Raw genomic sequence first — 115,343 nt, 5'->3', positions numbered from 1 at the left:
TCGATTTGCTAATGTTCGTACTTCATCTGCAACTACTGCAAAGCCTCTGCCCTGTTCACCCGCCCGCGCAGCCTCAATAGCGGCGTTTAACGCTAGTAAATTAGTTTGCTCTGCTATAGTTTTAATAACGTCCAAAATGCTACCAATACTCCTGGAGTTATCATCTAAACGCGCAATAATCTGAGCAGAAGACTCAGCCTGGTCGGCTTGATTACTAACTTGCTCACTACTTCTTTGAACCAGCATCCCAATGCCAGTACTTTGCTTTGTGATAGTACGTAATGCATCCATCGCTTCATTAATTTGTGTAAGGTTGCTGCGACTTTTGTCTTGAACATTTCTAGTGTTGGTGGAAGTAACCGTAACTTGCTCTCGTTGTTTATCCACTTCAGACAAGCTCTTATTACCAAGCTCAACACTTTCTTTAGTAATTTCAATTAAGCGCTTTTCCTGCTCAAGAATATTCCCTACTAATTCTCGCAGGCTGTCGGTTAAGCTGTTTACCTTTGCTGAAAGTGCAGAAAACTCATCGTTACCCTCTTCGGGTAATTTGGTACTTAAATTCCCTTGACTTAACTGGCTTAGCCCTTTGTTTATGTGCCCAAGCGGCTTTGAAATACTGCGCGTCACAATCACCGCGAGAAATATGGCAGCCGTAAGCCCTAAAACAGCAACTATAGTATTGCGAACTAAATTTTTTTGTACCGATTCAAGTATCGCGTTTTGCCCTTCCAGAGATTTCGCTTGAACGGTATCAAACAGAGTATTTATATCAGCAAGCGCGGTTTCTAGCGCTTGTTTTGCCCGTTTTTGCGCTTGCGCTGCTTTGTCGACTTCAGCGAGTTTTTGACGTTGCAATGCGATTAGACCGGTTGAACCATTCACCGCGCCTATTAGTAACTCATATTGTTCATTGAACGCTTCTATTGTGCCACCGTCGTCCACACTAGTAGCCAAACGGTTTACATAATCCTTATCTACTTGCAAATTACTTAGCTGGTATTCGAGATCTTCAATAATATTTTGGCTTTGCGTAGCATCGTTCGATTCAGCTAATTCAATAAATGAATCGTTCATAGTAAGTAACTTATTATCAATAGCGGTACCAGCGCCAATAAGCGTATCAAGGCTAGGGTCATTGCTATCAAGATAAGAAAGATCTAGCATCAATGCGCTCGCTTCGTCTGCCGTCATAAGTACTTTCTCAAGCTGCGTAGCAAGTGCATTTTCAATATTCATTCTTTCATTAATTGCAATGTACATTTCATTGCTGTCGCTCACATAGCTTGAACTTACTTCAACAGCATTTTTAGCTATTGCGTTGTTCGGCATCAGAGATTTAAGTCGCGACAAATCATCGGAAAAACTAGAAGACAGCGTATCGAAGGTTTGCTTGTTAACCTCTAATTCGTCTCTACTTTCTACGTGATAACCATTGGCCGTTATGACCGATAAAGACAATATTTCAGTTTTTACTTTGACCATACTGGTCTGTACTGGCATTTTTTGTTCTACAACGTCTTGTGCAGAGTCCTTAATACTGCTTAAGCCGAAATAGGAAAGGATACTTGTAAGCAATAGTAGGCAGCCGAATAGGCCGAAACCTAAAGTGATTTTATTTATAATTGTTAACCGCATGGACACTTCCACTTAAATACGCGCAAAAAACTACTAAATGGGCGAAACTCTTTAAGTTTAGTTTAACAGGATGTTAATTCAATACATTAAAAGTTTTATTTATTTTACTTATTCGTTAGAAAAATCGTGCACTTACATGCTGGTCAGGCCACATGCTACAGGGTCTACATATATATACAGATTTTTTAAAAAGTTTATTCATGGGCAAATTTTCGGCGAGAAAACAAAGTTTCCACAGTTTTACTTTTAAATTGTTTCAACTTACCTATAATAACCACCAAATACTTATTCACTCGTTCTTAGTAGGCTGTAATGGATCAAAATAAAGAATTGAAGAAAGCAGGGCTTAAAGTTACTCTGCCTCGCCTTAAAATTTTACAAATTCTGCAAGAGCCAGAAAACCAACATATCAGCGCTGAAGACGTTTATAAGATCCTTATCGAACAAGGTGAAGAAATCGGTCTTGCTACCGTGTATCGGGTATTAAACCAATTTGATGATGCAGGTATTCTTAACCGCCATCACTTTGAAGGTGGGAAGTCAGTATTTGAAATCAGTCATAAAGATCACCACGACCACCTTGTGTGTTTAAAGTGTGGCAAAGTGATTGAGTTTGAGGATGAAATCATTGAAGAACGTCAGGAAATGATTGCTAAGCAGCATAAAATTAAGCTGACGCACCATAGTCTTTACCTATATGGTGAGTGCACAGATGGTAACTGTGACAGCGTTTCTGAATAGGTAGCCCTATTACTGTTAGTAATAAGCCCGCTTTAAAGCGGGCTTTTTATATTTATTAGGCTTGGAATTTATATGCATGATAGGCATTGATTGCCTTTTCCCAAACATCTCCTACTTCTCCTGAGCCTATCTGCTTTCCTTCTATTTCAACTACCGGGGCAACTTCTTTGCTTGAAGACGTTAGCCAAACCTCATCTGCTTCTAGTAATTCGTCTTTACTGAACCAGGTTTCTGTTACCACTAAGCCGGCCTGTTTGAATGCTTCAATTGCTATGGCGCGAGTAATACCGGGAAGAAGCTCATGGTTTAATGGCGGTGTAAAAATACACCCGTCTTTCACCATAAATACGTTACATGAACTCGCCTCGGTTATCATTCCTTCGCTGTTGTACAAAATAGTTTCGTTAACACCTGCGTCAACGCCTGCCTGATAGTGCATTACATTGCCTAACAAGGATGTAGATTTGATATGGCAGCGTTGCCATCTTTTATCCTGCTGAAGCGCTACTTTGAAAGGCTTAGCATCAGTCTTAGCAGTAGGCTGAGGGGGCGCTATTTCAAAAGCGAATCCAAATACGGTAGGTGCTATATTCTTCGGGTATGCATGAAAACGCTTTGTATCGGCGCCACGACTTACATGGAAATAAACACCAATATTTCCGCTTTCTATAAATGCTTTGTTTTTCTCAACCAAGCTGAGCAAAATGGTTTGCCATTCTTCTGTCGTAAACGGGTTAGCAATTTCGATAGCTTTAAGGCCCTGCGACATGCGAGACGTGTGCCCTTTAAACCCTACTGATTTACCTGAATAGGTTGGAATGACTTCATAAATACCGTCTCCAAAAAGGAAGCCTCTATCCATCGGAGAAATCCTAGCCTCAGAAAGAGGCATATACTCACCATTTAAAAACGCAATTGTCACAATATTTCTCCTTGTAATCGACGACGCCTACTTGTCATCAGTAGCCAATCCGCCCTTGCTTCTTCTTCGTTTTGAAATACGAAATTCACTTCTTCACCTGGCACGGCTTGGGCTAAGCGACTTATATCACAGGGGCTTACACAGCCAAGTTTAGGGTAGCCTCCCAGTGTTTGCCTGTCGCGCATCATCACAATTGGCTGCCCATCACCAGGCACCTGAATGGCGCCCAAGTGAATTGCCTCAGAACGCATATTTTCTATATCGGCGGTAACTGATTCACCGGTAAGTCTATACCCCATTCGGTCTATAGATGATGAAACCGTGTAGCTACTGGATTCAAAAGTACGTAACGCAACTTTGTTAAAGCTTGAAAACTGATAACCAGGGATCACGCGTATAGACTCTATGAAGCCATAGTCATCAATGTGCTGATGTGGAAGCCTGCGCATTTTAGCCTTGTCTTGTTTTCTGGTGTTAGCTAAAACCTCGATTAAATCGCCGTCTTTTAAGGCGCTGCCTTGACCATTTAACCCACCCAGCTGCTCACGTACTACTGTACAAGCACTCCCTACGGCTTTTGGTACTTGCCAGTTTCCGCCTATGGCTAAATAAGCTTTGCTACCCAGTAACCCACTTGAAAATGTGATTACAGACCCTGCGGTTGCCTTTTGGCTATGATAAGGCTCTCTAGCACTTCCATCTATATTGAGGGTGGGCTCCCTTCCAGTAACGGCAATTATGCAATCTTCTTCAACCCGCAGTCGCATTTCGCCAATGGCTTCAATGCAGGGCGTGCCATCAAGGTTAAAGGCGAGAAAATTAGCCCAATCATAGGCGTTGCTGTCCATAGGGCCTGATTCACAAAAACCATCCCGTTGTCGCCCTACTCTTCCGCTATCAATAATAAGGCTAAATAACCCTTTACTGAGCACTTCAATTTTCATAGTTCAACCTGCAATCCTGCTTTGTATTCCTGTTCAGTAACCGAAACAAACTTAACGGCGTCACCCGCTTTTAACCGCGACTCACTGTGCTCATCGCTATGAACAAGCATGTCAAATGCCGTAAGCCCCAATAAATTCCATCCCCCCGGTGATTCACTGGGGTAGACAGCGGTTTGCCTATCAGCTATTGCGACCGCACCTTTGGGAACGCGTTTACGCGGTGTGCCAAGCCGCGCACAGCTCAGCGCTTCTGGAATATCCCCCATATAGGCGAAGCCTGGAGAGAAACCCACTGCGTATACTTTATAAGTTATGCTAGTGTGCAATTCGATAACTTCTTCAATAGACAGCGACGTTTTCTTACTCACTACACTTAAATCACTGGCATTTGGCGCGCCATACCACACAGGGATTTCAATCACTGCGCTACTTTCGTTTCTGTTAAATTGTATTGATTCCGTTTGCTGATTTATGCCTTCAGCGCCTAAATTGCTTAAGGCACGGTATACACCGTGGCTATCAATTAGTGCCATATCAAAAACAATTAACAAACTGTCGTAGGAAGGCACGCATTCGCGTAACCAGCACCATGAATTTCTACTCTTGTTACTATCAATAGCTGCCAACATGTTGTGGCAGGCATTATTCGCGTCATCCAAATTTGCGCCATCAAAATACAAGATGATGGCGTCTGCACTTGCTGTAACTATTCGTTTAATACAACCGAAAGCTTGCATCTACTGTCCTTGTTGTCTCACTGGCCATTACGAGTTGTGTTGCGCTTTAGGTATTCGACGCTTGGTACAACAAAGGTTAATAGCCCTGTGTATTGTTCTTTTAAATTGTGTTTTTTATATGGCAGGTTTATAGAAATGTTCTGATTTTACTTGCAATACTTACCGCCCCTTTAGTATCACCATGTACACACAAAGAGTCAGCTTCTACTGCAAGTGTTGCGCCCGACGCTGTCGTTACCGTTCCCGATGAAATAAGCTGTTTAGCTTGAAGCAGAGCGTCACTTTCGTTTAGCACGGCACCTTCTACAGTGCGAGATTGCAGTAAGCCTTCATCAGTATACCGTCTGTCTGAAAACGCTTCGAAATACAAAGGTAGCCCCCAATGTTGCGCCGCTTCTTTAAGCGCCGCATTTTGCGAAGTAGCCTGCACCATTAACGCAAGGGGCGTATGTGAAGACTGTTCGTTTATTTCAGCTATGCTATGCATTACTGTTTTCATGATAGCAGTATCTTTCATCATGTCGTTGTACAATGCACCGTGAGGCTTTACATAGCTGACTTTAGCACCACAAATCTTTGCCATACCCCTTAAGGCACTAACCTGATATTGAATCATAGCCTTAAGTTCGTCAGCGGGAATCGCCATACTTCTGCGGCCAAAGCCTTGTAGATCTGGATAAGCCGGATGGGCGCCAATGGCTACATCATGCTGTTTGGCTAACAAAATAGCCTGCTTCATGACTAATGGGTCGCCAGCGTGAAAGCCGCACGCAATGTTTGCCTGATCAATTTCCGCCATAATGGCCGATTCCACTGGCATAGACCACGCGCCAAAACTTTCACCTAAATCGCAATTTAACTTCATAATGGTTTAGCTCTTACCTTCATTCCAGTATCATGTTACCTGTTCTTTTTAAAAAGTCAGTGCTGATGATAAATATTGGAAAAATTAATACATTACGCGTGGTAGCCCAATACCCTTTTGGCTACGCTTTAGCGCCACTTGTCGAAAACAACGACGAAAACGACAGCGTAATAGAAATAGATGATGCTGAAGAGCTGCAAACGGTTACCCTTGCGATTGACGAAGTAGAGACTTCGCTTACCGAAGGCCAGCAGATAGACGTATTTGTAGCCACGGATCAGCGCGGCGATCTTTATGCCACTGCGAAGAAACCACTAATTCAAGTTGGCGAAACCAAGGTACTTAAAGCGGTGTCTGCTACAAATTTTGGTGCATTCTTCGACTGGGGCTTGGACAACGATCTATTAATGCCTGACGACTACCAAGCACAACCTGTTAATCCAGGTATGTATTACGTGGTTCACACCTTTTTTGATGATAAAACCCAGCGTATTTTAGGGGCCACCAAACTTCACTATTTTCTGAAGGAAACTAGCGCCTACCTCAATGAAGGCGATACGGTGGAGTGCTTAGTTTATGCCAAAACTGATTTAGGTTTTAAGGTGGTTATCAACGAAAAAAGCTTAGGGCTGATTTTCCACAGCGACGCCTTTAAGCCGCTTAAAATTGGGCAAGCCACTGAAGGTATAATCAAAACGATTCGCGAAGATGGTAAAGTCGATGTTGCCCTTCAGCGTGTTGATAAAGGTGGCCGAGATGCGCTTCAGCAAGCCATCTTAGATGATTTAGAAGCCCATGGAGGCATTTCAACGCTAACAGATAAGAGTGCGCCAGAAGCCATCTACTCTCATTTTAACGTGAGTAAAGCGGCGTACAAAAAAGCGTTAGGGGCGTTATATAAGCAAAAGAAAATCTCGTTTAGCCCAGATGCAGTCCGCCTTAACAAATAAACGCACATGTCACAGCTGCATTGAAGCGCTAAATTAGCCTGCATTGCAGCTTCCTTTTTTTATTCTTATGACATTAGGAAAAACAATGAAAGCACGTGTTTCTTGGGATCAAGATTTAACTTTTACAGGTACAACAGACAGCGGCTACAAAACAGTGATGGACGGCAGCGGTAAAGCCGTATCTCCAATGGAGTCAGTACTATTAGCAGTTGGTGCGTGTTCAAGTGTTGACGTGGTAGATATTCTTAAAAAAGGCCGCTTTAACATTGAAGCCTGTAATTGTGAATTGGAAGCTGAGCGTGCTGAAGAGCCACCTCGAGTATTTACTAAAATACACGCACATTACACGGTGTCAGGTGAAGGCATTAGCGAAAAGGCTCTTGCCCGTTCTGTGCAGTTGTCGGCAGAAAAATACTGTTCCGTCATGCTGATGTTAACGGGTAATGTTGAGATCACCACAAGCTATACTTTGGTTTAATAGACTATTGTAGAACTCACCGTTTATTAGCAATTCTCGCTAAGCATTAGCGTAAAAAGCCAACCAATTAGGTTGGCTTTTTTGTTTAAACTGCATTTCTCACTTATAACATATTGAAAATATTGAGATTTAACATATGTTAACGACTTTGGCATATTAGCTGCTGTATATGGTCATTATTATATAACGATAATTACGTTAGGGTTATTGACCATGGAATATACAACACACAGCAACACCTTTCTTTCATCAGTACGATCTTCAATTCCGTTTTCACCAACATCGCTAAAACTGCTCGTTGGAAGCGGGATCATCGCCTTTACTCTTTCGATGACCGCGTGTTCAGATGCCGATGCCGTTAACGACCAAGCCAATACTTCCGAAACTGAAGAAGCGATTTTTGCTATCCCTGTTGAAACTCAAACCATTGTTACCGGTGACATTACATCCACTTACGATACAACCGCTATACTAGAAGCTCGTGAAGAAGCTTTTGTGGTTGCGAGAGCGTCTGGAATTATCGAAGAAATTTTCGTAGAAGAAGGTGATTACGTTGAAAAAGGTCAGGTACTGGCCCAACTTGATAAGCGCCGCTACGAGCTGAACTTGTCAAAAGCATTGGCTGATTTAGCTGGCATTGAAAGCGAACTAGAAAAGGTTAATAAAGTTTATTCTAAAAAGCTTATCAGCGATGACACTTACGACAAACTCACTTCGCAATTTGAATCAGCTAAAGCATCTGTACGCTTAGCTGAACTTGATTTGAAAGAAGCTACGATCACGGCGCCGATTGATGGATACATTGCAGAAAGGAATGCCAAAGTAGGCAATTTAACGGAATCATTTCAGCGGGAGAGAATGTTTCATATCGTTCAACAGCGCAATCTTCAAGGCATAGTTTATCTGCCTGAAAATGAGTTACCCAACGTAGTGATTGGACAAGGTGCACTACTTACTGTGGCGGCTTTAGGCGACAGAACTATCATAGCGAGCGTTCAGCGTATTAGTCCGGTTATCGACGCGACCACCGGCACGTTCAAAGTGACCTTAAAAGTACCTAACGAAGACAATAAGCTCAAAGCCGGCATGTTTACTGATGTGTCGCTTGAATACGCGACCCACGCTAACGCTACCCTATTACCCCGCAGAGCCTTAGTCACCATTGACAATAGCCATAGCGTATTCGTTGTCGATAACGGCAAAGTTAAAAAAGTGAATATTTCTACTGGCTTTGAAAACAACGAAGTAATCGAAGTTACCAACGGTTTAAGCGGCAATGAAGAAGTAGTGACTGCAGGCCACCAGAATTTGAAAGACAGTGCTACCGTTGAAGTCGTAAACAGCTAATTCGGCCTAACAAGGAATTCACACAATGCGTATTGTAGATATTGCTGTAAAGCGCCCTGTTGCCGTTAGTATGTTCACTTTTGCGGTATTGCTATTTGGTATGGTGTCGTTAGGCAGGCTGTCAGTTAACTTACTGCCTGACTTATCCTACCCTACTCTCACTATTCGCGCCGACTACGACGGTGCAGCACCAGGCGAAGTAGAACAACTGGTTTCAAAACCTATTGAAGAAGCCATAGGCGTAGTGAAAGGGGTACGTAAAGTCACATCCACATCGCGAGCAGGTCAGTCTGACGTGGTGCTTTCTTTTTCGTGGGGTACTGACATGGATTTCGCGAGCTTAGAAGTGCGCGAAAAACTCGATGTGTTACAGCTTCCCCTTGATATAGAAAAGCCAAGACTTCTTCGTTTTAACCCAAGTTTAGACCCTGTTATTAAACTGGGCCTCACCGCTCAGAGCGACACATCAACGCTAAGCGTACCGCAAATGAAGCGCTTACGTTTGTACGGTGAACAGCAGGTTAAACGTGCGCTTGAATCGGTAGAAGGAGTGGCTGCCGTGCGCGTTGGCGGAGGTTTAGAAAACGAAATTCATATACTTATTGATCAGCAAAAAGCTAGTCAACTGTCTATTCCTATATCGCGTATTATCGACCGTGTGAAAGCTGAAAATATTAACGCGGCGGGTGGACGAATCGATAACGCAGCCCAAGCGTTCTTGGTGAGAACCTTGAATCAATTTGAAACGCTTAGTGATATCGAAAACCTCTTCATTGGCCGTTTTGAAGGCAGAAACATTCAACTTAAAGATATTGCTACGGTAGAAAATGCGTACAAAGACCGTGATGTGGTAACACGCTTTAATGGTAGTGAAGGCATTGAGATTGCCATCTATAAAGAAGGCGATGCTAACGCAGTTGACGTTGCGCAAAAAGTGGCTGGTCGGTTAAACGAAGTAAATAATAACCTTCCAGAAAATTATATGCTTAACGAAATTTATGATCAAAGCGTGTTCATTAAGCAAGCCATAGATAACGTTAAATCAGCTGCAATAATGGGCGGTATTTTAGCCATGTTAGTGCTGTATCTTTTCCTGAAAGATTTTTGGACCACTGTAATTATATCGGTTTCTATTCCAGTGTCCGTTATTGCTACCTTCAATTTAATGTATGCCAACGACATAAGCCTAAATATGATGAGCTTAGGTGGCATCGCTCTTGCCGTAGGGTTATTGGTAGATAACAGTATTGTTGTTCTTGAGAACATCGATCGCCACAAAAAACTAAAAATAGCAGGTAGTGATAATGCTATAGCTGACGAAAAATCGGCAACAGAAAACAATAAGACAGAGGCGTCTGCCGCCAGCGAAGGTACAAAAGAAGTCTCTGGCGCAATTGTGGCTTCAACACTGACGACTATGGCCGTGTTTGTGCCGCTGATATTTGTAGAAGGCATTGCAGGACAGTTGTTTAAAGACCAAGCGTTGACCGTGTCGTTCGCTTTAGCGGCGTCGCTTGTTGTCGCGCTGACACTTATCCCTGCGATGGCGCACAAGAAGAAAAAGCAACAGCTAGATCACGAAGATGTGTTCACTACCCAAGTACCCACCCCACCTACATCGGTGTTTGGTAAAGCCATGTACTATATTACCTTGCCAATTCGTTGGGCATTCCGGCTTATCTTTGTATTTTTACCTGCTGCCTTAGTGACTTTGGTAGTTGGTACATGGCATATCGTGAGCAAACTACTGGGCGTTGCCTTTAAACCACTTATTTGGGTATTTAATAAAGCATTTGACCTTCTCGCTTCTGCTTATGAAAAACTGCTGCGCGTGAGCCTTAGAGCCAAAGCGCTGGTGTTAGCTACTGCGTTTATTCTTGCTGCTGGCGCGATAATGCTTGTACCAAGATTAGGTATGGAGCTGATACCAACCCTATCTCAAGGAGAATTCTCGGTGGAAGTTACTCTCCCCGCGGGCTCGCCTCTCGCACGCACCGACGCTATTATCAGCGAGCTTGCAGCGGTTGCGGTAAATAACGACGAAGTTGGCGAAACCAGCGTACTTCGCAGCGATACTAAGGTGCTTCGCACGTATGCCATGTCGGGTACGGGCAGCCTTATCAGCGCTGCGCCTAATCAAGGTGGCGATCATTGGGGCCGCTTAAACATTGTGATGCAGCCTACTGCGACGGCTGAAGATATGGACGCCGTAAAACAAGCGCTTCGCGATCATTTAGCCTTTAAACCTCAGGTTCAGGCAAGGTTTTCAGAGCCAGAACTATTTAGCTTTGCATCGCCTATTCAAATTGAAATTGCAGGCTACGATCTTGATCAATTGCAGCAGCATAGCGACGCCATTGCGACTAAATTAGCCAGTTACAGTAATTTTGCAGACGTTACCACCAACATTCGGGACGGAAACCCAGAACTTAAAATAGCTTTCCATCACGCAAAACTTGCTCGATTAGAGCTTGATGCGTCTACCGTTTCCCAGCTTATTGCGGCGAAAGTGGGTGGCCGTGTCGCTACGCAGTATAGCGTGGAAGACAGAAAGGTAGATGTACTGGTAAGAACACAAGAAAACCAGCGTGATGACATTGCGAGCATACGAGCGATTGTTGTTAACCCCGGCTCGGCGCAGCCTATTCCTTTAAGTGCCGTCGCAGACGTATACATGAGCGTAGGCCCCAGCGAAATCACCCGCGTTGGACAGCAGCGTGTAGCATTGGTATCGGCAAACTTAGCCGAAGGTAAGCTTGATGAAGCAGTTGCCGTAACAAATAAAGTTATTGATGAAACCCAGCTTCCTCTATCTTTAAGTGCAACAGTAGCAGGGCAAAGTGAAGACATGCAAAGCAGCTTCCGTTCGCTACAGTTTGCCCTAGCACTTGCTGTGTTCATGGTGTATTTGGTTATGGCTTCGCAGTTTGAGTCGCTGCTGCACCCACTGCTTATTTTATTCGCAGTGCCGCTTGCCGGTGCGGGCTCCGTATATGGCCTGTGGCTTACCAATACACCGCTTAACGTAGTGGTATTTATTGGTTTAATTATGCTGTGCGGAATTGTCGTGAATAACGCTATTGTATTAGTTGACCGTATAAATCAATTGCGCCGCCAAGGGGTAGATAAAGACACGGCTATACTAGATGCTGCTAAGACCCGCTTACGCCCAATTGTAATGACAACTCTAACCACGGTACTGGGATTACTGCCTATGGCATTTGGTTTTGGCGAAGGTGCTGAAATTCGCACGCCAATGGCTATCACCGTTATTTACGGCCTTCTGTTTGCAAGCTTGCTCACCCTCATCTTACTGCCAGTGCTTTACAGCCTGTTCGACGTTAAGAAAGCGCCTGTGAAAGATAACTCTAGTGAAAAAGTAAGCTTTGGTGACGAAGAAGCAATGTCAAAAGGAGGTGTACTATGAGTACATCTTCCCACAACGCTAATAACAGGTCTGAAACCAATACTGAAAAGCGTCAAACAAATGATCCGAATCAACGCCGAACAGATATAGCTTCACAGCCGCGCCTCTCAAAAATTGCAGGTATAGGCGCTGGGCTTGCACGCTTTGCGTTAAATAAGCCTGTTACCATCGGTATGTTGTTTTTGTCTATGCTGCTGTTCGGTATTGTATCTGGCCGTTTACTTCCTTTAGAAAAATTCCCCGGTATTGATATTCCAGAAATGGTAGTGCAAATTCCCTACCCTGATGCGACACCTGTTGAAATTGAGACCATGATCACTCGTCCGGTTGAAGAGGCCGTCGCTACCATGTCGGGGATAAAGCGCTTAAGGGCCCGCTCGTACGACAATATGGCTGAGGTCATTGTGGAATTCGACTGGGATGAAAACCTTAAAGCTAAAAGCATTGAAGCGCGGGAAAAGATTGATGCTATTCGCCACGAGCTTCCTGACGATATAGAGCGGATCATGGTGTATAAATTTAACACCAATGATATGCCTATATTCCAACTGCGCGTATCGAGCGACCGCGACTTATCGAATGCTTATGACTTGCTAGAACGTAACCTTAAGCGCCCACTAGAGCGTGTTCCGGGTGTATCGAAAGTTGAGCTATACGGCACCATGAAGCGCCAAATTACTATTCGCTTAGATCCTAAAAAAATGGCGGCCTACCAAATAGACGGTACCCGTTTAGAGCAGCAGCTTCAAAGCGCAAATTTCTCGCTAACCGCGGGCTACATGTACAACAATGGTGAAAAAATCCTAGTTAACCCAACTGGCGAATTTACCGATGTAAACGACTTTAAAAACATGTGGGTTACCCGCAGCGTGCGCTTGTCTGATATTGCCAGCGTGACCTACGAACTTCCTCAGCGCAACGAAGGACGTCATCTAGATCGCACCTTTGCGGTAGGCTTTAACGTATTTCGCGAGTCTGGCAGCAACCTCGTTGAAGTTTCTGATGCGGTGATGAAAGTTATCGAAAAAGCCAAGGAAGACCCTGAGTTTACAGGTATTAGTTTATTCGTAATGGACGACACTGCGAAAAGCGTAACATCATCGCTTAGCGACTTGCTTAATGCTGGCCTTTTAGGTGCCCTGTTGTCTGTCGCTGTACTGTACCTATTTTTGCGCCAGCTTACTACGACCTTGATTGTGGTGCTGTCGGTGCCGTTTTCTATCTGTATCGCCTTAGGCGTAATGTATTTATTGGGTTACACCCTTAATATTCTGTCCCTTATGGGCCTAATGTTGGCGGTAGGTATGCTGGTAGATAATGCCGTCGTAATCACAGAAAGCGTATTCCAAGAACGCCAACAAGAGAATAATGTTAAACGTGCAACACAAATTGGTGTTAATAAAGTCAGCCTTGCCGTTATTGCCGGAACGGCTACCACGGCCATTGTATTTTTACCCAATATTATTGGGGTAAAAATAGACGTAACTATTTTCTTAGAGCATGTAGCCGTGGCTATTTGTATATCTCTGTTCGCGTCGCTATTCATAGCTAAAACACTTATCCCATTACTGACGACAAAGGTAAAAATTCCAGTAGTAAAAAAGCCTAAAGCGCCAACTTATATCAAAGGCTATGGCCGAGCGCTTAACTGGATGTTGAAGCATCAAAGCTTAACCTGTGTTATTGCTTTATTGCTCCTTGCCTCGACCATTGTGCCCATGCAAATGGTTACTTCAGATGATGAGGGTAATAATAACCAAGAGCGTATTTGGCTTAACTATCACGTAACACAGAATTTTACCCTTGAAGAAGTAGAAAAAACCGTAGATAAAATGGAAGCTTACCTTTATGAAAACCAAGAACGTTTTCATATCAAACAGGTTTATACCTATTTTACTGCCGGCCATGCGGTGAGCGGAATTACGCTTAATGACGACCTCCCCGTCAGTGTAGGAAAAATTAAAGAGGATATACGTGAAGACATGCCCTCTTTTGTGCGAGCCCGTCCATCTTTTCAATGGGATAGCGGCAACGGTGGTGGCGTAAGAGTGACACTATTGGGTGAATCATCAGAAACCCTGCTGACAATTTCAGAACAAATCGTTCCTATCCTTTCAACCATTGAAGGACTTGAAGATGTAAAAGCCGACACCGGCTCTACCCGAGATGAAGTACAGATTCGCATTGACCGAGAGAAGGCAAACCGTTTAGGAATTCAGGTCAACGACGTAGCTAAACTTATCTCTACAGCACTACGGGGCAGTAATTTACGGACATTTCGCTATGGTGACGCTGGTGAAGTAGCAGTACAGCTTAAATTTGGTAGCGATATTCAAGCCTCACTAAGTGAACTTAAGAACATTAACATAGGGTTTACGCAGGGTCAGTCGGTAACGCTGAACATGATTGCAGATTTTTCTGTGGTGCCGCAACTATCTCAAATAAACCGAAACTATCGCCAAACAGCGCTAGCTATAGGTGCAAATTTAGAAGGTGAAACCACCACAGAACAAGCTCGAGAACGTATCGAGAACGCATTAGCTAACATTGACCTGCCTACAGGTTATGAGTGGACACTAGATGGCAGCTTCTCTCGACAAGATGAAGCCAATGCCGTCATGCAAATGAACATGCTATTGGCACTTTGTATGATATACGTAGTGATGGCTGCACTATTTGAATCTCTGATACTTCCAACGTCAGTAATTACATCACTGCTGTTTTCTTTCACCGGTGTATTCTGGGCATTTATGGTAACAGGGACGTCTATGTCTATTATGGGCATGATTGGCATGCTGATACTGATGGGAATAGTGGTAAACAACGGCATTGTATTGGTAGACAGGATAAACCAACTCGTCAATGAGGGGCTATCGCTGTATGACGCAGTAATTGAAGGCTGTATTACACGTATTAGACCTATTTTGATGACAGTAGCCACTACAGTATTAGGACTTATACCACTGGCTATGGGCAGTACCCGCATTGGCGGCGATGGCCCCCCTTATTCACCTATGGCAATAGCTATCATTGGTGGGTTGGTATTCTCGACGCTAACCAGTTTGTTCTTAGTTCCTCTTGCCTACGTGCTGCTGCTAAAGCTTAGGTTTAAAACGCAGCGTTTATTTAAAACCAGTAAAGCCCGTGTAGCCACGTATATAAAAATCGCTAATTAAGACGCATAGTTAAACGAGCAATAAGACAAAAAGCGGGTCTAGTTTTTATCATTTAGGTCATAACGTATGGCCTTAAATAATATCTAGCCCGCTTTTTCTGGACTTCTCGTTACAACAACCAACGCCTTAGCTTCGCGACGTCAAGTATTCGTGTACCGCATCTGCGTGACGCTCTTCAGAAAACTTAATAAGGCTGCTTCCATTACATGTAAGACCTTCTTCAGACGTTACCATGCGCAATACTTCACGTTGGCTAGCGCCAATACGACCTACGTTACGTGAAAGACTCGAACGAAGCACTCTTACGTCATCGTTGACTATCGCTTTACAAAACCCTGCAAACTGGGTTTCGCCTACGAAGCGAATGTCTTTTGACTCAGTGGCTGCATTTGCATTGATACTAAAAGCGACAGTCGCAGTAGCTGCAAAAACTTTAAGTAAGTTAGATAATTTCATTTTAAAATCCTCAATGTGTGGTTAAGGGTGTTGCGCAAGTTTGTGGCAAACTCATAAGTTAAGTTGAGCAAAGCTGAATGAATCAACAATTTGTTCAACGCCCTTTATTTATGCATCAAGAATGAAAAATTTTCTGTTGAATGATTGTGTAACCTGGGTAAACGCTTGGTAAATCAAGTTGTTACGCTGTTGTTACTATGCTAAGCCGTTGAATTTACTATAATAATATAAATTGCATATTACTAATATATCTAGCCAATATATCTATAGGAAGAAAGAAGTATAAGACTTAAGTATAAAAAAGCCCCTTTCGGGGCTTTAAAAGTGTAATTTTAACAAATTTAATAATGTTGCCGCTCACTTATTATACTAATTTACACGATTTTACGTAATTAAATTACACAATGTGACGCAAATTATTCATATTTACGCACGCGCTTAGTCTCAATTGCATCAATGTAAGCGTGCCATGAAGCATAGCCGATAATTGGCATTAGCACGATGAAACCCACAAAACCGGTTACATAGCCAATTGCTACTGTAGAGAAAATAATGGCTCCCCAAATGAGCATGGGTATCTTATTTAACCACACCGCATTCACACTGGTAAGCACTGCAGTAGCAAGGTCTACTTTACGCTCCATCAAAATAGGTTGAGTAAACGCCGTGATGAATAGCATTGCCAGTGTAAACCCCGCACCAACAATTGTGCCTAGCACTAAAAACGGTAATAAGCTTTCTAAATCGTTCTCTATATAAGGCGGATAAAGTGCATGGATGAGCGATGCAACACGCAACCAAAATATCATCATTACCATAAGTAGTATGGCAAAGCCCCACTCGTTAAACGCGTTTCTTCGCATTGCGCGCAGTGAGTGACGAAGTGAAGGCTTATGGCCTTTCTCCATTTCCCAGCTTACATCGTAAAGGCCAGCGGCCAGAAATGGCCCTAACAACATGAAACACACAATGGCGGGTAGAATAACCAAGTGCCAACCCGTCATTTCAACCAAGTACATAATAAACCAAGGAATTACCGCGAAAAGCACGCCATAAAATAAGGTGAGACCAGGTGCGCGCATGGCGTCTCTTAATGCCAGTGACAACCACTTTATTGGGTCGCCGACGTCTAATTCTTTACAGGGAATAACGCGTGCTATACCACTTTGCGTGATCGCATTCTCTGGTGTTTCTTTGAAATGGTGGGACATATTCTTATCACCTCTGCTTGTTAGCCTGTTTGTTACTAACGCGTTTTTTATACACGCCTTACTATTACGATAGGCGCTGAACGAAAAGTTCACAAGCTATTAACATAAATTTTATACTTAAGTGACAATAGAAATATTTATCTCGTTATATGTTCAATAAATAGTCACTTGATAAAAAAAGTGGTACTTAAAGAGGAAATACTGCAAAAAGGCCATCGCATATGGCTTTGTATTGCGATAATCTCAGGGTATGTAAATCAACCAGATAGACCATGAAAACTGTATCTCGCTCACATAAATTAGATAACGTTTGTTACGACATTAGAGGCCCAATCGCTGCGCAAGCACGCAAAATGGAAGACGAAGGTCACCGTATATTAAAGCTGAATATAGGTAACCCTGCCCCATTTGGATTTGAAGCTCCTGACGATATCGTAAAAGACGTTATACATAACCTGCCTACGTCTCAAGGATATTCAGACTCGACAGGAATTTATGCCGCCCGCGTGGCCGTGATGCAGTATTATCAACAGCGCAACATTAAAGACATTCGTGTAGACGATGTTTATATTGGTAATGGTGTATCTGAGCTAATCATGATGGCAATGCAGGCGTTACTTAATCATGGCGATGAAGTACTTATTCCAAGTCCTGACTACCCGCTTTGGACAGCCGCAGTAAGTTTATCATCAGGCTCACCAGTTCACTATCGCTGCGACGAGCAAGCGGGCTGGTTCCCCGATATTGACGATATAAAAAGTAAAATCACCAGTAAAACTCGCGCGATCGTATTGATTAACCCTAACAACCCTACCGGTGCAGTCTACGACAAAGCCCTCCTGCAAGACGTGGTTGAGGTCGCCCGCGAACACGGCTTAGTCGTATTTAGCGACGAGATTTACGACAAGATTCTTTACGACGAAGCAAAGCACACCAGCATTGCTTCACTGGCTGACGATGTATTTTTCGTTACCTTTGGCGGATTGAGCAAAAATTATCGCGTAGCGGGCTTTCGGTCAGGTTGGCTTGTTGTCAGCGGGAATAAACGTCTTGCTACCGATTATATCGATGGGCTTAATATATTATCTTCTATGCGTATGTGCGCAAACGTACCGTGTCAAAGTGCTATTCAAACTGCGCTTGGTGGCTATCAAAGTATTAACGACCTAGTTAATGAAAATGGCCGACTACGCATTCAGCGCGACGTAACCACAGATATGCTTAACGGTATTGATGGTATTTCTTGCGTTAAGCCCAAGGGAGCAATGTACTGTTTTGCCAAGGTGGATGAAAAGAAATTCAACATTCAAAACGATGAACAAATGGTGCTGGATTTATTGAGTTCCGAAAAAATTCTGCTGGTGCACGGTCGCGCCTTTAATCTGACGGAAGGCACGTACTTCCGATTAGTATTTTTACCGCACAGCGATGTATTAGTGCCTGCACTGCATCGTATTGGCAACTTCTTTAGAACGTATAAGCAAGGGGCGTAACGTGTCTGATAGAAGTCACTTTTTTGCTCATTTAGCGCGTTTAAAGCTTATTAATCGCTGGCCGCTAATGCATAATGTGCGCACAGAAAATGTGCAGGAGCATAGTTTGCAGGTGGCCATGGTTGCCCACGCCCTTGCTTTAATTAAAAATAAGTTTTTTGGCGGCACGTTAAACCCTGACCGCATAGCTACCATGGCAATATTTCACGATGTGTCTGAGGTACTGACGGGAGACCTCCCTACCCCAGTGAAATACTTCAATCCAGCGATCAAAGAAGAATATAAAAAAATAGAGAAAATTGCAGAGAATAAGCTTATTGAAATGGCGCCTGAAGCGTTTCGTGAAGACTATGCAGCACTGATTGATCATCACTACCATAGTGAAGAAGAAGCTTTTATTGTGAAAGCTGCCGATGTGCTTTGTGCCTACCTTAAAACGCTCGAAGAACTGGCTGCTGGCAATCAAGAGTTTAAGCTAGCTAAAAAGAGACTAGATAAAACGCTAAAAGAATATCACTCTGAAGAAGTGGACTACTTCTTAACGCGCTACGTACCAAGCTTTTCTCTAAGTCTTGATGAAATTACGCAAGACGATATGTAAGTAAGGCGATTCACCGCCCACGAATTACTATACTGACGAAACATAAATAGCGAAAATAGCATGGCAGCGAGGTTTTTTTGGCAACAAGTGAATGGGAATTAGCATTACACGAGCGTCGTTTACCCCGTAGCGAAACAAGGGACGGCGATCATCGTAATCCATATCAACGTGATAAAGCACGCGTGCTTCACAGCGCGGCGTTTCGCAGGTTGCAGGCGAAGACCCAAGTGCTTGGCGTGGGGCTAAGCGACTTCTATCGCACGCGACTTACACACTCTCTAGAAGCCGCCCAAATTGGCACGGGAATAACGGCTCAGCTTTGGGTGAAATTTCCAGATATTGCCAATACGTTGGCACTTGACCCTACGCTAATCGAAACCCTCTGCTTGGCTCACGATATTGGTCACCCACCTTTTGGTCATGGCGGTGAAATTGCGCTCAATTATATGATGCACCAATACGGCGGGTATGAAGGAAACGGCCAAACTTTTAGGATCATCACTCAACTAGAGCCCTACACCGCCGAACACGGCATGAATTTGTGTAGAAGAAGCGTATTAGGCTTGGTTAAATATCCGAACTTTATTGATGCCCTTCATAGTAAAAGCCCCTCGCCTGAACGTCCGCTTTCGCTTCGACAGGTTAAAGCTCATGACTGGCATCCGCCGAAGGGGCTATTTCGTTGCGACGAACCTTTATTCGACTGGTTACTTGCGCCATTTAGCAATGAAGATAAAGATGCATTCATGCAGTTTACTGCAAAACCGAATTCCCACAGCAAAACTCGATTTAAGTCGTTTGACTGTTCAATTATGGAATTATCTGACGATATCGCCTATGGCATTCACGATTTAGAAGATGCCATAGTTATGGATATGGTCGACAAAGATCAATTTGTAGTTGATGTAACCGAACCACTTGCAGCGCTTGATGTGAAGTGGCTTTCAAAGAACATTGAAACATTAACTAACAAACTGTTCAGTGCAGCACATCACGAAAGAAAGAATGCCATTGGTGCATTGGTAAATAGCTTTATTACAGCTATTGAAATAAAAGGCGTGGAGGGATTCGCTCATCCGCTACTTGCGTTTAACGCAGTAATGCCTGAAAAATTTGCGCACGCCCTAGAGCTTTTCAAACGCTTTGTGTTTAACAAGGTAATACGCCGCCCCGATGTGCAGCTTCTTGAATACAAAGGGCAGCTGGTGGTTATGGAGCTTTTTGAAGCTTTTGCATCAGATCCTGACCGTTTACTTCCCGAAAATACCCAAGTCCGCTGGCGTAAGGCCTGTGAGAACGACAATGGAATGCGCGTTCTCGCCGACTATATATCTGGCATGACCGACGAATTCGCCTCTCGCTTGTACAGCAATATCTTTTCACCAAAACAAGGCGGTATTCAAGATAGTTTGCATATGTAAACTAAGCGACTAATTTGCCAATCATGCAGCAATATTTGTTTCTAGAAATAGCGTTGGGCTTAACTTACAAATGAGTAGTCGTACTTGCTAACCAAGGAAGGTGCTCAATTTCAATATTGCTGTACACTCTGTTTGTTAGCGATGCTGCTGGTATTACACCTTCATTTTCAAGTTGTTTGATCAAGCGCTTCGTAGTCAACTCGAGGGATTGGGCACGCATTTGATTATAGCCAACGGCCAAGTTTCGCAATAGCAGGGCAACATCAATGCGCTCATCTAATACGCTTTCGGGATAGCGTTTGTGAAAGTTAAGAATTGCGCGATGTGTTTTCGCCATGAAAACTGTTTCTCTGGTAACCATCCCGTACATTTGAGCGGCTAAACTTCGCGTTAGGTGGTCTGTTTCTCTAAAGTGCCTCATTTGGACTTGATTAAAATATTCATCATTTGCATCAACCAAAGTGTCCAACGCTTTAAGGGTGTATTTTACTTTTTTATTCCCATAAAGCATGCAGCTTAAAAAGTTTCGACGCTGCAACCTATCGTTCTTTAAATTTGCTTTGGCTTTTTCATACAGGTCGGATATATCTTCCAGCAAAAGTGGAGAAGTACCGTTAGCGATGTTCGCTGATAAAAATTGAAGACCGAGTGAAGCTACTACCATATCGGGCAATTGCACGTTGGGGTCAGTTAATATGTTTTCAATTGCACTAAGCGTAGAAGCTTCGCTTTGATTTGGGGTGCCCGAAATAATGGAGTAATATAGGGCTGCACCTTTATCTGAACTACGCTCGATGAAAGGAAATGCATCGATGTTGGATAATTCGTTAGCCCAACTGATATTTGCCACATGTACGCACAAGACAAACACGATTGCCGAAAATACTCTCATAGGGTGCTTTCCTTCGCTGTGAACATCAACTTTTTTGTCTGATTTAAACCCTACTGCCATTATTACAACATGTCAAAATCGAAGAATTGTAACAACACCGCATTTTCTTGAAATTTAATACCAAGTTTTAAGGTCCAATTTAATACGAACCTAAAACTTAATTACTGTGCGCTCGTATTACCAGATATGTAAAGACATTAAGTAAAGCTTAATGCGCGCCAGAACATTCTCAAGTGTCAAACATACACAGAGAACCCATTTAGAAACGGCGTTTTTAACGGCAGATAAAGGTAAAGTGATGGCAAAACCATTTAAATCCTCAGTAAAATTAACTGACAATGACGTAACCAGTGAAAACGTTTATATGAATCGTCGTTCATTGCTCAAATCTATGGGCTTTGTGGGCGCGTCCACACTGTTAGCAAAGTCAGCAGGTGCTGCAGGTTGGTTTTGGGAAGATGAGGAAGAAAAAGCTGCGTTTAAGGGGAAAGCGCTTGAGTTTAGCCAACCATCTAAATTTCAAATAGCGGAAACCCGAACGCCTGAAGATAAAGTCACCAGCTACAACAATTTTTATGAGTTTGGTACCTCTAAAGATGCGCCAGCCAAGAATGCGACTGGATTTCAAACCAATCCGTGGACGTTAAAAGTTGATGGCATGGTGAAAAACCCTCTTGAACTTGATCACGATGCCTTAACCAAACGCTTTCCCTTAGAAGAGCGCATTTACCGTTTGCGCTGTGTTGAAGCATGGTCGATGGTGGTGCCTTGGATTGGGTTTGAGTTAGGGGCGTTATTAAAACAAGCCGATCCGTTGATGTCAGCCAAATATGTAGCATTTGAAACTTTATATGACCCTGAGCAAATGCCTGGACAACGAAATCGCTTTACCGGTGGCGGTATTGATTACCCATATGTAGAAGGCTTGCGACTTGATGAAGCCATGCACCCGTTAACGCTTATGTCGGTTGGCCTTTACGGGAAAACCTTGCCGCCTCAAAACGGCGCACCTATCAGACTTGTTGTACCGTGGAAATACGGCTTTAAGAGTATTAAGTCTATTGTAAGAATTCGCCTTACCGACAAGAAGCCCCCTACCACCTGGAATAGACTGGCCGCCAATGAATATGGTTTTTACGCCAACGTAAACCCAAACGTATCACACCCTAGATGGAGTCAGTCCAGTGAACGAAGAATAACCACAGGTGGGCTACTCGCTAGAAATCGCATCGACACCCAAATGTTTAACGGCTATACCGAAGTTGCGCCATTGTACAAAGATATGGATTTATCCCGTTATTATTAATGAGTAAAATTCTTTGCTAGTGGGGGACCAGATGTAATTTAACCGCTCCCCACCTTAAAGCAATTGCCCCTATTTTCCGTTCTCTTATTAAGTTGTACGATTAATGACGCTAAGAAAAAAACCGTTTCGATTCTCTATCTGGCAACGTCGTGGCCTAAAAGGTCTTATTCACCTTTTCGCATTAGGCTACATCGCTTGGTTGTTTTTTGCAGGGATAACCGATCAGCTTGGTCCAGACCCTGTAAACACGCTCATCAACGAAACCGGAACCTGGGCAATACACTTTCTTTTACTAACACTTACTCTTAGCCCACTTGCTAAGTGGCTCCCTAGCCCTGAACCGATGCAATTCAGACGTATGATTGGCGTATACACCTTTGTGTACGCCATTGCACACCTGCTCACTTACATTTTGTTTGAGCTTCAGCTTGATATGGCATTAATTGCTAGCGAGATAGTAAGCAGGCCTTATATTATTGTTGGCATGGCGGCACTACTTCTTCTTTTAGCACTTACGGCTACGTCGTTTAAGCGCATCCAGCGCAACATGGGTAGAAAATGGCAAAAGCTTCATAACAGCATTTACTTGATACTGCCCCTTGCACTACTGCATTTCAGTTGGTCGCAAAAAACTTTTTGGCAAGAGCCGGTTTGGTATTGGATGGTTGGACTGATATTAATGAGCCCAAGAATGAAGCAGTGGTATGTATTGTACCGAAAAAAAAGCCAAAAGAAGTCGAGAGACAAAAACGCAGTGGCGTGAGAAAACTAAAGCCGAAAAACATTCAATTAAGTACATAAAGCAGCGCAGCATAACGCGCTGTTTTGCTAATAGTTACCGCGAGGATAAAAAACCAAAGCGGGCTTCTCAGTACACCTGCTACTAGCGTTATAGGGTCTCCAATAATAGGTACCCAGCATAAAAACAAGCTCCACTTCCCCCACTTTGTAAAGGTGTGGCTTGCACGATTAAACGCCGCTTCGCTTACTTTTAACTTATGCGTCGCAATTTCTTTTCCGAACCTGAAGCCCAATGCATAATTCACTACCGAGCCCAGTACATTTCCTAACGAAGCAACAACAAGCAACAACACCCAGCTCAACCCATTACTGTATAAAGCACTAAGCACAATTTCAGAACTAAAAGGCAATATAGTGGCAGCCAAAAATGCCGATAAGAACATCCCCAAGTAGCCTAAATGTATTAATGCGCTCAACGCTCCTCCAGCTTTATACAGTAGTTTTCTATGTAAAATTCGCGCGCATCTTACCTTAATCGGAGTATGAATACTTCCTTCAGAATTCGATAGAACAAAAAAACCATTATCTTTTATATAGTTACTGAGGAAGCGCCAATTTGTGTGAAAAAAGTACAACTAAATACTTGCCAAAACCCTCTTTTATGAATACTGTATACGCATACACACTGTATATGTAAACAGTAATAATTAATAACAGTATTCCCGAGGTTCGAATTATGAACTTTAGGGCAAATGCATAAAGGGTTTTACTATGAACACATCTTCAGTTTCACGATTTAATGCTTTGCGCGCTTCGGTTTCAAATGTTGTTCAACTACCTTTGCCGATTGAAGGGTTTCCTGGCGAAAAACAAGGTAATGGAAAAGGAAGTAACAACAAAGGTTGGAATTATCTGCTTTCAAATACGGTGTCGTTTTCAAAAAACGTTGATCACGCTATTCGTATACAAAAGCCCGTAAAAGAGAAGATACCAGAATGGATCAGTAAGCTTATTACGGGCGGTCAGTGTAAAACGCTTTATGTAGAAAACATCGATTTAGACCTTCAACCAACAGACAGTGAAATGATTAGAAAGCTTTGTGAGCTGTACTCTGTCAGCCTAGTGAATGTGCGTGTTAACAGCATTAATGACGAACAAAACGTTGCATTAGGCCCTTGGTGATACAAAGCCTGTTTATGCTTAAATCTTGCTTTTGCTTGAATAGAGAGCCGTTAGCAAAGTCTAAACATATATTCTCACACCGCTCTTTGGTGTGGACTCTTTAACATGTACCCTTAGGCACGGACCGCCACGGATTCTTTGAATATCGGCAACATTTACGTTTAAAAAAGTTGGGGCTAACGCCACTTCTATTTATACTGTAGCGCTTTGTAATTCTCTTAAATTGCGAGTTGTCTTATGCGCTGTTACTGTTGCTCTTCAAAGCCCTTCAACGAATGCTGCGAACCTTTTATTAAGGGCGTTAAAAACCCTAGTTCTGCAGAGCAACTTATGCGCTCACGATTTTCAGCTTACGCTACAGCGCATTATCAATACATTTTGGAAACCTACACCAAAGAAAAACAGCAAGATCTTTGTGTAGAAGATTTGGTTCAAAGTGCACAAGGTGCGACATGGTTTGCGTTGAAAGTACACCCCACTCTAGCGACTAACTCCAAAGATAGCTTGGTGGGTAACTCGATCGGCAGCACTGAAGCTAGTTCGATAGACAATTCTGTACATGTTCCCGCTAAAGTCGAAGCGCTGACCGACGCCGAGCCTATCTCTGAGCCTAATTTAAAGTCCATCGCCAAGCCCAATACTGCCGTCGTTGAATTCACTGCTTACTACTTTGAAAATAAAAGCATGTATCAGCTTCACGAAACGTCAAATTTTAATATTGAAGACGGTAAGTGGCGTTATCACGACGGTGTACTACACGACGACTGCGGAAAAATTAAGTACGGAAGAAACCTCCTATGCGTTTGCGGTAGCAACAAGAAATTCAAACAATGCTGCAGCCTTAAAAACCATTAATGTTTTAGAATATTGAAAAAGTTACTCTAGAAGGATAATTGCTCTACACTAAAATAAGATGATGAGCTCGTTCAGGAAAATAGCTATAACATGATCAACACATTGTCGCTTCCGCTTTTTGTGACATCTAGCATCTGCTTGCTGATGAGCTTTTTTTTTGCTTTGCTCTATTATCGCTTAACTTTCCACCACCAAGAGCCCGTTAAGTACTATTTCCTATTTGCTCTTTCGGCTTTCATAAGTTCAATTTTCTTCGGGGCTTTTGGTGTACTGGTCAATGCAGGTGAGAATCTTTTTGCTCTTAGTGTTTCAAATAGACTTACCATTATTGGGGCTATGTTCACTCTAGTCACCAGCCTGCATTTTTATCTTGCTTTTTATAAGTACAAAGCTCCGTATTTATTGAAATGGTGTTATGTCGTTTGCGGAATATTTTCTCTTTTAACTGCAATACCTAGCCCCTATTTTTTAGACAACGCCTTTTATGCTACGTCTAGGTACTATACCGGGCTAAAGTACGGGCTACTTTTCGAAATCTGGGGTCTTTGGATTTTAGTATTGGGATCGTACTGCATATATATACTCGTTCGAGTTTTTGTCCGGCAGCGCTCAAGACTTGAAGAAAGCGGCCCTATTCTACTGTTACTTTTAGCTAACACTCTATGGCTTATAACCGGTATTGGCGATACCCTAACCGGTATCGAAATTATCGACCTTCCACCGCTCACATGGCTTGGCTCTTTTGTAGTTACCAGCACCATCGCATGGGTTCTAGTGCTTCACATTGATGGACTTTATAAAGAAAGACGTACGCTCAACAATCGATTGATGTACGATCATTTAACTCAAGCACTCTCGCGTAGTTTTTTAGAAGTAAAGCTAAATGATGCCATTTTTAGGATTAAAAATAGCGACATAAATCGATTAGTGGTATGCATATTTGATGTTGATAATTTTAAAAATATCAACGACAACTACGGTCATTCCAGTGGTGATGTATTGTTGAAGAACATCACTCAGATTGTAAAAAAATATTTGAGTCCGAGTGACTGTATTGCACGTTTGGGCGGCGATGAATTTGTAATCTTGTTTACCAGTGAGCACGCTTCTCTTAATGCTGATAATATTGTAGAGAGAATTCGCCAAGAAATTTCGTCCACAATATTTGTTTCAAAAGAGCACACATTTAGTACAACTTGCTCATTTGGGATAGTAAACATCTTACCTGGTATCGAAGTAACTGAAGACCCAGCGCATGATATTTTATCCATCGCTGACGAAGCGCTATACGCCGCGAAATTTAACGGCAAAAATACCATGAAAACATCGACTATAAGTAGTTTTACTCGCTTTTAAAATGTGAAGGCTTAATCGGCTTTCAATTTTATAGTTCAACAACCAAGTAAAGCTAATAACTTTGACGTTAGTGGGTCCATGCCTGATTTCACTTAGCTATATATGTGATCTTTTACCTCTATTTTTAGGAAGGAACCTATGACTGTAACTAAATGGAGGTACTACATTATGGATTTACAAGGTAAGACAGCGCTTATTACAGGTGCAAATCGTGGGATTGGAGAGGCAACTGTAGACGCTCTTTTCGATAAAGGCGTGAGCAAGGTCTATCTGGCAGTACGCGATACTGAATCAACTACTCATCTTCATGACAAATACGCAGATAAAGTAGAAACTCTGCAAGTCGACGTTACTGACAAAGCGTCAGTAAAAAGCCTCGCTGACAAAGCAACTGATACTCACATTGTTATCAATAACGCGGGGATTATGAAGCATGAATCACCGTTAAGCGAGAATGCTGAAGACGCACTTCGTAGTGAGTTTGAAGTGAACGTGTTTGGTTTAATTCATGTTGCACAAGCATTTGAATCGACATTGGTTGCAAACAAAGGTGCCATTGTTCAACTTAATTCAATCGCATCAGTTAAAACGTTTGGCGACATATCAACGTACTGCGCATCTAAAGCAGCAACCTATTCGTTGACCCAAGGCTTGCGTGAAAAACTATCTGAAAAAGGAGTAGCAGTCATTAGTATCCACCCAGGCCCTATTGGAACTGACATGGGTAAAAATGCGGGCTTTGATGATGCTCCCGGACCAGAAGTTGTTGCAAACGCGATAGCAGAAGCGCTAGAAAGTGAAGATTTTCACACATTCCCTGATGACACAGCCAAACAAATTGGCGATGCATACGAAAGTTTCGCGGAGAACATTATTTTAGGCGATATGTCGTTATAACCTTCAAAATGGACCGCCCCCGTGCACAACAATCAGGGGGCGCTGCTCTCTGCCGTTCATTACACCTTACGCACACCTCTTAGTAAGCAACCTATATTAATCAAAAAGCACTTTTTTCTTAACCAATAAAAAACATGAATACGTATGCAACTTGTTTATCAGTGGTTAATAAATTGTAAATATAAATATCATCTTTTATCCGTTCCCTTCTGAAAGAGATCACACTATGAAGATGAAGAAACATGCAGCAGGTTTATTAATAAGTGTCGTATTGAGTACGCCAAGTTATAACAGCCATGCAGACGTTATCCTACACGCGTTTAACTGGACCTACGACGATGTTGCCGCAAAAGCGCAAGAGATTGCAGACCTAGGTTACAAGAAAGTACTTGTTTCGCCAGCTTATAAATCAACAGGTAATCAGTGGTGGGCGCGATATCAACCACAAGATTATCGAGTTATTGACAACCCTCTCGGTGACACTGCTGACTTTCAAGCGATGGTAAGTGCATTAAATGCCAAAGGTGTAGAGACCTATGCGGATATTGTCTTTAATCATATGGCGAATGAAGCATGGAAACGTTCAGACTTGAACTACCCCGGAAGTGAAGTACTACAACAATACTCTTCAAATCAGGGATACTACAATGGCATTACATTATTCGGTGATGTAAGTAGCGGCCTTTTTGGAGGTGGAGACTTCCACGGTACGTATGATCAAGGTGGCCCTAAGTGCATCAGTAACTACAGCAACGTTGGTGATGTTCAGTACAATAGGTTATGTGGAGCGGCGCCAGATCCTGGTTTGCCCGACCTAGACCCCAATAATTGGGTAGTAGTCCAACAAAAAGCGTATCTTCAGGCATTAAAAGACATGGGTGTTACTGGTTTTCGCGTTGATGCTGCAAAGCATATGACCAACTATCATATAAACGCGGTGTTCGACAGCAATATCAAAAACGACGTACATGTTTTCGGAGAAATAATTACCACAGGCGGTGCAGGCTCTAGTGAGTATGATAACTTCCTTGCACCTTATTTGTCAGCAACAGGTCACTCGGCCTACGACTTCCCGCTTTTCGCGCAAATACGCAGTGCATTTAGCTTCGGTGGCTCGATGAGTGCCTTAGCTGACCCAAGTGCATACGGTCAGGCTTTATCAGGCGAGAAAGCCATCACGTTTAGTATTACCCACGACATACCTCTAAACGACGGCTTCCGCTACCAGTTACTTGATCCTACCGACGAGTATTTGGCAAATGCCTATGTACTAGGGCGTGATGGTGGTGTTCCACTACTGTACTCAGATAACAATGAAAGTGGTGATAATCGCTGGGTAGATTTATACAAGCGAGATGACATCAAGGGTATGGTTAAATTTCATAACAGTGTTCAGGGCAGTGGCATGCAAGTGCTAAGTCATAACGACTGCATTATTTTCTTCAGGCGTGATCATCAGGGTCTTGTGGGTATTAATAAATGCGCAAACGGCCAAGATATTTGGGTAGATACATCAACAGACGATCTATGGTGGCACAGAAACTACCGCGATACGTTAAGTAACGATGTGCAATATATTACCACTCAGTGGCACAAGTTCTATATACCAGGAAGAAGCGCCCGAATGTGGCTTATGGAATAAGTCAGCGTCACAACGTTCTTGAGTGAAATTGTTTACTTTTACATCAATTATATTAATATAAATTTTATAGCGGTTTTGTATTATGTGAAGTGCAAAGCCGCTTTTTTATTTCTAATTGCCACAAAACTGCCGCGAAACCTATTATCGCGGCTAATTATGAAAAATAAAAAACAAGGAAAGTTATGATTTCTATTTTACGTATTGCTACGGTGATTTCTGCTACTACGCTCTTATTAGGCTGCGGTGGTAGCGATTCAAACGATGTACTCGACGACCTGAACGCTAATCGCGCAAAGTGGGAAACCGAGAACATCGACACTTATCAGTTTGAGTATCAAGTATCATGTTTTTGCACCGAAGAAACTACGCTACCTCGCTTAGTCTTGGTAGAAGGCAGCCAGGTCACCTCTCAAACTATTATTGAAGGCAATATTGCCTTACCCTTAGATGATGCAACTACAGAAAGCATTGATAGCTTGTTTCAACTTATTGCATTAGAAGAAAGTCGCGCAGAATCGCTATCGGTAAAATACGACCCTGAACTCGGCTACCCGACCGAAATTAACGTGGATATCAACGAGCAAACAGCTGACGACGAATATACCCTAACAATTAGCAACCTTGTTGCCGAAGGCGATGTGGCTTGTACAGCAACGGTAGAAGATGGCCTCTTGCTTTCGGTAACAGATCAAACAACGCAAATGCCGATTGCATGTGGCGTTACGGCTACTGCAATGGAAGAAGCGTATTCTGAAACTGTTATGGTTGATGATACGGATTGTGCAGATGACGGTTTAATTGCAATGCTTGACGAACGTTCTGGCTTTTACACCCTCACAGTACAAAAGCAGGGTTATCAAGACTATCAGGTAGATAATTTAGGCATTGGTAAAGACTTGTGCCATGTGTTGACCAGAGAGTTCAACGTAGAGCTAGTTCCTGAATAACTATTGCTCAAAGATTCACGAAAAGAGCCTGAACCATAGAAGAGTCAGGCTTTTCACGTTAGTTTACCTTTTAGTCGTGCCTGCAGCGTTAAGGCACAAGTACCATCTTACCTTTTACCTCTCGGTTCATAACCTTCGCCATAGCTTTGGTCGCTTGTTCTAATGGCAGGGCTTCATCAACCACAACTTTAACTTTTCCTTGCACGTACCACGTAAGCAGCTCTTGCATATTCTCAGCGAACCCCTTCGGATCGTGCTGAGTGAATGAGCCCCAAAATACGCCCATGACCGAGTAGCCTTTAACTAGAGCAAGATTTACTGGGAACTTTGGAATTTCACCACCCGCAAAGCCTACAACGAGTAAACGCCCTTCCCAAGCCATACTGCGACTACAAGCGTGGAAGGTATCGCCACCAACGCATTCATAAACTACGTCAGCGCCTTTCCCGCCAGTCACCTCTTTCAGCGTTTCTTTTAGGTCTTTTTCTTTGTAGTTAATTAAAACATCAGCGCCATACTCTTTGGCAAGGGCTAGCTTTTCTTCAGTTGAACAAACGGCAATAACTTTAGCCCCCATTATCTTGCCTATTTGCACAGCTGCTAAGCCAGTACCACCAGCAGCACCGGTTACAACCAACGTTTCGCCGGGCTGCAGCTTTGCCCGTTGTTTCAAAGCGTGATGGGCTGTTGCATGGGCAGTTACAAGGGCAGCCCCTTCGTTTACGTGAATCGGATCGGGTAACGGCATGACATGCGTAGCTGGGATTAGCGCTTTTTCTGCGTAACCACCTAAGTTAGAGAGCGCGATAACTCGCTGCCCTTCTTTTAGGTGGCTTACGCCCTCGCCTACTTCGCTTATAGTACCCGCCACTTCGTTACCAGGGACAAATGGGAAGTCTGGCTGCATTTGGTACAAGCCTTGAACTAATAAACCATCTGGAAAATTAACGCCTGCGGCTTCTACGTTCACCACCACATGGCCTTTCTTAACTACTGGGTCTGCCACATCTTTTAATTGAAGGTCATCAAGTGGCCCGAAAGATTCGCATACAATTGCTTTCATACTGTCTCCAGTTTCTATGTTCGACGTGCCCGCTGTAAATAGCATGGCATGTCATTAAATACGTTAAGTGGCGTTTATTCGCTGTGGTGTATGGTTTGATTTGCAATTTGAGCAAGCGGTCGCACCATTGCCCCCAGCTGCATAGCCTTTTCACTTGACGCATTGCCATCGTGAGCGCGCTTCACTACACCTTGTAAAATAGCGGCCAAACGGAAAAAACTAAATGCCAAATAGAAGGTCCAGTTATTAATGGCCGCAATACCTCTGCGCTCGCAGTATGCATCGATATACTCTCTTTCTGTAGGTATACCTAACTGTTTTCTATCAAGCCCACCTAAACCAGCGGCGTGGGCAATGTCAGAAGGCAAACGCAGCTGCATACACTGGTAAGCCAAATCGGCGTAGGGGTGACCCAAGGTTGAAAGTTCCCAGTCTAATACTGCAACCACCTGCGGATTATCAGTATCAGACATATCAAACATCATGTTGTCTAAGCGAAAATCACCGTGAACTAGCGACACTTGGCCATCGTCCTCAGGCAAATTAGTTTCTAGATACTGAATAAGACGCTCAATCTCTTCAATATGCTCAAGTTCAGATGCTCGATACTGCTTTGTCCACCTACTTAATTGACGCTCGAAGTAGCTACCAGGCTTGCCGTAATCGCTTAAGCCAGCACCTTCAATATCGACACTATGAAGCGCAGCAAGAACTTGATTCATTTCATCGTACATTGCACCGCGTGTCGCAGAAGACTCTACTTCCGGTAACGCGCTGTTCCAATAAATCTCCCCCTCTACAAACGCCATTATGTAAAACATGCTGCCAATAATGCTAGTATCTTCACATAAGTGGTACGCTTTAGGCACTGGCACTTTTGAGCCCTGCAAGGCATTAATAACGCGGAACTCTCTGTCTACCGCGTGCGCAGATTTCAGTAACTTACCCGGCGGTTGGCGACGTAATACATAAACGCCATTATCCGTGGTTAGCTTAAATGTAGGGTTCGATTGTCCGCCTGCAAATTTTTCAGCGCTTTCAACGTGCCCAACACTTGGGCACGCAGAAGATAAGTATTCATTAAGCGCCGTTAAGTCTATCGCGTGTGGCGCATTAGCTTTGTCGTTTGGCACACTTACTCCTTATGCGTTTTTTTCAGCAATTAAATTGCGTCCAAGCTGCATCATGTGAACTTCATCTGGGCCATCTGCTAACTTTATTGTGCGCGCATACGCATACATCGCAGATAGCACGAAGTCTTGACTGGTTCCGGCAGCACCATGCATTTGAATGGCTTGGTCTATAACTTTACATGCCATTGTGGGCGCTACAATTTTGATAGCTGCAATTATGTCTCTAGACACCTTGTTACCGTAGCGATCCATTTTGTCTGCCGCTTTTAATGTCAGCAAACGTGCCTGTTCAATATCGCAGTGCATTTGAGCAATATTTTCTCTTATCGACTGCTGCTTTGATAAAGGCTTACCAAAGGCAACACGCTGTTCAACACGTTCACATGCCATGTCCAAAGCACGCTGTGCACAGCCAATAAGGCGCATGCAGTGGTGAATACGACCGGGCCCTAAACGACCTTGGGCAATTTCAAAACCGCGACCTTCTCCTAGCAATAAGTTCTCGGCCGGTACGCGGACATCTTCAAACAAAACTTCAGCGTGACCTACTGGCTCATCGTAGTAGCCCATCGCTGCCATAGGCCGCACTATAGTTACGCCTTTTGTATCCATTGGCACTAAAATTTGAGACTGCTGTTGGTGACGAGGAGCATCAAAATCAGTTTTGCCCATTACCACCATTATCTTGCAGTTTTCGTTCATTGCGCCGCTGGTATACCATTTACGACCATTTATTACATACTCGTCACCATCGCGTGTAATAGACGTTTCGATGTTTGTCGCGTCACTCGATGCCACTGCAGGCTCAGTCATCGCGAAAGCGGAGCGTATTTCTCCGTTTAAAAGCGGCTCTAACCACTGCTTTTTATGCTCTTCGTTACCGTATTTGGCTAACACTTCCATGTTGCCTGTATCCGGGGCACTACAGTTAAAAATCTCCGCACTAAACAACACACGCCCCATTTCTTCGCAGAGCGGCGCGTACTCAGCATTAGTTAGACCTGCACCATAAGGCTTATACTCTTCAGGTAAGAACAAATTCCAAAGACCCGCTTCTTTGGCACGTTGCTTTAACGTCTGCATCATTTGCGGCGTTTTCCAACGACCTTCACCATTATTGGCTGAGCCATTTTCTACGGCATGAATGTACTCTTTTTCAATTGGATACACTTCTTCTTTCATAAACGCTTTTAGCTTTTCTAAAAGCGCTTGGGTCTTCTCATTATACTCAAAGTTCATAACTGCCCCATTTAGCTGTAGGTAATGGCGTGTAACCTGTCTATCACATCCAGGTGAGGTACGCTGTTGAAGTTATTTAAATGTACACCTCGCGCATTGGCGAAGCATTGTGAAAAGCTGGCATTGCGAATTTGTAAGTTCATATTCACAACCGTTTTAGCATCGTAGCCGAGGATGTGTTTCAGCATCATGGCAATAGCGCCACCCGAGCTAACGACCAGTACTCTTTTAGCGTCTGCCGTTTTAAGATGAGCAAGCATGGAGTGGACACGGCCTTCAAACTGTTCCCAAGTTTCATCTAACAATTCATGAGCTAGCTGGTCTTCAGACCAAGCTATCATTGCCTTTTTAAGCAGTCGGTAGTATTCGGAGGGCGATGCGCCTTCTGGCACCTTCGCTTCGGGAAATCGTGTTAAATACGCTTTGGCCACCGCTTGGAAATTAAATTCGTTGAGCGCGCTGTTGACTGTTGCATCAGGCAATGCGTATTCGTTAGATGCTATACCTTTCGCGATACCCTCTTTAGTTTCGTGATGGCGAACCATATCACCAGAAAATACCGAATCGAACTGAATGTTGCGATGCTTAAAATAATCACCAAGCCAGATAGCTTGTTGCCCACCTAACTCGCTAAGTTTGTCATAGTTCGCTTGCCCAAAAGACGCTTGGCCATGGCGTACTAAATAGATGTCTGTCATACCGCCGCCTGATGTTATGAATATGTTAATCATTTCAAATCACATACTAAGTAAAACGGCAGTATAAGTTTAATTAATATTTTGAATGAGTATGCATCATGTGAAACTATGCACCTGCCTTCTGTGCTCTTTTAGCAAATGTTTTGAACAAAACTTGACATATACGTTTCAATTGCGTGGAATGTGCTCGCTTTATTTGTCTACTTAACAGGCAATCAAGACGTCTTATTGGAGTAGAGACGACCGAATGTAAGGGACTGCGCGCACATGGACGCGACTTTGTCGTGATAAGTTTGGCTAGAGGCGTTTAGCTTCTGAACTATAATAAGACCTAAAATGAAGTCACTTACATACGCCTTGCCCTACCTTTCTGCAAATGTAAGAGCAACTATAAACCCTATCACTTACTGCATTTTAACTGCGCTTGTATTTTCTGCTAGCTCTGTTAACGCCCAAGCAAATATCTACGATGGCGAACGAATAAAACCTGCGAACAAGGCACTGGAACACATAGTAGTTCAAGCACAGAAAACGTCACAAAATCTGCAGGAGGTTCCCGTTGCTGTTACTGTACTTTCAGGGCAAGACTTGGTTGAAACCGTTAGTCGCGATATGTTCGATTTGCAAAACTACGTACCTGCTTTTGGTGCGTTTCAAAACCAAAGTGTGACTAATTCAGGCTTTTCTATTCGGGGTATAGGTACTTCTTCTCAAAACTTTGGCTTCGAGTCATCGGTAGGACTGTATGTTGACGGTGTTTACCGCTCCAGACAGAATGCATTAATTAGCGATCTTGTTGATATTGAATCTATAGAAGTGTTACGCGGGCCACAGGGCACCTTATTTGGTAAGAATACCGCTGCTGGCGCGATGACGTTAACTACGGTTGCACCTTCACATGACGAACGCGACGGGTTTGCCGAAGCCATTATTGGCAATGACGACTTGGTTCGCTTGAGTGCTGGATCGTCGTTTTCGCTTATCGAGGATATTCTCGCCATGCGAGTTTCCGGCTTTAGTTCACATGGCGACGGCTTCATCATCGATGAGGTTAGCGGGCAAAGCTTGAACAACCGTAACCGGTCTGCGGTAAAAGCGCAGCTACTTTACACACCAACAAAAAACGTCAGCGTAAGATTAATTGCCGATTACGGAGAGCTAGACGAACGGTGCTGCGGCGCACTGACGTTTCAAAATAATATTCAGGCCAATGACCTAGCGGGTAAATTCGGCACTGATGCAGTGTTACTTCAACCGCCATTCAACGCCACCATCTACGGGCGCGAGGACTTTTATAATTATAAGACATCATTGTCGCAGGCTCCCCTTTCAAAAATGGAAGATAAAGGAGTATCAATTCAGGTAGATGTAGCATTAAACAAAGCATGGAATTTTATAAGTATTAGCGCATATCGTGCGTTTGATAGCTTGGATACTGTTGATACTGACTTTTCTGATGTCGACCTGCTTACTGCGACAAACGATGCCAGACAGCAATCGTTCTCTCAAGAAGTCAGGCTGCATTACAGCAGTGATGACGTACGCGGCCCTAATAGGTGCTTATTACTACAGCCAAAACTTAGACTTAACCTTCGATACTACAACGCAAGGTGATTTTAGCGTATTTTTCAATGCCGCTGCGCCTGACCTGCTGCCGCTAGCTAACGCTATCAACGAATTTTCTGCAATTACATCCGGTTTTATTGCGCCTGCTGCAGCGCCAGCCCCGTCTGGAACCGCTTTTGTACACACGGCTAATCAAGAGCAAGACAGCATTGCTTTATTCTCTCAGTTCGATTGGCTGCTAAACCGTAATTTTACGCTTACCACTGGCTTACGCTATACCCGTGAAGAAAAATCTATTGACGGAGCTTATGACGAACGAGGCCCCGGTATTGATGGGCTAAGTCAAAACCCTGCGCAATGGCCTAATATCGGGCGTGCAGTACAAGGTTTACAAGACATTGCTGCAGCCTTGACTGTCGGCCAAGCACCGTCAGCTGAATCACTGAATGCCATCGCACCTTTTCAGCAGGCAGGCTGGGGGTACTTTTTCTTAGGCTCGGCAGCGGTTATGCCTCGCCCTGATTTAAACGAGCAGCTTGATGATTCCCAGCTGACAGGCACAGTAAAACTGGCTTATCACCCCAACAACAACACGTTAACCTACGCCAGCTTAGCCACTGGTTACAAAGCAGGCGGGACGAATACAGACAGGATCTTGCCTTCACTTAGCCCGCTGTTTGACGCTGAAAAATCACGAAGTGCTGAAATAGGCGTTAAACACGATTTCAAAGAACATGGTATTCGGGTAAATGCCGCTGCGCACTACACACAAATTAGCGACTTTCAAGCGACGACCTTTACCGGAACAGGTTTTAACTTGCAAAATGCGGGCGATATCATAGTTAAAGGCGTAGAACTTGAAGCCACATGGCTAGTAACAGAAAACACCGAATTACATGCCGTTGCCTCCCGCACACTAGCTAACTTTGATGAGTTTAAACGCGGTACCTGTTGGGTAGCGTACACGTGGCACACGGGCATTGACGACCCGGGCCGTGTGGAGCCTAATGACCCGTTCTGCTCAAGAGACGGAGACCGCGTAGGCTTCGAGCCTCAGAACTCACTATCTCTTATGCTGAATCACTACTTTGAAATTGGCAAATACCCTGCCTCTGCAAGTATTGATTACCAATACACGGGTGATGTATTTCTTGACGATGCCAACGACCCGTATAAATACTCAGACGATTTTTCACTGTTTAACGTCCGTGTAAGCTTCACTATTCCACAATGGGATAGCGAAATCATTGCATGGTCGCGCAACGTATTCGACGAAGAGTACGTTGCGCGAAGCGGGTTTGATGTGCCAGTGCAAACCGGTAAAATCATGGCTTACCCAGGCGCACCTAGAAGCTTTGGTGTTACCTTCAGAAAGTCTTTCTAACGGTTCAAATGCGCAGGTTTAGTATGAAACACCGCATGGCACTGTGCAATAACAGAAAGTGCTATGTGCTCTGGTAGTTCACCACCGATGTCAAAGCCAGCGGGGCTTGCGAAATACTGGGTAAAGTTGGTATCGCCAAGCCCAGCTAGATCCATTATTTCCTGCTTACGGTGCAGAGGACCAAGCATTGCTGTATAGGTTAATGACTGTTTGCTTAGTACCTGCAGCGCTTTTGCGTCAATTTCGCGGTGATGGGACATAAGCACCGCCGCTTGAATATTATGTTCGCCCATGTGAAGACGTAAGCCTTCCGTAGACGGGTCTTCAATTAAGTAATTCACTTCGGGAAAGTGTTCAAGTCTTGCTTGTGCTGGCCTTGGGTCCCAAAGGCTTACCAAATAGCCTTGCAAACTAGCAAGCTTGGTCATAAAGGTAGCGTCGTACCCTCCGCCAACAACAAGAAGGTGAATAGGCGGCAACATCAAAACCGACAGTGTACGCCTGCCGTCAATTGTCTCTAATATAGCCTTTCTAGGTTTAGCTGTATGGTCTTCTAATTCCGTGCATTCACCCAATGTACCGTCTACAGCGCAGCGCCAATCACACGCCTTCCCTTTTGATAAGACTTCGCTGACCACATCCAGTGATAAGTACTGATTGCTTTCATTGACTGGCACGAGTGCCAAATGCACTACACCGCCGCATCCAACACCTAGCTTGAAAGCAATATCTTCTTCATCTTCATCGTCATAAACCGCAGTACGGCTAACGCCGTCAGTCATTACGCGCTGGGCTTTTTTAACGATGTCACTTTCCAAGCAGCCGCCGCTTAAAATGCCAAGTTGGTGCCCGGCGTCACTAAACAGCATCATGGCGCCGGCTTTGCGATAGCATGAGCCTTCTGTTTTAAAAATAAACCCTAACACCCATTTGTGCTTGTTCTTAAGTGGAAGCCACTGCGCTAGCAATTGGTTAACGTGATTACTCATACTTACCTTAAACCTGTCTAACCTGCTTATTGCTGCGATGCTGCTTGGGAAATAAATGCAGCCAATGTTGCAGGCTCTTGCGCACCTGCTACGCCCTGATTGCCAATCACAAATGTAGGTACACTTTGAATTCCGCGCTGCATCCAAAGGGTCTCTTCTTCCCGCACTACTTGCGCGTATTTTTCACTTTTAATTACTGCTTCAGCTTCGGTTTTATCAAGGCCTACAGACTCTGCCAACTCTACTAGAACACCAAGATCGTTCACGTCTTTACCATCAGTGAAGTAGGCGTTAAACAAGCTGAGCTTCATTTCTTCTTCAAGGTCGTTTTGTGAAGCAAAGTGAATAAGCTGATGGGCTTTGAACGTATTCTGCATACGGGAGTCGTCAGTAAAATTGAATGCAAAACCCAACTCTTCACCTGCTTGTACAAGTCGCTCTCGGTTCTCCACACTTTGCTGCTCGCTAATGCCGTATTTTTCCATAATGTGCTCACGAAGGTTTTGTCCTTCTGCCGGCATATTAGGGTTTAACTCAAAAGGATGGAATTTGATATCTACTTCAATATTATCAAGAGTTTTTATCGCTTCTTGCAACCGCTGATACCCCACAATACACCATGGGCATACCACATCAGATACCATATTAACCGTTACTTTCTGTACACCCTGTGCACCTTGCTCACTTGCTGCCATAATAGGACTCGCTTTATTGAAGTCGTGAATTTATAAGGGCTTAGATAAGGTTACAAAAAGAAACTTCAACCCCATTTAGTGATTATTTCTTTGTCGCCCGTTGGTTTTACAACGTCTTTTCTGAACCGTTTATATCGGCCTGATGAATGGGCGTGAGTCTGTCTAAAGCTAAACGCGCCCACATCTCATAACCTTTAGAAGACGGATGAAAGCCATCTTCAGCCATTAAGCCACTTTGCTGTATGTCGACAACAGTCCCCCTTACGTTAAGCGCGGTGACATAGAGTATTTCTGCGTTAGAACATGCTGTTACGGATTTAACCAGAGCTTGGTTTAAAAGTAATGCTCGCCAGCCTAACAATGCCCGTAATGGCTGCGGAAGCGCAGGAAAGCAGTGGATTGGTGGAAGTGCTGTAAACACTATTCTTTCACAGCCAAATTTATCTATTAATAGCGCACTGATGGCATCAATATTTTGCTGCCACCGCTTTAGTGACACAAATTTAGTGACATCGTTAACACCTATAGAAATAAGCGCAGACGAGAAGTTTTCGGAGGGGAGATCTCGCAGAAGACTAAGCACATCTTCACTTTTAAACCCTGTTTTGGCATGTAGCGACACACGGGCTGGGCCGATTTGGCTAAGGCTTGCATACAATAAACCGGTTAGCGCGCTTTCTTGCGTTAAAGCGCCTACCCCAGCCGCTGCAGAATCACCCACCACCAGTAAATTAGTGGGTGGTAACGACGAACCTTGCACTGAAGTTAGTACACGCTCTCCTTCGGGTTCTGGCAGCACAGCAGTCTTTTTGCGCACCCACAGTGCTTGCATCAAAACAACAGGGAAAAGTAAGACAATAGCTAGGTTTAACGCCAAAACCTTGAAGTAGATCAAATCATATACCTTAGCAATCACATAAGCTTAAACCATAACGCTGAATTCGCGCCTATACATCTAAAGACAAGTGCAAACCTATGAATAACACTACCACTTTACAACAAAAAGCCGTATCGACTATTACCAAATATGCGCTTAATGCTCCTCGTTATACGTCTTATCCCACTGCACTTGAGTTTGAACAATTGCAAATTGACCCATTACCACAAGCATTAGCTAATTCTAAAGCACCTGATGTAAGCTTGTACGTGCATATCCCGTTTTGCAAGACGCTATGTTACTACTGTGGCTGCAACAAAATGGTGACGCGTCATAACGAAAAAGCGGACGAATATTTAGACTATCTAGAAAAAGAAATTTTGTCTAAACGTTATTTGACAGAAGGTAGGCGCGTGGTTTCCCTCCATTTAGGTGGCGGCTCCCCGAGTTTTCTAAGCAAGACTCAACATACCTATTTAATGTATCTGCTTAAGAAACATTTCACGTTTGAGGCAGGGGCTGAGCTATCTATTGAGTTAGATCCCAGAAATATAGATAAACGCTATCTTCAAAATTTAAAATGTTTAGGTTACACGCGCATCAGCTTTGGCTTGCAAGACACCGACTACAATGTACAGAAAACGATTAATCGCGTGCAAAGTACATCGCACATTGCCGACTTAGTGTTTGAAGCACGCTCGCTGGGTTTTGACTCAGTTAATTTGGATTTAATATACGGTTTACCAAACCAATCACTAGACACATTTTCTTCAACTATTGCCGCCACGAAAGCCATGATGCCAGACCGCATCTCGCTTTTTAGCTACGCCCACCTGCCCGAACGATTTGCCGCGCAGCGCAAATTTGCGGAAGAAACACTGCCAAGCAGTGAACAAAAAGCGTCGTTATACGACCTTGCCGTTAAAAGCTTTACGAGCATCGGTTATGAAATGATTGGCTTTGATCACTTTGCCCTAAGCAAAGATTCATTAGCCATTGCCAAAAATAAAGGTGTACTTCACCGAAACTTTCAAGGGTATACCTTACGTGGCGACGCTGATCTTGTAGGGTTCGGCGTATCAGCCATTAGCACTGTAGGTAATGCATTTGCGCAGAATGCTAAAGATCTAAAGGAATACTATAGCCGCTTAGACTATCACCTACCCTGCTCAAAGGTTGGGCTTTCACTCACGGTAGACGATCTTATACGCAAAGATGTGATTGCTAGCCTGATGTGCAATCTAGTGGTGGATAAACAAGCAATTGCTAGCAAACACCATATCAAATTCGATGAGTACTTTGCTTCAGCTTTAGATAATCTTGCAGAGATGAATCAAGATGGGCTTATTGAGATTACATCCAAGTATATTCGAGTGCCAGAATCGGCGCGAATTTATATACGTGCAATCTGTGCGCGATTCGACGCCTACTTGAATAACAGCGAAACACTGAGTAGCTACTCCAAGGCCATCTAAAATTATGGCAATTTGAAACGCGCAATTACTTGCATACCCTTTACAAGTTTAAGACGCTTAAGGGAAATATAGCTGATGCTGGCGTAGAGGTTCTGGGTGCTATCGAGTACATTGAGTGTTAGCAATACTTTGGCGCTTTTTGTAGTATCTCGCTCAGTTTGAGTGATATTTGCAGCGCCTTCTGAAGAGGTAAGTGGAAACGATACATACTCGATACTAGATATAACGCACGGCAACGCATTTAAAATACTACTTGTACTGGCAGTACCAAATTCAGTGAAGTTGGTATCGATACTTACATCACAGGATTTAACCGCAAACCGAACCGGAGTCTGCCCATCGCTTTGCTGAGGCAAATAAGACAAAGATTCTGTAGTAACGTATATCTCTTGCCTCGCTACCTCAACACGCTCAATTCCGTTTTCCGTCTGACACTGCTCGTTACCCTGTAAGGGCGGAATATTTTGACTTTGTTGCGCATCGCTACCGTTTTTAGAGCCAATAGCGGCATTTTGCGACTGATTGCTATCGAGAGCTTTCCTTGGTAATACAAGTTTAACCCCTTCAAGCACGCTAGAAGGCGTCGCAAGCCCGTCTTTCTCATAGGCTGTAGCCAAAACATCGCGCGTTTTTCCACAAAGCTCGACATGGCCTTTATCAATATAAATTAGTTCGTCACTAAATAAGGCAAGGTCGTCTAAATCGTGAGAAATAACAAAGCAGGTAAGCTGCCCTGTCACACATAGGTTATTTAAAAATTGATAAATTTTGCGGCGAGTGAAGATATCAATCGCGCTTAACGATTCATCTAGCAATAACACATTAGGGCCGTTTACCAAGGCTCTTGCGATCGCTATCCGCTGAGCTTCTCCACCCGAAAGTGCTTGAACCGGTTTGTCGATCAAATGCTCGCTGCAACATCCGCGCAAACTCTCCTCAATAGACAGAGCATTCGAGCTTGCGTGGCGCTGTGCTAAGGCCAAGTTGCCACGCACATCGGTGTGGGGAAATAGCATAGGCTGCTGAAACACGATACCGACTTTTTTATCAGCCCACGGCGTTTGCACTTTTGCGCTTTTCTCTACACCAGCTAGGGCGCGAAACAAGCTGCTTTTCCCCGCACCAGACGGACCTGTAACCCCAATAAATCGGCTATGGGGCTGAAGTGAAATTTTAGCGTCAATGCGATTAGGTAGTAGCGCTGATATTTGCACGTTAACGCGCCTCATCGCTAGAGGTGAGACCGTTAAAACGGTAGAGCGCCGCGAGCATCACGAATGAGAATATCAGTAGGGCCAGTGCAAGGTTGTGTGCGTTGTCATATTCGAGCGCTTCTACCTGTTCATATAGCGCAATAGACAGCACTTGAGTTTCTCCTGGAATATTGCCACCTATCATTAATACTACGCCAAACTCGCCTATGGTATGGGCAAAGCTTAAGCCTAGCGCTACCACAATAGGAGCTTTGCTCAAAGGCAGCACAATTTTGATAAAGGCTTCACTGGCTGAAAAACCCAGTGTTTTTGCCACATCTAGATAACGATTATCTAATTGCGAAAAGCCGCTATACAAGGGCTGTAAGGCAAAAGGAAGTGAGTAAATCACAGAGCCTAATACCAAACCTTCAAAGCTAAATGCTAAATTGCTCCCCGTTAGGCTTTGCCACCCCTGCCCCAATACACTTTGCGGCGAAAAAGCAATAAGCAGATAGAACCCCAGCACAGTTGGTGGTAACACTAAAGGCAATGCAAGCACAGACATAACCAAAGGCTTAGCTTTGCTCTGCCAGTTTGCTAAAAACCACGCTAGCGGCAATGCAAATAACAGCAACAAACCACTGGTTATAAAGGCCAGCTTTAAGGTAAGTAATATGGCCTCTAGTGACGATGCTCCAAAAAATTCTGTGAGCATACTTAGATACCAACGCCTGATGCTATGGTGGGTTCGTAACCCCATTCGATTAAACTATGCTGCACCCCTTGCGACATTAAATATTGAACAAACAGACTGGGTGATGACACACCATTAGCGTCTGCCAAATTAAATGCCCTGGTTGTTTCAACGTCGTCTTTGTGAGCGGGCTCGTTAACTGGCGCTATCGCATTTTTGATCGGACGTGGTTCGAACAGATTCGGTAATAGTGAAGCTGCTGTTTTACTGTTAACCACCAACGACTGAACAATGGGTTGATACAAGGTTTCTGGTACTGGAACGATAACAGTGGTGGAATCAGCAATCTTGGTGTTACCGGTAGTTGCAAAATTTGAAGGTAAATCTAAAGCTAATGAGTAGGCAACGAACGCGCCTTTCACGCTGCCGGTAGTATAAAACTGCAAAGTTTGTAGCACGTTTTTACCCATTACTCGGTGAGGTAAAAACTGTTGCCATAGAGACAAGTTTTGCAGCGCCTGCTGAGCCGCGTCACCATAGGGCGCCAATTTAGGGTTCGCGATAGCTACCTTGTTTTGTGGGTTTTCCATTAATTGAACAAGCTGCTTAGACAAGCAATCGGTAAGCTGAACGTTTAGTTGTGCAGCTGTGTCTTCCGTAGATGAGCCCGCGATTTCTTTGCAATTTCTTTCGCTAGATGCCTCGTGCGATGCTTCACTTGATAAGTCGCCAGTATAGACAAACGCCAGCTTGCCTTTAGCGTAGTCCACCAGATTGCCGTGGTGAACTACGTTGTTATCAACCAAGGCTTGCGGCCTTGCGCGATCTGCAGATAAAAACACGTCGAAGCTAGCACCATGCTGAATTTGCGCATACAAAGTACCGCTAGAAGATACGGTTACCGCTACCTCTATACCGGTAAGCTCGGTAAACTGCTTAGCGATACTTTTTAGTGGCTTTGCGAAGTTTGCCGCAACAGCCACGTTGATTTTTTCGTCGCGCTTGAAAACAACTGAACCGCTTTGCTCACCGACATCGCTGTCGCTACTTTCACTAGTAAAAGCATTTACTGGCTCAAAGCCGGTTGCATGCACTGCAGAACTGGAAAAAGCCATAACGCCTGGGGCTACACTTGGGCTTGCGCTTGCACTAACACTTACCAAAATAAGCATGGCCAAGTTAACAAAGCTTGAAAGTCGCATTGCTAAAGAAAAAAACATTACTTTTTATGCATCCACTTAAGTGCCGCTTTATCGTCAGACGCTTTTGCCGCAACCCACTCAGATTTATCGCCCTTGAACTCTTTCTTCCAAAGGGGAACAGATTGCTTAAGCATGTCCATCAAATAGCTGGCCGCGTCAAATGCGGCTTGTCGATGGGGAGCGGCAGCACCTACCCATACAATTTGTTCGTTATTGTATATGCGCCCTACTCTGTGCAGAGCGCCAGCACTATTAAGTTCGAAACGATCTACAGCTTGCCCAAGTAGCAGCATTAATGCCTTTTCGGTCATACCGGGATAGTGTTCTAATTCGATACCATCTATATCGCCAGAATTATTATAATCTCGCACTAAGCCAGTGAAGGTAACGATAGCACCCGTGTTGCCTCGGGCTTTTTCATCTGCCGACTGTTTTAGCCTAGCGTAAAGCTCGCCCTGGTCGAAATCTTCAACTTGAACTAGCGCAAACATAACTAGCCCCCTGTCACAGGTGGAAATAGCGCCAGCTCATCGCCGTTGCTGAGTACGGTTTGCAGGTCGCAGAGTTCTTGATTGCAGGCAGTGAGCACACTGCCTTCTAGGGCTAATGCCCACTTGTCACTGCGCGTCTTAAGCTGAGATATTACGGCTTCAATCGTGCTGTTGTCGCTTACATTGAGCGCGATATTGTCCTCTCCCGTAATCTCTCTGGTTTGTGCGAATGTTTTTACCGTTACCTGCATGCTTTGCCTGTTATGTACTTTGTTAAGGTCGCTTTGTGCGCGCTGATTGATCTTTTTAAGCCTCGAAAATGCATTGCGCCTAAAGTGCGTGGCTTTTCGAGTGCGTGTACGCTTTATGCACGTTACTTTTTTAGTTCACTGGCCTTTATAAAAACTAGGTATCAGACTGCCAGTGGCCAGTCTTACCGCCTTTTTTCTCAAGTACTCGTATCCCTTCCATATGCATAGCTGGGTCGATGGCTTTACACATATCAAATAAGGTTAGCAGCGCCACATTAACACCCGTGAGTGCTTCCATTTCAACACCGGTTTTACCGCTTAGCTTGCAATAGCAGGTGGCTTTAATTCGGTTTTGTTCAGCTTGAATGTCAAAATTAATATCCACCTTCGACAATGCCAATGGGTGACAAAGAGGAATAAGATCGGCGCAGCGTTTCGCCCCTTGAATACCCGCTACTCGGGCAACAGCGAATACATCGCCTTTTGCAATTTTTGCTTCTGAGATTTGGCGAATTACGTCTTCGCTTACGTACAAGAACCCTTCTGCTGTGGCTTCTCGCTTGGTAACGTCTTTGTCGCTAACGTCTACCATATTGGCTTCGCCGCCAGCATTTAAATGACTAAATGTACTCATGCTTCCACCAAATGCTTTACGAAGTTACACGGTCTGAAGTCGGCATCTAGCTGGCTAGAGATAATCTTTTCCCACGCTGTGCGACACGCCCCTGTTGAGCCTGGCAGACAAAAAACAACCGTATTATTGGCAAAGCCCGCTACCGCGCGAGACTGAATCGTAGACGTACCAATCTCTTCATAGCTAATTTGGCGGAATAACTCACCAAAGCCGTTCACTTCTTTGTCGAACAATACGCTGATGGCCTCTGGCGTTGAATCGCGATGCGTAAAGCCCGTACCACCGGTAATTAATACCGCGTGAATGTTTTTGTCGGCAATCCACTTCGACACCACCGCGCGCTGCTGATAAATATCGTCTTTTACCAAATCGCGATCGTAAAGCTTATGGCCAACCGAAGTCAGTGCCTCTTTCAGGTAATCTCCCGACTTGTCGTTTTCAAGAGTGCGCGTATCGGAAATAGTAAGAACGGCTATATTAAGGGGTTGGCTGACAACTGACATATGAAATCCTAATTTGATATGCGACATTTTGGCGGTTTTTGATAAAGTACCAGCCAAAATACTATTTGGTAATCACTTTATAAGGGTGCATGCCATGAATTCAACAACTAAGTTGGCATAAACTATGTCTGAAAGCCTAACTAATCAGCAGGCTATGCGTTATAACCGCCATATTGTGCTTCCTAAAGTGGACCTAGACGGTCAAGAAGCGCTGCTAAACGCCAATATTTGTATCATTGGTATTGGTGGGCTTGGCACCGCGGCCGCCACTAGCCTTTGCGCCAGTGGCGTGGGCTCTCTTACCCTTATTGACCACGATACAGTCGAGGCAACTAACCTTCCAAGGCAAACCTTGTTTTGCGAGAAAGATGTAGGCACAAATAAAGTAGAGGCGGCTAAAGCGCGGCTTACTGCAATAAACAGCGACTGCGACATTACCGTGATGGCAGAACCGTTTTCGGCGCCCGGCAGCACTAAGGGCACTAGTCAGCTGTCACCAGCTTTAAGACAGGCCATAGAAGGCGCTGATGTTGTGCTAGATTGCACCGACAATACAGACTCAAGAGATTTAATAAATCTATTGTGTTTTAAACTAAATACCCCGCTGGTGTCGGGCGCAGCCATTCGCTTTGAAGGCCAGCTTTTTGTAGCTATACCCGGTGAAAGCCGTTGCTATGCATGCTTGCGCAAGCTATTTGAATCACCCGATTTAAGCTGTGTTGAGGCAGGTATATTCTCACCAGTAGTAAATATTGTTGGTACTTACCAAGCCATGTTAGCTATGCAAGTATTGATGGATTTCGATAATATTCCTAAAAACACGTTAATGACGTTTGATGCTTTGTCGCACGAATGGCGAAACTGGAAGCTACCTAAAGGCGTGAACTGCGAGCTATGTGCTTGCTAACTATACGTACTTTCGCAGCACGAATAATAAAAGCTGTGTTGAAAAGCAGCATCTTTAAACAAAGAACAAGACAGAAAATAGGTTGATTTAAATGACAACCCTAGTAGTAAAAAAACACATGGTAGTGGCGCAAAACGCGTCTGGCCGTAACATGAACGTGCCAATTTATCGAATGAAGGGCGCGCGCCCTGGCCCCACCGTGTATATTCAAAGCTCTATTCACGGCGCAGAAGTGCAAGGCAACGTGGTTATTTACCATCTTATACAGCGCTTAAAAGACATGGATATTTGCGGCGAAATTATCCTAGTACCCAACTGTAATCCCATTGGAACTAACATTAAAGCTGGTGAGTACACATTAGGGCCGGTTCGATCCTGTGAACGGCACAAACTGGAACCGCGGCTATTTCTTCGATAAAGAAGCGGTTAAGCATTTCGCCAAAACGGTCACCCGCGAAGAGTCTATTGAAGGCATAAAACAACGTTTTCGTGCGCATCTTTCCAATGCTATCGACAACAAACTGGCCGAACCCTGGGGTTTAGGCTTGGCGCAGCAGCTAAACCTGAAACTACAACAAATGGCGGTAAACGCCGACTTTGTTCTAGATCTTCACAACGGCCCGGTGTCTACCCGTCACGTTTATATTCCCGAGTATGCCAAAGACAGCGCCAAGCTGTTTAACATCCCCCATTGTATTTTTATTCCAAACGTATTTGCGGGGGCGTTAGACGAAGCGACATTCTGCCCATGGTGGACACTGCAAGAAAGCATAAAAAGTAATTTAGAGCGCGAGATTAGCTTTAATGTGGAAGCTTTCACGCTAGAAATGGGTAGCCAAGAAGTGATCGACTTTAACGAAGGCAAAATAGACGCCACCAGCATTCTTAGCTACCTAAACGCTAAAGGTGTATTGCACGAATGCGATATTAAACCGAAAGCAATGCAGCGTTTAGGCGTGTATTTAAAAGACTATAAAACCCTGTATACTAACTGGGGCGGCATGGTGGAGTACATGGCGAAACCAGGCCAAACCGTCAAAAAAGGCGAACCGCTAGCGCAAATTTTAAATATCGACGACCTAGATACCGACAACGGCAGCAGGACGCTAGAAGCCCCTTGCGATTTAATTCCTATCCTGCACTTCCCTTCTGCTTCGGTATTAAGTGGAACGCAGTTGTATAAAGTGTTTACTAATTACAAGGAGTTGTAAGTTTTTATATGCAAGTTGATGGAGTAAAAATTTATTACGACATAGTTGATTAGGGTATGTAAAAACGTCTCCCGCAAGCTACTGGTTTATTCTTTGAATTACGTCCTGCCGTTCAATTATCTGGAATTAAAAGGCAAGAGGGCACATCGCTCAAAGACAGTTCGATGGCTGTAATGAGCGTTTAGCGGACGTTGGATATTTCTAACTCGCGAGACCGCTTCAGACAAACTATAGTCACTCGCATCCTATAAACGATAATGTAGTTTTTTAGGATATGTGCTCAGTTCATACGAATCTCAGACAACAACACTCGATGTTTACCGCTTTTTTTTCGATGTTCTGAGTGCGCTTAGTCTTAAACGAATACTCAGGGGTTGCTTTAAGAATAGCCGCTATATTTTCTTCGAAAGACTGAGCTGACATATCCAACACGTTAACTGTTGGGAGAGTAACTATGTCTAGAACAAATGATTTTAGCGTTCTTATTGGATTAGATTGGGCTTCGTCCAAGCATGATGTTTGCATCCAGTATGCTGATGGTACAAGGGAGTTAGCTGTTGTAAAACACTCGGCTGAAGCTATTGAACAGTGGATTACGGAGCTGCATCAACAGCACCCAGGACAAATTGCTATTGCGCTTGAGCTGCCAAAAGGGCCAATCGTCTATGCCTTGCAAAAGTATTCTTTTGTCACCTTATTCCCAATTAATCCGACGATGCTGTGCCGATATCGTAGAGCGTTATCACCGAGTGGAGCTAAGGATGATCCAACTGACGCGTCAATCGCACTTGAGTTGTTAGTTCGCTATCCAGATAAAATAACTCCACTTAAAATGGCTGACGATAAAATCAGAAAACTAGCCTTTTTGGTGGAGGAACGTCGTCGATTAGTGGATGAAAAGAAACGGTATGTAAATCGGCTTATCAATGCGCTTAAGCAATATTACCCGCAACCTCTCGAGTGGTTCACGCATAGAGATTCGCAGTTATTCGTCGAATTCATTACTCGATGGCCGTCGCTGGATAGAATTAAACGCGCAAAACCCGACACAATCTCTCGCTTCCTTACCTCTCGCGGTAGTTTTGCCAAATTAGTATCACCTCGTTTAGAGGCGATAAAAAGTGCGACACCGTTGACTTACGATAGTGTTGTCATCGAATCAAACAAACTGCTTGCGATAACACTGGCTAATCAGATACTTCCCATTGTCACAGCGATTAAAACATTCGAGCAAGAAATAGAAGCCATCTACCACGAAATGCCAGACGCCGCATTGTATGAATCTTTACCTGGTGTTGGAAAATGTCTTGGTCCGAGATTATTGGTTGCATTTGGAGAAGACAGAAACCGATTTGGAAGTGCTCAAGAAGTACAAAAATATGCAGGCATTGCGCCTGTAACTGAGCGCAGCGGAAAAACCGCTTGGGTCCACTGGCGATGGGGTTGCTCGAAATTTATTCGTCAAACGTTTACTGAATGGTCAGCAAAATCCGTTCTATACTCTTATTAGGCGCAGCTTTACTATGAGCAGCAAAAGAAAAAAGGAAACTCTCATCATCAAGCAGTGCGCTCACTTGCATTCAAATGGATAAGAATTTTATACCGCTGTTGGAAAACTAATACTCCGTACAATGAAACGCAGTATTTGAAGGTTTTAAAGGAAAGGAATTCGCCTTTGCTTGGATAAATATGGTTGACGAGTGGCTCAGGGCATTAAGCAGACGTTCACCTATCGCTATAAGGTATGAAAACGTTTATGCTGCTATTTCATTTAAGCACTTGATAAATTTGATTTTACTACTGGCAACGCAACCATTATCTTCATAGCCCGATATGTAATAGCCATTTGAGATTAGCAATTGTAACATTGCTCGATATCGGTTCATCGACTTTACACTGATGGTACTATAACCATGATTAAACGCCCATGATTCTTGCTTCTCACGAAGCTTAGTGGCCACACCTTTTTTAAGAATAAGATCTATTCATTCAGATAAAGAGTTATGAAGGTCAGTTGTACGTACTTTTAAGCCCCACAGTGTTAAAGGCTTCTTGAGACAAACAACGGACATTCACGCCTTAGGATTAATACTTCCTATTTGCGCCGGAAACAGTTATTAAAGCTTAGCGGCTTAGAACAACTAAGATTGAAAAAGCAGACGTTTGGTCAAACTCTCTTCAGAGACAACAACACCTTAATACATAGATACGTCTGTGACCTTGCATTCTGCTTCAGATATTTTCACACTATTAACTTCGTCGTACAGCCCAAAAACAAAGTCAAAATCAAACGTTCTTCTTGAGCTATCGTGAGCATACAGAGTATGAGAGTATCGTTCTGATTCACTCTCATTATCCGTGGAGTATGTGTTTTTTCCGATATACTCTATTTCGACTTCACAATTTACAGTGGCATCTATATAAGCACTGCCAGAATAATCCGTTTCGACTTTGTAAGACAGTTCAACTTCACAGCTATCGTAATAATTACCTGAATAATTTTCATCACAATCTAGATCACCATCTAAAATCGAAACACAAACTTCAGCGCCAGTTTTATATTCTGTTTCACAATGACCAAGCGCCTTTTGTCGTTTCTCGTATGCTGCAATCTTACGTTTTAATTCCACTTCTTTAGCAAGTTCGGCTTCGGTCATTATTATACAGGTATTCCCCACAGCTTTATAACCGCTATTGCATGACCAACCTTTAGCGGTGTAATCATTGATACGTGCATTCTGCGGTACGTTTATCTTTTTGCATTGATTAGCATGTTATTTATAACCGCTATTGCACGACCAACCTTCATCAGTAAATTCGTTGTGTCTCGCGTTTTTTGGAATGTTTTGCGAAAAGGCATTGCTTGCCAACAATAGTGAAATAGTAATAATGATGTAATTCATATACTTCAATCCTTGTAAGAGCAATCCTATAGAAATAATTTAAATGAGTGTCTGTTTTGCAGCATCTCACCATATTTGTGTCTTTCACTCTAGGTCTCTTTATCGCTCATCGCAAAACCTTAGCTTTCTTATCGCCAACTTCCGATTTACGTACGGAACTGCCAATCAACGATCGCTGATTGAGATCGTAATACAAAACACAGACGCACTGCGATTTTACTAAAGCTATAGTTTGAATTTAATTATGCGACGGCGACGAAATAGACCTGAATACATTTTGTATGTATATAAAGAACACATAGACTGAAGATAATGCACAGTAACTTCACTACTCGGTAATATCTTTGTATGCAAACACTTCATCAACAAGTCGACCAACTTCGGGACAGCTAAAGCTCATGGTAATTCTTAATGTCTATTTCGGATGTTCAAATATCTGCGTGTGTTAGAAGTAACCATGCCAACGTAACGCTTTCGCGTACACATATTGTGTATATATTCCAGCGTCTAAATACTAAAAACATGTCAAAAAAATTTACACAACAGAAGAGTTCAACAAAAATAACTTTAATATCAGAACCTTGCGTGTGGCCCGCTTTTTGCTTAAACACTTTGCGTTATGTAAACGTATCAGTTTAGACATAAAAAGAATAAGGATTATTATGAAAACCGCTGTATTTGTTGTATTTCTGTTATTAGGAGTTCTTTCTAACATCGCGCATGCCGCATTAATTCATTTTGATGGTAATATTAAGTTTCACAACGATATTATCCAAATAGACTTTACTTTAAATCAAGATGTAAACAACATTCGAGTTTGGACGGATTCCTTTCAGGATGGTATTAATTTTGATCCTATTACTGCATTATGGTCGGCTAATGGAGCACTCATTCAGGAGGATGACGACAACGCACATGTAAATCCATCTACTCAAACTGATTTTGATTCAGGCTTTGAATTGCCATTCCTTGCCGCAGGCGATTATATTTTTACGGTAGCCACTTACAACAACTTCGCACAAGGCTCCGTTTTGAGTGATGGATTCCTGTTCGACAGTCAAGCGCCGGTTGAATTAGCGGATTGGACGCAACCGGCAAACGGCATTAATATGGGACCTTATTGGAGCGTATGGCTAGACGGTGTTGATGCCGCAACGAACCCTAACGTTCCTGTTCCTGCTCCTAGTTCATTATTACTATTTGCTTTAGCACTAGTAATGTTAAGACTCAAAAAGTCTTAATTCGAAAGTAAACCTTAATTAGTAATGTAGGTGAAAGGCACTTAGCTTTTGCCTACATTTCTCCCGCTTTCAAACCGAAGTTATTATAGATTTTAGTCTTTAGTTGTGACTATTTAATTCATCGTAGATTGTAGACCGATTTAAGGTGCCAACGTTATCAAAAAAGTACCACGCTTTTTCATTCGATTTAGCGTATTTGTAACAGGCTTCGAAGCGAAGCAGCGCTTCTAGCGGTCCAGTACGAAGTGCGTTCGTTGACAAACTTGTTATGCGTTTTTCTAATTTCACTATCCCAACTCTCTTCTACGTTTGCCAATTTTTCATCACTGTCTTTTAAATTAGTTTTAGCAGGTACAGGGTTGTAGCTAAAGCTGAATTTATCCATCGTGGTAAATAAAAATCCAACAGGGCAGAATTAAAAATGTCTAGGAAAAGACGATTAGCGCCAGCAGACTTTGCACAACACGTTATTCAAAGAGGCAATAACCGATTATATTGTTTTGCCTGTGAAAGTGACTACATGGCTTACATCCACTGACTGAAGAAATTTTCTCTACAAATTGATGTTCGCATTCATACATGGGTTAATGACTAATAACACTCTCCTTTTCTGCCCCCCCCTCAATATGATAACCGTGGTGTAAGCGCTATGATGCAGTCTTTAGGGCGCATGTATGTTAGGTACTTTAACCAAAAATACAAGCGGACTGGAACCCTGTGGGAAGGTAGATTTACCTCCAGCTTGATAGATTCAGAAGAAAATCTGCTTACCGTATACAGATACATTGAACTCAACCCCGTAAGGGCGAAGATGGTGTTAGACCCAGCGGAATATAAATGGTCTAGCTACCCAATAAACGCGTTAGGGGTAAAATCGACACTATGCTGTGCCCGCAGAGTATATTTATCTTTAGGGAAAACTGAAACTGAGCGCATGAAAGCCTACCGTAGACTTTCCTAGACTGAAATCTACCAAACACTTATTGGCAATATTCAGTACTGTTCAAAAAAAGAGTTAGTATTAGGTAGCAATAAATTTAAACAATAAATTGAAAACCTAACCGGTATAGCCCTAAAAGCGAAAGATTAGGGCGCCCCCCAAAAATGAGGGCTGAGTATTTTTGAAGGATTATGTACTCCGCCTCCTCTAATCTAAATTAAAATGGAGCTGTATCAATATTGATTTGATAAGGCTTACTGACAAAGTCGGCCATTTTTATACACTCCTTAACTGCAAACCCTCGTCCTTTGTAGCTTGCGAAAGCAACATGAGTATTATCAGTTAACACTGCATATAATCCATAGTTATGTCTGTAGCCTTTTTTAGGTATAGCTCTAAAACCTTTAATATCTGATAACTTATAAACACGTTTAAAAATAGTATATAAGCTACTAGACCTTAATTCCAAGGTTTGATTTGCGAGATCAAAACGGCATACATAGCCACCAAACGAACCACTCCACCCTAGCCAACATATAAACCCAGATACCCATATCGGTAAAGAATCTACGTCATTAGAACTGAACACATTAATTAACCCGATAAATAAAAAGAAGCCACACAACAAAATTAGTAATAACCGAGTTAACCTTGTTTGTCGATAAACAGCCAGTTCACTAGATAGTTTTTTAAAATACATTACAGCACTCCGTATTTAACTAAGCCGGCAATGGCTGTAAAAACAAAAAATGGCAGAGATAGTTTTACCAGCGATTTTCGATCCCATATTTCAATGAAGACGAAATCCTCTTTATTAAAGTCTACATCTTCCAAATGAGGTTTTGAGTTAGAATTTTTAGTATTATGTGTAATTTCAGGTGAACTATATAATTTACTTTGGGAAAACCTTATCGGCGTTTTATTAGGCCAATTCGATATGGTTTCAACAGCAGTAATATTATATTCCGTATATAAAAACGAAATAAACATATTAGCATCTGTATAATGTTTAAATTCATATAACTGATCAGCAAACTTAATTTGATAAGGGCCTTTCGTACCTATACTACTTAGTTCAAATGATAGTGTATCAAACGATGTAACAACTTTACTTTTTTTAGAGCAACCCCATAATGCGGTTTTTAAATTAAGCTGTTTTTCTGTCTTGTTAAACTCTAAACGGCACTTTCGACCAAAAAGTAATATAGATATACTTAAAAATAAGATTGTCAAAATCGCGAAGAAAATACTTTCCCCTCCATCGCTATTAACTGTCATCACAATACTAGTGATTCCTGGAATAAGCATAGTAAACGCAAAAAACTTGCTTATCATTTCGCGCTTTGAGGGAATTGTTGTATTACCACTCTTATCTGTTTTGAGCACTTTTTTTATAAGCTTGGATAGATTGTTATATTCCATTACTTCAACCTTAAAAATTAGGTATTACCTTATTTACATTAACATAAAGTAGCCAAGTAAACCTTACCTCACGATACATATATCGTTTGTTATACAGGAGGAAAATTCCTATCTCCAATACACCAGTTAGTTTAAGTCCCAGAAATTTCAAATGCATTTGATATGAAAAAATGACCGTCCTCTATTCGCACATTGCCGCCATTTCAATTGCAATTATCCAATGGCCGCTTTACGTACTTTTCTGCCATTTAATTTCAAATATTCGAACGGCTGTTTCTGGCACTAACCGGAAGTAACGAAAAAAACTGCAGTATTCACCAAATGTATTTAAAATGAATCAACGCTAATCTAACAAAAAGCGTCTGAGATCTTGTTCTTGCCGCATTACATGCAAGATAAAAACTTTGCTACCCTCGAATTTATAAAATATTCGACAGGGCTTCACATAAAGCTCGCGGTAATTTAGAGATGGTAATTCAGAAACTGACTTTCCTGATGTAGGATATTCCTCAAGCATGTCTACTTTGGCGAAGACTTCTTTAACCAGTTGCTTTGCCGCAACTAAAGTAGAAACCGCTATGTATTCAGCAATATTGTCCAAGTCATTTAGAGCAGGTTCCGTCCATACTATTTCAGCCATTTATCCATTTTCTCATTGGCCTGCAGGTTAGTTAAAACGTCATCATTTCTTATTGCCTGCTCACCTTTTGCAATACCTTCCAGAATCGACATGCGCTTTTGCATCATCTCATAATCATCAACATCGACTAAGTAAGCCGATGGCTGACCATGCTCTGTAATCAAAACAGGCTCTTTTGAAGAGTGCAGGTCTTGCAAAATCTTTGTGGCTTGTCTCTTCAATGTAGTAACTAATTCTACTTTCACTATGCAGGTTCCAGCTTTCAAATGTACCACTATAGTATCACTTGTCGATAACCACACAAGAATTCATTCACTCGACGCTGAATTACAAGCTAACTAACCACACCCTACTTCACCCAAACTAACGCGATATTTAAATTCACCACGCTGATTAAATACGTCAAAACCATTATCAGAGGCTTTAAGCTCTATCTCCCGTACCCAATGTGTCTTTTCAATAAGCTTTAATTCATAGCGGTTTAAAGGAAGTGGGCATTTTAGATAAAAATAATGGTAGGCCGTACCCATGGCACCTGGGTCTGCGGTAAACACGTAAATAGTGTTATTTTCTATTGCAAACTCTTTATGAAAGTAGTCTCGGTTAGTTCCTAGTGTTGCATCAATCAGTACACCTAATAGACCTATCGCAATCTGAATGAGCGCCACTATTGCTAAAACACTGCTCAAAACAATAGATAACCATTTACTTTTAACAAGATGCCTAAATGTACCGTGTTGCTTAAAAAGCAGGTACACACCTGCGCAAAGCGCTATAAGCTTAACTAAGGCTAACGCGTCGCCAACCTGTGACATAAACTTGGGGGAATGGTAGTTTAAGCCCCACAGCACACCGCCATGCAGACTTTCTACTAATGGAACTATTATTAGAAGTAGCACTGCGAGGAAGGTAGCAATCAAGGCCGCAAAGGTTTTTTGCGGCACTTGCTTGTTACTTGGGCTATGGTTTTGCTTTAATTGCGTTGTCCCTAACATTAATTATCAGCTTCCTTAAATCGGCGAACCTGGCGGCAGGGGCTCTACTTCAAAGCTACTTGGCCATGTCTTACTAGCCCAATATGTATCAAACTGCGCTTTCAGTATTTCATACTGATTGTCGTCAGCCTTATCGTCTAACCATTCGCTAAATTCAAGCAAGGCGAGTTCAGCTTCCATTCTTACTTCAGGCGCCAACTTATCGTTAGTTACTGCTTTCATCACCGCATTCAAAGCCACCAGCTGTAAGCGCTTTGCTAGTGGGCTTTGCGTCTTATTTTTATACCAGTGTACGCTAAGTATTTGCTTCACTAGCATTGAAACGCCTACTTTTTTGCGTCTATCGTTAGTGCTTCTTGTTTGCCATTCTAAGCGGTTTAAGCGTTCTGGGTGTAATAGCAATTCAAAAGCAAAGTTGGATGCCGAAGCTGCGGCAGAAACCGGGTCTAACATTAACCCCATTTTGCCCTTAAAGTGCTCGCGGGTAATATCGTCACCGTAGGCTGTAGGTGGAATAAGGGCGAGTACCGACTCAGGAATAGTCAGGTAATCGGCGGTAGTCGCGGTCAGTAACTGTTGCATTGCGCGTTGCTGCACCGCGGGTGCTACAAACTGTTGGCCCTGCGCTTGGGTGTAATCTCCTTTACGTTCATATTCATATACTAAGCCGCCTACTTGCTTTGCTACAGCTTCTAGCTGATAGCGGTGTAGCAGGTAAATAGGCACTAAAGTATTTTCAAGGGACGATAAACTGCTGTTTGGGCTTAAAGTATCTAAGCCTAAATTGGCTAATGCCTGTTCGCGTACTTGTGAAATTTCATCAAAGGCATCTAGCGGGTTGCTCCCGTTTTCCCACATATGGCCGTTTGCTGACGCATGACGGCTACTGCGGGTATCTGGGTCTGATTTAAAGCTTAAGCCCTCGTTGCGACCTTTTACAATAATTTTTGCCAAGGCTTCGGCCTCTTCTACGTCGCTGGCAAAGTCTTGATAACCATATGCTACGGCGTGTATATCCCATGCGCCTATACCTTTGTCATAAGCGCCTTCTAAGCTAATTTTGCCATTTTTAATGCTAATTTTGGGGTGAGGATAATCCATCACTGACGCACGGTTGTTTTCACTTGCTGCAAAATTGTGTGCTATGCCTAACGTATGCCCTACTTCGTGAGCGGACAGCTGCCTAATACGATCTAATGCCATTTCTTGCTGCACAGTGGTGTCGGTATTACCCTCTTTAAACGGGCTAGTTAGGCCAAGGGCAATTAAATAATCTTGTCTTACACGCAGCGAGCCTAAAGTAACGTGACCTTTGATGATTTCGCCCGTACGTGGGTCGACAACCGAAGAACCGTACGACCAACCGCGCGTTGCGCGGTGCACCCAGTTAATGACGTTGTAACGCACGTCCATTGGGTCGGCCCCTTCTGGCAATACTTTCACCTGAAACGCGTCTTTATAACCTGCAGCTTCATAGGCTTGATTCCACCAGCTCGCCCCTTCTTTAAGTGCCGTCATTACCGGCTCAGGAATGCCTGGGTCTAAATAATACACAAGAGGCTCTACTGCTTCGCTCATTGCAGCATGCGGGGTTTTCTTGTGTAAACGATGGCGGGTAATAAAACGCTGTTCGGTAGGCTCACTTATAGGCGTGGAATAGTCAAAGTAGCTGAATTTCCAGTAGCCTGAGTATGGGTGATACTCTCTGGGCGTGTAGTTTTCATCAGGCAGTGCCACAAACGAGTGATGTAAATGAACCGTCACACTTTCTGGATCGGGTGTAACTTGCTGCACGTATTCGCCCGGCTTTTTACCAGCAAAAGTGACTAAAGCTTCTAGCTCAGTGTTTTTTTCAAAGCCTTTGGTTTTAGGTAAGTATACGCCGCTGCGCATTTTATCAACGCTGAAGCTACCTTGGTTAGTGCGTGCCATGCGATTGCCGATGCCGTGAATATCACTTAACAGAAAAGACGTATAGTCGATAAGGCTGGCGTTGTCGCTTTTCGCTACCAGCGTAAAACCAGCAATGACCGAATCTGCGAAAGCTTCATTAATACTCTGCTTTTCGGCGTCGCTACCGTGGGTTGCACGGTATTTGGTGTTGTGCTGCTTCAATAAAACTTTGTTACCAAATTTTTCAAAACTGACTAAGCGCGTATCGCCAAGTTGCCCGCGATCAAGGCCTATATCGTTTGAACCTACGCCATATGGCAAACTGCTTTGGAACAAATATTCGGCATCGCTTGTTGGCACCGCCAAGTAAACTTTGTCGCTTACATCATCATAGTAGACGGGGATCAACCCGTCTTTTTTAGTCATTTCGCTGGCGAATTCAGCAATGCTTGGCAGCGCTGCCCAAGCTGAAGATGCAGACACGACAAACAATACCGTAAACGCAATAGCTGATTTACCCGATGCTTTCACCTGTCGCGCGGCTTTGTGAAAAATGTTCAATTGCAGCATGCAGTTAGTCCTTATTATTGTGAATTTCTAGCCTACCCTATGTAAGAGATTTTGCCCATGGTAATTCGTCGTTTTAACGCCCGCGCCAAACTGACCACTTTTTCTGGATAATTTACTTGAATCACAGCCAAGAGTAAGCCCTAATTGCGTTATCGATTCAACCAGCTCAAACTATGAAGGGTTTAATTTTGAAGTTTACCTCTCGCGCTACCGCTATTTCTCCGTTTCTTGCCATGGCCTATGGCGAAAAAGCCACCGTACTAGAAGGGCAAGGTAAAGATGTTATTAGGCTTAATTTAGGTGAGCCTGATTTCGGTGCACCTGCGGCAGTACTTGCAAAAATGAAAGAAAGCTTGGACACCCCTGATTTTCCCTATACCTCTGCATTGGGTATTCCAGAACTACGTCAATCAATCGCTAGCTTTTATGAAACCCAACATGATGTAAAACTAAGCCCATCACGAGTCGTAGTTACCGCTGGTGCTTCAGGCGCGCTACTTTTGGCAAGCGCCGCATTAGTAGAGCCTGGCGACAACGTGATATTGGGCGACCCATCTTACCCGTGCAATCGACGCTTTTTAAACGCGTTTGGCGCAGAGGTAACGCTAGTGCCAACACGCAGTGAGGATAGCTTTCAACTAACCGCAAAAAGTGTTGCCGATAATTGGAAACACAACACTAAAGGCGTGCTTATCGCCACACCTGCCAACCCTACAGGCACGGCGATAGATATAGACGAGCTGTGTAAGATTGGACAATACTGCAAAGCCAAGGGTGGCTTTTTAATTGTTGATGAAATTTATTTAGACCTAGCACTTTCATTGGATGGTCGAGTCAATACTAGTGCCTCTCAATTAAATGAGAACAAAGGCGCACTCCAAACTGTACTTGCATTCGAAGAACTGCGGGACACCGTGGTAGTTATAAATAGCTTTTCAAAATACTTTGGGATGACGGGCTGGCGCCTTGGCTGGTGCGTAGTGCCTGAGACTATGACCCCAATAGTCGAAAAGCTCGCGCAGAATTTGTTTATTTGCCCCTCTACCCTTTCTCAAAAAGCCTCCCTTGCGTGCTTTACCCCTGAAGCCTTGGCGCAGTGCGAGCAAAACCGCAACACGCTAATAGAGCGTGCATCTCTTGTTTTTAATGCACTTCAAAATATGGGGCTTAGTTTGGATGCTCAACCCGACGGCGCGTTTTACGCTTACATCAACATTAAGCATACAGGCTTAAGTGCTATTGAATTCTGTGATGCTCTGCTGTCGCAGTATTATGTGGCGCTGACACCGGGCAATGATTTTGGCGAGCATAATGCAGATCATTATGTAAGGCTTTCTTTCGCTACCAGTATAGAGCGCTTGAATGAGGGACTGGCTCGGCTAGCTACTTTTGTCAAATCATTGTGCTAGTTACTTTGTATCCACTGTTTAATTTCGTGAATAGACAAATATTACCTAAAAAAATGATAGATATGGGCGCTAGTGCGTATATTGGGGAGTGCATTTTGATGACACGTGTCGAAACGGAATAAAACAGGACAAAACAATGAGTAACGAACGCGAATTTGATGTAGTTATCTTCGGTGCTACAGGTTTTACGGGCAAACTAGTGGCTGAATATTTTCAGGCGCAGTATGGCAGTGACAGCAATGTTAAATGGGCAGTTGCAGGTCGTAACGAAGCTAAACTTAATGATGTAAAACAAGAACTAGGCATTAGCGATAGCGTTGCTAGTATTGTAGCCGACGGTGATGATGCCGACGCGCTTGACGCAATGACAAAGCGCACAGCTGTTGTACTGACTACCGTAGGGCCTTATCAAATTTACGGCGAAAAGTTACTTTCTGCGTGTGTTGATAACGGTACAGGCTATACAGATTTATGTGGTGAGCCAGCGTGGATGCACCAAATGATCAACAAGTACGAAGCAAAAGCTAAGGAAACGGGTGCAAACATTGTGTTCTCTTGCGGCTTCGATTCTGTGCCCTTCGATTTAGGTGTTCACTATTTACAAGAACATGCGAAGAAACAAACCGGCGAAGTAATCGAATATGTAAAAGGTCGTGTACGCAAAATGCAGGGCACGTTCTCTGGCGGTACAGCTGCTAGCCTAAAAGCAACCATGGCTGCGGCGCACAAAGACAAGTCAGTAATGGCAGCACTTATCAACCCTCTCTCGCTAACCGATGGTACGACTAACCAACCTCAGCCAGATGGCAACAAACCATATTTTGACGAACAGTTAGGTACGTGGGTAGCGCCATTTATTATGGCGGCTATCAATACTAAGAACGTGCACCGCTCTAACTACCTAGCTGGCTACGCTTACGGTAAGAATTTCCAGTACGATGAAATGATGATGACGGGGCCTGGCGAGAAAGGTGAAGCCATGGCAAACCACGTCGCTAAAGATAAGTCGCTGGCTAGCGATGATGGCCCTAAACCTGGAGAAGGCCCAAGCAAAGAAGAGCGCGAGAACGGTTTTTACGATGTGATGTTTGTAGGCACAGCCACCAATGGTGATATGCTAGCGGTATCGGTTAAAGGCGATAAAGACCCTGGTTATGGCTCTACCAGCAAGATGATTTCAGAATCGGCGCTTTGCTTGTGTAAAGACGTAAACCTAACTGGGGGCTTTTTCACACCAGCAGCAGCCCTAGGCGATAAGTTAATTAGTCGCCTAGAAGAAAAAGCAGGCTTAACGTTTGCTATCGAAAAATAAGGGCACAAATAAGGGCTAAAATAGAGGCTTAAGCAAGAGCTAAAGCAAGGACTAAAGTAAAGTTTAAACTTAGTCTAACCTATAAAAAGCTAGCGTGCATTTTCGCACAATTAATATGAAAAAAGCTGAACACAAATAGTGTTCAGCTTTTTCTTTCTGCGCTAGGTCTTATTATTGTTGTTTCTAAGCAAGTACTGCTTTTAATGCTTTAACGCACGCGTCTGTTTCTGCTGGCGTACCCACACTTATTCGCGACCATGAATCGTAACCGGGCCAGGTGCGCCCTACTACCTTTATACCCTGAGCTTTCATTTTCTCCGCAAACTTGTCGTGCGGCATGCCGGTATCAATGTAGATGAAATTCCCTTGTGGATTCGGCGCATATGGCTGCTTTAATTCTTCGGCGACTTTTACTAACTTGTCACGTTCAGTTTTAATCCGTGAACGCATGTTGTTTAGGTTCGCGTGGTCATCCATGCTAGCCATACCCGCAACGAGTGCCAAGTAGTTTACGCCCCCCATACGCAGCATACCGCCCATGGTCTTTGCTTGGTCAGCCGGCATTATGGCGTAACCTAGACGCTGGCCTGCCATGGCGTGAATTTTCGAAAACGTACGGCAAATTACTACGTTGTGCCCTTCCGAAATAAGCTTCGACTGAACGTTAGCCGGATAAGCATCAGACATTTCAATATAAGCTTCATCTATAAAAACTTGCGCTTTCTTCGACACGCGTTTAGCAAAAGCGGTAAGTTTGGCCGCATCTACCATGCTGCCTGTCGGGTTATTTGGGTTACACACATAAACGGCGGTAGTGTCTTCAGTCACTGCTGCTTCAATGGCGTCTAAGTCGAAAGTCATGTCATTAGCGAGGGGAACGTAAGTGACATCTGCCCCCATAAATTCAGCGCCTCGCGGCACACCTTCATAGGTTGCCATAGACGTTACTAGCTTATTACCATTTTTCGTGATCCAGTCGGCATAACCAAAAAGGATAGGTGAAGAGCCATTTGTAATTACTATTTGATCGGCAGAGACGCCCTCTTGCTTAGCAATTTTTTGCGCTAACACTTCAACCGTAGCATCGGTATAGCGTGCTAGGTTTAAAAGCTCGCTTTGCATGGCTCTTGCCGCTTTTTTCGAAGGGCCGAAGGCGTTTTCATTCGACGATAAGCGAATAAGGCCATCGTTCACGTTAGGGGTAGCCGACGGAAAATGTTCTGTGGGCATTCCGGCAGCATGCAGGTCGCCCATTATACTATCGACACTTGTAGTTAGTGCCACGGCACCAGCCCCTAAACCTACGGATTTTAGCCAATTACGACGTGAAGAATTAACTGTGGTTTGTTGGACATTTTTATTCATATTTCGCTCTGCCTGCCATCTACATTCCCTTTAGACTAATGGCTTAATTTTTAACGTGCAATAGCCTTAAAACGCTAAACCATTGACATAATTGCACTTTCCCTGTGCAGGAAACGCACTAAAATAGACAACACAAGAAGTTTGAACGTGTTAAGCGGTAACATTGCGGTGCAGCACCTTTTTACCGATTTAGGCGTTTGCGATGAATGACATTTTTTCTCGTATTAGCAACAAGACTATTACTGACTAAACCTATTGCTCTATAGCCTGAATCTCCAAGTAGCTACCCGAACCTAAACCATCTAGGCGAATACCAAGTATGAAATAATAAAGACATCACAGCCTCTTTCACCATGCACAACAGGAGTTTTAAAATGGCTACGGACCACGGTAACCAAATAAAAAACGATGATACTTATGAAGCCCTTCGCGACGAAGGCTATAGTAAAGAAAAGTCAGCGCGCATTGCCAATGCACAAGCCAATAGTAAACAAACTCCGTCAAAAGACGGCGGCAAAGCAAATAAATACGAAGATCGCACTAAAGATGAGCTCTATCAAAAAGCCAAAGAAGTCGGCATCGACGGGCGTTCAAACATGAGTAAAGACGAGTTAATTGATGCGCTGCGTAATCATTGATTGGGGCGGCGCATGCTTAGCTATTCATCTTGTAGCTTGACATTTAGCGGCGTACTGGCAGCATGCTACTGTATTAAAGTTCAGCCGCATTCCGTTGTTCTACGGTTTCTAGAAAATAAAGGTTACCTTTTAAACGGCATCAATAGCATTGCTCTATAGTCCGGCTGAACATCATCAATACCAGTATCTTTCGTATCTGCGTCTTTGAACGTGCCAAATAAACGATCCCATACGATGCATACACAGCCATAGTTGGTGTTGCTTTCACTGATAACTTGAGAGTGATGATGAATATGGTAACGATTAGTTGTGAAGAACCAGCCAACCAACGCTGAGTTTAAATGCAAGTTGCTATGTGCAAGTATGGCAGTAACTGCCGTTAAAGAAATAAATGCAGCACCAACGGCTTCTCCGCCTAGAAGAAAGCCCACAATAGCCCTCGGAAGTATAAGGAAAAACCCTTCTAGAGGATGGTTAGCAACAGCATTTAGACCGCTTAGTTTTTTAAACGCATGGTGTGCACTATGACCTGAAAGCCTCCAAAGCCATCCCCATCGGTGAGACGCCCTATGATACCAATAGTTAACAAATTCAAATGCTGAGAAAATTAGCAACACTTGCGCTATCTTAGGCCACTGCGAAGGCCAAATGTCTAATCGCCATGCTTCGCTTAAACCCGCCATCCACTTAAAAAGCGATGCTTCATACAGTGTTTCTATCAATGCATATGCTGCCCCAGCAAGGAACACGAATACCAAAAGTGCGGCAGTTTCACCCGCGCTTTTTCGCCATTCAGGGCGCGCCGGTATAGTAATTTCAAAGAGTGTAATAATACAAAATGCTGCTGTGATAAATAAAATATGCGTATCAAGGGAGGCGTTAGTATGAGCCAAGTAAAGAGAAGCAGCTATTAATATAGGCTGTAAGGCCCAATAGACTATTTGACGCGTTCCGTGTATTAAAAGCGCACTAAACGAAGTTTCAACACTCATATCAATTCCTTTTTAAAATTCACTTCCATCTGCGAAATTTGTTGTGTGTTCTTGCGTCACACATCACTCTAGAGGTTATCGCACCTTACTAAAGCGAATTTGATTAATAAACAAGCGAAATGGTTTAAGTTGTTACAATTTGCTACCTTATTGTTTCTAAATGAAAAACGAGCCGAGTTTGTTATTTAACGCATAAGGGTTGCACGATGAAACACCACGAGCGAGATAAAGTTGAAATTGTCCCCTATAAAAAAGTGTGGCTTGAGCAGTTTGAAATTGCTAAGCGCTGTTTATTAACTGCGCTAGGCGATATTTGCGTGTGTATTGACCACATTGGCTCTACTTCTATTCCCAACATGCCAGCGAAAGATCGTATCGATATTCAAATTGGGGTTAATGAAATGTCTCCTGCTATTTGCGACACGATAAATCAGCGAATAAGTAAATTAAACTTGCCTAACGCTTACATGAGTCAAGATCATTTACCGCCTAACGAATCATGCCTTGCGGACTGGCGTAAAATTTACCTGCAAGGTGTCACAGACCAATGGCCGTTTAAAGCGAATATTCATATACGAAAAGTAGGCGCAAAAAACTTTAAGTATGCTCTTTTGTTCAGAGATTATCTTAGAACTGATGACGATACAGCAAAGACTTACGCGTTCTTCAAGCAAACCCTCTCCTCCCAAACTCCAGACGATAGAGACTTATATTCACAACTGAAAGATCCGGTCTGTGACCTAATTATGATTAATGCTCGGCGTTGGGAAGACAGGCAGCCTTCAATATCTGACTAATAACGGTTGCTCTTTTCTAATTTATGGCATGAGTGATTTGTAACAACGCTTCTATTCTTTATGTTTTGAAAATGACCTCATTTTTTCTTTAATAATATTTTTTTCAGAAACTTGAAAAAGTCGCGAACCAAATTAAGTCCAGCTTCGTCTTTCTATTGTTTTTATCAGGGAACTAACAAAAATGCTTATAGCAATACTCTATTTGGTAATGCAATTCCTATTAGCACTTATTGAATTAATGCTAAGCGTATGAAAGAAGCAGAGATTGAAATATTAGTATTAAAGCTACAGGCTGGACAAACAGAGGCTTTGGGTGAACTATACGCACTATTACATGCAAGCATGCGTAAGTACGCAGCGATTAGAGTAGATGATGCTATGGTCGCTGAAGATTTGGTTCAAAACGTTTGGCTGCAAGTCTCAAAACGTGTAATGCGACTTAGAGATGTATCACTATTTAGGAGTTGGCTATTTAAAGCATTGCGTTGGGAAATTACTGACTGGCACAGAAAAGCTGCAAAAGAAGTCGTGTCATCGACGCTTCCCGAAAAACCTAACTGTAACAGTAAAAACGACGACACCTTTGTGCTTCCTTTGCTTGAAAAGCTCGTAGATGAGGAGCGTGAGGTAATAGCACTTTATTATTTAAACGATATTTCCGTGCGAGAAATAGCACTTATTATCGACTGTCCGCTTGGTACGGTGAAATCTAGATTGCATAGAGCACGCGAGAAACTCAAGCAATTATTAGAACAAACAGAAGAAAGGTAACTGAAATGAAAAACGATTTTGATAAAGAAATTTCGCAAACCCTTAAAAACCAAGCACAGGAGTTAGACGCTATGCTCGACGGCGGTATGTTTAACTACTTGAAATATGGTTTTGATAAAAGTTTTGCAGGCATAATGAAGTTAGGCTATGCCATTGCAATAGTACTATCGATTGTAATGTTTTGGGTAGGTTTTAAGTTTTTTACCGCTATGCCAGAGGAACAATTGTTTTGGGGAGTATTGCTAATTCTCTCTTTCATTGCACAGGTCACAACTAAGTTGTGGATTTTTATGCAGACAAACCGAAATATCCTGTCCCGTGAATTACGCATGATGGAACTACGCCTATCTACACTAGAAAAATGACTATTGATCCAAATCAAGGGGAAAATACTTAACACCATCAAGTCATGAGATAATTTCATGCAAAAATGAAATTAAGTCATTTTTATTCATAGATAAAACCGCGTATAAATTGACCCATAGCTTTTACAGCATTCACATTACTCGGTTTAATCTTAGGAATAAAAGCGCATTCTCATGAACAAAAACGTGGATACAAATTTCTCTTTTACTATAAACAGCGTTCAGTTTAATGAAGATTATCGCCCTTCAGACAACACGCGCATTACTACTAATTTTGCAAATTTAGCGCGAGGTGAGCGCCGAAAAGAGAACTTACGCGATGCGTTAAGCATGATTAACAATCGGTTTAACGCGTTAGCTAGTTGGGACAATGAGCGTGGTGACCGCTATGCTGTTGAATTAGAGATAGTATCGGTAGATATTGACGTAGAGGGTAACGGCAAAACCTTCCCTACTATCGAGATTTTGCAAACTAACATTGTTGATAAAAAAACGGGGAAGCGTACCCAAGGTATTGTGGGCAACAACTTTTCGTCTTATGTTCGGGATTATGATTTTAGCGTTCGTCTTTCTAACCATAATCGTGGCCAATCATCGTTCAGCGTACCTAAGGACTTTGGCGATCTGCACGGTAAACTGTTCCAGTATTTCGTTAACTCAGAAGCCTATAAAGCACATTTTTCAAAACTCCCTGTTATTTGCTTAAGTGTTTCTGACAACAAAACCTATCGCAGAACGGAGAACCAGCACCCTGTTTTAGGCGTTGAATATCAACCTAACGAGTCTTCGTTGACCGAGCAGTATTTCAAAAAGATGGGCTTAAACGTTCGTTACTTTATGCCACCTAACAGTGCCGCGCCTTTTGCGTTTTACTTCTTTGGCGACTTACTCAACGACTATACAAACTTAGAGCTTATAAGCACTATCGCGACGATGGAAACGTTTCAGAAAATCTATCGCCCTGAAATCTATAACGCTAACGCGCAAGCAGGTTTAAGTTATAAGCCGAATTTGAAAAATAGCGATCACTCATTAACACGCATTGTGTATGACCGCGACGAACGCAGTCACCTTGCCATCGAGCAAGGCAAGTTTGTGGAAGAGAATTTTATTAAGCCTTATCAACATAGGCTACAGCAATTTACAGCAAGGTACGCCAGATAAACCCTCTGATACTGATTGTTGGTAACTTGCTCGTTGCCAAATGCAATCAAGGGCTCACTAAGGTGAGTCTTTAAATTTTGCTGGGGCGCTACGGCCTGCCCCACAGGCATTCACAATAATTACTGACTTAAAGAATACGAATCACATGAAAAAACTACTCCCCACCTCTATTGCCGGCAGCCTCCCAAAACCATCGTGGCTTGCTGAGCCTGAAACCCTGTGGTCGCCGTGGAAGCTAGAAGGCGAAACATTAGGAGAAGGCAAAAAAGACGCACTGCGCATTTCGCTTCAGGAACAAACTATATCAGGCATTGATATTGTGTGTGACGGTGAGCAAACCCGTCAGCATTTTGTAACCACGTTTATTGAACATCTTGACGGCGTTGATTTTGAAAACCGTAAAACTGTGCGTATTCGCAATCGTTACGACGCCAGCGTACCTGTCGTAACACAAGCAGTTAGACGACCCAAATCGGTGTTCGTTGAAGATGCTAAATTTTTACGAAGCCAAACTGATCAGCCTATAAAATGGGCGTTACCTGGTCCAATGACAATGGTCGATACCTTATACGACGACCACTATAAAAGCCGCGAAAAGCTCGCGTGGGAATTTGCAAAAATTCTAAACCAAGAAGCGAAAGAGCTCGAGGCCGCTGGCGTAGATATTATTCAGTTCGACGAACCTTCATTTAACGTATTCTTTGATGAAGTGAACGAATGGGGAATTGCTGCGCTAGAGCGCGCTATTGAAGGGCTAAAATGTGAAACTGCGGTACACATTTGCTACGGTTACGGTATTAAAGCGAATACCGACTGGAAGAAAACGCTAGGCTCAGAATGGCGTCAATATGAAGAAAGCTTCCCAAAGCTAGCGAAATCGAACATCGATATGGTGTCATTGGAATGCCACAACTCCCATGTTCCTATCGAACTCATATCCTTGCTAAAAGGAAAGAAAGTGATGGTTGGTGCCATTGATGTTGCCACCGATACCATAGAAACCCCAGAAGAAGTGGCCGCTACTTTGCGCGAAGCTTTGAAGTACGTAGACGCAGATAAGCTCTACCCTTGTACCAATTGTGGTATGGCCCCCCTTTCACGAGATGTTGCACGAGGGAAACTTGAAGCACTTAGCGCTGGTGCTGCGATAGTAAGACAAGAATTAACGCAAAAGATCAGTGCATAGCATTCTTCCCGTTTCCCCTAATTAGCGTTACTTTAATGCTTTTTAGGGGAGTTTTCTCGGGGTATAGATAAAACCCTGCCTTATCTTACCTCATCTAATTGTCAGCGAAATAACAACCCATGCGTTATCCTCGTGACATAATTAAATGGTTGCAAGCGTTCGGATTAAAATAAAATTACTCGTATAGCAAGCAATCATTATCCAGTGTAAAGAAATCTGCAAGTCGTTAATCGTCCAAAAACCACTCAGCCATTGCGATAAATTTAAATCTTGATTAACACTTTTATTAACAATTCAAAAATTAGCGTTAAAGTAACGAATAATTAGGTTAAATTACGAAACCAATCAAACGCTGGTGCGATTTAAACTAGAGATAACATTAAACTTCATCATATGGGTAGTTTTTTTGTTGACTTAACGCAGAATGGGTGATCAAAGTTAGCACAAATAAAGGGCTATACCATGGAAAACAGACAATGCGCTCAACAAACAACCTAAACCCGTCTAATATTAATACTTTCTACAATATATAATTAAAATCTACTATTTATTCCTAGTTTAATAAATTGTTACAAAGCCAAAGTACCCGCTTTTATTCATCGCAAAAAATTGATTTACCTTATTTCGAATAATTAAAATGCGCGCCCTCTTAAACATAAGTATAAATTCAAAACAAATTGGCTAAATAAGGCTTGCCTAAATTTTGGGCCTTATTCAACAACAAGCATTAAAAATCTAATTCATTAGGAACACACCATGAAAAATATAGCAACTGCAGTAAGGTTAGCTCTAGCGGGAAGTGTCGCTCTGACATCTGGCAACGTAATAGCGCAGGACTCAACTACTGAAAGCGCGGATGTTGAAAAAATTCAAGTTACGGGTTCACGTATTTCTCGTCAGGGCGCAATTGCGCCTTCTCCAGTTACCGCTATTTCTGGCGAGTCGCTACTTAACTCTGGCGCGATGAACATTGGTGAAGTGCTTAACGAGCTGCCTTCATTAGCGAATACGTTCTCGCTAGGTAACTCAAGTCAATTCATCGGTACTGCGGGTTTAAACATTCTAGACCTTCGCGGTATGGGCACCGACCGCACGCTTGTTTTGGTTGACGGCAAGCGCCATGTATCTTCATCAGCGGGAACCGCTGCGGTTGATACTAATACCATCCCTACTTCATGGATTGAGCGCGTAGAAATCGTAACAGGCGGTGCATCTGCCGTATACGGTGCTGACGCTGTGACCGGTGTGGTTAACTTCATTCTTAAAAAGAATATTGAAGGGTTTGATATTAGCGCAACGCAAGGCTTTGCGCAGGAAAATGGCTATAAAAACGATAAGTACCAAGCGTCTTATGGTTTTAACTTTGACAACGACCGCGGCAACATCGCTTTTGCAGCTGAATACAGCTCTCAAGAGTCGCTAGATGCCTTGGACAACCCTTGGACTGCTACACCCTATCGCAACATGAGCTTTGAAAGCATCATGGGTTACGAGCGCAGTGAAGATCAGCTAGATTCAACGGCATACCCGGATGATATTTACACCGCTAACGCAGGTTACTACGTAATAAACAATGCGGGTGTATTCGGCGATGGCACAAAAACCTTCAATGCAGACGGTTCAATTAAAGACATTTACATTGGCGACCAAGTAGATGGCGTTTTCTGCGCAAACTGTGACTCTTTCAACCTTCGCCAGTTCACACAGCTACAGCCAGAATTTGACCGTACTAACCTAAACGTTAAAGGTAACTACGAGCTTAATGACGACACTACAGTTTATGCGCAAGCTAAGTACGCACGCACACGTGCTATTTCTATGGCGCAACCAGCGTTCTTTTTCTACAGCGACGAAACAACTATAACGCGCAACAATGCATTCCTAGATGACAGTGTTGCTCAGTACATGGACGAAAACGATCTTGATAGTATCGTGCTAAACCGCATGATGACCGATTTAGGTGTTCGTACGGAAGCTGACGAGCGTGAAACCTATCGTTACGTGTTAGGTGTAGAAGGCTATATCAATGATGAATGGAACTACGAAGCGTTTGTAAACTACGGTAAAACAGAGCTTGAGCGTGAAAACCGCAATAACCTGATTTTGCAAAACTTCTACAACGCAATAGATGCTGTCACAGACGACAATACCGGCGAGATCGTTTGTGCATCAGGTAGTGAAGATGGCTGTGTGCCACTTAACATCATGGGTTATGGTCAAGCCACACAAGAAGCTATCGACTATGTGAATACCACATCTATAGGTACTAGCAAAATTGAGCAGTATAATGCTGGTGCAACTATCGCTAACTCGGGTATCTACGAGCTGCCAGCGGGCTATATAGGTTTCGCCGCAGGTGTTGAATACCGCAAAGAGAAAAGTGAAATTGATGAGCCTGAAAACGCTGCAGGAACCTTCTTCAATGCGCTAGGAGAAGACAAGGGTGAATACGACGTTTCTGAGGTATTTACCGAAGTAACTATCCCGCTTCTTGAAGGCCTGCCAGGTGTAGACATGCTTACGTTCGACACAGCCGCGCGTATTGCTAACTATTCATCTATTGGTAACGCGAAAAGCTGGAAGCTTGGTTTAGATTGGCAAGTTTTCGAAGACTTGCGTGTTAGAGCAACTAAGTCATCTGCCCTTCGCGCACCGAATATTAGCGAACTTTACGGTGAAGCCAGCCAGACTTTCTTCAACGTTGACGACCCATGCCGTACAAATAACCTGGAAAACCTAGCTAATGCCGACCAGCGTATCGCTAACTGCGCAGCACTTGGCGTTCCGGCAGACTTCAACTCTGACTACGACGCGGCTACTTTGGAAGGCGTAAACGGTGGTAACATCGACCTTCAAGCAGAACAGTCTATCTCTAAAACTTTAGGTTTAGTCTACACACCAGCTTGGTTTGAAGGCTTTACTGCGACAGTCGATTACTGGGAAATTGAACTTACTGACGCGATAACCAACATTGATGGTCAAACTATACTAGACCGTTGTGTAGACTCAGAAACAGGGATCGATAACCCATACTGTGGCCTTATCGACCGTGACTCTGAAACAGGCGAAATTACTGAAATTCGCAGCTATGCGCTGAACATTGCTGGTCAAGAAGCAAAAGGTGTAGATTTCGAGTTAGGTTACGATTTTGATGCACTAGAAGGTGCTTTCCGTACAAGCCTAATTGCGACTTACCTAAAAGATCGTAAAGAATTCCCATTCCAGGACAACCCAGAGCTATTTTATCAAAACGCCGGCACTGCGGGTGAGTCTGATTGGCAAGGTGTATTCACGGTTAACTACAGCCGTGGCGATTGGGAAGCAAGCTGGAAAACGCGCTACATTGAGCGCGCAAGCATTTACGACAACCAAGAGCTAGCGCTAAACCCTAACCCAAGTAACCGTATGGAACTGCCTTCATACGCAGTAACTGATGTAACTGCGGGTTACAACTTTAAAAATGGTGTAAGTCTAACTGTGGGCATTGATAACCTGTTTAACCGCGCACTACCTACAGGTACAACAGGTACTGGCTCAACGGATGCTGCATATGACAACATCGGGCGCTTTGGCTATGTAACCGTAGCGTACAAAATGTAATTTACGATTAAGTACGTAAACTCTAAAACCGGCGTTTTTCGCCGGTTTTTTATTTGAGCTTTGCTTTACATGAGTAAGCAGCAGAATTAGGAATATTATAAAACTCATCATACCTCTATCTTCAGTGCCGACATGATAATTTCTGACTAATCCTTTACGACTTCTCTTTCTGCAGTGTCTTGATGTCTTTTATCAGGTACTGAACGGAGGCGGCATTCAAACCATTGTATATTCCTCGAATGTGTTTGTTTTTATCGATAAGTAACAGGCTTTCTGTATGCAAAAAGTCTTTGTTCTTTTGTACGTTTCCTAGGTCTTCACTGGCGAAGTAAGCTTGTTTTGCAATAGTATAAATTTCGTCTTTGTCGCCGGTTAGCAAATACCACTGCTCGTTATTTATTTTGTTTTTATTGGCATAGGCTTGCAGCACTTCGATAGTATCTGTTGAAGGTCTTATCGAATGCTGAACTATTCTTACGTTATCATTTCCTTTAAACGTTTCTTGTACTCGTATAAGTTTCGAACGCACTGTGGGGCAAATACCTGGGCACGTGCTGAAGAAAAAACCCGCGACGTAAATTTTGTTGTCGAGATCCTTGTCACTAATTGTGTTACCGCTTTGGTCGGTAAAGCTAAAGGCTGGAATACTGTGAAAAGAGGTTAAGTCTACTTCACCCTCTGATAACCAATAAGGCGAAAATGAGGCATCTTGGTAGTATGGCAACTCTTCAACATTGGCGCTGTTGTTCTTTTCGGTCAATACGTCGGGCTTTTCAGCTTGGGAAAAACCGCTACAGACCAGCAGATTGCAGGCGATAGTAATCAATAGAAATTTCTTCATCTTCTAATCCAACACAGTTATTTGCTTTTCTTAAGCCGAATATTCGACCATTTTTGTATTCAAAATTACTAAAGAGCTTGCCGTTTTGACGCCACGCTTGCTGTAGCCCGTTTGGCTGCCCTCTCTTGAAGTTAAAACGCTTGAACTTTTCGCCACTGCGATACCATTCCATAGCAACACCTTCAACCTTTCCGTTTTCAAAATATCGCTTGGAACGTAAAATGCCGTTGGCCCACCAGCTTATTGCTTCCCCTTCCCGCTTTGCATCGTTAAATGTAGCGCGAAACGCAAGTACACCATTGCTAAACCATTTCTTGGTTTCACCGTGGCGTCGACCGTTTTTAAACTGCTCACGAGCTCCAATAGCACCGTCGGGGTATCGTGTGACAACTTCTCCAGTAAAAGGCTTTCCTTGGAATGTACGAAGACCTTCTCGACTTATCGTAATGTCGCTATTGGATACAGGCTGCAATTCGTTCCCATGAAAAAAGGCCTTTAAAGACACGACCGCGCTTAATACAACCCCCCCTATGATTAAAGCGATTAAATACTTCATAAAAAGCGCTGCTTAATTCACTCCGTTTGGCGTACCCTGAAAATCGCCTGGAAAAATAAGGTAATAATCGCCGTTTAGGTATTGCTCTGCTGAGACATGGTAATGATACTCGCCGTCCTCATTTGCCGGGTCGGTAAATTGAGTGATACCCTCATGGCCATTTGATGCATCGAGATCGGTGGGATAGTCGGCGCTTGAATAACAACGTCTACCATAAATAAAGAAGCCGTCGGACATAATACCTACCAAGCTGTCGTCGTCATAAGTAATGGCTTTAGGTTCAAGGTGATAATGATAGGTTTGTGGGCCTGTATGTGCCCCGTTTCTATCAAAACCTTGAATTACACCTAGCGAAACATCACCGTTACCTTCAGAGTCATTAAAAATAGGCGCACCACTGGTCGCAATACCTATTGCACCTAATGGGGTAGCAGAAGAGGAATCCGCTAACTCAGGGTTTACGGGTACCGTAAGTTGAAACAAATTTATATAGTCCTCAATATCACCAGGTGAGCGCTGTTGGTCAAATAAATCTGCGTCTTCAGGCTCTACATAAAGGCCGCTTTCATTCCCTGAGTCCCAGTAGGAAGAAGTGTGGTTAGGCTTACCATTTGCTTCAACTGTTACAGTACAACCGTCTGAGGAAAGTACAGCAGTCACATTTGGTGACGCGTTAAATTCTAGGAAAATGGCGGGTAAAGTTGTTGCCGGATTATCGCACGCGTCAGCAGTACTATCGGTACCTGTATTACCCGTATTGCCTGAATCTGCCCCGCTGTCTGTAGATGAATCGGCATCGACAAACAAACTATCGTCGTCGGTGCCCCCGCAAGCGGCGAGCGCCCCAACCAATGCCATCGTGATTAATGGACGCGCCAGGAAAATAGGCTTTTGCATAACTGACTACCTCAGCAACTGTAAATTTTATTAGTTTGTCACTCTAAGATACTGAAAGTTTGTGCAGAGAATGTGCAGAAAGCGCACAAATAATGATGAAAATAGCGACGCTAAAACTCAATGACACTCCTTATCATGATTTATAGCCAAGAACTTCAAACTGCAGGGTTAAACACAACGTTAGAGTCACGAAGTGGTCGGCGTTGATCCATATTGTTGTCGATGGAATAGTAAGTAGGCTAAATATCTTCAATAAACGATTTAAATATTTAAGCCGCAATATCGAAGCAGGGAAAATTTGCACATGAATACTACTAATCGATGTAAACTCACTAGCGCTATACTTGCTATCGTCATTGCTTTGTCGCCTAATGCATTTTCTCAGGACCATCCAAAAGGCCCACACCCTGACGGTCCACCGCCTCCTCGTCCTGACACACCTGAGACCTTGGCCATAAAAGCTCGAATGGGCGATACAAGTACGCTTATGGGCGATATTAGTGTTCCCACTTCAACAAAAGAGTGTGAGAATAATGACCATATTACATCGCTGATATGTCTTACCTCGCTACTAAAATCAACATTATCTGAAGACGCGTTATCCCACGTACAAACTGAATATTCCGTGGAACAAGCGAAAAGCTGGAGTAATCTACCAGCCGGAGCTTTTCCCGAGCGCCCCGGGATATTTCTTGGTGAACTCTCCATCGAACAAAGGGGTATTGTTAAAGCGATTTTGAAAGAGGCCGCTAGCGAAACCATGGATGAAGGTTTTGATGAGATGGTGCAAACCCTTAATGCCGATGACTACATCGGCACTATTAGCACTGACTATAAGGCGGCGTATTCATCCTACAACGGTAAGCTCGCTTTTTTAGGTGAGCCGACTAAAGATGGGCTGTGGGAGTTATATTATGGTGGTCACCATTTCGCCTTTTCAAATACTTATGATAACGGAAAGCTTATAAGCGCAACGCCGTCTTTCCGAGGAATTGAACCCTTTCCCTCATTTGAAATGAACGGACGTGAAAATAAACCGCTTTTACAAGAACGCGATGCGTTTGCAAAATTGCTGACTTCACTCACTAACGATCAGCAAGAAAAAGCTACGTTAAAAGGGACTTACAGAGATATTATCGCTGGCCCGCAGGCTGATGACGCTATTCCTGATATTCAAGAGGGGTTAGCGGTATCCGCTTTATCTCAGGCACAAGTCACCTTATTAAAAGAAGCCATTTATACCTATGTCGGAGATATCCATGAAACCGAGGCTAAAGAGTACATGGAGAAATACTCGAATGACTTTGATAGTATGGTTATTGGCTTTTCTGGTACGACGGCGCTGAATTCTGAGGATGATTATGTGCGCGTTCACGGCCCTGCCCTATGGATAGAATTCTCAATGCAGTCTAATAAGTCTACAAATAAACCAGGTAACCACCCTCACTCAGTTTGGCGTGACAGACAAACCGATTATGGTGGGCAAGACCAGTGACAATTCAATATTTCTTGAAAGCCTATCACTTATTTCTGCGCGCTTTCTTATGCTGTTTTACCGCCCTAGCATGTTCCGTCAGCGCCCATTCTTTACCTGGCAGTGAGTTGGTATTTAAGAATATAGGTCCGAAAGCGTCGTTATCTCTAAGCTTCCCTCTAGAAGAGCTTATAATCGCAGCGCCGGAACTAGACTTCATCGAGCATGCTTCGAGTCTCGCCGATTTAACAAATCGCGAGAAGTCACAATTAAACCAGTATTTCAGACACCATATTCAGCTTAAACCCAGCAATGCCAAGTCGCAATATGCATTCCTATCGCCCTCATTGCACTCCCTTGTACTTACTGAAGCATTTAATGAGCATGTTGGAAACTATAAACGGGTAGAAGCACAATTTTCATTAGGTATAGAAACACTTCAACACGACTTTTTCCCGCTAGCACTGCGTTATGATGCGATTATGCATGAGATAAGAAGCCACAGAGTAGCGGTATTTTTTGAGAGTGCGAAGAACCGTAAAACAAAGCTCACCGACTTTATTTACCGTGAAGTAAATGGCGAACCGACCGTCCATGTCCTCTCTCCGGCTAGTTGAACGAAAGCACTTAGTCGCTAATTTATCGCTATGTATACATCAATGTGATTGCCGTTTACATAGTGCTCAAAATCCACCGTGAATGTCCTTTCATACTCTGCGTTTTCTTCGGTAAAGTATTTCCAAACATCGGTCCATGCATCAATAGCGATTTGCGGCATTTCCCCTTGTTTAGTAAAAACGAGATACTTTCCTTGTGGAATCGTGATGTTTTCGACTTCTGCATTTTCTGGCACTTTCTTACCATCATAGCCTGCAAGCACTGTAAAGTTGCCAGCATGATCACTCTCATAGTTAAAGTACACCCCATACACGCGCTCGCCGCCCAAATAATCTACAGGTATGGTGTTGTCGAAGCGTTGCCATAGCCCAGGAATCTTTCCGTTTTGAGAAAACTCGACTTCGTTGTTCGTTTCCACCGAAAAACCGCCAATGTCTATCGGTTTGGCAAGGCGCCGTATTTCCATTATTGCTTCCTACTCAATATGCATGCTGTTTTTACTTAAGCGAAAAAGTAAATGTTAAATCACACCCGCTCAGAGGGTTAAATATACATTAACCTAAGTTTAGCTTTTAGTGGTACGTTTCTTGATAATATTTTTTGATAAAATGACAAATGATTTACAACATAAAGAACAAATTTAGGACATGCCATGGCACATTCAGGAAACGTCGTTATTTCAGGCGATGGTTATGATGTTATCGATTGCAAAACGTGCAGATTCAAGCATGTAACGCCACTTCCAGACAAACAAGAAAATGAAAACCTTTATCGAGATAGTCACTATGACGACGGTGAACGCGATAGGCTAAACTATTATGAGCGAGATCGAGATTGGTGGCTTATGAGCTATCGAGATGTTCTCGGTGAAATCGCACAATTTGTTTCGCCTAGTGATAACAATACATTAGTAGATATTGGATGCGGTGCAGGGCTTTTTTTGGAAGCTGCTCAAGGTGAAGGGTGGAATTCTGTTGGTGTAGAAATAAGCACTATCGCGGCAAAACATTGCCGTGAAAAAGGTCTGTCTATCGTCAATAGTAGTTTTGATGCGGACCTAGATGACCTTCCTAAAAATATTGAGGTTGTTCACATGCGGAATATTCTTGAACATGTGCCTGACCCCTTTTCGCTTATCAAAGTAGCGTACGACAAACTTGCTAGTGGTGGAATACTCGTTGTGGGTGTACCCAACGACTTCAATCCACTTCAAGAAGGCCTAAGAAAAACGCAAGACTACAAGCCATGGTGGGTTTCAGTTCCACATCACTTGAATTACTTTGACTTCGACTCACTTGAAGAACTTGTAGAAAAATGCGGTTTCAAGCCAGTGAGTCGTTTTTCAAGTTTTCCTCTGGACCTATTCCTAACAATGGGCGATAACTATATCGAAACACCCAGCGTCGGCCGCGAATGCCATCTTAAAAGGGTTAATTTTGAATGGTTCATGGAAAATGCAGGGTTGAGCAACTTACGCCAAGATATATATCGGGCTTTTTCTAACCTAAATTTGGGTAGAGAAGCCATTGTTATTGCTCGAAAGCCTTAGGACTGTCGATGAAGATTGAATACGTAACCAATGCTAGCTTTTTGTTTACTTTCAGTGATGGGACTACCGTTCTTACTGACCCATGGTATGAAGACGGTATTTATCATGGACTTCTATTTAATTATCCTCCTATTCATAGCAAGCAGCGAGAACGCTACCTTAATTTAAAGCCCGATTATTTATATATCAGCCACATACATGGTGACCACTTTAATCCTTTTACGCTCTCCCACTTTGATAAAGGTATTCCGATACTTATCGGCAAGTTTCCCACTCCCGCACTTAGTCTAGCTTTACAGCAATTAGGGTTTACCAATATAAAAGAATGTTCCTTTGATGAACCTTGGAAGTTGGGTGAAAACAGTGTCACGATCATAAAGGAATTCTCTGGGTCGTCCGATGACATTGTTAATGAAACTAACATACCTGTAGATTCTTCTATATATCTAGAGGACAAAAACGGCTACAGCGTGTTTTTCGCCGTTGATAATCCAATGCAAATAAGACACGCTGAGCAGATTAAAACGACGTTCGGCAAGCTTGATGCTGCTATTCTTGCGTATAGTGGTGCTAGTATTTACCCCTTCGTTTTTTCTCACTATTCTGATGATGAGAAAAAAGCTCGCGTAGAGCAGTTAAAGTCATCTCGATTGAAGAAATTCTGTCAGCTAGCTGAAATCATCGATGCCGATTTTAGCATTCCAGCAGCAGGCTCTTTTGTGATAGGTGGCACAGGTTATAAATATGCGCAGTATCAACACCAAGCATGCCCCTCTGAAATAAAGTCAGCTTGGCATCAGCACAAACTTGAAGAATCTAAACTGGCTATGTTATCAACTGGAGACGTGCTCGACTTATCTTCGCGTTCAACATCGCTCTCACCACTTGCTCTTGATAGAGACTTTACTCAGCAAGATAGGATAGATTACGCAAAATCGCTTAAAAATTTCCCTTGCGAGCTTCACAGTATAGCTTGGCCTGAGGGGCTAATGATGCCCATTAACAGCTTGTTATTTAAAGCTAGAGCAAACGTTTGGCGTGCTCAAGAGAAATTATCTACGTACCCAGACACTGATGTGTTTTTGCATATTGAGCCAGTAGAGATGCTACCAGCTGGGTTAAAGAGCCCAATCTACGCCAAGATAAGCATGGACAGTGAGCGAGTTAAGATAGACACAATTTTTGAACCTACAAAAGACAAACCCTATATTGTGTTCTCGATGACGACCCAAGTGCTTATCGCTCTGCTTTTAGGCGGAACGTTCTGGAACGTGGCTGAATACCACATGACTATTGAACGGGTTCCCGACCAGTTCGACCCAACGTTACGAAGTCTAATGGCCTATTTCAAATTGTAACAACTTGAAATATTGATACGAGTACATAATCAACTAGTGTCAGTAGGCACTAGTTGTTGAACGTTTATTTTCAATACTTACTCTTATCAACGCGCATTTCGCTTTCAGAACAAATATAATTCTGTTTTACGTCATTGAAGCAGCAATACATTGTGAATCAACGTTTTTTACTTGCCATACTCGCAGTGCTTTTGGCCATGATAACTATTCAATCGGGTGCATCATTTGCCAAACAACTCTTTCCTATCGTGGGGCCTGAAGGTACGAGCGCCCTTCGCGCATTCTTCGCAGCTCTTGTGTTGACCGTAATTTTCAGACCTTGGAAAGCAAGCTTGAGTGCAAGAGGATGGCGAAACGTTATTATTTATGGCACCTGTTTAGGGGCTATGAATATCATCTTCTACCTTGCCATTGAACGTATTCCATTAGGTATAGGCGTTGCACTTGAGTTTACAGGTCCACTAGCAGTGGCCTTTTTTAGTGCAAGAAAAAAACGTGATTTTGCGTGGGCAATCTTAGCCGTTGCTGGCGTGTGTTTATTGCTTCCGGATATTGGCGGCGCGTCAGCAGAAAGCCTAGATCCTATCGGCGTAATGTTAGCGCTAACCGCGGGAGCTTTTTGGGCCGGTTACATTGTATTCGGTAACAAAACAGGCAATGAAGGCTCTGGCGGCATTACGGTTACCTTAGGTATGTTGGTAGCTGCCATCTGTGTGGTCCCCATTGGTATAGTGAGTCAAGGGAGTGCTTTGTTATCATCAGAAGCGGTCCTCATAGGCTGCGCCGTAGGGATCTTCTCATCCGCTATTCCCTATACTTTAGAAATGAGTGCCATGCGCAATATGCCCAAACAAACTTTCAGCATAATGATGAGTGTAGAGCCTGCTGTTGCAGCTGTAGCAGCGTTTATCATTATTGATGAAACACTTACGCTGACTCAGTGGCTTGCAGTAGCTTTAGTGGTCATAGCTACCGCCGGAAGTTCTGCTACACAAAAACAAGTGCCCAAACAAAAGCAGCTTGAAACGCTTTCTTAGGGTTTCAAGCTTAGTTGCTTAGCTCTCTTTGCCTTAGCTCTTTTTACCTTAGTTGCCTGTACCTTAATTACCTGTACCTTACTGGGCGTTGCCTTTCTTCTTTTTGCTGTATTGCTTTATGAACTAAGCGACTCTTTTTCCCGTTTAACACTGTGTAAATAGTAAAACTATCGCTACAGGGAATAATGATGAAACACTACGCGGTAAATACACAAGTTGAATGGGAATGGGGTAATGGCAGTGCCACAGGCAATATAAGAGAGAAATTTACTAGCGACGTTGAACGCACTATTAAAGGTTCATCAGTAAAGCGTGAAGCGAGCGACAATGACCCTGCGTACCTTATTGAACAAGACGACGGCAGTAAGGTTTTAAAGTCTCATAGCGAAATTAAAAAGTCGTCGTAACTTACCTAAATCTACTTTAGCAAAATGCAGCTTTCTTCTTTCACTGACAGTGATGTAGTCAATATAGCAAGGTCACTCGTAGGCAATTTTCTATTTAGTAGGGTCGGTGGTGCACTTACCGGAGGAATGATCACGGAAACTGAAGCTTATTGCGGTCAACGCGACCTCGCCATGCAAAAGCACCTATTGCGCCGGCCCTCATCTGTAACAACGCTAGAAAAAAGGGGCGGCATAGCCTATATCTACACGGTTTACGGTTACCACAGCATGTTCAATATTGTCACCAACGTGGTGGGCAATACTGATTCTGTGCTTATCCGAGCAATAAGTCCTACCGTTGGCTTAGATATCATGCAGGAACGACGAGGGTCAAACGTTGCAGTGCGTAACTTATGTTCTGGCCCAGCGAAGCTTTCGCAAGCTTTAGCGTTAACACCAGCGCTAAATGGCGAACCCGTGGTAAACAACAATACTATCTGGATTGAGAGCAACGCCGAATTTAATGCCGCCGAAAGTATTGTCAGCGCACCTCGCATAGGCATAGATTACGCAAAAGAAGATAAAAATGAAGATAGAAAAGACGATAAAAGCGAAGTGCATCCCCCACGGGATGATACAAGCCTACCTTGGCGCTTCACACTGGAGCAAAGTGTATGAAAAGGCGTGGTGTTGTAATCTTTTTCGCACTATCTTAACTAAAACCTAGTTAGTTAGGGCGTATGTAAGCTTACAGTCTATATACTTCAGCAGTTTATTTACTACCCTTGGTACGGTGATATCCCCATTAGCATGTTTGGATTCTACAAAGATATCACAGTCATCGTACTGAATTTGCTGGCGTATAACATAGTCATTGAGTTCGTCGAACAGCGCTTCCTTTAAAGGCACCATGCCGACAAAAACATCAGCTTTTTGGTTATCACCATTCCCTTCACGCTTAATAAAGTAAGCGCCTTCAATTTCTCTTTTTAGCGTATAGGCCTGCATGGCATCTAACTTTGTTAAGCGAAAGTGCACGCTTATTTGGGGTTCTGTCACTGATTATCTCGGTATGTTTATTTAAACGGTTACTGCTTAATCTCTACTTTCCAAGGTGGGTTTACTCTGTTCTCTCCCGCCCAATAAAGCTTTATTTTATTGCCAGATGGGTCTTTTAAAATAGCTTCTTTCCAAAGATAACGTTGTTCAGTTGGCGGCTGTTCAAACCCAATGCCCTTTTTTACTAGCGATCTATATAGCTCGTCTAACGCTTCATGCTCAAAGTAGATCACGCTGTGATTTTGTACGTTTTCGCTTTCTAAAGAAAGCGAAAACGTAGAGGTGCCTTCAGGGCAAGTAAATCTTGCATAATGCGGTGTATCTACTATTTGTGTAAACCCAAGGGTAAGATAAAACTCAACCGCTTCAGCCATATTGATAACAGGTAGTGTAACTTGATTCAATTCCATGAGCACTTGCTCCTATAGGGTTTTACTGCAACTTAGCTTAATCTTCACGCCCTAGATAAGCATGAATAGAGGTGATTTTACCGTCTTCATCAAATGTTACGACATCGACAACAAATAATGTTTCTGCTTTATCAACCACAATTTTAAGCTCTCCAGACACCATATTATCGTTTGCCATGGTTGATAGCACGTGTATTTCTATTGAATCTGCATTCGCAAAGTTTTTACGTGTTTCGTCAATTGCTAAAGATTTACCTTGTACGGAAATTTTCCAATCACGTAATGCGATGTCATCTGAAAACATGTCGGAAATGCTGTCTAAGTTCTTTTTTTCATAAGCATTTAGGTATTGAATGAAGTTACCGACCAAATTCATTATTCGCGTTCCTTTCATCAAGTTTTTAAAAGACACTAGCTAGTCGCCTTTCTCTAAGAGCTTGCACCAAGTTAATACAAACGTTACACAATTAAAAACAACGTTGCAGCTGTGGCCGCGCCCATTGTAAGGTTAAACTTCCGTCTTCGAATTGGCGAACTCAACCATACACGAATTCTTGCACCTACTGCAGCCCATAGCGAAATACAAGGAAACCCAATAACTGCAAAGGCGGTAACAATTGCAATGCCAGATTCCGTATAATGCTCGCCAGGCAGGGAAAATGTGCCTACACTCGCTAACGCCATCATCCATGCTTTAGGGTTTATCAACTGAAATAATGCCCCTTCCCACCATTTGAGTGGCTCCTGACGTCTGGCTGATTTTATCTCAATTTCATCCACAGGCCCGGTGGCAATTTTAAATGCTAACCATAACAGATATGCAACGCCGAGCACCTTAAGTACACTGTACAATACGGGAAATATGCTAAATAACGCACCAATGCCAAGCAGTGTGCTAACCATTAAACCTGCAACACCAATCACAATACCCAACATGTGCGGCAGCGAACGTTTATAACCGTATTGTGCCCCTGAAGCCAAAAGCATCATATTATTTGGGCCAGGGGTTACCGTACTGATGAATGCAAATGTCGCCAGTGCGATGAGAAGAGATGTTTCCATGACAATCCTTATGTGTTGAGGTAAGTAATGCGTTTCTTTGAGAGAAACTGGGTTAACCAAACGATTATTTTTCGCTAACACATTACAGCCATATTTCTGTATGCATCAGACTCAAACACTTTTAAAAACAGCCATACAGTTTAGCCATATTCATCCCTGTATGGTTGTTATTTGACTAATCTGTATGGTTAAAAGCACCCGTTAACTAAGATATAGTTATCTGTATGCAGATGACTTCAGAAGAATAAAGGTTACGATGACGCTTTATGAAACATTAGCCAATGAACTTAAAGCCCAAATCGAACGTGGTGTTTTTGAGGTGGGAAACAAATTACCTTCTGTAAGGCAGCTGTCAACGGAACATAAAGTAAGTATTGCTACCGTGCAGGAAGCTTATCGTGTTTTAGAAGCGCAGCAACTGATAGAGGCAAAGCCTAAATCAGGTTATTTTGTTGCCCGTAGTGTATTAATAGACAACACGCCACGCATGACGAAGCCACCGCAGCGTCCTATGGATGTGTCTCAATGGGAAGATGTGCTAGACACTTTGCTGAATACCTTCAGTAAAGACCACAATGTTGATACCCTTTGTCAGTTCCAGCATGCCATGCCTGACATGACCGTCAAAACCCTTAAACCGCTGATAAAACGTCTGCATGAACTAACCAAACATAGAGCCTTAGACGGCATGATATACGGTGACGTAAAAGGTGATGAAACTCTGCGAAAACAGCTAAGCCGATTGGCCGCAGCATCTGGCTGTGTGTTACAAAGCGATGAATTTATTGTGACCTCTGGCTGCCAAGAAGCACTATCAGTGTGTCTTCGTGCAGTGGCAAGCGCTGGTGACGTGATAGCGGTAGAGTCTCCTGGGTTCTACGGTGCTATGCAGGCTATAAAGGGCGCAGAGTTGAAAGCGTTAGAAATTCCCACTGACTCTGAAACGGGGCTAAGTATAGAAGCATTAAAACTAGCGCTTGACCAATGGCCGATAAAGGCAATTTTAGTCGCTCCAACGGTGAATAACCCGCAGGGATTCGTTATGCCTGAGGCAAAAAAGCAAGCGCTATACGAGTTGGCGAGAGAATACGACGTTGCCATTATCGAAGACGATATTTACGGCGATATAGCTTATTCTTACCCTCGACCAAAAACGATAAAATCGTTCGATGAGGACGGTCGCGTTTTGCTATGTTCGTCGTTTTCAAAAACCCTCGCGCCTGGCTTTCGCGTAGGTTGGATAGCGCCCGGTAGCTATAGAAACAAAGTACTACATGCTAAGTATGTCAGTAGCTCTATGTGCCCTACCTTGCCCCAGTTAGCTATAGCAAGCTTTATTGAACAGGGTGGCTACGACAAACACATTAGGTCCATGCGCCATTACTACGTGAGCGCGCGAGATGCTCTGCGCGCAGACATTAAACGCTTTTTCCCTTCAGACACGTGTATTAGCTACCCTCAAGGTGGCTATGTGCTGTGGGTAGAGCTCAACAGCCGTTACGACAGTGTTAAGCTTGCCGATGAGGCCAAACAACATGGTATTTATGTCGCGCCCGGACAGCTGTTTTCAGCGACGGGGAAATATCGGCATTGTTTGCGTTTTAATTTTATTGATAGTACTCAAGCTGAACGGACCGAAGCTATTAGGCGCCTTGGCGAATTGCTTAACGCGCAAATAGCTTAGTTCACTATCCAAAATATTTGGTGCTGACTTTTTCATACGACCACCGTTTTAAAAATAGCTTGTAGCCCAGTATTTGCCTCTGATTGATCCACATCAACGCAGGACAAACGTAACTCCACCACAATAAAGTCATCAGAATTACCCCGTGAAACTTTGTATGCTAACGCTAGTGAATGATACAGATGCAAATGATGATATTGTGCCGGAGTCACATGGGCTATATCGGCTGCATATAAAGCCGAATACGCAGATGGCTATAGAAAACAAACCCGTTTTCGGCGCGAACATTACGTTACACAGTAGCCTATTAAAGCACGATCATTTTGTTGCGACACCAAATAATATATTGGGCTGGCTAGATCATTTCGGCTTATCGCACTTCTCCATAAAAGCCGAAACTAATCGCCTAGAAAATGATGACAATTCTGTGCTTTTGCCTTCACAGTTTTTAAACGCTGAAGGCGGTATTTTGCGCGTAAGCGCACCCACCCGCATTTATTTGATAAGCAAAACGCCAATTGCTATTAACAAAAACGGCCTTTGTCTGTTTACGCCTGTGAAATAACAACGCAGAAATGTACCATTCCTAACTAAGATGGCCCCCCAAATTTTGGGACCAGAGTACATTTTCTTCTACTCGATTTCTGTGGTCGCGTTTGATGTGCTCTCTATGTGCAGGCTTATTGCTTCTGACAACCCTGAATAGCGCTTATCTACACGCTGAACCATATGGCTAAATGTCGTGTTGTCTGAAATAATCAAACAACCGCCTTTCGCACGGGTTAAGCCGGTATACACTAGACCCCGATGGAATAGGTTGGCGGCTTTATCGCTATCAGGTTTGGGCAGCATGAGCACAACGTGATTAAACTCAGAGCCTTGAGATTTGTGAATGGTCATGGCATATACAGTTTCAAACTGTGGCACTCTTGATAACGATATACTGCGTAACGCTTGTTTTTGCATTTGGTGTTGTACACCAGTAGCATTCTCGCCCGTACCTGACGAGGCTTGTTGGTCTGGACTTTTGGCATCTTGGTAAAACCATGCATACAGCTTACCCGTGCTATCAGGCCAAATTACGCCTACTTCACCGTTCGATAGCCGCTGTGGATGATGATTCTTTACAATCATTATGGGCTGACCTTGATAGAAGTGCCCTTCTCGCCTCTTAATTTTATGCTTAATGGCATCGAACACCAAGCTATTTAGGCCCTCAACTCCCATTGCACCCTTGCGCACCGGCGTGAGCCACCTAACATAGTTTAGGCGATTAAGCGCTTCTCCAGCATTATCGGCATCAAAAATGGGGAAGAAGCTTTCTTTAGCTAACTCATGTAAATCACGACTGCTAACTTCATCTTCTGGCCACAAACACACGCCATCTTTTAAGCGTGGCTTATTATTTGAATCTAAGTTTGAGGCTATGTGTGAAGCTAAGTTAGCGGTTTTACTATTCTCATTGCCCTTTTCGGCGATGGCAGCGAGCGCACCACCAGCGTTACCTTGCTGTATGGCCGTTGCCACTTTTGCAACTTGTCCTTTAAAACGCTGCGGCGCCTGCAGTGTTGCCACGTAACTTTTTGCTCGTTCATTAACAGGTAACATAGGAAGATGAGGACACAGTGTAGCAATATGTTGGCGCATTAACGATGGTACGCCTCCCAATGAAAGCGGGTCGTTAGGACTGTGTAGGCTATTTTCACTACTCGGCGATGCATTCTCTTCTGCGACGAAGCTTGTTGTATCACTAACGAGCTGCTCTAGCACATTGCCAAGCTCAACGGCTGGAAGCTGGTCGGCATCACCAATAAAATAGAGTCGTGCATGGTCCGGCAATGCACGAACAATGCGCGTCATTAACGCTAAATCGACCATACTCGCTTCATCGACGATGAGTACATCTGCTGCCAATGGGTTGTGTTGATTGTACTTGGTCGATACACCGTGTTCTCGTAACCCTAATAACCTATGCAGCGTTACAGCGGCTGTAGGTACGTTATCAAGCGCAGTATCGTCAACCTTACCGCGAAGCGCTTCAATACTATTGACTATAGACTCGGTCATACGCTGTTGAGCCTTACCAGTCGGGGCGGCTAATACAATATTCAAGTCTTTGTCACACGCCTGTAACGCCAGTAATAGCCGTAATACGGTATAGGTTTTACCCGTGCCAGGCCCGCCGTTTATGACACAAAACCGCTGCATCAAACTTTTAGCAACAGCAATTTGCTGCCAATCTTGTTGATCTGTAGTTTCGGTAGGGAATATAGCGGGCCACAGTTGCTTTACTTTTTCAGTTGCTTCTTCTGTAAGGGGTGTAATCGCCGCCCGGTCCACTATGTTTCGCGCCACTTCTTGTTCAAACCCATAATAGCGTCGGCTATACAGCCTACCGTTTTTATAAACAAATAGCTGAGCAACTTGTTCGTTTTCCAGCGCGCTTTTTACAATTTTTAGTAAAGGCGTAAGCTGAGGTAGCTCTACACCCGTTTGGGGGACTTTTTCGGGCTCTGTTTGTTCTATAAACGCTTGCGAGTTGTGATTCGATGATGCGCTTTCGCTTTCTTGCACGTCGGCCGTCGAACCAATCGCTTGTTCGGTGTCTATTTCTTTGAAAAGGGTTGTCCCCGCTATATCTTTAAGATAGATACAGCTATGCCCGTTACGCTGCATGTACGACAAATACGCCAGTAACCCAGCCCAGATAAACCTCTCTTCTTGCGCAATTTCATCAATAAAGCCAAATTCTTTTGCGACAAATTTGTCGATAGCTTCGATGCCAAACAAGTTATCAAAAAACGACGATACAGAATGTTGATTGTTGTTCATTATTTTCCCAACTATATTGTCCTCGATGCCACTACTCGTCATCGAAACTAAACTGCTGCTGACCTGAAGGCTGTTGAGTAGTGCCTGCATTTTTCGAATTGTCGCTTTGCTGAATATTGCCACCTCTTTCAAATATCGAATCTATTTGCATGAGAAAAGACGAAGGAATATCGGTATAGAATACCCCTTCACCCCGTTCGTTTTCGGGGTGCATGCCGCGTAAATATAGATAATACACACCACCGAAATGAACATCAGGGTCGTAATCAGGCAGGGTGTTTTTTAAATAGCGGTGTAGCGCTAAGCAGTAAATTAAGTATTGGAGGTCGTAAAGGTGATGCTGATTGTTATGAAACAGCGCAGCGGGTAAGTAGCAATCTAACGTATCTCCAAGCCAGGTCGATTTGTAATCCGCAACAAAAAACTGACCATCATATTCAAAAATCAAGTCAATAAAACCGTGCATCATTCCCTGCAGTTTCGCCGTGATTAGCTGAGGCGCAGCATCAACCTTACCACCAATGGAATCAGCTACAGATTGGCGGTGGCGGGAAAGAACATCACGAAGTTGAGCCCATTGGGTATCGTTCATGGGAAAGTAGAACTCCGCTTCGCGCAGGGTTTGCGCTAACGGTAAATCACTCATGCTTAATTGCATTTTAGGATACAGGGGCGTCTGCAAAGCTTCTTCTAGCCAGTCGTAAAGTAGCGGTGTACGCTTTTCATCTAGGCCAAAGCGTTTTACGAGCTCTTTGCCAGTTTCTTCCCATTCGGGCGCACTAAAATCATTGTTTTCAAGAATATCGTGCAGTAAATTACCTGCGCTTGCACCTTTCTCTAACGTGAAGCGTAAGTCACTTTTACTGGTTGTCGTCGCAGCGCTAAACGAAGGATCTGTACCACTTACACCAAACAGCGCTTCTCCCCCCACAGGTGAATCTGCGGCGTAAACCTCTTCGTCACGAATAGTTTGAATTACGGGCACACTCGGAAGGGTTTGACCTAATGGCTCCACTACGGGTGTGTTTGCGCCCGTACTCACCGTAGTTAGGCGGCTCATAGCAGAAAATGAATACAGCCGCCATTCTTCGCTCGCCGTGCCGCTAAATTGCAACACGCTAAGCTTTGGCAGCTCGTCTTCTTGCTCAAAGACTGAATACACTTCGTCGAACTCGTCGCCGTCGATATGGCTTGTATGAGAGGCGTCTTCTTGGGCAACCCGGCTTAATACACTAGTCCAATCATTGCTGCCGCTGTCACCACTGACACCTAAAGCTCGTGCCAGTGCGCTTTTTTCATTATTAGCCAGAGGCACAACCCCCATGTAGCAGCGGTGCGCTGCCCGAGTTACCGCCACATACGCCAAACGCATATCTTCCGCTTCGCTTTCACGCTGAACCCGAGCTATGGCTTGTGGCGTCTGCCCTAGCTGCATCTGTAAGTCATGCTTCTCTTCGTCGTAATAAGTAAAGATTTGCGATGTCGCCTTTCCATTTTTTGACGCGTCTTTATAGCCCGTGGCATAGGGCACAAAAACGATTGGATACTCAAGGCCTTTTGAGCCATGCTGAGTAATAAGGCGAATAAGCTGACTATCACTCTCAAGGCGCAGCGTTAGTTCTTCATCACTTTCCGGTTTGTGGATTTGCTTATTCAACCAATCTAGTAGTTGCTCAGGGCGCTGGTGTGTTGTGCTAGCCTTTTCCAACACTTCCGCTAAATGCTGATAGTTAGTTAATGCCCGTTCTACACTGTCGGCATGGGGTTGATAACTGTCTTGCATTAGATGTAGCAGTACGCTCATACAACCTTTTTGCAGCCACATATCACGCAGCGCCAGTACTTTATCGATAGCGGCATCCCACTGAGCGTCGTCTTCGTGATATAGCAGTTCGATAAGAGTATTTGCGCTATAGCCCCAAAGCGGTGAAGCCAAACTTGAGGCAACTTTACTTGTGTCGTTCGCATGCCAAATACCATTAAGCAGTCTAAGCACGTCTTTCGCCTCAGCGCTGGCAAATAAGTTACTTCGATCACTTAAATAAACACAGGCCAGCCCTTTTTGCTGTAATACATTTTTGATGGCGCCCGCTTCAGTTCTGTCTTTGACCAGAATTGCGATATCTTGGGGCTTAACTGGCGTTGTGTGACCGTCCGCCGCTTTAAAATGCGCTTCATTCAACAAGCGATAAATCTCTTGCGCAATCCACTGCGCCATTTTACGGCGCATAATGTTAGTGTTTTCTTTCTCCTCTAAACACATGCTCACGTAATTCATTGCGCTGCGTTTCATTACACCAATTTGCTCAGCGGGGTCTACCAAGGGTGTCTTAGCCGCAGCTGCTTTAGGAGTAAATTCAACAGGGTTGTAATTGATGCCGAAGCCAAATACATCAGTGGGCTTGCCCGATGCCACTGGCGCACCATAAAATAATCGGTTGTAGGCCCTTACCATACCTTCTACAGAGCGCCAGTTGGTGTTCATCACCCAGCGGTAATCCGCCTGCCTACCCGCTTTCAAATAGGTAAAAATGTCACCTCCTCGAAAGCGATAAATAGCCTGCTTCGGATCACCTATCATTAGAAGCGCACTTTCATTAGCTTCAGCTAAATTAGGATAAACCGCATCTAAGATAGCGTATTGCTTAGCATCAGTGTCCTGAAACTCATCGATTAGTGCGACTGGGAACTTCTTGCGAAGTTCTGGCACAAGGGTATTGTTTGGTTTTATAACCTCATCGGCTAACATGCGAATAAGGTCATCGAAATCGATAACACCAAGCTGCTTTTTCTGCTTTTCAACCCGCTTTTTAATAAAGGTAATAGCTTCGATAACCAGCTTGAAAACAGGTACTTTACCAAGTGCTTTGTCTTTCTCGCCAAAGGCTTTTTTAAGGGCACCAGCAAATTCCTTAATTGGCGTTAAGATCTCTTTTACGCCTGAGGAATTTCGAGCATATCGATTCCCCTTAACAAAAGCTTCTGCTTCAGGGGGTGCCAGATAATACTGCTGCTCATTAATGCAAGAGCCTAACCAAGCCTTTAGCGCTGCTAATTCTTGTGGCCTTTCTTTTTTATGCGCAGGTGTTTTAATAAGTTGCTCTATGATTAACCCTTCGTTTTCTTCCACACTTTGCAGTAACGATTTCACATAGGCTAAAGACGTGTTTGGCGCGTCATCCAACTGTTTATCAAAAGCCGCTTCAATATCTTCCTCGGTTAGCATCAAAGGGGTCAGAGTACTTTTTATGCTTACGCTAAATTCACGCAGCAGACTTTCAGGTGTATGCCAGCCAGACTCTGCCAATAGCCTGAAATCGTCCTCGCTTTTACTTATTTTTCGAATGAAATCTTCGGCAGCTTGAAGGTATAAATCGCTAGTATCGTTACCCAAGTTGAGCGACATAGCAAAGCCACTGTTAAACGCCAGTTGAGTAATAACATGCTGACAAAAACCGTGGATAGTGAACACCGATGCCTCATCGAGTTCCAGCTGCGCAGCTTTCAAGAGGGCCAAACTCTCATCAAGATCGCAGCTATTAAATAAGCTCTGATAAACCGGGTCGCAGCTAGCGTCTATTTCGTTCCCATTGTCTTTGGCTTGCTGCCAAATAAGCAATGCCTCTCTTAACGTCGCCGCAATCCGCCCCTTAATTTCTTCGGTCGCGGCTTTGGTGAAGGTCATCACCAATATTTCTTTAACGTTAAGCTTTTTTTCTAACAGCAAGCGCAGGTACAACCGCGTAATGTTAAAGGTTTTACCTGTACCTGCGCTCGCTTCAATAAGGTGTCGCCCCTTTAGCGGCATAGCCACAACGTCAAGCAATTGTGCTTCAGTATGGGTTTGCTTGTTCTCGTAATTTTCAGAGGATACTGAATTCTGGCTCATAACTTCTCCTCCTGAGATGCATTATTGACCATGGCTAAAAGTACAAAGGCACTTAAGTGCGGGACATCGTTCCAGTTCACACCTTGCGGGAATAGCCAGTTGAGGTAAGGGTTGCTAGCCATATCTGCACTATACTGCCCATTACTTTGCTGCCAATCGGTTAGCGCACGCTGTAATTCAATCGTCTCAAAAAGTGCAAAGGCTTGGCCAACTACCTGCTTCGCTTTTCCGTTTCTGTCACTTGTTATCTCGCTTGCAGTGTCGCTGTCTTTATCAGAAAACGGGCACACCTCGTCAATTACCTGTCGAATTTTTTCAAAAACCGCTTTGTCAGTTTCACTTGTACCATCTGTACTATGCAGTAGCGCATGCAGGATGTCGTTAAACATATCCGGTTTTATGCTTTCAACTACGGGCTTAGTCTCTGAGTTTCTTGTGCCGGGCATAAAAGAGCCAAATAAGCTTAAATGCACTGGCGTTGGCGCCGTATAAACAGCCATATAAAGCTGTTCTATAAACAAGAGTAACCGCACGGCAGTTTCTTGATCATAAGAAGGGAAGCGCTGCTTTTTCAATACAGTTTCGCCCTTTTCCCATGAACACGAATAAATATCCAATGGATAATTGCTGTATTTCGTTGCTTCATCACTGCATGAAAATACCAATTGAGAGATGAAAAAGCTCAGCGCGCGGTGAGAATCTATTTTACCGGCACATAGCTCAACTAATGCGTCACTGCCTACTAGAGCAGCCGTGGTAAAGGTGATGTATTTACCCTGAAATTGCGCCTTTACAGGTTCAGCATCGTGGGGCCCCATAGCGTGACTCAATGCCAAGGCCCCCTCTTTCCACATTTCAACTTCATCTCTGGCAACGGGGTTATTGGGAATATCGCCCCTAAGTGACGCAAAAGTGATCACCTGTTCACCGTATGAAAGCATGGTTGAGTCATCTTCTACTGACGACTTGCGTTCTGGCGACGAGAAGATAGCATCAAGCACCTGATAGCGCAGCAGCGCATTGGTTTCAAATGGCTCGCTGTTTTCGAGCAGTGTAAACGACTGTGATAAATTCACACCTAGCCTTTGTATAGAAAAGTACTCTAGTGGATCTTTAAAGGCTCTTGCAATTTGGCTGTTTGATAGTCGAAGTACTTGGGTTGACAGCATATTGGATGAATGTTCTGGCACCGCTAAATGGTCAGGTTCATAGCCTTCTGCACCTGTCTTGTCGGAGCGTGATTTTGTATGCTGTAGCGCACCGGCCAGCCTAAGCCAACCGGTTTCGTAGCTGGGCAATCGCCCTGCGAAACCCTCTTCACTAAAAGGGTGAAGCGGCGCATTAACACGGTATCTAGACAAGGCCAGTGCGTAGCTATTTTCTAGCATGTCCATAAACTCTGCTAAAACCAGACTAGGCTGGCGTTCACTATTATTGGTGACATCGTTCCCTTGGTAGCTTAAGTACAGGCTTTCACGCGTTGAAATAATGGCTTCAAGGAATAAATATCTGTCTTCTAAACGCCTTGAACGATCACCGACCCTACGGTTTGCGCCTGCCATCAAGTCAAGGCCTAACGGGCTTGATTTTCTTGGGAACTCACTGTCGTTAAGGCCAAGAATACACACTTTTTTAAACGGTATACTGCGCATTGGCAACATTGAACATACCGTGACTTGACCGGTCATGAAGTGGTTACCTGCGTCTGGCGATGAAAACCGATTAAGCAAAAGGTCACGTACTTGGCGCAAGGACAATTCGTGCTGATACCCCGCTTCTTCACATCGTGCAGCGAGCTCGGCTGCAACATTAGCAATAAGGTCCCAACTCTGTTGCTGGTCTTTTGTAGGCATAAAGCACGCGTCGCGTAGGGCTATTAATGCTTTGGACCATTGTTCAGGCGTTCTTAGAGCGGTTAGCTCTTGTGCAAATTCCCCCAGCATTGCCACGATATCGATAAGTTTGCCCAAGGCCAGCGCACTTTGCCCTTCAACGTCTGGAATCGTCAGTAAGTCACTAACAACTACTTCGGCGTCTTGCGCCAACATGCCCATTAGCAATCTGCGAATGCCCCACCACCAGCTGTACGTTTCATCTAGGTTAACGCCCTCTGATACGGCGGTTTTATGTGCACTATTGAGCCCCCAATGGATATGGGCTTGTTTTAACCACACCACCATTTGCTCTATGTCGTCTTGGGACACTGAAAACCGTTTCTGCACAGAATCCAGCTGTAAATAATCCATAATATCCGATACGCCAAAGCGGCTATCGGGCAGCTGTAGAAGCGCCATAAACGCTGCGATAAGCGGCTCTGCGTCCATAGGACTTCTATCAGCAATGGTACATGGCAGTCTAACCTGCCCAGTACCAGCTAAGGTTTTGGTACCTACTCGGTGAAACACTGCATCCACAAATGGTGCATAGTTTTCAATAGCCGGACACATCACAAGAATATCTGACGGGGTACGCGCTTTATCTTGAGATAACCAATGCAGCAAGTGGTCGTGCAGCACTTGTACCTCGCGAAGCGCGGAATGGGTGCACATGATGCTGACGCTATCGTCACATTGTTTTAGTTCGCCAGTGAATGGCGTCGGTTGAGCGGCTTGTAAAATATCCTTGTGGATGTAATCCAGCAGACCGCGAGTAGGCTCTGTCTCACCGTTTTCAACCACTTCATCAAAATCGGGCGAATCAAAAGCACTTATTTCAAACGTATCCAGTTCGGTAAGTAAGTTAAATAGTTCTCTGCCCTGCTTGCCCAAGTTGCCAAGTAAAGGGTTGGACTGGTCTTCTTCCATCCACTTTTTAAGCCCTTCTAGACGCAATAATTTTGCTTGTTCGCTACTACTTTTCGCTTCCCCCCAATAATTTACGCTGGGGTTCAGGTGGAATATATGAATATCGATATGCTGTGCAAGGGCATCAAAGAATGCTATCAGTTGCGGAGCCATGGTATTAATGGCAAAAACAATAACGCGCTTGGGCAAATGACTGAATGGGTCATTTGGTATGTCACCCACTTCTAATGCCCCTAACGCCTCTAAAGTCATTTGATGCAAACGGGCTGGATGCAGCGGCTGCTCTTTTACTAAATTACGCCAAATTTCGCTTTGCCATATTTCCATATCATCTAATACAGCGCGTTCATTAGCTTCCCATTTGAACAACCAATCGGGGCGGTATAAGAGGTACTGTTCGTATACGTCAGCCAACGCAGTAGCAAGTTGAAGACGCTGAAGACCCTGCTCTTGCTCACTACCGGCGTTTTTCCAATACCTATTTACTTGTTCAAAAGCTTCACTGTTCATTAATGAGTCATCTTGAAGAATATTGTCAATACGCCAAGTCAGCACTTCACGACGATAAGGAGACTGCTTAGGCACTTTATCCTGCCCTAGTACAGCGCGTGCTGTATTCCACATAAAGCGTACTGGAAGCGGGTAGTCAATATTCATCGCCACGCCATGTTCAGTGGCTAATTGCATACTAACCCAGTGTTGCATACCTGGGCTTTCAACCAAGATGGTTTCAGGCGTGAATACACCTAAAGGTTGCTGACGTAGAAGCGTGGTAAGAAGAAAACTCAAGTGTTCTAATTTATTAGAGGGATATAACGCAAGCAATCGAAAAATCCTTTGTAAAACGTGCTATTAGGTTCTGTATAAAGACTATACACGCATCGTCGAACTTATAGATTAAGTGTATCGCATTAGGCAAAGTAGTTAAGTTATTTCTTGAAAAATTAGATAAGCGAATGCTTTGTAATGGAAAGGAAAAGCAAAGGTTAGGTTTTTGCAGGCGGCGCCGCTCTCCAATTAATTCGGTAGCAAGCAAGAGAAGAAGAAATTGAGTGCTCAGATCTTTGAGGAAAATAAAAGTATCGTTTTTCAGACAAAAAAAACCCATACAGACCTCAGGACACGAAAAATCTGTATGGGTAAGGTTTACGGTCTACTCAGTAACAACGTGAATAAGCGTTGCCTGGCACTCATTCACGTTAGCGCTACTGGGCAGCACTGTTAACGCTTTAGATTTTGCAGGTTGAGTGCCAACTTTTTAATTCTTACAATTCATACACTTAGTAAAAATGCGAAAATATGACTATTCAGTCATGGTTTTACTCTGGTGCAAGTGCACCACAAGCAAGCATTCAGTAAAGAGGGGCTGTAATATTGTTGGCTAAAATTTAGCAGTTTCTCCTTAAGCAGCATTCAAGTACAATTTCGCCTTTAAAAATGCATCACATTTTCACGCTCAGGAGCAACAATGTTAACCGCCCAACAACTCGCCACCATGCTTTCTCTTCAAGATAAAATGAACGCCAAGGTAAATCCAGACTGGCTAAATGCAGGTTATGGTTACTTGCGTGCAGCAATGGTTGAGTCGGTTGAAGCTATTGAGCACCACGGTTGGAAATGGTGGAAAGCACAGCAAAAAGACTTACCTCAGCTTCAAATGGAACTAGTGGATATATGGCACTTTGCGCTGAGCGCCTGCATTATTGAATATAAAGGTGACATCACTGAGTCAGCCAAAAGTATTGCGTCTGAACTAGCAAGTGGCAATACGCAAGTGGCCTTCGATGGTAAAGACTACGACGCATCTAATCAGTCGCTTCTTGATAATTTAGAATTAATGACAGGTCTATGCGCCGCTAAACGCTTCAGCGTTCCTTTGTTCATGTTTATTGTGAGCCAATGCGAAATGTCGGCTGACGAATTGTATCGTCAGTATGTCGGTAAAAATGTTCTTAATTTCTTCCGCCAAGATAACGGTTACAAAGAAGGAACATACGTCAAAGTATGGGAAGGACGTGAAGACAATGAACATTTAGTTGAGGTGATGGACGCTCTTGACTTAACTAAGCCTGAGTTTAGCGATTTAGTGTATGAAGGGTTGCGCGCTCGCTACCCTTCGTAAACCTGGTAAAGGCGCATTCTAGTGGCATGCTGATTGTAAGCGTGGTGCAAACAAAATAGCGGTGGTGCGTAATAAATAGCGAATGGAAGGTAAAGAGCGCAGAAACGAAAGGAATAGCCGGCTTAACGCCTAGCGCCCTTTGTATAACACTTTTCATAAAAAAGCTCTGTCAAAGACAGAGCTTTTAAAATCTCGTTAGAAACAATGCTGCTAATCAGTCTGTTTACGCGTCAACCCAGACCAATTTATCGCTGTAGCTACCCTGTATAATGTCAACGAAGCGATCTTCTAACACATGACGCTTAACTTTAAGTGTTGGTGTAAGTAAGTCGTTCTCGATACTCCATTCGTTTTTCATTATTACAACGCGGTCCATTACCTGATGGCTTTCTAATTTAGCGTTTATAGCTTCAAAGGTTTTCTTAAGGCTAGCTTCAATGCTGGCTTTATCTTTCTTCTGCGCTTCTTCACTTAACACTAACAATGCCACTGGCTGAGGCAGATTTGTACCCGTTACACACACCTGTTCAACTATAGGGTTTTCCATAAATTTAGCTTCAATGGGTGCAGGCGTTACGTATTTACCCTTCGCCGTTTTAAAGATGTCCTTCAAACGACCAGTAATTTTAACGTAGCCATCGGAATCTATGACGCCTTTGTCGCCAGTGCGCAGGTAGCCGTCTTCGGTGAAAACTTCAGCGGTTTTATCGGGCTCTAAATAATATTCCAGCATGTTGCACGGCGACTTCACCTGAATTTCACCTTCCTCTGATGTGCGAACATCTACACCGTCATAAGGCTTACCGATACAACCGATTTTGTCATGTCGAAAAGGAACGCTACCAGTACCATAGGCACTGTTTTCCGTCATCCCCCACCCTTCAGAGATGTAGATACCAATTTTCGCAAACCACTCAATAACTGCTGGAGCCAGTGGTGCTGAGCCGCTCGCCCATAGACGCGCATTATTTATGCCCAAACCATTTCGAATTTTCTTAGCAACGATTTTGTTTAGAAAGGGTATTTTTAGTAGGGTATCTAGTTTTTTCTGCGGCATTTTCGCCAAAACGCCCATTTGGAATTTAGTCCATAAGCGTGGAACAGAAATAAATAATGTAGGTTGGCAATGACCGACGTCGCGCTGAAATGTTGCCAAATCTTCCACAAAATGAATTTTCCCGCCACTGTAGTAGCTTGAAAGCTCTACAAGCACCCGCTCGGTTATGTGCGCAAGTGGCAAATAACTCATTGTACGATCGTTTTCGTTGATACCTAACTGGTCGAGTGAACGACGCGCTGCCCAACATGCCGTGTTGTAGCTATGCACTACCCCTTTTGGTTGCCCCGTACTCCCTGACGTGTAGATAATTGTCATCATGTCGTCCATGTTGGGCACAGGAGAGTCAGCTATCGGTGCTATATCCATAAATTCTTTCCACTGCTGTTTGGTAGCAATGTTTGGATAAGGGAACGCAACAGTGTGATACTCTGAAGGAATTGAAGCGACCTGTTCGGCAGTATTGTCTAACTTTCCTACGAACAATAGCTGCACGTCAGCGTGTTTCAGCACATACTGAATGGTATCAGGGCCGGCTGTAGAGAAAATAGGTACCGACACGTGACCTGCCATCATTATGCCCAGGTCGACAATAAACCACTGCGCACAGTTTTTAGAAAAGATACCAATACGGCTTCCTTGTGGGAAATCTAATTCACGTAAACGTGCCGCCACCTGTCGGGCTTGCTCCGCAACTTGTTTCCAAGTGTAGTCGTGATATTCACCGTTGATCGGCTGCGTAAGAAATACGTCGTTGCCACGGTTTTTTTCCCAGTGGTACAACATACTTAATGGCGATGTTATTACTTCCGTGGTATTTGCGTTTACTGTCATGTCTAGCGGCATAAGTCACTCATATGTTGTTATAATGTAGCTCATTTTTACAATGATTTCACAGTCTTCTAATAAGCCTTATTTTTTATTGAAAAACAAGCTTTTTAAACAAGCGTTTACATTATTTGCGATGAATAACAACACTTTGAGCGCTGAATTTAGTTTTTTTATACATGCGGCTTTTCACTCGTTATGATTGTTTAAGATCAACAAGCCGCAACTTAGCGCCATTAGTTAGCCCAGATTTTAAACAGAATGGAGACTATTTCATCTGCTTTGCACGGTTTTGCGTAAAAATACCCTTGATGGAAGTAACACCCCCTTTCAATAAGCTCATCGACCTGCGCCTGTGTTTCAACGCCTTCCGCAACACAGCTCATGTTTAAGTTAGCCGCGAGCGCTATAGTCGTTGTTACTAAGGCTTCGTTGGCATTACCCGGTGCCATCTCATTAACAAAACTTTTATCTATTTTTAGTACCGATAACGGGTAGCGTTTTAAATAGCTTAGCGATGAATATCCAGTCCCGAAATCGTCTAAAGCTAAAATAAAACCTTCTTTAACGAACCGCTCAATTTGCCTTAAAGCATTATCGCTATCGTCCATCAGAACGCCTTCGGTAATCTCAAATCTAAATGCTTCTTTTGGTAAACCAAACTCGCTCAACAGGCTTAATACACCACTTAAATCGAACTCAGTTTTAAAATGAAGAGCAGATAAGTTTATTGACACATACCCATCGAAGCCTTTTTCGTACCACGATGACAGGTCTTCTGCCGCGCGGCGCATGGCTTGTCTCGTCACTTCAATAATGTATTTAAACTCTTCTAAAATTGGGATAAATTGATCGGGGAATAGCGGTTTCTCGTCTAATCTTCCCCTTAACAGGAGCTCTACTCCAATCGTTTTATTAGTTCTAGCATCTATGATCGGCTGATAATGGTTAAAGAAGCAATCATCAGAATAAGCGCGTTTTACTTTGTTTTCTATCTGCAGGCGCGTTTTCGCACGCTCATTCATATCACTAGTAAAATAAGTAAAACCGCTCAGCGCATCTTTTTTAGCGCTGTACATAGCTACATCGGCTTGCTTGATAAGCTCTGCAGGTTCAGACGCATCTTCAGGGTAAAAAGCAACACCAATACTACAAGACACACGAAGCACTTCTTCAGCCAATGAAATTGGTGTTTCTACTGATTCAATAATTTGCGCTACAAATGAGCTTAAGTCATCGTGCGCCCCCACTTCTTCGATTACAATAACGAATTCATCACCACCAAGTCGCGCAACCGTTCCCGACTCCGCCACCAGGTTTCGCATTCTATTAGCCACAATGCGAAGAAGTTTGTCGCCATAATCGTGACCTAGGGAATCATTTATGCCTTTAAATCTGTCTAAATCGACAAACATTACCGCTACACGGTGCCCATGGTGACGCGCAAGCCCTATGGCGTGTTCAAGTCTATCAAGAAGCAACGTTCTGTTGACCAAACCAGTAAGGCTGTCGTAGGTGGCAATTTTAAGCAGTTTGCGTTCTGCATTTTTTTGCTCGGTGATGTCAGATATAACTATCAGGTAGTGTTCCGCATCATTAGATTCGCCACTTACCGCTGTTATATCTATCAACACGTCGTAACGCTTACCGTCGGCACCATCAATAACGGTCTCATCTTTCCAAAAGTCACCGCCTTGCATTTCCGGCAACTTGCCCGAAAGGTGTCGATTGAGGTTGGGATAACGCAGGTAAAGGCGAGCTAATTGTTTAGGTAGTGGATCCCTGCTATTAAATCCAAACACCTGCTCAAAGGCGGGATTAGCAGCAACCAATCGCTTGTCTTTATCGAAAATTAATACCCAGTCCCGGGTTTGTCTAAACGCATCGCTAAATAAGGTAACTTGTTGCTGTGCTTTTTGAAGCCTAAATAAATGACGCTGTCTAGAGAGTAAATAAGCCACTAAAAGGCCAACAACAAGCGTAGCATATAGGGAATACGCGAGTGGTGAACGAAGTGGAGCATAAGGCATAGAAAGGGTTATTTCCGCCGGTAACACGTTAAATTCAAAGCTACCGGGCGTGGGGGCCACGGTAAAGATATAATCGCCTGGCTCTATGTTGGTAAAGGTTATCTTAGCATCGTCGGTAACGCCTTCAGTTACCACGCGGTCACCATTAAGAAGCTTATAGTAATATTTAACTTTACCTACTCCAGACATGGCGAGCGAAGAAAAGTGAATGGTTAACCCATAGTCTTCATAGTTTAAATTAAAGTGGTGACCACTTAAGTTTTTTAAAGGCTGGCTAAGAGCACGATTGTCTACCGCAACTTCTGTAATCGCTGTTTTTTTGCTTAGAAGGCTCTTGTCGGTCTCTAAACTTTCAAGCTGCGAAGCCGAGAATACAACGGCCCCGCTTGTTGAACCATAGGCAAGCCTTCCATCATTAAGCTTTAGTGATGCACCTTGATTAAATTCAGAAACACTTAACTCACGACCGTAAATAAAATTTTTGATTTGTGCAGTGGAGGGATTGTACCGGTGAAGGCCTTTATGCGAGCTAAACCAAACGTTCCCAAACTCATCTTTTTGAAGCCCGTAAACTATGTTTGATAACAAAATATTGGTGTCATTCAAATTGTATAGAGGTTCGAAAGTATCGGCATCGACGCCAATTAACCCAACACCACTATAGGCAAGCCAAAGTACGCCCATATCGTCAATGACCCAAGATGATATTGAGCGCTCGTTTCCGCGCTGCGACTCAGGGAAACGATAAACAAGTTCATGCCGCGAAGTCTCAGGATCTATTAACCACAAACCTCCCTTGGTAGCCAGAAACAACCTATTATTGTGATAGGTAGACTGCCCTATAAAGCCATAAGAGAAATTGATATCGAAAACTCGTGGGTCTAAATTGAGTGGAGAGACGGTTTTATTATTAATGTCATATTTATAAAAACCTTCATAGCCAATAAAGTATAAAATATCCTCGTTAGATAGAACCATGCCGGGGATATAGGTATCAAAAACACCATTACCTCCTTCATTGAGTACTTCGGGGCGAGATATTTTTCCCGTTTTCGGGTCGAATACTCGGATGCCTTCATAAGTACTTACGAACAGTTTTCCGTTTTGCAAAGGGATAATTTTATCTACCGCCCCTTTACCATAAACTTCGTCGTCAAAATAAAGAAACTTATCAGATGTTTTTGTCGTGAAGTCATAGTGATTTAGCCCATTTTGAGTACCTATCCATATTTTATTGGGCTCTGTTTCCGCGAAGGTCCACACTACATGGCTGGTTAGCGCACTTTCTGCTCCCGCTCGCTCGTTCTGAATGGCAAAAATATCAGCACTTTTGATACCAAAGTATAGCGCGCCGGCATAGACTGAACTCATCCACAAGTTATCAGCTTCGTCTTTCGCTATTGCGGTAATTTTTTTATTCGAGATTTCGGTGAACCCGTTGTTGGGCTCTAAAATGTGTTCACTCTTCCAGCCAGTTGGTGTCTCAACGAGTTGATACAGACCTTTATTGGTCCCCATCCAGAAGGCATTGTCACTGAATTGCACCATAGTCCACACATTTCTATCTGTAACTACCTGCTTAAATACATTTTTTTTAAGGTTGTTTACTTGCCCTAAAAAATCGTTTTTCTGTGCGACGAATACGCCAAGTACCGTTGAAATCCATACTCTGTTTTGGTCATCCAATAGCAGGAATTTCGCATTAATATTGTCAATGTTTTGTGGAATATCACCTAAGTAATCTAGGCTAACCAAGGGTTGCTCAGTATCTTGGATATTTTTTACGTACACGCCTTTTGACGTTGCTACCAACAAGATATCGTCGATGGTAATGGCTGCGCGAATGATATGGTTATTTTCCAAAAGCTCTGTAGGTAGCTTTGCAATGCGAATTAATTTACTGTTTTCAGTATCAAATAACTGAACTTCTTCGTTTAGCGCCATGACCAATTTATTTGGGGTGTACCAATGGAATGTTTCAGCATGTTGGACAACACCTTCTATATCGTGGTAACTCGCGGGCTCTATTTGAACGACTTTTTGCGTGGTTAAATCCAGATAGTAGTTACCTTGGCCAAAGATGCTAAACCAAAGCCCTTCAGAACCTTGCAGCGCTAATCGGTGAACCGAGGCATCAAGCAGCGTTTTTGTTGAATCCGTTATCCGTTTAGTTCTTACACCATCCCAGCGCACTAAACCACCTTCTGTGGCAATCCATACAAACCCATCTTCACTTATTGCAATGTCGTTTACGACATCCTGAGGCAGGCCGTTTTTTGTCGAAAGCGATTGAAAAACTGGGTTGGTAAGCCGTGGAGAAGCCTCTGCATAAGTACAAACAGTAAAAACCAAGAGAATCAGGTAGGATAAAAACTTCATCACAAGTTGTTCGCATAATTTAAATTTTTATTATGTATTTAAGTGTATCAGAATGTACGAAACATGGGCAGATTCAAAACAAGGTTTTTGCAAAACTCCATAATAGAGCTATCACATTGATATTAGTAATTTTATTTAACTTAAGCACGAGAGGTAAGTTGCGCGAAAAGTACGCCTTTAGGGGGGGATTAATGGTTAAATCACGTAGGGCTAGGCGTCTTATATTCTATAATTTCCGAAGATTTACTCTTGTTGAACAGGTACCCGTCCTACTGGCACGACTTGACGGCGGATGCTGGGCTGCGGCGATAACCGGTACAAATCACCATTTTGACCCACATAGTGTTTCATTACCCCACATGCCTTAGCAATATCTGCATGTGCCTGTAAATGCTCATGTTCACCATGAACCGGGATAGCAATTTTAGGTTTAACCCAGTGATACATGAGTTTTAGTTCCTCCGCGCAAGGATGGCCACTGGCGTGTATAGGCAAGGTGCTATCTTCGCTGTGAATAACAGTAACGCCTTTTGCCGACAGTACTTTACTTAAGCGCCCTACACTCTCTTCGTTGCCAGGGATTATGATAGAAGAAAATATAACAGCGTCGCCTTTGTCCAAACTTAAATGTGGATGATTGTCGCGAGCCAAACGGGCTAAGGCTGTATTTTTCTCCCCCTGACTTCCCGTTGCAACTGCTAAAACCTCATGGGGGGGTAAGTAACCCAGGTGTTGAGGATCGGTTATCGGTAAATCGTCGGGCCAAATGCCTTGCTGCTTAGCAATACTGTACATATTTAATAATGAACGTCCGTAGAGCGCCATGTATCGTTTCGTTTTTTTAGCAATTTTAGCTAACGAAATAAGCCTTGCGATGTTGCTGCCGAAGCACCCCACAACCACCCTGCCACTAAGCGGCAAAATAGTACTGAGTAAGCCGTCATAACAATTTCTTTCGGAGATGGAAAATCCAGGCTTTGGCGCGTTTGTAGAATCGCCCACTAACGCAAGGATGTTTTCGTTACCTAGTTGCTTGTAAAGGTCTACATCGAAAGGTAAACCTGTAATGGGGTTTGCATCGATTTTCCAGTCAGCAGTGTGTAAAACAGTACCTGCGGGGGTTTTAATTTTGAGCGCGAAGGGTTCAGGCAAAGAGTGCGTAATTGCTAACCAACTCACGCTAAATGGCCCTATCTGGCGAGTTTCACCAGCCTCTACTTCAACGATAGGAATACGATTGGCAAGCTTGCTCCTTGCGAGCTTCCGCCTTAAGACTTCAGCGGTAAATGAGGTAGTGAATATTGGTTTTTGAAACCGCTCCCAAAGATAAGGAATAGCGCCCACGTGATCCTCATGAGCATGCGTGATTACTATGCCAGCCAGTGAATCTTTTTGCTTCGCTATGAAAGTCGGATCAGGCGCCACTACTCTATGCGCAGCGCCCTTTATCGAAGCCTTGCCACCCGATACGTTGCTTTTGTACCCCGGAATGAGGGGTTCATCAAATGATACACCACAATCTACCATCAGCCATTGACAATCGTGCCCGTATAAATTTAAATTCATTCCGATTTCGCCTGTCCCACCTAACGGGACAAACCACAAATCATCAATGTTTGGGTGCAACAAAGCGTTTACTGCCTTTTTTAAAGATTAGAAATAAGGTATGAGAGCGGTAGATACATGCTAAAAAGTTTTATTCGTGCAGTTCTGCATTTAGCTGGTCAATAACCTCAGCCCATGCAGCATCTTCTATGATAGCATCCTTTAAAAATGCGGACTGGCTTTCATTCCAGTAAGGCGCCTCGTGTAGGTGCTGGCTTTTATTTAGTCCTTTATGTGTTTCGAAAAACTCTGCAATTTCTTCGTCTGAACTTCCTAGACCGAGTTGACTAAATAGGCTGTTCATTGTGGGCTGTTCAGTAAACATAACGCCTCCTTGGGTCATTTAATAACGAGATACATAGATACGATTAAGCGGCGTGAGGATTACACTACCGCTCAATTGATTCCATCTAGTTACTAGGTAATTACCTTAAGCTTTATGCTTAAGATCACCCGGAACTTTTGAACTCACAGCGTCCTGAACAACTATTAAAGATACTCGGCAAACTCTTGTGGTGAAATCACCTCACCTTCTTCAGCTGGAACAGGACAAATAATGACCATAAGTTCGTCTTGCGTCATACCTGGAACCCATTTGGTTAAAAACTCCTTAGTGGTGAGTTCCATTGCTTCACAATGCGCCCAATCTTCTGTAGCCCACAAAAGCGCAAGTTCAGCGTCTGGCCAAACTGGTACACCGTCTTCCTCGTCAGTCGTTAGCATAACGCAACCGTGTTCATCTTTAAGGATAAACAATTTTTGTTCGGCTTTGATCGTCGCCAGGCTAGTTTCTAATCGTTGAAACGCGTTTTTTTCTAATAAAGGGTGTATTTGAGACATAGTACTCTCTTTTCAATTCTGTCATTCATTGGCCATATGTTATGGCACTCGCGCAAAACCTATTGGTTGCATTTAACTTACTGTAGATACGCTGTCTATTATCTCTGCAAGGCCCACGCGTCGTATTTGCTTCATGCTGTGTATGTATAACCTTAATGGTACATTTTCAAGGGTTCTTATTTTAGTTACGTTAACATTGGCCGGTATTTGATTTTCTATATTGGTGGGCAGCACGGCTATCCCCCCTTCGCTGAGTAAGTTATTTAGAGCAAGATTTAGCGAATTTGTCCGTAATTTTGCATCGCGAAGCTGCGGGTAGGCGGTAAGAAGCCAGTCTCTTGCCTTGCTACCCCAGTCAATTGCGACGAAGTCAGCTGCATTAACAGCATCCGAGTTCTTTCCAACGCGATAAAGTGCTATTTCGTGTTCCATCAATACGGTGCTATTTACCTCTTCAGATTTGAGTGGCTCAGTAGAAAAAGCGAGATCTGTAACTCTTTCGTGCAGTTGGCGTGAAAGCGCGTCCAACGTCAACACTTCTGCCTTTACAGACCAATCAGGAAATGAGTTGTGAAGATGGCTGAGCATTGTGGGCAACAGTAGTTCGCTTGCTAGCTGTGTTGCGCCACAGACCACATACTCAGACGACTGGATTTGCAGCTCTTGCTTTGCTTCGTTGAGCGTGGCACATAATTGCTTTGCGTATGGTAGCAGCTTTTCTCCGGACTGCGTGAGCTGGATACTGTTACGCTGCCTAATAAAAAGCGTTGTGTGAAAATACTCTTCAAGCAACTTTATTCTAGCACTAACGGCAGATTGGGTGAGGTAAAGGTTTTCAGCGGCTTTACCGAAGTGACGAGTTTTTGTCACCTCTATGAAAGTGGTGAGAAAGCGTATGTCCATGCTTTGTGTACAACCGAATTGATATGGCTTTAAACTGCCACACATAATACGGTAAGTAAATACAAATGCACAGAAGCGCACCCCTTAAACCGGTGCGCTTAACTAAAAATCCAGTTAATACTCTTCTTGATGCAAACGTCGCTGCTTTTCACGACGTTGCAAATCACGCTTCTGTTTTACCTTCACAGAAATATGACGCTTAGACGTAGATTTTTTCGCGTGGAGCTCTTCCTCTTCTACCGAGTCCCATTCATCACGCTGGTAACGATAGTCTTTACTCATTGACTTCTCTGGGTTGTTAACACACCTCAATTATTATCCTAAGCCGAAAAATAGAAAACGAATTTTAATCATCGTAGCGATAAGAATTTTTCATTACGTTCTTCATGGATTTTCACAAACGCGTTTCGCAAAAACATGTGTCATTTTTGTTACAATCCGCCCACAGCCGCAACTTGTTAGAAACCCCTATTTTAGATATATATTTCAGATAGTTAGATAAGTTAAAAACTGAACTCATCGTTCCCAAAGCAATCCATCAACAAAAATATGTTTCTCATTTGCTATTACTTTTTAACCCGTTAAAAATTTTTTATTGATAAGAGAAAAATCTTTTGTTTTATCTTCATTTTTATTTATTTTAAAAGTGCGCTGAACAAAACATTACGTTGGGTACAACATGAAAAGTTTAGCTATTCGACTATCTGCAAAACCATATATTGACCGTCAAAAATTTCCCTATGGTTTTCGTAAATCAGGTGATTTCAGTATAAATGAAGCCGATCTTTTAACTAACTACGGCAAGACCTTAATAGGTCTTGAAAGCGGTGAACTTTCGCCAGAAAGTGAAGATGAGCAACATTTCGTTGCATTCATTAATGGCAAAGTTGAAGCTGTGAATAACCTTGAAAAAGCGTGGGCAAAATATGTCAGGCTGGCGAGAGGGAAAAAACATTTTTATACCCTTCATAGCAGTGCTAGTAATCAATCAGAATACGATGATGATTATTCTGATGAAGAATTTGATGTAGCCTAAGCTTAAAACATACCGGTCTAGGTTAGAAGCTCGCTCAGGCGAGCTTTTTTGTTTTAGACGATAAATGATCCCAATCAAGTCTAAGCAAGAAGAAAATGAAGAAAGGTTAAGGACTGTCTACACTTAGAGTATTAAAGAGTGACGCTAACTAATTTTAGCTGTCTCTCTATACAAAGAGCCCTAGCAAAGGAGGCGCAACGATGATCATTAGTTCAAAACAGCTTACTCATTTTTCTATTCATGCCGTTGATGACAAAGTAGGCGGCATCCGCGATATTCTTTTTGACGATGAAACGTTTACCGTACGTTACCTGGTTGCAGATACAAATACGTGGCTTCCACTTAGCAGAAAAGTGGTAATTTCTCCCATCGCCGTAACAGAACTTGATAGTAGTGATGACACTGTTCATGTAAATATGACTGTTGAAAAGTTAAAGAACAGCCCATCAATTGACGAACATAAACCTGTTTCTCGTGAATATGAAGAGAACCTCTTTAAATATTTCGGCTACGGCTACTACTGGATTGGGCCCGGGGCTTGGGGAGAATTTGCACATCCCAATGAGCTTGTTGAATTACAGCAAGCGGAGGAATCTGAAACACTCCATCCTAAAAAAACAAGCAATCACCTGAGGGCTGTAGGAGAAGTAGGTGGCTATGAAGTTGCCACGACTACTGACAATGTTGGTCACATAAGCAACTTTATCATTGATACGCGAAGTTGGAAAATCGTAATGCTAGTAGTTGATACCAACAACTGGCTTCCAGGCGGCAAGCATCTTGCGTTATTACCAAGCGATATTGAAAACATTGACTGGGCGGCCCACAGTGTTGCTGTCAGCCTCAGTCACGACGAGTTGGTCGAAAGACCAGAAGTTGATAGCGATAGAATTGCAGAAAAAGATTACATTGCTATGTTGTGCAAACAACACGGTAAATAATTATAGATGAAACCCTAGGGAGTCTTCAACGATACAATGTCCGTGATAGCGCGGACATTGTCGTTTAGATAACAAGAAAAAACTACTCGCAGAAGAATTCATACATAAGCGCAATAAGACGTTTCACACGCTCATCCGCAAGACGATAGTAAATCGTTTGGCCTTCCCTTCTAGTAGCTACCATTTTTGATTCTCGCAATAATGCAAGGTGTTGAGAAATCACAGGCTGTGAAACATTGACCACTTCTAGAAGCTCGGTGACCGACTTTTCCTCTTTCAATAATGAACAAAGCACCATAAGACGCGTTTTATTCGCAAATTGCTTAAGGAAGATCTCAGCTTCCACCGCATGTTCCATAATATCATCTGAACTTATTACCATATCCTCAGACATAAGCACTTCCTTTCTTTAACGTTTCTGGCAATAATTTAGCCATTAATTATACTAAAGTATAAGACATTTTGCCGACTTGCCATTATATGCGATGAATTCCGGTAATTGATATTGTTTTATTGAGTTTCCACTCGCATATTAGATACAGCTTATTCATCTTGTAAAAAGTCGTTATAAATTAGGAATGCCATGCTAATAGATATTAGAACTCGAATTGAGAACATCAGCTTCGATATTCGTTGCGTCACTGCACAAAAAGCTACTGAAGAGTTAACGCACAATAATGGCATCCTTATCGATGTAAGGGAAAGCAACGAAGCGGCGAGCCAGCCAGTTCACTGTGCCCTCAATATCCCTCGTGGGGTGCTTGAAATGAAAGTTCTAGAGAAATTCCAAGATGCGTCTATACCGCTTTACATTCATTGTGCGTCTGGCGTTCGTGCAAAATTAGCAGCCGAGCAATTAATACAAATGGGATACGAAAAGGTATCAGTTGTAACCTGTCCTATATCAACCATCAACCGTACCCTTAAAAAATGACTTGTATAAACTGTCTATGCTATAAGTAGCTAAAAACAGTCAAAGGGCGTTGTATGCTTAAATCCACATTAGAACAATGGCGTATGTTTAAAGCCGTTGTCGATGCTGGTGGCTTCAATCAAGCGGCTACAGAAGTACATAAAAGTCAATCTAGTGTTCATCACGCTGTTCAAAAGCTTGAGAACGCTATTGGTGTAACACTATTTGAAAATATTGGCCGTAAAGTACAGCTTTCTCCTCAGGGCGAACTCATGTATCGCCGCGCTTCGTTTTTGCTAAATGAAGCTCATAAGCTTGAAGCGGTAGCAAGTAGTTTAAAAGTAGGAACAGAAACAACACTGCGCATAGCTGTGGATATTATCTTCCCTTCTGAACTGTTGTATAACGTACTTGCTAAAGTCTCTGCTGAATTTCCTCTCCTGCGTATAGAGATTGAAGAAACCGTGCTAAGCGGTGCTAACGCGTTGTTAAGTAGCGGAAAAGTAGATTTGGGCATCTCTCCTTTTGTCTTTCCAAATGGTTTTAGCGAAGACTTATGTGAAATTGAGTTTGCTGCGGTGGCTCATGCCAAGCATCCTTTACATCAATTAAATAGAACTCTTACATTAGAAGACCTTAAAACTCATCGACAGATTGTAGTTCGCGATTCCTCTGCAGAACGCAAAGCAGATGTAGGTTGGCTAGGTGCAGAACAACGTTGGACGGTGAGTCACGTAAGAACATCGTTAGATATCATTGCTCAAGGATTGGGGTTTGCGTGGCTGCCTATTGCAATTATCAAAGACGAATTAGAAGACGGTACTCTTGTCCCGCTTCCTTTGGATAACAACGCTGCCTTGAGAAAGGCCCTCCTCTATCTTTCTTTTGAAGATGGAGACACCTTGGGTCCAGCAGCGCGTGCGTTTATGGGAGAACTGAGGTACCAAACAATGAATCTGCCCACTTCAGATGTTATGCTCGAGTCCTGCTCAGACTAGCAAGCATATTAACTAACCGCAGCAGGCAGATGTTGAAAGCCTAACAAAAACCCAAACAGCGATATTGATACACCTATCAAGGCGACTGCACCATCGTCTGTCGCCATTCCGACAGCCATAATGAACACTGACAATGCGGGAATTAGGCCCATAAAGGGAACAAGCTCGAGGGGGATCATTACCAAACCGCAGCCTACACAATTCAGTGCAATTAAAGAACGAAACACGGGTTGCCTCATAAAAAAACAACGGGGAACAAGAAAGCGATCGACGCTAACAGCATAGGGTTTTACTTTTTCAACAATATGGCGTAGTCGGTCAGCGTCGCAGTGTATGTCCATTACTTTTTGAGGTAACCATGGATGTCTGCTACCGAGTAAAATTTGCAATGCAATAAGTAAAATCGTCACACCGGTTAAAGAAGGTACACCTGGAATAGCGCCTAATGGCGTGCAAGCGATAAAAGATGGGAGTGCCAGCATAGGACCAAAACCACGCTTTTCCATCACTTCCCAAAAATCTGCGAAATAAAACGAATTCTGACTAGCGCGAGGCTGCATTTTTGTCAGCAGCTCTGTCAAGGTCATTGATCTTTCAGCTGTTTTTGTCCACATTTTCAATTCCTTTGATATAAATTTCGCTGTAGTCCTCTTATTTAAAAGAGCAAACGCGGTCCTTCAATACGCAAACATTACAAATCTTATCTTTATACATCACCAATAAAAGGGGTGCTCTTCTTCCAATTTGTGCGAAAAATGTGCCACAGCCTTCTTCACCAGCATCTCAAAAGTTATTGGGAATACTTTTTGCAACTGTGTGTAAATAGGTAACACCTTATGTTTATTTGATATACCGAAAGCCAATTAAATCAAATTACGATAGTGGCGTATCGAACGGTCGTTCACATTACTGAGTTTAGATATTTGAGGCGACTTATTTAAACGCTAACTTTGTGTTACTCGAACTAAACAACATAACGCTAAGAAATAAGTGACTATAAGTAGGTATCTAGTTATCTTTTCTTGCTGTTTATGATAAAACTATGACATTGATTTTCTTCCATATTTTAAATGGAAAGTAATAGAGAGGGACATCCACGTGCTAACCGTACTTTTAGTTGATGATGACGCCGAGTTTACAGAAGTAGCTTGTACTATTATTGAGTTTTTAGGCCACGACGTCCTCACAGCTGCGACATTAGCTGAAGCTCGCGACTGGCTACAAAAAGAAACTTTCGATCACGTACTGTTAGATTTTATGTTGCCCGATGGAAGTGGCGCTCATCTATTTAACGAGCTTGATGCGCTTCCTAAGCGTCCTCGCGTTACTTTGATTACCGGCCACCCATCGGTTAAGAGCGTAATTAAAGGCTTATGCGGACCTACCGTAGACTATCTCGTCAAGCCAATACAGCGCGAGGAAATCGAGGCAGTATTAAGTAAAAAAACAAAAGAAAAACAACCTAAAGAAGAAACGATTGAAAAACACTTCGACTTACTTATCGGTGAGTCACCCGTGATGAAAGAGTTATACAAACTCATTTCAAGGGTTAGCAAAACAAGCGCTAACGTTATGCTGTTAGGTGAAAGTGGCGTTGGTAAAGAAGTGGTTGCAGCTGCAATTCACCGAGCTTCAGAAAGTGAAGGCCCATATATCGCCACAAACTGCGGTGCATTCTCTAAAGAATTAATTGGTAGTGAACTATTCGGCCACGAAAAAGGCGCCTTCACCGGAGCAGTAGGTCGTAAAGAAGGTGTTTTTGAACAGGCTGAGGGAGGCACCCTTTTCTTAGATGAAATCACAGAAATGCCTATTGATATGCAGCCTAACCTTTTACGCGTACTTGAAAACAAAGTAGTGCTTCGCGTGGGAGGTACAAAGTCAATTCCGGTAAATTGTCGCGTGGTATCTGCAACAAACCGGACAATGGAAGAAATTGCGCAGAGTAAAGTATTGCGAGAAGATATTTATTTCAGGCTGGCAGTTTTCCCAATTACTATCCCACCTTTACGTGAAAGAAAAGAAGATATTCCCCTGCTAGCGAAAACCTTTATTGCCGAATTTAATAAAGACAACGGGTCTCATTTTAAATGGGAAGATAATCAACTTGAGACACTTCAAGCTTACGATTGGCCAGGTAATGTTCGTGAATTGAGACACTTTGTACATCGTGCCGCAATTATGAGCGACCCTGAGAAAAGCGAGATTGAGCTACCCAAAACTATTGAATCTCCTTTTGCACAAAAGCAAAGTACCACTCCCGCCCTTCAAGCTGGCAGAACCATTGAAGATGTAGAAAAAGAGCTTATATACGCCACATTAGAGAAAGTAAGTGGAAATAAAACCACGGCCGCAGAAATGTTAGGAATAAGTACAAAAACGCTGTACAACCGCCTTCATGCATACGGCGACCTAAGCAAAGACGAGTAATGAGAGGTATTCGATATGACTAGCGAAGAATTCTCACGGCTGAGCGTTTTCGTTCACGATGCTCGGAAACCTTTAAATAGAATATCTATGCAGGCAGAGCTAGTAAAAATGGCACTAAACGGAGACGTTGCGCCCGAAAAGGCATTAGCGGCGTTGGATAAAATAATAAGCAGTGCAAAAGACTGCAGCGAGACCCTTTCTGAAATGACGTCAGAACTGGGTGAGAATGATGCGGAATGAATAAATGATCTCTAAAATTCTGTCTTCTATTTACAGCTGGATAATTTTGGTTGTAGTCATCATTGTTGTTATGACAGCGAATTCTTTTTATGTAGTCAGTACACTTAACGACCTGTCAGCACTCGAAGCGCGGTTGTTTACCACTAACCGGGTAATCAATGCAGTAAATAGGCTTCATGTAGCGGTGCTGCGCGTAGAGTCTGGTCAAAGGGGCTACATGCTTACAGATGATGAAGAATATCTAACTGATTACACAGAAACCCTTGGCGTTATCGGCGAGTTGATGGACGAAGTGGAAGTAAGCTCCTATTCCTCTGATATCGATGAACAATCAGTAAGAATTGAGGAACTGCTTAATCTAACTAAGGCAAAGATTAACGAGGTTATCAAAGTCGTCGAACTCATAAAGGAAGGAAAGCAGAGAGACGCCATCAAATTAGTCGAAAGCGATAAAGGTATTGATCTTTACAGACGCTTTGAAGAGTTATTCCGTGAAATTGATACATCCGAACGTGGTATGCAAGGTACGCATTTAGCAAATTTAATGAGCTTGCGAAGGGACTCAGTAAACACACTGATTATCTCATCGGCTACTACCCTATTACTCGTTATTGCAGTTTTTCTATTACTGAAAATCAACTCTCGAGAGCACGAGAAGTATCAGGCCGATCTTGAATCGGTAAATGAAGATTTAGAAACTCGCATAGAAGAACGTACACAGGAACTGAGTCTCTATTCCGATGAGCTAGCCAGAAGTAACCGAGAATTAGAAGATTTTGCATTTGTCGCGTCACACGATCTGCAAGAACCTCTTCGTAAAATTCGGGCGTTCGGCAACCGGCTAGAATCGGGGTACAGCGACGTTATTGATGAGCGAGGTAAAGATTATCTTGCGCGAATGTTAAACGCAGCTGAGCGTATGTCGATGCTTATCTCCGACCTTCTCGCGTTTTCACGTGTTTCAACCCGTGGTAAAGATTTTAGTGAAGTGAGCTTAGATAATGCTATCCAAAGTGTACTGGACGATTTAGAAATCGCCATTGATGAAAAGTCGGCACAAATAGACGTAAGCGAAAATATGCCTACCATTCGAGGTGATAAAACACAGCTCGAGCAACTATTTTTAAACTTGATCTCTAACGCACTTAAATTTCAAAGTGAAGGCGTTACACCCGTTGTCAAAATCAATCTACACAAAGCAAGTGAAGAAGATACACGGGATATAATTATGTCTGAGGAATACGACTGGATAAAAATTACGGTTACCGACAACGGTATTGGTTTTGACCAGTCATTTGCAGAGAAAATATTCGCTCCATTCCAACGCCTTCACGGTAGAAGCGAGTATAAAGGCACAGGTATAGGGCTTGCTGTATGCCGAAGAATAGTAGAAAGACATAATGGTCAAATTACTGCAATGAGCGCACTAGGACACGGGGCTACGTTTTCAATAATAGTGCCGGTGGACAGCGAGCCGTTTGGTTCTAACAACAATAGTGGAGAGACACACAATGACGCGTAAACAAACCCAACCAATCAATATCTTGATGGCCGACGATGATGAAGACGATCGTCTATTAACCGTCGACGCACTACAAGAAAGTCGCGTCCTAAATAATTTGTTTTGTGTTGAAGACGGCGTGGAGTTGTTAGAGTTTCTCCGTCATGAGGGCAAATATACAGATCCTGCTTCCGCCCCTCGACCTAGCCTAATCTTGCTTGACTTAAATATGCCAAGAAAAGATGGTCGCGAAGCACTTCAGGAACTTAAAAACGACCCAAAACTACGCAGTATCCCCGTTGTTATCTTAACAACATCAAAAGAAGAGGAAGACATGCTCCGCGGTTATGACCTCGGGTGCGCTTCTTATATTACCAAACCAGTTAATTTCGAGGGATTGGTTGAACTAATGCGTGCCTTAGGACGTT

Annotated in this window: 102 protein-coding genes and 3 pseudogenes (2 of these 105 running past the window's edge); 51 read left to right on the top strand and 54 right to left on the bottom strand. The window is 43.3% G+C overall.

The genetic code is table 11. From position 1 onward, the window contains the following. Positions 1–1,638 carry the 5' portion of a methyl-accepting chemotaxis protein gene (locus D1814_RS16210; protein ID WP_118494351.1) on the bottom strand. It extends 369 nt beyond the left edge of the window, so 1,638 of the gene's 2,007 nt are visible here — the first part of the coding sequence; the start codon lies at positions 1,636–1,638; its stop codon lies beyond the left edge, outside the window. 312 nt (positions 1,639–1,950) lie between these two features. Here D1814_RS16210 and fur point away from each other — a divergent pair, with 312 nt between their 5' ends. After that, positions 1,951–2,379, top strand: coding sequence for a ferric iron uptake transcriptional regulator (fur, locus tag D1814_RS16205; protein ID WP_118494348.1), 429 nt, complete (start codon positions 1,951–1,953; stop codon positions 2,377–2,379). A gap of 55 nt (positions 2,380–2,434) precedes the next feature. Here the strand turns inward: fur and D1814_RS16200 are convergent, their stop codons facing one another. From D1814_RS16200 to D1814_RS16185, 4 genes are all read right to left on the bottom strand, one after another. Beyond that, complete coding sequence (locus tag D1814_RS16200) at positions 2,435–3,301, bottom strand: D-amino acid aminotransferase (protein ID WP_118494345.1); 867 nt, start codon at positions 3,299–3,301, stop codon at positions 2,435–2,437. Continuing rightward, entirely contained in the window at positions 3,298–4,245 is a 948-nt protein-coding gene (locus D1814_RS16195; protein WP_118494342.1) for a biotin-dependent carboxyltransferase family protein, read from the bottom strand. Before D1814_RS16195 ends, D1814_RS16200 begins: the two co-directional genes overlap by 4 nt. Continuing rightward, complete coding sequence (locus D1814_RS16190) at positions 4,242–4,982, bottom strand: 5-oxoprolinase subunit B family protein (protein ID WP_118494339.1); 741 nt, start codon at positions 4,980–4,982, stop codon at positions 4,242–4,244. Before D1814_RS16190 ends, D1814_RS16195 begins: the two co-directional genes overlap by 4 nt. A 127-nt stretch (positions 4,983–5,109) precedes the next feature. Next, complete coding sequence (locus tag D1814_RS16185) at positions 5,110–5,847, bottom strand: 5-oxoprolinase subunit PxpA (RefSeq protein WP_118494335.1); 738 nt, start codon at positions 5,845–5,847, stop codon at positions 5,110–5,112. A gap of 65 nt (positions 5,848–5,912) precedes the next feature. On the opposite strand from D1814_RS16185, the gene D1814_RS16180 reads away from it, so the two are divergent. The 5 genes from D1814_RS16180 (at position 5,913) to D1814_RS16160 (ending at position 15,225) form a co-directional block, all read left to right on the top strand. After that, complete coding sequence (locus D1814_RS16180) at positions 5,913–6,797, top strand: CvfB family protein (protein ID WP_118494332.1); 885 nt, start codon at positions 5,913–5,915, stop codon at positions 6,795–6,797. Between the two features lie 85 nt (positions 6,798–6,882). Further along, complete coding sequence (locus tag D1814_RS16175; protein ID WP_118494329.1) at positions 6,883–7,275, top strand: OsmC family protein; 393 nt, start codon at positions 6,883–6,885, stop codon at positions 7,273–7,275. Positions 7,276–7,488: 213 nt separating this feature from the next. After that, complete coding sequence (locus tag D1814_RS16170) at positions 7,489–8,622, top strand: efflux RND transporter periplasmic adaptor subunit (protein WP_118494326.1); 1,134 nt, start codon at positions 7,489–7,491, stop codon at positions 8,620–8,622. A gap of 25 nt (positions 8,623–8,647) precedes the next feature. Then, on the top strand, positions 8,648–12,049 hold the full coding sequence (locus D1814_RS16165; RefSeq protein ID WP_118494323.1) for an efflux RND transporter permease subunit: 3,402 nt from the start codon (positions 8,648–8,650) through the stop codon (positions 12,047–12,049). Next, positions 12,046–15,225, top strand: a complete 3,180-nt coding sequence (locus D1814_RS16160) for an efflux RND transporter permease subunit (RefSeq protein ID WP_118494320.1) — start codon at positions 12,046–12,048, stop codon at positions 15,223–15,225. Before D1814_RS16165 ends, D1814_RS16160 begins: the two co-directional genes overlap by 4 nt. 126 nt (positions 15,226–15,351) lie before the next feature. Here the strand turns inward: D1814_RS16160 and D1814_RS16155 are convergent, their stop codons facing one another. Then, positions 15,352–15,681 carry a DUF3718 domain-containing protein gene (locus tag D1814_RS16155; RefSeq protein WP_183037609.1) on the bottom strand — a complete coding sequence of 110 codons (330 nt, stop codon included), beginning with the start codon at positions 15,679–15,681 and terminating at the stop codon, positions 15,352–15,354. A 416-nt stretch (positions 15,682–16,097) separates the two neighbouring features. Beyond that, entirely contained in the window at positions 16,098–16,892 is a 795-nt protein-coding gene (locus D1814_RS16150; protein WP_118494312.1) for a DUF2189 domain-containing protein, read from the bottom strand. A gap of 272 nt (positions 16,893–17,164) precedes the next feature. Here D1814_RS16150 and D1814_RS16145 point away from each other — a divergent pair, with 272 nt between their 5' ends. From D1814_RS16145 to D1814_RS16135, 3 genes are all read left to right on the top strand, one after another. Then, positions 17,165–18,385, top strand: coding sequence for a pyridoxal phosphate-dependent aminotransferase (locus tag D1814_RS16145; RefSeq protein WP_118494309.1), 1,221 nt, complete (start codon positions 17,165–17,167; stop codon positions 18,383–18,385). Between the two features lies 1 nt (position 18,386). Further along, on the top strand, positions 18,387–18,986 hold the full coding sequence (gene yfbR, locus D1814_RS16140) for a 5'-deoxynucleotidase (RefSeq protein ID WP_025255477.1): 600 nt from the start codon (positions 18,387–18,389) through the stop codon (positions 18,984–18,986). A gap of 77 nt (positions 18,987–19,063) precedes the next feature. Further along, positions 19,064–20,407: an anti-phage deoxyguanosine triphosphatase gene (locus D1814_RS16135; protein ID WP_118494306.1), complete on the top strand. Its 1,344-nt coding sequence runs from the start codon at positions 19,064–19,066 to the stop codon at positions 20,405–20,407. Positions 20,408–20,471: 64 nt separating this feature from the next. Here D1814_RS16135 and D1814_RS16130 read toward each other — a convergent pair whose 3' ends face one another. Then, the gene (locus D1814_RS16130) at positions 20,472–21,299 is read right to left on the bottom strand and encodes a hypothetical protein (protein ID WP_118494303.1); all 828 of its coding nucleotides are present in this window, start codon (positions 21,297–21,299) and stop codon (positions 20,472–20,474) included. A gap of 298 nt (positions 21,300–21,597) precedes the next feature. Here D1814_RS16130 and msrP point away from each other — a divergent pair, with 298 nt between their 5' ends. Next, positions 21,598–22,605, top strand: a complete 1,008-nt coding sequence (msrP, locus tag D1814_RS16125) for a protein-methionine-sulfoxide reductase catalytic subunit MsrP (RefSeq protein ID WP_118495417.1) — start codon at positions 21,598–21,600, stop codon at positions 22,603–22,605. 103 nt (positions 22,606–22,708) lie between these two features. Then, entirely contained in the window at positions 22,709–23,368 is a 660-nt protein-coding gene (locus tag D1814_RS16120) for a sulfite oxidase heme-binding subunit YedZ (protein WP_118494300.1), read from the top strand. 22 nt (positions 23,369–23,390) lie between these two features. Here D1814_RS16120 and D1814_RS16115 read toward each other — a convergent pair whose 3' ends face one another. Then, positions 23,391–23,789: a YqaA family protein gene (locus D1814_RS16115; RefSeq protein WP_118494297.1), complete on the bottom strand. Its 399-nt coding sequence runs from the start codon at positions 23,787–23,789 to the stop codon at positions 23,391–23,393. Positions 23,790–24,117: 328 nt separating this feature from the next. On the opposite strand from D1814_RS16115, the gene D1814_RS16110 reads away from it, so the two are divergent. From D1814_RS16110 to D1814_RS16085, 6 genes are all read left to right on the top strand, one after another. Continuing rightward, a complete protein-coding gene (locus tag D1814_RS16110) occupies positions 24,118–24,528 on the top strand; it encodes a deoxyguanosinetriphosphate triphosphohydrolase (protein WP_118494292.1) in 411 nt (136 codons plus the stop codon). A gap of 237 nt (positions 24,529–24,765) precedes the next feature. Continuing rightward, entirely contained in the window at positions 24,766–25,383 is a 618-nt protein-coding gene (locus D1814_RS16105; RefSeq protein ID WP_118494289.1) for a YchJ family protein, read from the top strand. Between the two features lie 90 nt (positions 25,384–25,473). Then, positions 25,474–26,739, top strand: a complete 1,266-nt coding sequence (locus D1814_RS16100; protein ID WP_118494286.1) for a GGDEF domain-containing protein — start codon at positions 25,474–25,476, stop codon at positions 26,737–26,739. A gap of 138 nt (positions 26,740–26,877) precedes the next feature. Then, on the top strand, positions 26,878–27,636 hold the full coding sequence (locus D1814_RS16095) for an SDR family oxidoreductase (RefSeq protein WP_232368908.1): 759 nt from the start codon (positions 26,878–26,880) through the stop codon (positions 27,634–27,636). A 226-nt stretch (positions 27,637–27,862) separates the two neighbouring features. Further along, a complete protein-coding gene (locus D1814_RS16090; RefSeq protein WP_118494280.1) occupies positions 27,863–29,278 on the top strand; it encodes an alpha-amylase family protein in 1,416 nt (471 codons plus the stop codon). A gap of 182 nt (positions 29,279–29,460) precedes the next feature. Next, on the top strand, positions 29,461–30,225 hold the full coding sequence (locus tag D1814_RS16085; protein WP_118494277.1) for a DUF6174 domain-containing protein: 765 nt from the start codon (positions 29,461–29,463) through the stop codon (positions 30,223–30,225). Between the two features lie 88 nt (positions 30,226–30,313). On the opposite strand, the gene D1814_RS16080 is transcribed toward D1814_RS16085, so the two are convergent. From D1814_RS16080 to D1814_RS16065, 4 genes are all read right to left on the bottom strand, one after another. Beyond that, the gene (locus tag D1814_RS16080; protein ID WP_118494274.1) at positions 30,314–31,288 is read right to left on the bottom strand and encodes an NADPH:quinone oxidoreductase family protein; all 975 of its coding nucleotides are present in this window, start codon (positions 31,286–31,288) and stop codon (positions 30,314–30,316) included. A 74-nt stretch (positions 31,289–31,362) separates the two neighbouring features. Further along, positions 31,363–32,421: a phosphotransferase family protein gene (locus D1814_RS16075; protein ID WP_118494271.1), complete on the bottom strand. Its 1,059-nt coding sequence runs from the start codon at positions 32,419–32,421 to the stop codon at positions 31,363–31,365. A 9-nt stretch (positions 32,422–32,430) separates the two neighbouring features. Continuing rightward, positions 32,431–33,660, bottom strand: coding sequence for an acyl-CoA dehydrogenase family protein (locus D1814_RS16070; protein ID WP_118494268.1), 1,230 nt, complete (start codon positions 33,658–33,660; stop codon positions 32,431–32,433). Positions 33,661–33,671: 11 nt separating this feature from the next. Then, on the bottom strand, positions 33,672–34,358 hold the full coding sequence (locus D1814_RS16065) for a histidine phosphatase family protein (protein WP_118494265.1): 687 nt from the start codon (positions 34,356–34,358) through the stop codon (positions 33,672–33,674). Between the two features lie 336 nt (positions 34,359–34,694). On the opposite strand from D1814_RS16065, the pseudogene D1814_RS19820 reads away from it, so the two are divergent. Further along, positions 34,695–37,308, top strand: a pseudogene (locus D1814_RS19820) (TonB-dependent receptor). On the opposite strand, the gene D1814_RS16055 reads toward D1814_RS19820, so the two are convergent. From D1814_RS16055 to D1814_RS16045, 3 genes are all read right to left on the bottom strand, one after another. Continuing rightward, positions 37,305–38,297, bottom strand: a complete 993-nt coding sequence (locus D1814_RS16055; RefSeq protein ID WP_118494262.1) for an XdhC family protein — start codon at positions 38,295–38,297, stop codon at positions 37,305–37,307. The pseudogene D1814_RS19820 and the gene D1814_RS16055 overlap by 4 nt on opposite strands. A 26-nt stretch (positions 38,298–38,323) precedes the next feature. Next, a complete protein-coding gene (locus D1814_RS16050; RefSeq protein WP_118494259.1) occupies positions 38,324–38,992 on the bottom strand; it encodes a DsbA family oxidoreductase in 669 nt (222 codons plus the stop codon). Positions 38,993–39,098: 106 nt separating this feature from the next. Then, the gene (locus tag D1814_RS16045; RefSeq protein WP_118495416.1) at positions 39,099–39,887 is read right to left on the bottom strand and encodes an SGNH/GDSL hydrolase family protein; all 789 of its coding nucleotides are present in this window, start codon (positions 39,885–39,887) and stop codon (positions 39,099–39,101) included. An 80-nt stretch (positions 39,888–39,967) separates the two neighbouring features. On the opposite strand from D1814_RS16045, the gene hemN reads away from it, so the two are divergent. Beyond that, positions 39,968–41,344: an oxygen-independent coproporphyrinogen III oxidase gene (gene hemN / locus D1814_RS16040; RefSeq protein ID WP_118494256.1), complete on the top strand. Its 1,377-nt coding sequence runs from the start codon at positions 39,968–39,970 to the stop codon at positions 41,342–41,344. A 2-nt stretch (positions 41,345–41,346) separates the two neighbouring features. Here the strand turns inward: hemN and D1814_RS16035 are convergent, their stop codons facing one another. From D1814_RS16035 to moaB, 7 genes are all read right to left on the bottom strand, one after another. Further along, positions 41,347–42,558, bottom strand: coding sequence for an ATP-binding cassette domain-containing protein (locus D1814_RS16035; RefSeq protein WP_118494252.1), 1,212 nt, complete (start codon positions 42,556–42,558; stop codon positions 41,347–41,349). 1 nt (position 42,559) lies between these two features. After that, positions 42,560–43,255, bottom strand: coding sequence for a molybdate ABC transporter permease subunit (gene modB / locus D1814_RS16030; protein ID WP_118494249.1), 696 nt, complete (start codon positions 43,253–43,255; stop codon positions 42,560–42,562). A gap of 2 nt (positions 43,256–43,257) precedes the next feature. After that, a complete protein-coding gene (modA, locus tag D1814_RS16025) occupies positions 43,258–44,454 on the bottom strand; it encodes a molybdate ABC transporter substrate-binding protein (protein ID WP_118494246.1) in 1,197 nt (398 codons plus the stop codon). Then, on the bottom strand, positions 44,454–44,927 hold the full coding sequence (locus tag D1814_RS16020; protein WP_118494243.1) for a molybdenum cofactor biosynthesis protein MoaE: 474 nt from the start codon (positions 44,925–44,927) through the stop codon (positions 44,454–44,456). The genes modA and D1814_RS16020 overlap by 1 nt, the downstream gene beginning before the upstream one ends. Before the next feature lie 2 nt (positions 44,928–44,929). Further along, the gene (locus D1814_RS16015) at positions 44,930–45,178 is read right to left on the bottom strand and encodes a MoaD/ThiS family protein (RefSeq protein WP_118494240.1); all 249 of its coding nucleotides are present in this window, start codon (positions 45,176–45,178) and stop codon (positions 44,930–44,932) included. Between the two features lie 154 nt (positions 45,179–45,332). Then, positions 45,333–45,812, bottom strand: coding sequence for a cyclic pyranopterin monophosphate synthase MoaC (gene moaC, locus D1814_RS16010; protein ID WP_118494237.1), 480 nt, complete (start codon positions 45,810–45,812; stop codon positions 45,333–45,335). Then, on the bottom strand, positions 45,809–46,315 hold the full coding sequence (moaB, locus tag D1814_RS16005) for a molybdenum cofactor biosynthesis protein B (RefSeq protein ID WP_118494234.1): 507 nt from the start codon (positions 46,313–46,315) through the stop codon (positions 45,809–45,811). The genes moaC and moaB overlap by 4 nt, the downstream gene beginning before the upstream one ends. Positions 46,316–46,439: 124 nt before the next feature. Between moaB and D1814_RS16000 the strand changes: the two genes are divergently transcribed. From D1814_RS16000 to D1814_RS15990, 3 genes and pseudogenes are all read left to right on the top strand, one after another. Then, positions 46,440–47,222, top strand: a complete 783-nt coding sequence (locus D1814_RS16000) for a HesA/MoeB/ThiF family protein (protein ID WP_118494229.1) — start codon at positions 46,440–46,442, stop codon at positions 47,220–47,222. Between the two features lie 91 nt (positions 47,223–47,313). Beyond that, positions 47,314–48,433: pseudogene (locus D1814_RS15995) on the top strand (succinylglutamate desuccinylase/aspartoacylase domain-containing protein). Positions 48,434–48,887: 454 nt separating this feature from the next. Next, positions 48,888–50,120, top strand: a pseudogene (locus D1814_RS15990) (IS110 family transposase). Between the two features lie 508 nt (positions 50,121–50,628). Here the strand turns inward: D1814_RS15990 and D1814_RS15980 are convergent. Both D1814_RS15980 and D1814_RS19740 read right to left on the bottom strand, forming a co-directional pair. Then, the gene (locus tag D1814_RS15980; protein WP_118494226.1) at positions 50,629–51,090 is read right to left on the bottom strand and encodes a hypothetical protein; all 462 of its coding nucleotides are present in this window, start codon (positions 51,088–51,090) and stop codon (positions 50,629–50,631) included. Positions 51,091–51,207: 117 nt separating this feature from the next. After that, complete coding sequence (locus tag D1814_RS19740) at positions 51,208–51,336, bottom strand: hypothetical protein (RefSeq protein ID WP_259462634.1); 129 nt, start codon at positions 51,334–51,336, stop codon at positions 51,208–51,210. Between the two features lie 662 nt (positions 51,337–51,998). Here D1814_RS19740 and D1814_RS15975 point away from each other — a divergent pair. Continuing rightward, positions 51,999–52,577, top strand: a complete 579-nt coding sequence (locus D1814_RS15975; RefSeq protein WP_118494223.1) for a DVUA0089 family protein — start codon at positions 51,999–52,001, stop codon at positions 52,575–52,577. 187 nt (positions 52,578–52,764) lie between these two features. Here the strand turns inward: D1814_RS15975 and D1814_RS15970 are convergent, their stop codons facing one another. After that, positions 52,765–52,962: a hypothetical protein gene (locus tag D1814_RS15970; protein WP_118494220.1), complete on the bottom strand. Its 198-nt coding sequence runs from the start codon at positions 52,960–52,962 to the stop codon at positions 52,765–52,767. A 264-nt stretch (positions 52,963–53,226) separates the two neighbouring features. Between D1814_RS15970 and D1814_RS19635 the strand changes: the two genes are divergently transcribed. After that, complete coding sequence (locus D1814_RS19635) at positions 53,227–53,538, top strand: transposase (protein ID WP_232368906.1); 312 nt, start codon at positions 53,227–53,229, stop codon at positions 53,536–53,538. A gap of 196 nt (positions 53,539–53,734) precedes the next feature. On the opposite strand, the gene D1814_RS15960 is transcribed toward D1814_RS19635, so the two are convergent. The 6 genes from D1814_RS15960 to D1814_RS15935 form a co-directional block, all read right to left on the bottom strand. After that, complete coding sequence (locus D1814_RS15960) at positions 53,735–54,217, bottom strand: hypothetical protein (RefSeq protein ID WP_118494217.1); 483 nt, start codon at positions 54,215–54,217, stop codon at positions 53,735–53,737. Continuing rightward, positions 54,217–54,939 carry a hypothetical protein gene (locus D1814_RS15955; RefSeq protein WP_118494214.1) on the bottom strand — a complete coding sequence of 241 codons (723 nt, stop codon included), beginning with the start codon at positions 54,937–54,939 and terminating at the stop codon, positions 54,217–54,219. Before D1814_RS15955 ends, D1814_RS15960 begins: the two co-directional genes overlap by 1 nt. A gap of 343 nt (positions 54,940–55,282) precedes the next feature. Further along, a complete protein-coding gene (locus D1814_RS15950; protein ID WP_118494211.1) occupies positions 55,283–55,579 on the bottom strand; it encodes a type II toxin-antitoxin system RelE/ParE family toxin in 297 nt (98 codons plus the stop codon). Continuing rightward, entirely contained in the window at positions 55,567–55,824 is a 258-nt protein-coding gene (locus D1814_RS15945; RefSeq protein ID WP_118494208.1) for a type II toxin-antitoxin system Phd/YefM family antitoxin, read from the bottom strand. Before D1814_RS15945 ends, D1814_RS15950 begins: the two co-directional genes overlap by 13 nt. Positions 55,825–55,917: 93 nt before the next feature. Further along, positions 55,918–56,574 (bottom strand): hypothetical protein, encoded by a 657-nt coding sequence (locus D1814_RS15940; protein WP_118494205.1) that lies wholly within the window; start codon positions 56,572–56,574, stop codon positions 55,918–55,920. Between the two features lie 15 nt (positions 56,575–56,589). Then, the gene (locus tag D1814_RS15935) at positions 56,590–59,037 is read right to left on the bottom strand and encodes a zinc-dependent metalloprotease (RefSeq protein WP_118494202.1); all 2,448 of its coding nucleotides are present in this window, start codon (positions 59,035–59,037) and stop codon (positions 56,590–56,592) included. 188 nt (positions 59,038–59,225) lie between these two features. Here D1814_RS15935 and D1814_RS15930 point away from each other — a divergent pair, with 188 nt between their 5' ends. Together D1814_RS15930 and D1814_RS15925 are read left to right on the top strand one after the other, a co-directional pair. Next, a complete protein-coding gene (locus D1814_RS15930; protein WP_118495415.1) occupies positions 59,226–60,446 on the top strand; it encodes an aminotransferase class I/II-fold pyridoxal phosphate-dependent enzyme in 1,221 nt (406 codons plus the stop codon). A 136-nt stretch (positions 60,447–60,582) separates the two neighbouring features. Further along, a complete protein-coding gene (locus D1814_RS15925; RefSeq protein ID WP_118494199.1) occupies positions 60,583–61,758 on the top strand; it encodes a saccharopine dehydrogenase family protein in 1,176 nt (391 codons plus the stop codon). Positions 61,759–61,941: 183 nt separating this feature from the next. Here D1814_RS15925 and D1814_RS15920 read toward each other — a convergent pair whose 3' ends face one another. Next, on the bottom strand, positions 61,942–63,123 hold the full coding sequence (locus tag D1814_RS15920) for a pyridoxal phosphate-dependent aminotransferase (RefSeq protein ID WP_118494196.1): 1,182 nt from the start codon (positions 63,121–63,123) through the stop codon (positions 61,942–61,944). Positions 63,124–63,497: 374 nt separating this feature from the next. Between D1814_RS15920 and D1814_RS15915 the strand changes: the two genes are divergently transcribed. Continuing rightward, positions 63,498–63,761: a DUF7218 family protein gene (locus D1814_RS15915; protein WP_118494193.1), complete on the top strand. Its 264-nt coding sequence runs from the start codon at positions 63,498–63,500 to the stop codon at positions 63,759–63,761. Between the two features lie 122 nt (positions 63,762–63,883). Here the strand turns inward: D1814_RS15915 and D1814_RS15910 are convergent, their stop codons facing one another. Next, positions 63,884–64,753, bottom strand: coding sequence for a sterol desaturase family protein (locus D1814_RS15910; RefSeq protein WP_118494190.1), 870 nt, complete (start codon positions 64,751–64,753; stop codon positions 63,884–63,886). Positions 64,754–64,959: 206 nt separating this feature from the next. Here D1814_RS15910 and D1814_RS15905 point away from each other — a divergent pair, with 206 nt between their 5' ends. The 6 genes from D1814_RS15905 to D1814_RS15880 all read left to right on the top strand — a co-directional run bounded on the left by D1814_RS15905 (position 64,960) and on the right by D1814_RS15880 (position 72,636). Beyond that, a complete protein-coding gene (locus tag D1814_RS15905) occupies positions 64,960–65,550 on the top strand; it encodes a GrpB family protein (RefSeq protein WP_118494188.1) in 591 nt (196 codons plus the stop codon). A 249-nt stretch (positions 65,551–65,799) separates the two neighbouring features. Further along, entirely contained in the window at positions 65,800–66,321 is a 522-nt protein-coding gene (locus D1814_RS15900; protein WP_118494185.1) for an RNA polymerase sigma factor, read from the top strand. 5 nt (positions 66,322–66,326) lie between these two features. Further along, complete coding sequence (locus D1814_RS15895; protein WP_118494182.1) at positions 66,327–66,686, top strand: DUF6768 family protein; 360 nt, start codon at positions 66,327–66,329, stop codon at positions 66,684–66,686. 174 nt (positions 66,687–66,860) lie between these two features. Continuing rightward, a complete protein-coding gene (locus D1814_RS15890) occupies positions 66,861–67,850 on the top strand; it encodes a DUF1852 domain-containing protein (protein WP_162889836.1) in 990 nt (329 codons plus the stop codon). A gap of 145 nt (positions 67,851–67,995) precedes the next feature. After that, entirely contained in the window at positions 67,996–69,036 is a 1,041-nt protein-coding gene (locus D1814_RS15885) for a methionine synthase (RefSeq protein ID WP_118494179.1), read from the top strand. A gap of 756 nt (positions 69,037–69,792) precedes the next feature. Next, positions 69,793–72,636: a TonB-dependent receptor domain-containing protein gene (locus D1814_RS15880; protein WP_118494176.1), complete on the top strand. Its 2,844-nt coding sequence runs from the start codon at positions 69,793–69,795 to the stop codon at positions 72,634–72,636. Between the two features lie 154 nt (positions 72,637–72,790). Here the strand turns inward: D1814_RS15880 and D1814_RS15875 are convergent, their stop codons facing one another. From D1814_RS15875 to D1814_RS15865, 3 genes are read right to left on the bottom strand one after another with little or no spacing between them, the layout of a single operon-like run. Further along, positions 72,791–73,477 (bottom strand): SCO family protein, encoded by a 687-nt coding sequence (locus D1814_RS15875; RefSeq protein WP_118494173.1) that lies wholly within the window; start codon positions 73,475–73,477, stop codon positions 72,791–72,793. Continuing rightward, positions 73,428–74,033, bottom strand: coding sequence for a toxin-antitoxin system YwqK family antitoxin (locus D1814_RS15870; RefSeq protein ID WP_118494169.1), 606 nt, complete (start codon positions 74,031–74,033; stop codon positions 73,428–73,430). Before D1814_RS15870 ends, D1814_RS15875 begins: the two co-directional genes overlap by 50 nt. 12 nt (positions 74,034–74,045) lie before the next feature. Next, on the bottom strand, positions 74,046–74,930 hold the full coding sequence (locus D1814_RS15865; RefSeq protein ID WP_232368905.1) for a YHYH protein: 885 nt from the start codon (positions 74,928–74,930) through the stop codon (positions 74,046–74,048). Between the two features lie 304 nt (positions 74,931–75,234). Here D1814_RS15865 and D1814_RS15860 point away from each other — a divergent pair, with 304 nt between their 5' ends. Both D1814_RS15860 and D1814_RS15855 read left to right on the top strand, forming a co-directional pair. Further along, on the top strand, positions 75,235–76,425 hold the full coding sequence (locus tag D1814_RS15860; protein ID WP_232368904.1) for a DUF3500 domain-containing protein: 1,191 nt from the start codon (positions 75,235–75,237) through the stop codon (positions 76,423–76,425). Further along, on the top strand, positions 76,422–77,021 hold the full coding sequence (locus D1814_RS15855; RefSeq protein ID WP_118494166.1) for a hypothetical protein: 600 nt from the start codon (positions 76,422–76,424) through the stop codon (positions 77,019–77,021). Before D1814_RS15860 ends, D1814_RS15855 begins: the two co-directional genes overlap by 4 nt. Before the next feature lie 17 nt (positions 77,022–77,038). Here the strand turns inward: D1814_RS15855 and D1814_RS15850 are convergent, their stop codons facing one another. Then, entirely contained in the window at positions 77,039–77,488 is a 450-nt protein-coding gene (locus D1814_RS15850; RefSeq protein WP_118494163.1) for a GyrI-like domain-containing protein, read from the bottom strand. A 186-nt stretch (positions 77,489–77,674) separates the two neighbouring features. Here D1814_RS15850 and D1814_RS15845 point away from each other — a divergent pair, with 186 nt between their 5' ends. From D1814_RS15845 to D1814_RS15825, 5 genes are all read left to right on the top strand, one after another. Beyond that, positions 77,675–78,571, top strand: coding sequence for a class I SAM-dependent methyltransferase (locus D1814_RS15845; RefSeq protein WP_118494160.1), 897 nt, complete (start codon positions 77,675–77,677; stop codon positions 78,569–78,571). A gap of 8 nt (positions 78,572–78,579) precedes the next feature. Beyond that, complete coding sequence (locus D1814_RS15840) at positions 78,580–79,929, top strand: MBL fold metallo-hydrolase (protein ID WP_118494157.1); 1,350 nt, start codon at positions 78,580–78,582, stop codon at positions 79,927–79,929. Between the two features lie 152 nt (positions 79,930–80,081). Beyond that, positions 80,082–80,966, top strand: a complete 885-nt coding sequence (locus D1814_RS15835; RefSeq protein WP_118494154.1) for an EamA family transporter — start codon at positions 80,082–80,084, stop codon at positions 80,964–80,966. 185 nt (positions 80,967–81,151) lie between these two features. Further along, positions 81,152–81,373, top strand: a complete 222-nt coding sequence (locus tag D1814_RS15830; protein WP_232368903.1) for a DUF2945 domain-containing protein — start codon at positions 81,152–81,154, stop codon at positions 81,371–81,373. Between the two features lie 24 nt (positions 81,374–81,397). Further along, positions 81,398–82,030, top strand: coding sequence for a DNA-3-methyladenine glycosylase (locus D1814_RS15825; protein WP_118494148.1), 633 nt, complete (start codon positions 81,398–81,400; stop codon positions 82,028–82,030). A 45-nt stretch (positions 82,031–82,075) separates the two neighbouring features. On the opposite strand, the gene D1814_RS15820 is transcribed toward D1814_RS15825, so the two are convergent. The 4 genes from D1814_RS15820 to D1814_RS15805 all read right to left on the bottom strand — a co-directional run bounded on the left by D1814_RS15820 (position 82,076) and on the right by D1814_RS15805 (position 83,883). Beyond that, complete coding sequence (locus tag D1814_RS15820) at positions 82,076–82,411, bottom strand: hypothetical protein (protein ID WP_118494145.1); 336 nt, start codon at positions 82,409–82,411, stop codon at positions 82,076–82,078. Between the two features lie 29 nt (positions 82,412–82,440). Further along, entirely contained in the window at positions 82,441–82,821 is a 381-nt protein-coding gene (locus D1814_RS15815) for a VOC family protein (protein ID WP_118494142.1), read from the bottom strand. Between the two features lie 37 nt (positions 82,822–82,858). Continuing rightward, positions 82,859–83,197, bottom strand: a complete 339-nt coding sequence (locus D1814_RS15810; protein ID WP_118494139.1) for a nuclear transport factor 2 family protein — start codon at positions 83,195–83,197, stop codon at positions 82,859–82,861. 83 nt (positions 83,198–83,280) lie between these two features. Beyond that, positions 83,281–83,883, bottom strand: a complete 603-nt coding sequence (locus tag D1814_RS15805; RefSeq protein ID WP_118494134.1) for a LysE family translocator — start codon at positions 83,881–83,883, stop codon at positions 83,281–83,283. A gap of 256 nt (positions 83,884–84,139) precedes the next feature. Here D1814_RS15805 and D1814_RS15800 point away from each other — a divergent pair, with 256 nt between their 5' ends. After that, a complete protein-coding gene (locus D1814_RS15800) occupies positions 84,140–85,567 on the top strand; it encodes an aminotransferase-like domain-containing protein (protein ID WP_118494131.1) in 1,428 nt (475 codons plus the stop codon). A gap of 157 nt (positions 85,568–85,724) precedes the next feature. Beyond that, positions 85,725–86,132, top strand: a complete 408-nt coding sequence (locus D1814_RS15795) for a hypothetical protein (RefSeq protein WP_118495411.1) — start codon at positions 85,725–85,727, stop codon at positions 86,130–86,132. A gap of 68 nt (positions 86,133–86,200) precedes the next feature. Here the strand turns inward: D1814_RS15795 and recD are convergent, their stop codons facing one another. The 3 genes from recD to recC are packed head-to-tail and all read right to left on the bottom strand — an operon-like array spanning position 86,201 to position 95,917. Continuing rightward, positions 86,201–88,399 (bottom strand): exodeoxyribonuclease V subunit alpha, encoded by a 2,199-nt coding sequence (gene recD / locus D1814_RS15790; protein ID WP_118494128.1) that lies wholly within the window; start codon positions 88,397–88,399, stop codon positions 86,201–86,203. Between the two features lie 31 nt (positions 88,400–88,430). Further along, complete coding sequence (recB, locus tag D1814_RS15785) at positions 88,431–92,288, bottom strand: exodeoxyribonuclease V subunit beta (RefSeq protein WP_118494125.1); 3,858 nt, start codon at positions 92,286–92,288, stop codon at positions 88,431–88,433. Next, the gene (gene recC / locus D1814_RS15780) at positions 92,285–95,917 is read right to left on the bottom strand and encodes an exodeoxyribonuclease V subunit gamma (protein ID WP_118494122.1); all 3,633 of its coding nucleotides are present in this window, start codon (positions 95,915–95,917) and stop codon (positions 92,285–92,287) included. Before recC ends, recB begins: the two co-directional genes overlap by 4 nt. 643 nt (positions 95,918–96,560) lie before the next feature. On the opposite strand from recC, the gene D1814_RS15775 reads away from it, so the two are divergent. Then, complete coding sequence (locus D1814_RS15775) at positions 96,561–97,214, top strand: dUTP diphosphatase (RefSeq protein WP_118494119.1); 654 nt, start codon at positions 96,561–96,563, stop codon at positions 97,212–97,214. 223 nt (positions 97,215–97,437) lie between these two features. Here D1814_RS15775 and D1814_RS15770 read toward each other — a convergent pair whose 3' ends face one another. From D1814_RS15770 to D1814_RS19435, 7 genes are all read right to left on the bottom strand, one after another. After that, a complete protein-coding gene (locus D1814_RS15770) occupies positions 97,438–99,117 on the bottom strand; it encodes an AMP-binding protein (RefSeq protein WP_118494116.1) in 1,680 nt (559 codons plus the stop codon). A gap of 218 nt (positions 99,118–99,335) precedes the next feature. After that, positions 99,336–103,508, bottom strand: a complete 4,173-nt coding sequence (locus D1814_RS15765; protein ID WP_118494113.1) for an EAL domain-containing protein — start codon at positions 103,506–103,508, stop codon at positions 99,336–99,338. A gap of 243 nt (positions 103,509–103,751) precedes the next feature. Next, complete coding sequence (locus tag D1814_RS15760; RefSeq protein WP_118494110.1) at positions 103,752–105,137, bottom strand: ribonuclease J; 1,386 nt, start codon at positions 105,135–105,137, stop codon at positions 103,752–103,754. A 67-nt stretch (positions 105,138–105,204) separates the two neighbouring features. After that, positions 105,205–105,438 (bottom strand): DUF2789 domain-containing protein, encoded by a 234-nt coding sequence (locus tag D1814_RS15755; protein ID WP_118494107.1) that lies wholly within the window; start codon positions 105,436–105,438, stop codon positions 105,205–105,207. Between the two features lie 164 nt (positions 105,439–105,602). Next, a complete protein-coding gene (locus D1814_RS15750; protein WP_118494104.1) occupies positions 105,603–105,953 on the bottom strand; it encodes a DUF2750 domain-containing protein in 351 nt (116 codons plus the stop codon). A gap of 72 nt (positions 105,954–106,025) precedes the next feature. After that, positions 106,026–106,856, bottom strand: a complete 831-nt coding sequence (locus tag D1814_RS15745; protein WP_118494101.1) for a LysR family transcriptional regulator — start codon at positions 106,854–106,856, stop codon at positions 106,026–106,028. 114 nt (positions 106,857–106,970) lie between these two features. Beyond that, on the bottom strand, positions 106,971–107,138 hold the full coding sequence (locus D1814_RS19435) for a hypothetical protein (RefSeq protein ID WP_162889835.1): 168 nt from the start codon (positions 107,136–107,138) through the stop codon (positions 106,971–106,973). Between the two features lie 397 nt (positions 107,139–107,535). Between D1814_RS19435 and maoP the strand changes: the two genes are divergently transcribed. Together maoP and D1814_RS15735 are read left to right on the top strand one after the other, a co-directional pair. Further along, positions 107,536–107,892, top strand: coding sequence for a DUF413 domain-containing protein (maoP, locus tag D1814_RS15740; RefSeq protein ID WP_118494098.1), 357 nt, complete (start codon positions 107,536–107,538; stop codon positions 107,890–107,892). A 200-nt stretch (positions 107,893–108,092) separates the two neighbouring features. Continuing rightward, positions 108,093–108,833 (top strand): PRC-barrel domain-containing protein, encoded by a 741-nt coding sequence (locus tag D1814_RS15735; RefSeq protein ID WP_118494094.1) that lies wholly within the window; start codon positions 108,093–108,095, stop codon positions 108,831–108,833. Positions 108,834–108,915: 82 nt separating this feature from the next. On the opposite strand, the gene D1814_RS15730 is transcribed toward D1814_RS15735, so the two are convergent. After that, positions 108,916–109,227 (bottom strand): ArsR/SmtB family transcription factor, encoded by a 312-nt coding sequence (locus D1814_RS15730; protein ID WP_118494091.1) that lies wholly within the window; start codon positions 109,225–109,227, stop codon positions 108,916–108,918. 189 nt (positions 109,228–109,416) lie between these two features. Between D1814_RS15730 and D1814_RS15725 the strand changes: the two genes are divergently transcribed. After that, positions 109,417–109,767, top strand: a complete 351-nt coding sequence (locus tag D1814_RS15725) for a rhodanese-like domain-containing protein (protein WP_118494089.1) — start codon at positions 109,417–109,419, stop codon at positions 109,765–109,767. 53 nt (positions 109,768–109,820) lie between these two features. Continuing rightward, positions 109,821–110,744: a LysR family transcriptional regulator gene (locus D1814_RS15720; RefSeq protein ID WP_118494085.1), complete on the top strand. Its 924-nt coding sequence runs from the start codon at positions 109,821–109,823 to the stop codon at positions 110,742–110,744. Between the two features lie 8 nt (positions 110,745–110,752). Here D1814_RS15720 and D1814_RS15715 read toward each other — a convergent pair whose 3' ends face one another. Beyond that, positions 110,753–111,358 (bottom strand): exopolysaccharide biosynthesis protein, encoded by a 606-nt coding sequence (locus tag D1814_RS15715; protein WP_118494082.1) that lies wholly within the window; start codon positions 111,356–111,358, stop codon positions 110,753–110,755. Positions 111,359–111,842: 484 nt separating this feature from the next. On the opposite strand from D1814_RS15715, the gene D1814_RS15710 reads away from it, so the two are divergent. The 4 genes in view from D1814_RS15710 to D1814_RS15695 are tightly spaced (at most 15 nt apart) and all read left to right on the top strand, a layout consistent with a single transcriptional unit that may run on beyond the window. Beyond that, positions 111,843–113,174, top strand: coding sequence for a sigma-54-dependent transcriptional regulator (locus D1814_RS15710; protein ID WP_118494078.1), 1,332 nt, complete (start codon positions 111,843–111,845; stop codon positions 113,172–113,174). A gap of 15 nt (positions 113,175–113,189) precedes the next feature. Then, positions 113,190–113,414, top strand: coding sequence for a hypothetical protein (locus tag D1814_RS15705; RefSeq protein WP_118494075.1), 225 nt, complete (start codon positions 113,190–113,192; stop codon positions 113,412–113,414). Positions 113,415–113,418: 4 nt separating this feature from the next. Then, complete coding sequence (locus D1814_RS15700; protein WP_118494072.1) at positions 113,419–114,936, top strand: sensor histidine kinase; 1,518 nt, start codon at positions 113,419–113,421, stop codon at positions 114,934–114,936. Next, positions 114,926–115,343, top strand: the 5' portion of a protein-coding gene (locus D1814_RS15695) for a response regulator (RefSeq protein WP_025255558.1). Its footprint extends 35 nt past the window's final position; only the first 418 of its 453 coding nucleotides appear in the window; it begins with the start codon at positions 114,926–114,928; its stop codon lies off the right edge, out of view. The genes D1814_RS15700 and D1814_RS15695 overlap by 11 nt, the downstream gene beginning before the upstream one ends.

The organism is Alteromonas sp. BL110, from assembly GCF_003443615.1.
Classification (GTDB): Bacteria; Pseudomonadota; Gammaproteobacteria; order Enterobacterales; family Alteromonadaceae; genus Alteromonas.
Note: the sequence above shows the minus strand (reverse complement) of the source record. Positions and strands in the feature narration are given on the sequence as shown.

Coding starts and splice junctions, on each gene's coding strand:
- msrP (WP_118495417.1), top strand. CDS start 21,598: ATGGCAAAACCATTTAAATCCTCAGTAAAATTAACTGACAATGACGTA.
- D1814_RS15935 (WP_118494202.1), bottom strand. CDS start 59,037: ATGCTGCAATTGAACATTTTTCACAAAGCCGCGCGACAGGTGAAAGCA.
- D1814_RS19740 (WP_259462634.1), bottom strand. CDS start 51,336: ATGAATTACATCATTATTACTATTTCACTATTGTTGGCAAGCAATGCC.
- D1814_RS15830 (WP_232368903.1), top strand. CDS start 81,152: ATGATGAAACACTACGCGGTAAATACACAAGTTGAATGGGAATGGGGT.
- D1814_RS15725 (WP_118494089.1), top strand. CDS start 109,417: ATGCTAATAGATATTAGAACTCGAATTGAGAACATCAGCTTCGATATT.
- D1814_RS16090 (WP_118494280.1), top strand. CDS start 27,863: ATGAAGATGAAGAAACATGCAGCAGGTTTATTAATAAGTGTCGTATTG.
- D1814_RS15720 (WP_118494085.1), top strand. CDS start 109,821: ATGCTTAAATCCACATTAGAACAATGGCGTATGTTTAAAGCCGTTGTC.
- D1814_RS15890 (WP_162889836.1), top strand. CDS start 66,861: ATGAACAAAAACGTGGATACAAATTTCTCTTTTACTATAAACAGCGTT.
- D1814_RS15875 (WP_118494173.1), bottom strand. CDS start 73,477: ATGAAGAAATTTCTATTGATTACTATCGCCTGCAATCTGCTGGTCTGT.
- D1814_RS15915 (WP_118494193.1), top strand. CDS start 63,498: ATGGCTACGGACCACGGTAACCAAATAAAAAACGATGATACTTATGAA.
- D1814_RS15795 (WP_118495411.1), top strand. CDS start 85,725: ATGCTAACGCTAGTGAATGATACAGATGCAAATGATGATATTGTGCCG.
- recD (WP_118494128.1), bottom strand. CDS start 88,399: ATGAACAACAATCAACATTCTGTATCGTCGTTTTTTGATAACTTGTTT.
- D1814_RS15730 (WP_118494091.1), bottom strand. CDS start 109,227: ATGTCTGAGGATATGGTAATAAGTTCAGATGATATTATGGAACATGCG.
- D1814_RS15775 (WP_118494119.1), top strand. CDS start 96,561: ATGTTAACCGCCCAACAACTCGCCACCATGCTTTCTCTTCAAGATAAA.
- D1814_RS16155 (WP_183037609.1), bottom strand. CDS start 15,681: ATGAAATTATCTAACTTACTTAAAGTTTTTGCAGCTACTGCGACTGTC.
- D1814_RS16145 (WP_118494309.1), top strand. CDS start 17,165: ATGAAAACTGTATCTCGCTCACATAAATTAGATAACGTTTGTTACGAC.
- D1814_RS15705 (WP_118494075.1), top strand. CDS start 113,190: ATGACTAGCGAAGAATTCTCACGGCTGAGCGTTTTCGTTCACGATGCT.
- recB (WP_118494125.1), bottom strand. CDS start 92,288: ATGAGCCAGAATTCAGTATCCTCTGAAAATTACGAGAACAAGCAAACC.
- D1814_RS16110 (WP_118494292.1), top strand. CDS start 24,118: ATGAACACATCTTCAGTTTCACGATTTAATGCTTTGCGCGCTTCGGTT.
- D1814_RS16085 (WP_118494277.1), top strand. CDS start 29,461: ATGATTTCTATTTTACGTATTGCTACGGTGATTTCTGCTACTACGCTC.
- D1814_RS15860 (WP_232368904.1), top strand. CDS start 75,235: ATGAATACTACTAATCGATGTAAACTCACTAGCGCTATACTTGCTATC.
- D1814_RS15805 (WP_118494134.1), bottom strand. CDS start 83,883: ATGGAAACATCTCTTCTCATCGCACTGGCGACATTTGCATTCATCAGT.
- D1814_RS16080 (WP_118494274.1), bottom strand. CDS start 31,288: ATGAAAGCAATTGTATGCGAATCTTTCGGGCCACTTGATGACCTTCAA.
- D1814_RS15955 (WP_118494214.1), bottom strand. CDS start 54,939: ATGGAATATAACAATCTATCCAAGCTTATAAAAAAAGTGCTCAAAACA.
- D1814_RS15865 (WP_232368905.1), bottom strand. CDS start 74,930: ATGCAAAAGCCTATTTTCCTGGCGCGTCCATTAATCACGATGGCATTG.
- D1814_RS16115 (WP_118494297.1), bottom strand. CDS start 23,789: ATGTTCTTATCGGCATTTTTGGCTGCCACTATATTGCCTTTTAGTTCT.
- maoP (WP_118494098.1), top strand. CDS start 107,536: ATGAAAAGTTTAGCTATTCGACTATCTGCAAAACCATATATTGACCGT.
- D1814_RS16175 (WP_118494329.1), top strand. CDS start 6,883: ATGAAAGCACGTGTTTCTTGGGATCAAGATTTAACTTTTACAGGTACA.
- D1814_RS16095 (WP_232368908.1), top strand. CDS start 26,878: ATGACTGTAACTAAATGGAGGTACTACATTATGGATTTACAAGGTAAG.
- D1814_RS16070 (WP_118494268.1), bottom strand. CDS start 33,660: ATGAACTTTGAGTATAATGAGAAGACCCAAGCGCTTTTAGAAAAGCTA.
- D1814_RS15765 (WP_118494113.1), bottom strand. CDS start 103,508: ATGAAGTTTTTATCCTACCTGATTCTCTTGGTTTTTACTGTTTGTACT.
- D1814_RS16015 (WP_118494240.1), bottom strand. CDS start 45,178: ATGCAGGTAACGGTAAAAACATTCGCACAAACCAGAGAGATTACGGGA.
- D1814_RS15910 (WP_118494190.1), bottom strand. CDS start 64,753: ATGAGTGTTGAAACTTCGTTTAGTGCGCTTTTAATACACGGAACGCGT.
- D1814_RS16185 (WP_118494335.1), bottom strand. CDS start 5,847: ATGAAGTTAAATTGCGATTTAGGTGAAAGTTTTGGCGCGTGGTCTATG.
- D1814_RS19635 (WP_232368906.1), top strand. CDS start 53,227: ATGATGCAGTCTTTAGGGCGCATGTATGTTAGGTACTTTAACCAAAAA.
- D1814_RS15755 (WP_118494107.1), bottom strand. CDS start 105,438: ATGTTTACTGAACAGCCCACAATGAACAGCCTATTTAGTCAACTCGGT.
- D1814_RS15940 (WP_118494205.1), bottom strand. CDS start 56,574: ATGTTAGGGACAACGCAATTAAAGCAAAACCATAGCCCAAGTAACAAG.
- D1814_RS16165 (WP_118494323.1), top strand. CDS start 8,648: ATGCGTATTGTAGATATTGCTGTAAAGCGCCCTGTTGCCGTTAGTATG.
- D1814_RS16000 (WP_118494229.1), top strand. CDS start 46,440: ATGTCTGAAAGCCTAACTAATCAGCAGGCTATGCGTTATAACCGCCAT.
- D1814_RS15810 (WP_118494139.1), bottom strand. CDS start 83,197: ATGAATTTGGTCGGTAACTTCATTCAATACCTAAATGCTTATGAAAAA.
- moaB (WP_118494234.1), bottom strand. CDS start 46,315: ATGTCAGTTGTCAGCCAACCCCTTAATATAGCCGTTCTTACTATTTCC.
- D1814_RS15715 (WP_118494082.1), bottom strand. CDS start 111,358: ATGTGGACAAAAACAGCTGAAAGATCAATGACCTTGACAGAGCTGCTG.
- D1814_RS15770 (WP_118494116.1), bottom strand. CDS start 99,117: ATGCCGCTAGACATGACAGTAAACGCAAATACCACGGAAGTAATAACA.
- D1814_RS16150 (WP_118494312.1), bottom strand. CDS start 16,892: ATGTCCCACCATTTCAAAGAAACACCAGAGAATGCGATCACGCAAAGT.
- D1814_RS15745 (WP_118494101.1), bottom strand. CDS start 106,856: ATGGACATACGCTTTCTCACCACTTTCATAGAGGTGACAAAAACTCGT.
- D1814_RS16055 (WP_118494262.1), bottom strand. CDS start 38,297: ATGAGTAATCACGTTAACCAATTGCTAGCGCAGTGGCTTCCACTTAAG.
- D1814_RS15800 (WP_118494131.1), top strand. CDS start 84,140: ATGACGCTTTATGAAACATTAGCCAATGAACTTAAAGCCCAAATCGAA.
- moaC (WP_118494237.1), bottom strand. CDS start 45,812: ATGAGTACATTTAGTCATTTAAATGCTGGCGGCGAAGCCAATATGGTA.
- D1814_RS15960 (WP_118494217.1), bottom strand. CDS start 54,217: ATGTATTTTAAAAAACTATCTAGTGAACTGGCTGTTTATCGACAAACA.
- D1814_RS15925 (WP_118494199.1), top strand. CDS start 60,583: ATGAGTAACGAACGCGAATTTGATGTAGTTATCTTCGGTGCTACAGGT.
- D1814_RS15980 (WP_118494226.1), bottom strand. CDS start 51,090: ATGACCGAAGCCGAACTTGCTAAAGAAGTGGAATTAAAACGTAAGATT.
- hemN (WP_118494256.1), top strand. CDS start 39,968: ATGAATAACACTACCACTTTACAACAAAAAGCCGTATCGACTATTACC.
- D1814_RS16170 (WP_118494326.1), top strand. CDS start 7,489: ATGGAATATACAACACACAGCAACACCTTTCTTTCATCAGTACGATCT.
- D1814_RS16190 (WP_118494339.1), bottom strand. CDS start 4,982: ATGCAAGCTTTCGGTTGTATTAAACGAATAGTTACAGCAAGTGCAGAC.
- D1814_RS15870 (WP_118494169.1), bottom strand. CDS start 74,033: ATGAAGTATTTAATCGCTTTAATCATAGGGGGGGTTGTATTAAGCGCG.
- modA (WP_118494246.1), bottom strand. CDS start 44,454: ATGTTTTTTTCTTTAGCAATGCGACTTTCAAGCTTTGTTAACTTGGCC.
- D1814_RS16105 (WP_118494289.1), top strand. CDS start 24,766: ATGCGCTGTTACTGTTGCTCTTCAAAGCCCTTCAACGAATGCTGCGAA.
- D1814_RS15885 (WP_118494179.1), top strand. CDS start 67,996: ATGAAAAAACTACTCCCCACCTCTATTGCCGGCAGCCTCCCAAAACCA.
- D1814_RS15845 (WP_118494160.1), top strand. CDS start 77,675: ATGGCACATTCAGGAAACGTCGTTATTTCAGGCGATGGTTATGATGTT.
- D1814_RS15700 (WP_118494072.1), top strand. CDS start 113,419: ATGATCTCTAAAATTCTGTCTTCTATTTACAGCTGGATAATTTTGGTT.
- D1814_RS16130 (WP_118494303.1), bottom strand. CDS start 21,299: ATGAGAGTATTTTCGGCAATCGTGTTTGTCTTGTGCGTACATGTGGCA.
- fur (WP_118494348.1), top strand. CDS start 1,951: ATGGATCAAAATAAAGAATTGAAGAAAGCAGGGCTTAAAGTTACTCTG.
- D1814_RS15750 (WP_118494104.1), bottom strand. CDS start 105,953: ATGTCTCAAATACACCCTTTATTAGAAAAAAACGCGTTTCAACGATTA.
- D1814_RS16065 (WP_118494265.1), bottom strand. CDS start 34,358: ATGACAGACATCTATTTAGTACGCCATGGCCAAGCGTCTTTTGGGCAA.
- D1814_RS15920 (WP_118494196.1), bottom strand. CDS start 63,123: ATGAATAAAAATGTCCAACAAACCACAGTTAATTCTTCACGTCGTAAT.
- D1814_RS19435 (WP_162889835.1), bottom strand. CDS start 107,138: ATGAGTAAAGACTATCGTTACCAGCGTGATGAATGGGACTCGGTAGAA.
- D1814_RS15850 (WP_118494163.1), bottom strand. CDS start 77,488: ATGGAAATACGGCGCCTTGCCAAACCGATAGACATTGGCGGTTTTTCG.
- modB (WP_118494249.1), bottom strand. CDS start 43,255: ATGCTCACAGAATTTTTTGGAGCATCGTCACTAGAGGCCATATTACTT.
- D1814_RS16120 (WP_118494300.1), top strand. CDS start 22,709: ATGACGCTAAGAAAAAAACCGTTTCGATTCTCTATCTGGCAACGTCGT.
- D1814_RS16160 (WP_118494320.1), top strand. CDS start 12,046: ATGAGTACATCTTCCCACAACGCTAATAACAGGTCTGAAACCAATACT.
- D1814_RS15975 (WP_118494223.1), top strand. CDS start 51,999: ATGAAAACCGCTGTATTTGTTGTATTTCTGTTATTAGGAGTTCTTTCT.
- D1814_RS15970 (WP_118494220.1), bottom strand. CDS start 52,962: ATGGATAAATTCAGCTTTAGCTACAACCCTGTACCTGCTAAAACTAAT.
- D1814_RS15840 (WP_118494157.1), top strand. CDS start 78,580: ATGAAGATTGAATACGTAACCAATGCTAGCTTTTTGTTTACTTTCAGT.
- D1814_RS16100 (WP_118494286.1), top strand. CDS start 25,474: ATGATCAACACATTGTCGCTTCCGCTTTTTGTGACATCTAGCATCTGC.
- D1814_RS16195 (WP_118494342.1), bottom strand. CDS start 4,245: ATGAAAATTGAAGTGCTCAGTAAAGGGTTATTTAGCCTTATTATTGAT.
- D1814_RS16020 (WP_118494243.1), bottom strand. CDS start 44,927: ATGTTTGCGCTAGTTCAAGTTGAAGATTTCGACCAGGGCGAGCTTTAC.
- D1814_RS15900 (WP_118494185.1), top strand. CDS start 65,800: ATGAAAGAAGCAGAGATTGAAATATTAGTATTAAAGCTACAGGCTGGA.
- D1814_RS15815 (WP_118494142.1), bottom strand. CDS start 82,821: ATGGAATTGAATCAAGTTACACTACCTGTTATCAATATGGCTGAAGCG.
- D1814_RS15950 (WP_118494211.1), bottom strand. CDS start 55,579: ATGGCTGAAATAGTATGGACGGAACCTGCTCTAAATGACTTGGACAAT.
- D1814_RS15825 (WP_118494148.1), top strand. CDS start 81,398: ATGCAGCTTTCTTCTTTCACTGACAGTGATGTAGTCAATATAGCAAGG.
- D1814_RS16180 (WP_118494332.1), top strand. CDS start 5,913: ATGATAAATATTGGAAAAATTAATACATTACGCGTGGTAGCCCAATAC.
- D1814_RS15735 (WP_118494094.1), top strand. CDS start 108,093: ATGATCATTAGTTCAAAACAGCTTACTCATTTTTCTATTCATGCCGTT.
- D1814_RS15905 (WP_118494188.1), top strand. CDS start 64,960: ATGAAACACCACGAGCGAGATAAAGTTGAAATTGTCCCCTATAAAAAA.
- D1814_RS15880 (WP_118494176.1), top strand. CDS start 69,793: ATGAAAAATATAGCAACTGCAGTAAGGTTAGCTCTAGCGGGAAGTGTC.
- D1814_RS15895 (WP_118494182.1), top strand. CDS start 66,327: ATGAAAAACGATTTTGATAAAGAAATTTCGCAAACCCTTAAAAACCAA.
- D1814_RS16050 (WP_118494259.1), bottom strand. CDS start 38,992: ATGGCAGCAAGTGAGCAAGGTGCACAGGGTGTACAGAAAGTAACGGTT.